We start from the raw sequence: 115,343 nt of genomic DNA, 5'->3' as shown, positions 1-115,343 counted from the left end.
CTGGCCCAAGAACTTTACGTACCCAATTGACCAACTCCTTACGCAACTCTTCAGACTCTGATACATCTGCTTGTAAGGTCACAAAGGTACAAATTCCCTGCCCCTTAATGTCATGTGGCATACCAACAACAGCAGCTTCTGCAACCGCTTCATGGGCAACCAATGCACTTTCAATTTCAGCAGTCCCTAGACGATGTCCGGAAACATTAAGTACATCATCAACACGACCTGTGATCCAATAGTATCCGTCTTCATCACGACGTGCACCATCGCCAGTGAAATAGCAGTTCTTGAAAGTTGAGAAATAAGCTTCAATAAAGCGCTGTGGATCACCCCAAATCGTGCGCATTTGACCCGGCCAAGAATCCTTGATCACGAGGTTCCCTTCATTCGCACCTTCAAGTGGGTTACCTTCCCCATCAACCAATGCAGGTTGTACACCAAACATTGGACGTGTTGCCGAACCCGGTTTTAAAGCGGTTGCACCCGGTAACGGTGAAATCAAAATACCACCTGTTTCCGTCTGCCACCATGTATCGACAATCGGGCAGCGTCCTTCACCAACCACTTCGTGATACCAGTTCCATGCTTCAGGGTTAATTGGCTCGCCGACTGAACCGAGTAAACGTAAGCTACTACGATCACTCTCACGAACATAAGCATCGCCCTCACGCATCATGGCACGGATGGCAGTTGGTGCTGTATATAAAATCGTGACATTATGCTTATCAATCACATGACCAATACGCGCCCATGTTGGGTATTGAGGAATCCCCTCAAACATGACCGTGGTGGTTGCATTACAAAGTGGACCATACAATAAATAGCTGTGTCCTGTAATCCAGCCAACATCTGCTGTACACCAATACACATCATCTTCTTTGAGATCAAAAACCTCTCTAAATGTGGTGTTGACATAGACCAGATAACCACCCGTTGTATGTAACACACCCTTCGGCTTACCTGTTGAACCTGATGTATAGAGAATAAATAGCGGATCCTCTGCCTTCATTGGTTCAGGTGGACAATGCTCGTCAACTTCCATGATTTCGAGGTGATACCATAAATCACGTGCTTCATTGAATTGGATCGGGTTGCCTGTACGGTGAACCACAATCACATGTTCTACACTTTCCGTACCCTGAATTTCTAAAGCGGCATCCACATTTTCTTTCAATGGAATTAACTTACCACCACGCATGCCAGCATCCGCAGTAATGACTAATTTTGCTTGACTGTCTTCAATACGGCTTGCCAGTGAATCAGGTGAAAATCCGCCAAAAACCACACAATGTACAGCACCAATGCGGGCACAAGCCAACATCGCAATTGCTGCTTCAGGGACCATTGGCATATATAAAACAACGCGGTCGCCTTTGCTAATACCCTGTTTCTTTAATACATTTGCAAAACGACAAACCTCATCATGCAACTCAGCAAACGAGATGATCTTATGGCGTGAAGGATGGTCACCTTCCCAAATGATCGCTGGCTTTAATGCATTATCTTTTAAATGACGGTCTAAGCAATTTGCTGATACGTTTAGTTCACCATCGGCAAACCATTCGATTTTAAAATTCGCGGGGTCAAAATTTGTATTTTTGACTTGAGTAAAAGGTTTAATCCAATCAATATTTTGTGCTTCTTCTGCCCAAAAAGCATCAGGCTGCTCAATAGAGTATTGATAACGATTGAAATAGTCTGCTTCCGAGATCCTTGCCGTTTCTTTAAATTTTTCAGGCACTGGGTAGATTTCTTTCATAACTTACTTCCTTGGTCTTTTATCTCATACCTTAGATGTACTCATCTATTTCTTTGGTATGTCTGTGCTCATTTGCAGTATGGCGATCATCTATAAGGGTAAACAATGCGGCTTTGGTCGTAGGGATTCACTACAGATCCAATCACCTAAATGTATAAAGTCCCTCAAAATAATTTAAATATTAACTGCTTGTCGATGTTTTTTATTTTCAAAAAAGATCATTGTTTTGATCATTGACCAGTAATCTACAGACCAAAGTATAAAAAATAAACCGATAAAAATGTTTATTTTTGACAACAAATCTTCCAACAATCATCATAAACGATCATGCCCGATTCGGTATAAAATAAAACCATATCATGACAAACCAATTTCTCATGCGTGCCCAATATAAATTGATTATGATGGCGCACCTGATTCCTCCCTCACCGTGAAATAGAGATCTTACCTTGGCAAACGAACAAATCACCTTAACAAGTGTCGCCAAAGATACAGGCACATTGATCCAACAAGCTGGCAGCAAAACGACCGAAACAGTCCTAGCGCATACGGAAAAATATCAAGATGCATACAGTGCTATCGATAAAATGATCTATGCGTTTTGGGATCGTATCCCCTATATCGGTCTTGCGATTATTGTTTTTGTGATTTTTTGGCTACTCACAAAACTATTCAAAGTTTTTGTGAATAAAACACTCAGTAATCGTTCTTATGCACGACAAAACTTGGTTCTGGTATTACATCGTGTCGGTAGCACTTTCATTCTATTTTTTGGCTTCTTGATTGCTTTGGTGATCGCGATTCCTGGGTTTACACCGAGCCAGCTCATTGGAGCTTTAGGGATCGGCTCAGTCGCGATTGGTTTTGCTTTTAAGGATATTTTTCAGAACTTACTTTCTGGCGTACTCATCTTATTGGGTGAACCATTTCGCATAGGGGATGCCATCATCGTCAATGGCATGGAAGGTACTGTAGAGGATATTCAAATTCGCGCCACCTTCTTACGCTCTTACGATGGTCGTCGAATTGTGATTCCAAATGCGACGGTTTATACCAGTGCCGTAACGGTAAATACGGCTTATCAACAACGCCGCTGTGAGTTTGTCGTTGGCATTGGTTATGATGATGATGAACAGAAAGCGAAACAAATTGTCTTGGACATTCTAAACAATGACCGTAATGTGTTAAGCCAACCAAAATTTTCAGTCAATGTAACAGCACTGGCAGACTTCTCAGTTAACTTAACTGTTCGTTGGTGGATTGATACCACAGAAACCGATATTTTATCATCGACAAGCTCAATCCAAGCTCAAGTAAAACAAGCATTTAATGCTCAAGATATTAATATTCCATACCCAATCCAAGAACTCAAAGTTCAGGCAAATCAAGCCGCACAATTGCCAACAGTGATGCAGCCTTCAGATAAACAGCCGTCCTAAGATATGTGCTACTGCTGTTTCTGTTCGCAAGATTCGGTTGCCTAAGCATACTGCTTGGCAACCATTTTTTTGCATCAATTCAATCTCATATGGAATGAATCCTCCCTCAGGTCCAACGATCACACTACATCGATGTTGAATCGCATGAGGCATAACCGCTTCAGCATAAGGATGTGCGACATATGCAGCGGCCTCAGTCGTGATAAAGCAAGGCAAGATATCTTCAACAAAAGGCTTGAACCGCTTATACAATTGAATCTCAGGAGCAATCGGATCGCCGGCTTGTTCTAAGCCAAGCGTCACATAATCATCCAATTGTTGCAAAAACGGCGTTTGCCAATAGCTTTTATCGACTCGATAACTATGGATTAAACTGATCCGTTCCACCCCCAAAGTCACAGCATCCATCACCATACGGCGCAACACTTTAGGACGAGGTAAAGCCAAAATCAGATGGACTGGTAATTTTTCAGGAATTGCCTCAACTCGAATCGGTTTAACAATGATTCTTTGCTCGGAAACATACAACACTTCTGTTAAATAACGCTGCTCGTTGCGAATACCTATTTTTAATGTATCGCCGGCACTTAATTGCAGATGTTGCTGTAAATGTTTTAATTGACGTGGGTTGTCGATTAACCATTGATCAGCACTAGCCGTTAGATGTGGCTCCAATAAAACCATGTTCATGACAAATTAGTTTGCTTCAAATAATGATCAAGTAATTGAATATGCTTTTGCAATGAACCCTGATTACGCTGTAACACCACTTGAGCCTGTTCGATTAACTGCTGACGTTGCGTTGAATTATTCAAACAATTGAGAAGTTGTGCCGTAACCTGCTCAGCATTCTCGCCAATCAAAATCGCCCGCTCTGCAACAAACTCATCCACGATCGTTTGGAAATTAAAATAACGGGGACCAATCACCGTTGGGACATCTAAAACCATCGGCTCTAGAATATTATGCCCACCACCTGGTTCATTCAATGATCCACCTACAAAGCAGGCTTGACTCAAGGCATACCACAACCACATTTCGCCCATACTATCAGCCAAAAAAACTTGCGTATCTGCTTGAATCGTTTGCTTAAGACTACGACGTTGCGTATTTAAATTTAAACTTTGGCAAGCCTTATACACTTCTTCGAAACGCTCTGGATGACGAGGAACAACGATACAAAGTAGATGAGGATTTGAATTTAAATATTGCTGTAATTGTTTAAGTAAATTTTCTTCCTCAGGGGCATGCGTACTGGCTAAAGTGATAATTTGCCGCCCAAGTAAATTCCAGTCTTGTTTTAATTGTTCTGCTTGCTCGATAAACTGCTGGGGAGCAGTAATATCAAATTTTATATTTCCTACGACCTGACTTTTTGTTCGATCCAGACCTAACTCAATATAGCGTTGTTGGGTAGCCTTATCTTGTGCCAACAGCCAAGTCAGCTGTTGTAACATCGGTCGAGTTAAACGACTCACTTTTCCATAGCCTTTGGCTGATTTTTCCGAAAGGCGTGCATTGAGCAAAATACAGGGAATTTGTTGTTGTCTTGCTTCAGCAATTAAGTTCGGCCAAATTTCAGTTTCAACCAAAGCCAAGAGTTTTGGTTGATATAACTCAAAAAACTGTTTGAGTAATGACTTTTGATCAACGGGTAAGTAAACCGCCTGAAATAAATCAAGATAAGGCGCTTTTAAAAAAAGTGATTTTGCTCGAGCTTGACCTGTCTTGGTGGTATTGGTAACCAGTACTGGATGACCTAATTTTAAATAATGCTCAATCAAAGGCTGTGCAGCATTGGTTTCACCGACAGAAACCACATGAAACCAAATGGTCGCTAAATTTTTTGGTGGCTGGAAGGGACCAAAACGCTCCACACATTCTTGCTGATACAGCGCATCACTTTCTGCACGTTGTTTTATTTTCCAACGATATAAGGGTTTGAGACAGGTCAATAAAAAGTTATACCAAAATGGTGTTTGCTGTACTGCGTTTTGCTGCGCCATCCTAGACCATATTTCACGATTTAATATGTGCTTATTATGCGGAATTTCAATAAAAAACTCATGCCATTTTTGTTGGTTCTGTTAAGACGATTTAACAACCATTAATGACATGAGTGTTCGAATAGAAGCTTATGCTTCTAGTTTTTCAAATACAGGATAATCCGTATATCCCTCTGCACCATCAGCATATAAAGTTTGAAAGTTTACCTGATTTAAAGGTAAATCATATTGTAAACGCTCAAATAGATCCGGATTGGCAATATACGCTAAACCAAATGCCACAGCATCCGCTTGCCCAGTCGCCAAAATGCGTTTTGCTGATGCAGGCGTTAATTTTTCGTTGGCAATCCAAGTACCTTTGAATTTAGGACGCAATTTTGGCATTAAACTGTCTTCTGCTTCATATTCACGCGTGAAAATGAATGCAACATGACGTTGATCTAACTGCTCGACCACATAACCAAAGGTTGCCAATGGATTTTCATCCCCCATATCGTGCGAATCAGCACGTGGTGCTAAATGTACACCGACACGACCTGCGCCCCACACTTCAATAAAGGCGTCCACGACCTGTAATAACAAACGTGCACGGTTTTCGATAGAACCACCATACTCGTCATCACGTGTATTGGTCTTACTTTGCAAGAATTGGTCGATCAAATAACCATTGGCTGCATGTAGCTCTACCCCATCGAAACCTGCCGCTTTGGCTTGTTCAGCAGCATGTTTATATTCCGCTACGATTTCTTGAATTTCTTCATGTGATAAAGCACGAGGTGTGACGAAAGGACGTTTTGGACGAAGTAAACTCACTTCACCAGCAGGTTGAATTGCACTTGGTGCAACAGGTGTATCGCCATCCAATAGGTCAGGATGCGAAATACGGCCCACATGCCAAAGTTGAACAACTATTTTTGAACCTTGTGCATGTACGGCATCAACAATCTTGTGCCAAGCTTGAGCTTGTTCTTGTGACCATAGACCTGGTGTCTTGGCATATCCCACGGCCTTAGGACTAATCACCGTTGCTTCAGTAATAATTAAACCCGCATTCGCACGTTGTTGGTAATATTCCACCATCAAATCATTTGGAATACGTTCTTCACCACTACGTGCACGGGTTAATGGAGCTAAAACCAAACGGTTTTTAATTGTAAAATCACCTACTTGTAAGGTAGAGCTTAATTCTGCCATGATCGCCTCAACTTCACTATGAACCGAAGCTTAAAGACCAAGTCTTGACTCACGGCTATAGTGTTTGTTTTAAATGTTCGATGTATTGCTGAATCAAAGCTTCATTACGTGTGAAGTATGACCATTGCCCATATTTTTCAACTTTAATCAAACCCGCTTGCTGTAATACAGACAAGTGATTCGACATCGTCGATTGCGCAACTTTGCCTAAACGTTCGATGTGTCCTGCACATACACCGCGTTCAAAACTGCCACCACATTCTTGTACAGGTAAAAATTGCTCAGGCTCTTTTAACCATTGCAAGATCTGTCGACGTAATGGATTGGCTAAGGCCTTGCTTATAACATCAATATCCATAGACTCACCATGTTTCTCAACAGGCAAAGCTTTGTTCAGCACCTAGAATCAGTATATCGAATTTTATAAATATTAATATCTATTTTTTTCGATATTAATATCATATTTTTCCGATTAACCTTAAGGTACTGAACGAGATTGCCGTTCTGAATTTCTTTATACCCCTCCTTTTGCTCTCTCAGAATACTGAGAAAGTTCATCTCTTCAAAAGAGAGGACACTCGATTAAACCATCGAAGACGTCTCCCTCTTTTAAGAAGTGATTGAGAGAGGTTCTTATAAACCTTGTTTCAAACTCGCTTCAATGAACTTATCTAAGTCACCGTCTAGCACAGCTTTAGTGTTGGAATTCTCCACACCAGTCCGTAAGTCTTTAATTCGTGAATCATCCAAGACATAAGAGCGAATTTGACTTCCCCAACCAATATCAGACTTCGAATCTTCCAATGCTTGTGCAGCTTCATTACGCTTGCTCATCTCTAACTCATAGAGTTTGGCACGTAATTGCTTCCATGCATGGTCACGGTTCGCGTGCTGCGAACGCTGGTTCTGACACGCCACCACAATTCCTGTCGGAGCATGCGTTAAACGCACCGCAGAATCGGTTTTGTTAATATGCTGACCACCTGCACCCGAAGCACGATAGGTATCAGTACGAACGTCAGAAGGATTAATATCAATTTCGATATTGTCATCAATCTCAGGTGAAATGAATACCGCAGAAAATGAAGTATGACGGTTATTGTTACTGTCAAATGGCGATTTACGTACTAAACGATGCACACCACTTTCAGTACGTAACCAACCATAAGCAAACTCACCATCGACACGGATTGTTGCTGATTTAATACCCGCAACATCACCATCTGAAACTTCCATCAACTCGGCCTTAAAGCCATGACGTTCGATCCAACGTAAATACATACGCAATAGCATAGACGCCCAATCCTGTGCTTCTGTTCCGCCAGAACCTGACTGAATTTCAAGGAAGCATGGATTCGGATCCATGGGATTGCTAAACATGCGACGGAATTCTAGATTACCTAAAGCTTGTTCTGCACTGTCCAACTCAGCTTGTACATCGAGCAATAGACTTTCATCATCAGCTTCAACAGCCAAATCAAGCATTGCTTTTGCATCATCAAGCTGTTCAGCAAGACGATCAAACACTCCAATGGTATTTTCTAAACTGCCCTTTTCTTTGGCGATGGCTTGAGCACGGTTTTGATCGTTCCAAATCGCAGGGTCTTCTAATTCTCTTAAAACTTCTTCTAAACGCTCAACTTTTAGATCGTAGTCAAAGATACCCCCGTAGTGTTTGGCTACGATCAGATAAATCTTTCAATTGAACTAAATACGGATTAATTTCCACGTGTGTTTTCTCACAAAAATTTTTCACTCAATTTGATATTTTAACATAACTGATATAGCCGACACAGCCTCTATCAGGTGAGAGCAATAATTGCGAAACAAGATCAACATCAACATTTTTTCTTATCGGTTTTATAACTCTCAAACGACACATTTAGCGACAATAGTGTTCAATAATTACACGAAGAATACCTAAACACACAATCCATCCTATGTTTTAATAAATCAAAACATTAATTTTTTACAATTAAAATCAATATCTTAAATAAACAAACTTACAATACATTTACATTTGTACCATCTGATTACTGACGAAGGATTGACGCATACTAGTTTTAGCCTAGACTGGAAGTTGTAACAAAACATGTAATCGAAATTTCATTTGGTTCATTATCTCAAAGGGGCATAACCATGAAAAAATTAGCAATTGCATCAGCACTTTTATCTGTATTTGCAGTAACAGGCACTGCTCATGCGTATCAAGCTGAAGTTGGGGCATCTGTAGGTTATATCGACCCTGACAAAGGTAGTTCAGGCAGTGACTTCGCGATTAATGGTAAATACTATTTCAATCCTGTACAAACTCGTAACGCGCCACTTGCTGAAGCAGCATTTTTAGATCGTGCAAGTAACGTTAGCGCTGAAGCAGTTTGGAAAGACAAAGGTGATACTGATGACAATACCTATGGTGTTGGTGTCGAGTACTTTGTTCCTAACTCAGATTTTTATGTCAGTGGTGATGTTAGCCGTAATATCTTGAAGCTAAATCATGCACGTGATATCAAAACTACTTATTACAGTGCTGAAGTTGGTTATTTACCAGCACCAGGTTTCTTAGTTGCTGTGGGCGCGAAAGGCTATGACAACAAGTTTGACGATGGTGTTGATCCAACTATTCGTGCGAAATATGTGACTCAAGTCGGCGGTAATGACATCAACTTAGAAGCTGGTGCAGCATTCGGTGACTTAGATGAGTTTAACCTAGCAGCGGATTACTACATTGATAAAACATTCAGTGTTGGTGCTGATTACTACGACAATGATCTCTCTAAACAACGTGAATTTGGTGTGAATGCACGTAAATTCTTCAACCAACAAATGAGTTTAGAAGGACGTATTGGTTTCGGTAAAGACAGAACCGTTGCTAAAAATGACTACAATACATTTGGTGTTGCAGCAAAATATCGCTTCTAAGCTTAGAAAAAAACCGCTCAATATTGAGCGGTTTTTTTATTGTTTTAAATAAATGACTTGTAATTGCAGGCTGGTACTTCCATTAAATACATTACGCTCTAAACTATAGACTAAATCGACATACCCTAGCATCGGGTTAAATTCAAAACGATCTATTGCGTTAAAAGCAATCGCGTCAATTGAGTGTGACCCTACTGCCAATTTCAGTTTTAAATGCTGATCTTTAAGCCAACGATAATCAACCACTTGGAATCGTCCTTCAAACTGCGGCAAAGGGAACTTTTGCCCCCAAGGTCCAAGCTGCTCAATCCAATCCAAAGAGCTTAAATGAAGAGCTGAATCCCCCAACTCTCCATCGGTCCACAAGGTGGCTTGAAATAAATCAGAATCCATCTCGGCGATCATTTGAGTAAAGAGGCTTTTAAACTCATCAAAATGTTCTTTCCTAAGCGTTAAACCTGCTGCTGCTGCATGACCACCAAAATGGCTCAGTAGATCTGGACGCTGCTCTGCCACGGATTCAATCATATCTCGGATATGAATGCCATCAATAGAACGCGCAGAACCTTTGATGTGTATCCCATCTTCATCAGGTGCAAATACCAAACTTGGGCGATAAAACTGTTCTTTAAGTCGCCCAGCGACAATACCAATCACCCCTTGATGCCATTGTTCATCAAACATCACTAATGCTGGCGGTATTTGCTCAGCTGTTAATTGGATATGTTGCAAGGCAGAAAGTGCTTGTTGCTTCATCTCCGTTTCAACTTGCCGGCGCTCAAGATTTAATTGATTGAGCTGCTGTGCGATTGGATAAGCGGTTTGCATATCGTTTGCAAGTAAACATTCAATGCCGATTCGCATGCTTTCCATACGCCCTGCGGCATTAATACGAGGCCCAAGGACAAAACCTAAATCTTGTGCACGTAAACTCGCAGCATCACGTCCCGCAATATCTAATAGCGCTAAAATTCCCACACGACATTGATGCTGCTGAATCCGTTTCAGCCCTGCATCAATCAATATACGGTTGTTGTAATCCAAGGTTGCGACATCAGCATAGGTTCCCAATGCCACAAGGTCTAAATATTGAGTGACTTTACAGCTACTTTTTCCTTGCTGAACACGGTGACTGGCTAACTTTGCCAATACATAAAAAGCAACACCTACCCCAGCCAAAGCTTTGCTTGGGAAATCGCAACCCAATTGGTTTGGATTGACTACCGCTTCAGCAGTCGGCGTTGGTTTTGTCGTGAGGTGGTGATCGGTAATAATCACCTGCATAGCTAAAGCTTGTGCTGTTTCTACACCAGCATGACTGGAAATGCCATTATCGACCGTGATCAGCAAATCAGGCTGATAACTCTGCTTTGCCAATTCCGCAATTTTGGGCGTGAGCCCATAACCATACTTAAAGCGATCAGGGACTAAATACTCTACTCTTGCCCCCATTTCTTGTAGAGCCAAAACCATTAATGCAGTGCTGGTTGCCCCATCCGCATCATAATCACCAATGATGACAATTTGCTTTTGTTGATCAATCGCTTGATCAATCAATTCAACTGCGGCATCGATCCCTTTTAAAGTAGGGGGCAATAAATGTTTTAGCTTGAGTTCAAGTTCTTGCTCTGATTGAACACCTCGTCTTGCTAATATCTCAGCAATAAACGAAGGCACGCCCTGAAACTGTTCAGGGCGTGTAAGCAAAGGTCTTTGTTGAATTTTTATCTGTGTCATTTATGGCATCAAACGTTGTATAACCCATTGCCCATCCTGTTTTTCATAACTCAAGCGGTCATGTAAACGATTTGGACGCCCTTGCCAAAACTCATAATAGTCAGCAATTAAACGATAACCGCCCCAAAAATCAGGTTTAGTGAGTTCACCGTGTTCACCCACTTGCTGCTGTAAGTCATAAAAACGCTGCTGTAACTCTTCTCGACTCGCAATTCTACCGCTTTGTGGGGTGCTGATATGCGCGGCGATTTGACTATCGCGGGGGCGCTTTAAATAATACTCAGTTGATTCATGTTCAGAGATCTTGATCACTTGACCACTGATACGAACTTGGCGCTCTAAACTTGGCCAGTAAAATAACAACTCAGCGAATGGATTTTCAGCAAGGTCTATCCCTTTTTGGCTGTCATAATTGGTATAAAAATCATAGCCTGCTTCTGTCGCACCACGTAATAATACAGTCCGTACATGTGGGCGACCTTGTGCATTTGCAGTGGCCAAAGACATCGTATACGGCTCATGTAAATGTGCCGCCAAAGCATGATTAAACCAATTCAAGAATTGCAGGTGAGGATGATCGCTGATCTGTGCTTCATGCAACTCACCTTGTTCATAACTTAATCGTAATTCACTCAGATCCTTAATCACATCACTCATTGGTATTCTCTCTTATGCAACTTGGGCTTGAGCTCTAACAGCTTCCGCCAAATGATTGGCAATGCTCTCTACCTCTTGTTGCTGATCACCTTCCACCATAACCCGAATCACAGGTTCAGTACCTGACTTACGAATCAAAATGCGACCACGACCTTTGAGTTGTTGTTCGGCTTTTTCAAATTCTGCAACCAGAGCAGGAATAGAATACGGATCAATCATCTGCTGTAAACGAACATTCACCAATACTTGTGGGAATAACTCAAAACCTGCAACCAACTCATGTAGCGCTTTGCCTTGTTCAACCATCACTGTAAGTACTTGCAGAGCTGCAATAATTGCATCACCCGTGGTACTTTTATCTAAGGTTAAAATATGCCCAGATGGTTCTCCACCAATACTCCAATTCTGCTCCTCAAGGGCTTGCAATACATAGCGGTCACCCACTTTTGCACGGACAAATCCAACATTGGCTTTATCTAACGCAAGCTCAAGTGCCATATTGCTCATCACTGTTCCAACCACACCTTCTGGCTTATGGTTGGCTTGTGTTGCAAGAATATAAAGAATATGGTCTCCATCAATAAGATTGCCATTTTTATCCACCATTACGACACGATCGGCATCACCATCAAAAGCAATACCAAGATCTGCTTGATGCTCAACTACCGCTTTTTGTAAATGCTCTGGATGTGTAGAGCCACAGTTTTCATTGATATTTAAACCATCAGGATCATTAAATAGTGGAATAACTTTGGCACCTAACTCGCGGAACACTGATGGCCCAACACTGTAGGCTGCACCATTGGCACAATCCACGACAATTTTTAAATTATGTAGGTTGAAATGATATGGGAAAGTTGATTTGCAGAATTCGATATAGCGACCATTGGCATCTTTTACACGAACACTTTTACCTAAGTTCGCTGTATCATCAATAAGCAAATCTTGTTCAAGCTCTTGATTAATTTGATCTTGTATATTATCAGGAAGTTTCTTACCTTCACTTGAGAAGAACTTAATCCCGTTATCAAAATAAGGATTATGTGAAGCAGAGATCACAATGCCCGCGTGTGCATGCAGAGCACGAGTAAGGTGTGCAATTGCTGGCGTCGGTAATGGACCAAGCAAATGCACATACACACCAGCCGCATTTAAACCCGCTTGTAATGCAGCTTCTAAAATATACCCTGATAAACGTGTATCTTTCCCCAAGACCACAATTGGCTTATTTTTTGGGCTATTACGTTTTAATACTTTTCCTGCAGCAAAACCCAATTTTAAAGCAAATTCTGGCGTAATCGGCAATTGTCCAAATTTGCCTCGAATTCCATCAGTACCAAAATAACTCATTTTCTACTCACTTTCTTATCGTAATATGACACTAAGCCACATCATTTATGATCTATTTCACTTTACACTAAAACAAAAAAACCGTCAGCGAACTGACGGTTTTTCCAGCGACAAAATTACCAAAAATCAACCAACACGGTAGTTTGGCGCTTCTTTAGTAATCGTCACGTCATGTACATGTGATTCAGACATACCTGCTGAAGTAATTTTTACAAATTTCGCATTTTGACGAAGATCTTCAATCGCAGCTGAACCCGTATAACCCATAGATGAACGTAAACCGCCCATCATTTGATGTACGATGTTGCCCATTGGACCTTTATAAGGAACACGACCTTCAATACCTTCTGGTACTAATTTTTCAGCACTTGCTTTTGAGTCTTGGAAATAGCGGTCAGCAGAACCAGTCGCGCCTGCCATTGCACCCAATGAACCCATGCCACGATAGGCTTTATAGTAACGACCTTGGAAAAACTCAACTTCACCTGGTGCTTCTTCTGTACCAGCAAGTAGCGAACCTACCATGATCGTGCTTGCACCTGCGCCAATCGCTTTCGCCATATCACCAGAGAAACGAATACCACCATCCGCGATCAAAGGAATTTGATCTTTCAAGGCATTTGCAACGCTATCAATGGCAGAAATTTGTGGCATACCAATACCAGCAACAATACGCGTGGTACAAATAGAACCTGGACCGATACCCACTTTTACCGCATCTGCACCTGCATCAAGCAATGCCAATGCCGCATCACCAGTTGCGATGTTTCCGCCAATCACCTGAACTTGTGGGTAATTCGCTTTTACCCAACGTACGCGCTCAATGACGCCAGCAGAATGACCATGTGCTGTATCAACAACAATCGCATCTACACCAGCATCGACCAATGCTTCTACGCGGCTTGGTGTCTCAGCACCTGTACCAACTGCTGCACCTACACGTAAACGACCGAGTTCGTCTTTACAGCTATTCGGGTAGCTTTCTGCTTTACGGAAGTCAGTCACCGTAATTAAGCCTTTAAGTTCGTTGTTTTCACCAACAACTAAAACTTTTTCAATACGATGCTTTTGTAGCAATGCTTGGATATTTTCTTTCGACTCGCCTTCACGTACAGTGACTAAGCGATCTTGACCTGTCATGATGTTACTAACAGGTTGCTCTAAATTCGTTTCAAAACGTGTATCACGTCCTGTCACAATACCGACAACTTTGCCGTCCTTAACCACAGGTACACCGCTAATATTATTTGCTTGTGTAATTGCAATCAGTTCACGAACCGTCGTTTCTGGTGTTACTGTGATTGGATCTTTCACCATTCCAGCTTCAAATTTTTTCACACGGCGTACTTCAGCGGCTTGCGCTGCGATATCCATGTTTTTATGCAAAATACCAATACCACCATTTTGCGCCATTGCAATCGCCATACGTGACTCAGTCACTGTATCCATTGCAGCCGAAACGAGAGGGATATTGAGTTGAATTCCGCGAGTTAAACGTGTCTTTAAGGAGACATCTTTTGGGAGAACAGTTGAGTAGGCAGGAAGTAATAAGACATCATCGAAGGTTAGCGCTTCTTGAACGATGGTCAGCATAACAATCTCACTGGTAAATTCCGTGAGCTATTATAAACAAATTTCACAGTGAATTTCATTTTCTAGGATGAAATAATTTCAGAAAAACCGTTACCATCACGTTTCCCTGTTTTTTGAATCCAGTTTCACAGACTTTTAATCAACCCACCTGATCATAATCTTCATTATTTGCAGCATCTTGTTCTTCAATTAAAATCAAAGGAATCATATTGTGTGCAACTCGAGCTTTATGACAATGTTCATCACCAACCTGTACTTCTCGGCAGGTTGAGCTACGCACCGCATAAATTGAACAACTCACCTGCTGTCCAACCACGCCTTCTAAAGCAATACATCTAACTTGAGTCTGATTTGTTCCCTTCATGCATGAATAAACAGCCGTGAGCGGCTCAATCATCTCACTTGGCATGACTTCAGCCTCAGCCCAATAAAACGATACACGGTAATGCGCACAACATGCGCCACAATGGACACATGTTTCAGAGGTCATAATTTGAGACAACATTTTTGTTAAAATTCTCGTTATCAAAATAAAACTCTTTAAAACGCGAATCCTAAAAAAACTTATCTACAAAAACAAGAGAGATGAACCCTATTTTTTGTATTCGACCGTCATATTTATCCTATGTTTAAGCGATTTCTGTGGGCATACTAAAGACATATTCATTCATCAGGTCAACACCACATTCCAGCGCTTCAATCCAATCTAGAAATTGCTCAATCATTTTTTTTCCAACAAAGGCTGTGCCGTGTTGCGGGACAATCATTTCTAAATCCATCTGACGTACCATATTGACCCATAATCGGATCACTTTATTTGAGCACATATAGCGCTGGTGAAAACCTTTCATTTTCTTAGTATGCGCTTCAAAATCTGCAATCGGCACACTCGCATCATCTACTATCGATGCTCCCATATCACCAGAAAATAAGATTTTTGCTGTCGGATCATAAAATTGGAAATTACCGACAGAATGTAAGAAATGTGCAGGTACTGCGACAATCGAGGACTGCCCTAAAGGAATAACCTGTCCCGTATCAGACAGCTCAATAAGCCGCTCTTCCCAATTTCCCTTCATACGATCACTCATAAATGCTGAATTGAGATGCGGTAGAAAACGTGCCCACAACTTTGATGCGACAACTTTGGCATCGGTATAGACCAACCAACGAGGCATCGAGGTAATAATGTCTGGGTCCTGATGAGAAGCCATCACATAATCAAGATTTTTCAGTTTGGTGTAGCGATTAAGCTCCATGGTTAAAGGCACATATGTGAGATCACCGCCTGGATCTAAAACCGCAGCTCGCTCATGGTCAATAATCAAAAATTGATTTGCTTGAATGCCTTCCCCTTTCACCAAACTGGTAAAACTAATGCATTTATGCGTACCATTATCAAATAATATCTGTGATGTTGTCCGTTCAAAACTCATAGAAACCCCAAAAAATCTTTTAAATATGAATTATTTTAATTCCATAATAAAATAATGGGATTTAAATCTAGATTCAATCACATATTGGATATTTATCATAATTTATCCAACAATCAGCTTTAGATTTATTGCTTGGTTTTAGAAAACGGATCCCTTAAAATAATAACCATTCTCATTCATGGCATTCACCTGCCATTTTGCTCCCTCCCTTGGACATCTCTATGCTTGTTACGCATCGTACTTTACTCGCAACACTTATCTTAAGCACTATGACCATGGCATATGCTAAAGAAGATCAAGACCTTATACTCCCAACTATTTCGGTCAAAGCCCAACAGCAAGATCAGGCCTATGCCGCCACGACAGCGACTTCAGCACTCAAATCCAATGCACCTCTATTTAAAACTACTCAATCAGTTTCTGTTGTCACCCGTGAACAACTTGACCAAAAACAAGCAAGAACGCTTACGGATGCACTTGAAGGGGTTGCAGGTGTAGAGGCTGGAAAGCTTGGTCGCCGTGGTTGGGATGATTTTATTATTCGAGGCCAAACTTCTTCTGACTCGGTGTATGTCGATGGTTTAAGAATTGGTCAAAGTTCACCTACCCCTTCTGTAGCTGCTGAAATTTCGGGAATGGATCAAGTACAAATATTAAAAGGCCCTGCTTCGATTAATTTTGGTTTGGTTGCTCCGGGAGGTATGGTCAATTTAGTCACCAAACGACCTGAAGCGGAAAACTTTGCGCGAGCTAGCATGACTTATGGTAGTTACAGCCTTAAAGAAGGGACTTTCGACTTAAACTATAGCCCAAATAAGAGTGAAAAAGGTGCCTTCCGTTTAAATGGTCGTATCTCCGATCAAGATGATCCAACTGACTACGTTTATTTTAAAAATTACTACATCTCCCCCTCTTATAACTTTGACTTAGGGGATAACACTGATCTTTCTGTCATCGCAAGCTATCAGCATCGAGAATATATTCGCCAACAAGGTTTACCTGTCATTGGTACATTAAAAGATAACCCTAACGGCGCTATAGACCGAAGTTTATATATTGGCGATCCTCATTTTGGTAAATATGAAGCAGATGTATATCGTACTGGTTATACGTTTAAGCACGCCTTTGAAAATGGATGGAACTTTAACCAAAACTTTGCCGTACAAAAAACTGAAATGGATGGTCAAGCAGTCTTTGCCCGTACAGGTAGTAACTTTTGGGCAGATAAAAACTACACCACGATCAGCCGTAAAAATAACAGTCGCCACCAAATTATTGATAACTTAAGTTATGCAATTGATAACCGTTTAAATAACCAATTTGAATTATATGGCATGCAGCACGACATCAATATAGGTGTTGATGCCTTCCAAGAAAAAAGTGATTACACCAACAACCGTTGTAATGTCGGTGATTTCAACATATACACTCCCGTATATGGACAAACTGTTACTTGTTCCAATCCTGTCAGCAACCACGATATTAACCGTTTAAAATACGCAGGTTTATATATTCGTGACCGTATTCAACTCAATGATCAATTACTGTTAAGTCTATCTGGTCGCCAAGATTGGGCACAAACTCAAACTACAAGTTTAATTACGGGAAATAGCAGTAAACAGTCTGATGAAGCATTTACTGGTAGTGCCTCTGTCATGTATACCCTCAATGACATTGTGGCGCCTTATGTCAGCTACGCGACTTCATTTACTCCAAACAGTGGTACTGATATCAATAGCAATCCATTTAAGCCAGAAAAAGGAAAACAGGTAGAAGTTGGGATGAAGTTACAAAGCCCAGATCAACGCATTCAAGGTGCTATTGCTTGGTATGACTTAAAACGTCAGAACGTAGTTGTTAATGATTCAGTAAATTCAAATGAAAAAGTACAACGTGGTGAACAGTTAACTCGTGGTATCGAAACTGAACTCAGCTCAGAAATTTTAGAAGGCCTAAAATTAATAGCTGCCTATACCTACACAGCCGATGCCAAAATTAGTAAAGACGCCGATAGTAGCAATATTGGCAAAGCACTTAATAATGTCCCAGAACACAGCTACAGTTTCTCTGCACGTTATAAATTTGATCCCACATCAAAACTTGGCTGGTATATAGGTGGTGGATTTCGCGGCGAAACTTATAAAACTATGGATAAACTAGATGTCCATATTCCAGGTTATACCGTCTTTGATACTGAAGCAGGCTATGATGCGGCACATTGGGGTGCCCAATTGGCAATCCGCAATATGTTTGACAAAGACTATTATGCGGGTGCGCTCAATGAGAATCTCATCACCTTAGGCAATCCACGACAGATTAATTTTACTGTGAAATTTAACTATTAATCATTTAAAGCCCCTTTGATCAAAGGGGCTTTAAAATTGTAATACGCTCTAATCAACAAAAACTCAACAACTTCTGCCAAAGCGTGTTTTTCAGATTACAACCCTAAAAGAAATAATGCTGAAGCAAAGTAGACACACCGATAATCAAGAAAATGGCAGCACCCACTTTATGAATCAATGAAATCGGCAATTTATCAGCAATCTTGTGCCCAATGAACACCGCTGGCGCATTGGCAATCATCATCCCTAAGGTTGTACCCATCGTCACCCAAAAGATACTGTCAAAACGTGCAGCTAAAGCAACCGTTGCAATTTGGGTTTTATCTCCAATTTCTGCCAAGAAAAACAAGGTAAAAGTCGCACCAAATACACCAAACTTTTGCCATTTATTAATGTTCTCTGATTCATCGCCCAATTCATCCGGAATCAGCATCCAAATCGCCATTCCAATAAATCCAAGCGCCAGAATCCACAACAAAATTTCAGGGCTGAGTACAGTTGTAATCCACTGACCTAGTACAGCAGACACACCATGATTGATCAAGGTCGCCAATAATATAGCAATTAAAATCGGAATCGGCTTACGGAATCGCGCAGCAAGTAACAATGCCAAAAGCTGAGTTTTATCGCCCATTTCAGCAAGGGCAACAATCGAAGTTGAGATGAGAAATTCATACATAATGGATTGCTCTGGCTAGCATATATACCGATGACCTATCCCTCCTGCTAGCCAAAATCAAATGAATTGATGCAGAGTGATAAATCAAAGGTCTTGCCAACAAAAGCACAGCGTGAGCTGCTTTGGTTCTTTGCTATGATGACCATGTTCGGTTGAACAATTATGTTGATCATCACCTCTTTACTTTGCGTAAAGAGCGGCTACTCCCCAATGAAGTTTAGTTATTTTAACAAATCCCTTCTCCATTTAAAATCTCTAAATTTAGATTTTTTGATAACACCATAATCCATAACGTAATATACCCAACACACAAGCAAAAAAAAGATTACTCCCTATAAGACCCAGACTGCCCCAACTGCTTACACCACCCACTTGTTGTGCTTGATATTCCATTGTCATCGCGACTGTAGCAACCATTACTTCTAACCCCATCACCATATAGAATACCCATTCCCACGGGAAATGCAGAACACTCACCCAGAGCCCCATAGCAACAAACATAACCAGCAATAACGGCAACATTATTTTATATACCGCGAACATTATTACTCCACATCAGATCTCCTTATTTAGTATTCATTTTAGATAAAAAATTGCACAAATAAAGCACTACATTGATTCAGGCTATTCAAAAAAAGAAAACCCCGCAATTGCGAGGTTATTCCAAATCAAACCATTGAAATTACAGTAACAAAGTACGAATATCTTTCAATAATTTAGTCAATTTATTGGTGAATCGTGCTGCATCGGCGCCGTTGATCACACGATGATCATAAGACAGTGACAATGGCAACATTAAGCGCGGATCAAAGTCTTTTCCATTCCATACTGGCTGCATGGTGGCAGGTGAGATACCCAAGATTGCAACTTGAGGCCAGTTCACTAATGGCGTAAAGGCCGTTCCACCAATTGAACCTAAGCTGGTAATCGTGAAGTTCGCACCTTGTAAATCTTTTGGTGATAACTTGCGATCACGCGCTTTTTGACTAAGTTCAGCTAACTCTGTAGCAATTTGCTTAATGGACTTTTGGTCTGGATTACGTAGTACAGGCACTGTCAAACCATCTGGTGTTGCAACAGCAATACCCATATGAATTTCATTACGGAGCAATACAGACTTTTGATCATCCGCCAAATGACCTGCAAAATAAGGCTCTTCTTTTAACAAGTGAGCAACCGCTTTCGCGATGAACGCTAAAATAGTTAAGCTAACACCTTGCTTCTTAAAGCCATCTTTTAGTTCGCCACGCCACGCTTCAAGCTCAGTGATATCAGCTAAGTCAAACTGAGTCACTTGCGGAATGAAGTTATTCAATGACAATTGCGGTACCGAAACCTGTTGCAAACGCGTCATTGCTTTTACTTCACCACCACCAAATGCGGTGAAATCAGGTAGCGATGGCAAACCTGAAGCCACAGGCGCTGCCTGTGTGCTTGGAGCAACTTGCGGTGCAGTTAAACGAGTTTTTACATAAGCAAAAACATCATCTTTCATCACACGACCATGTTCACCAGATGCTTTAACTTGGCCAAGTACCACACCCAATTCGCGCGCTAATTTACGCACGGCAGGACCAGCGTATACCTTTGCATTTTCAGCTTCTTGCTCTTTAGTTAACTTGTCAGTACTAGATGGTGCCGCAGGCGCAGACTGAGTTGAAGCAGGAGTTGCCGCTTTAAGTGCTGTTGCTGGTGAAGTAGATGCTACTGCTGCTTTTGCTGCTTTTGCTGCTGGACCTTCAACTTCAATTGTTGCAAGCAATATACCTTGCGAAACTTGTTGACCTGCTTGTAAATGAATTGCTTTGACAACACCAGTAACCGTACTTGGGACTTCTACAGTCGCTTTATCTGACTCAACCACAACAAGGCTTTGGTCGACATCAACTTTATCGCCAACTTGGACTAAGATTTCAGCAACAACTGCTTTATCGACACCTAGATCAGGAACATTGATATCCACTGGACCAGATTGAGTAGCCGTCGCTGCTACAGTTTCTTGCTGAGCTGGTGCAGGTGCTGCCGCCTCAGCTGCGGTAGAAGCAGGTGCCTCAGCTGGTGCACTAGATGCAGACGTTGTTTTCACTTGAAGAAGCACAACACCTTCTTTAACGGTATCGCCTTCTTTCACTTGAATGCTTTCCACAATACCCGCAACACTACTTGGAACTTCTACAGTCGCTTTATCTGACTCGACAACCACAATACTTTGTTCAACATCGATCTGATCACCCACTTTAACGAGGATTTCACCAACCAATGCTTTTTCAACGCCGATGTCAGGTACAGTTACGTCAACAGTTGCAGTTGATGTAGCAGCAGGTTGAGCTGAAGCTTGAGTTTGTTGTGCAGGTGCTGGAGCAGCTGGCTTTTCTTCAGCCGCAGGAACTGGAGTTGGCGCTGCTTGTGCTGCCCCTTCTGCTTCGACCTCGATCAAAGCCACACCTTCAGTCACATCATCACCTTGATTAATCAAGATACTTTTTACGACACCTGCCGAAGTACTAGGCACTTCAACAGTTGCTTTATCTGACTCAAGCACAACAATACTGTCGTCAACTTCAACACGGTCACCAACTTTTACTAAAATTTCAGCAACGTTTGCTTTATCTACACCAATATCAGGGGTCTTAATTTGCATGCTTAGTTCCCCTCACCTGTTTGCGTTTCATTATATTCAGCAACTGGCTGAACTTCTGGATGTGCTTGTGGAACCCAGGCTACTGGACGATCCGTATCTAACTCAAAGTTAGAAATTGCATCTTTCACCAAACGTGCATCCACCTCACCTTCATCCGCTAATTTTTTCAAAGTCGCAACAACGATATGCGCAGCATCAACACCAAAGAAACTACGTAGGTTCGCACGGGTATCTGAACGACCATAGCCATCTGTACCCAATGCTACAAATGGACGACCATCTGGAAGATAGGCACGAATTTGTTCACTATAAGCACGCATATGATCTGTAGCAGAAACGACGATACCTTCCGTACCTCGTAATTGTTTAGATACCCAAGATTCTTTCACTTCTTCAGCAAGTGGGTGTAGGCGATTGTATTCTTCACATGCCATACCATCACGTGCCAATTCGTTGAAGCTTGTGACACTCCACACATTTGAATGAATTTGGTATTCATCACGTAAGATTTTCGCAGCTTTAATCACTTCACGAAGAATTACACCTGAACCAAGTAATTGGACAGTTGCTTTTTCATCTTTCTCGAATAAATACATACCACGTTTAATGCCCTCTTCAACGCCTTCTGGCATTTCAGGATGTTCGTAGTTTTCATTCATTACCGTTAAGTAATAGAACACACGCTCTTGGTTCACATACATACGTTGTAAACCGTCGTGTACGATTACCGCTAACTCATAACCAAAACATGGATCATACGATACGCAGTTTGGAATCGTGTTCGCCAAGATATGTGAATGACCATCTTGGTGCTGTAAACCTTCACCGTTTAATGTTGTACGACCCGCTGTCGCGCCCAACAAGAAACCTTGAGCCTGTGCATCACCAGCAGCCCATGCAATATCACCAATACGTTGGAAACCAAACATTGAGTAGTACATGTACATTGGAATCATCGGCAAGTTATTGGTTGAATAACTGGTTGCCAAAGCAGCCCATGCGCTCATCGCACCTGCTTCATTGATCCCTTCTTGTAACATGTGACCATCTTTTGCTTCACGGTAATGCATGAGCTGTTCTTGGTCTTCTGGTGTATATTTTTGACCGTGAGCGGCATAAATACCAAGCTGACGGAACATACCCTCTAAACCAAACGTACGTGCTTCATCTGGAACAATTGGCACGACACGATCTTTAATTGCTTTTTCTTTGAGTAAAGCAGAAATTAAACGCACCATCACCATCGTGGTGGATTGCTCTTTGCCACCAGAACCTTTCAACACTGCATCAAATACAGATAAATCAGGAATCTCTAAAGACTCACTCTCACGACGACGTGCTGGCAAGTAACCACCCAATGCATCGCGGCGCGCCTTCATATATTTCATTTCTGGAGAGTTTTCACTTGGACGATAGAATGGAAGTTCTTCTAACTGCTCATCCGTGAATGGAAGATTGAAACGGTCACGCACATATCGTAACGAGTCAATTTGCATCTTTTTGATTTGGTGCGTTTTATTCACCGCTTCAATTTCTTCAGACAAACCATAACCTTTAATGGTTTTTGCCAAGATTACTGTTGGCTGACCTTTTGCTTTCATTGCTTCTGCATAGGCAGCAAACACTTTGTAAGGGTCATGTCCACCACGGTTTAAGGCATCAATATCTTCATCGCTTAAGTCTTTTACAAGTTCCGCAGCTTCTGGGTACTTGCCAAAGAATTTCTCACGCGTATAGGCACCACCTTTTACTTGGTAGCGCTGGTAGTCACCATCAACAGCTTCTTCCATACGTGCTTTTAAGGCACCGCTTGTATCTTTAGTCAGTAATGGATCCCAATGACGACCCCATACTACTTTAATGACACGCCAGCCTGCACCACGGAAGATCGATTCAAGTTCTTGAATAATTTTACCGTTACCACGTACAGGGCCATCTAGACGCTGTAAGTTACAGTTAACCACCCAAACTAAATTATCAAGCTTTTCACGGCCTGCCAATGAAATAGCACCTAAGCTTTCTGGTTCATCCATCTCACCATCGCCGAGATATGCCCAGACCTTACGATCTTCTTCTTTAATCAAACCACGGTTCATCAAATATTTTTGAATGTGTGCTTGATAAATCGACATGATTGGACCAAGACCCATTGATACCGTTGGGAATTGCCAATAGTCTGGCATCAGATAAGGGTGTGGATAGCTTGGTAAACCATTGCCACCAACTTCACGGCGGAAATTACTTAACTGCTCTTCAGTTAAACGTCCTTCAAGGAATGAACGTGCATAAATACCAGGAGCACAGTGTCCTTGGTAATAAATCATATCTCCGCCGAAATTATCATTATTGGCGCGGAAGAAATGGTTAAAACCGACATCATATAGGGTTGCAGACGATGCAAAACTTGCGAGGTGACCACCTAAATCATCACCTGTTTTATTGGCGCGAAGAACCATCGCCAATGCATTCCAACGGATTAAAGCGCGAATACGACGCTCCATATCCTGATCACCAGGCATGGCAGGTTGTTCTTCAACTGAAATAGTATTGAGATAAGGTGTATTTAAGCGTTGAATAGGAACGTGTTTGGCAATGGCACGTTGATAAAGTTTCTCAAGTAAGAAAGCAGCGCGTTCCGTGCCCATATGTTGTAATACTGAATCAAAAGCATCTTGCCATTCTTGGGTTTCCTGCGCGTCTGAGTCGCCATAAAACGCCATATAATTCACCTTTTCCCTTAAGCTATATTGTTATTGCTATATTTATCATGTTTTGGCTTCATAAAGGTATCGCCCTAAATGAATACAAAAGCGCTTAATATTTTTTTCCTAAATAGTCATTGACCCAAATCAAACAAAAAATATAAAAAATCGCCAATAAAGGCGATTTCTTCAAACATTTATATACAACTGTTAACAAATTACATTAAGGCAACAAAGCAAGATAAGTTGAAGGATTGCGACGCTGGCCATCTTTCACGACTTCAAAATGTAAATGAGGTCCAGTGCAACGACCAGTACAACCAACATTTGCAATATGCTGACCCGCACCAACACGCTCACCCGCATTGACCATTAAGCGTGATGCATGCGCATAACGAGTAACATAGCCATTACCATGATCAATTTCAACGTATTGACCATAACCCGTACCCCAACCTGATTTGGTTACAACCCCAGGACCTGTTGCATAGATAGGTGTGCCCGATGGTGCTGCAATATCAACACCTGAATGATGGCGAGTAGAACCTAATAGCGTACGGTTACCCCAAGTCGAACTAACACGACCATCTTGCAATGGATGACTGACTAACCAAGAATGACCCGTACCCGCTGAGAATGAAGGTCCACTCTCTTGGCGACCATACTTCTTTTCAATACTGGCATTGTTTAGTTCAATGGTTTTTTCGCGTAATTTAACAGAGACATTTGATACAGCTGGCAGATCAATATCATCAGGATGGGTATATGAACCTTGAGCTAAGGTTTTAGATAACTGCTCTAGACGGTCTGCAGCAGTGGCTTGATTGATATTTTGATAATCTGCAAAAGCAACCGAAGCGGCTGAAGCAGCAAGTGAAAATGCAAGTAAAATACGACGCGTATGCATAAAAAACCTCTTGAAACCGTCCTTAAATTGTTCCTTTATCATCTCTTCCTTGATCACAGCCGAACTAAACGCTTAAGATGGACAGGTAACCTCTAAGGAAGTTGACATGTCTGAACCTAACAACGTTTTTCAACAGAAAGGACAACATACAAAAACTGGAAACTTAACGTTTCTGACTACGCAAGTCACACAATGGCAAAAACTTACGAAAATTATTCAACCATTATTGCCCCAACCAGAGCAATGGCAGGTTGTTTGTTATCAACATGGCGTTTTGATCATAACAGGTGAAAATCAAGCGATGATTAGTCAACTTAGTTACTTACAAACTCACTATGTCGCGCAGTTCACTCAACTTGAAGTATTCCGTGATTTACGCAAAATTCAAGTTCGATTGAGAAACAAAAAACATGTTTCAACAGAACCTGCCCCCGCATCAAAGAAACTTAATTCAGAGACTCAAGAGCTTTTACGCAGTGCCGCTGAATATGTGAGCGACCCTAAGCTTAGCCAAGCTTTACTACTTTTGGCAAGCAATAAAAAGTAAACAGTACAACTTAAGTGATGGAATATCTTCTTATTTTCCGTGATTTCCATCTCACTTTCATTTGTTACATTATAACATAGGCAAGAAAAGACAATGACTTATGTCACACTTACGTAAGGAATTGGACAATTATTCTCGTCATCAAATGTTACAATTTCATAACTACTTGGATCATTCTGAACATTGCGTAATAACTGGTTATTCAGTGCATGACCTGATTTATAACCATCAAACTTCGCAATGATTTGATGACCTAAAAGATATAAGTCACCCACTGCATCTAATATTTTATGGCGTACAAACTCATCAGCAAAACGCAGACCTTCCTCGTTGACCACACCAGTATCATCTACACCTATCGCATTATCTAAACTCGCACCTAAAGCTAAATTATTGGCTTTTAGATAATCCAAATCTTTCATAAAACCAAAAGTTCGCGCCTCACTCACCTCATATACAAAAGTTTCAGTTGAGAAATCGATCGTTGCTGACTGATATTCTTTAGCAAAGGCGGGATGATCAAAGTCAATAGTAAAGTTCAGTTGGAAACCAGAATGCGGTGTAAAAATAGCGCGTTTATCTTCGATTAGCGCCTCGACAGGTTTTAAAATTCTTATAAATTTCTTCGGTGCATTTTGCTCAGCGAGCTCACCTTGCATCAACAAATAAATAAAAGGACCAGCGCTGCCATCCATAATCGGAACTTCTGACGCAGAGACTTCGACGATTAGATTATCGATTCCAAGCCCTGCAATCGCACTCATCACATGTTCAATGGTACCGACCTTGATATCTTCTCGAACGAGGTTCGAGCACATAAATGCCTCTTGGATCAGCATCGCATTTGCTGGTATATCAACAGGGGGATTCAAGTCGATACGACGAAACACAATTCCTCCATCTACGTGATGTGGAACAAAATTAATCAGCACCTTTTGACCACTGTGCAGACCAATACCGCTCGCTTTCACTACACGTTTAAGAGTCCGTTGTTTCAACATGCCATGCCAACTTTATTTGCAAAAACCGATATAAGTTAGCATATTTGGGTTGTTTTGGCACTTGATAAATCGAATCTGTTGTTGGCAGAAATGTCAATCAATACTTTATTACAAAAAATAAAAAAGGGAGGTGCTCGCCCTCCCTGTTTCCAAGTAATTGATTAAATTACTTTCTTTGTTGATTTTTTAGATAATCTTGAATGCTCATCGGAGATGAAAGTGGTGATGAACTTGGCGCTGCACTACTCGGTGCTTCTGTATTTGCACGCTTACTGATCGCTGGAACATCATCTTCATCAACAGTTTGCGTACCTTGGGAAACAGCCTGTGCATGAGTGGTACGTTTCTTGGTTTCTACTTCAGATGCATTACGCGTTAAGCCCGTTGCGATCACAGTCACACGTAGTTCATCACGTGCATCTGGATCAAATACAGTACCGTAGAAAATCTCACCTTCATCCAAGTCAACGATTTGATTGACGACATCAGTGATAATTTCTGTTTCACGCAAGGTAATGTCATCACCACCTGTGATATTAATTAACACGCCTTTGGCATTGATAATATTGACATTATCAAGCAATGGGCTACGAATTGCTTGTTCAGCCGCTTGGCGTGCACGATCTTCACCACGCCCTAGACCAGCACCCATCATGGCGTAACCACGCGTACTCATTGCTGTTTTCAAATCTGCGAAGTCGAGGTTAATATGACCACGATTAACCACTAAATCAAAGATACTGCGTACCGCATTCAACAACACATCATCCGCCTTTTTATAGGCATCTTTCATTGAAATATCGCCATAAACGCTGAGTAAGCGTTGGTTTGGAATAATAATCAAAGAATCAACATGCGCTTCTAAAGCATCGATACCTTTTTCAGCAGACTTTTGACGACGACGACCTTCAAAGTTAAATGGTGTTGTTACGACGCCCACAGTTAGGATGCCCATTTCTTTAGCAACCTCGGCAACCACAGGCGCAGCACCCGTACCTGTACCACCGCCCATACCAGCAGTAACAAATACCATGTCTGTACCTTCAAGGTGTTGACGAATCACCTCACGACTTTCTTCTGCCGCAACTTGACCCACCTCTGGATTTGCACCAGCACCTAAACCACGGGTACTTTGTTCGCCCAATTGAATTTTGAATGGCGCATTCATACAATCAAGTGCTTGCTTATCCGTATTCGCACAAACAAATTTCACGCCTTGAATATCTGACTGCACCATGTGCTGGACAGCATTTCCGCCCCCACCACCAACGCCAAACACTGTGAAACGGGCTTGACCGTTGCCATCGTCTAGTTCATCTTCTATAAATTCAAATGAGGCCATGACCTTTAGATTTCCTAATATATTAATGGCAGTTACTTCAGCCCGTTACTGCCCTGATTTTTAAAACTACTGATGTTTAGGATGCTGTTCAATAATCACTAGCTTGTCAAGTACAGTGACCTACTATTACAACTTCTTAACAAATTTTCCCAAAAAAAACTACAACAGAGGGTTTGTTTAGATTTCTACCCTGCCTTGCCTAATTAGCTAAAAAACCAATGTCGCAATGTGAGTTATAACGCTCAAGGCAGAATCTCAGCAAATCCTAAAATATAGCCTTTAATTTGCTATTCAATGCATTCCAGCCATTGGCAACACGTTCGACAAAACTACGCTCGGTTGCTTCTTCTGGTTCTTCGACCACATCTTGCAAATCACTTTGGCTAAACATCAACAAACCTGCAGCCGTTGCATACATTGAACGACGTAGCGCTGGTAGATGTTGATCGTCGGCATAAACTTGTAACGGTGGATTGCCCAAATGTGCCGAAACGCCCAACATACGACGTGCCAAATTCACCATGCCTTCAATCTGACATGCATCACCTGTTAATACAACACCATGATACAAACCATGAATCGCACCGCTATGCTCTAATTCTTCACGGATCATCGCAAAAATTTCTTCATAACGCGCAATGATAATCTCAGCCAATTCAATGCGGCTAATGGTTTGTGTCCCATCAATGCCTTGCACCTGAATCATATGATCAGGCTTCACCACACTGAGATCCACACAACCATGTAATATTTTAATACGTTCTGCTTCTTCTGTGGTGGTTTGTAGAACCGCAGCAATATCTCGTGTTACATTTTCACCACCACGCTGTAAAGTTCGCGCCAAAGCTAAACGACCATCTAAATACACCGCAATATTGGTTATACCAGCTCCGATATCCACCAAACATACGCCATATTCTTTTTCATCTTTGAGCAAACTCGCCTCAGCGGTCGCCAAACATGATACGACCATTTTCTCCACCCCAATATTCGCCCCTTTCATGGCGCGATCAAGGTTTTGCATGGTGCTGATTGGCATCATCATGAGCTGATAATGTCCTGTCATGCTGTGCGCTGACATATTCACTGGGTTTTGTACCCATTCACCAGAATCCCCAAGCTCAAAACCTAGCGGCACAGCACTCGCCAAATAATAATCAGGTGAAACATGGCTAGCTTTCGCCAGTTCTAAAGCGCGCACCACTTCATTGGTTGTAATAATATGATCGTGGTTTGCCACAGGCGTACGACCTGATGCATAAAAACTTTGTAATTCTGTACTTGGAATAGATACCCACGCACTATGAATACGGCACTCTGCCATATCCTCAGCTTCGGATACCGCATTTTTAATAGCCGCAATCACCTTGTCAAGACTGACAATCTTGCCTTTCACCATACCACGGTTACGAGCAGACGCCATGCCAATCACTTGAATCTTATCGGGCGCATGGATTTTACCAATTAAAACTGTGACCTTATGAGTCCCAATGTCAATCGTAACAACTGAGGGAACAGTTTCACTCATTACTTCAATACCATATCTTTTGTTGTTTAGTACGGGCAAACTGCCTGTTGTTTTCAAGCCACGTATTATGGCTTTGCCTGAATTCCACCTGCAAGGCTTGTGTCATCAATCGTTACAACAAACTGACCGTTGACGATCTTAGGCGGCGTTGCATTTCTCCACTGGATTGCCAGTCCATTTCGATAACGCAAATCAATCGCCGAGATCTTCGGCCATACAGGTTTAAGATCCGTTTGTGCCAAATGGCTTAAGCGCTGTAACTTATTCATGGTTTGATCTTGATCAACGATAATACGTAAACCCGAATCAAACTGCATAAACCATGTCATACGCTCGGTTAAATACAATTCTTTCAGACGTAAATCTGCTGGCTGAAACAATTGACTAATTTCATTATAACGACGCATCATCATTTTGGATTGGCTGACGGGCCCATGTAAAAGCGGTAGATTAGGATGTGCTTTTGGCACTGCCTCGCTAAACACCTCACCATTGTCACTGAGCAAACGCCCTGTTCCCCAACGCGCAATCGGATGTCGCGGCATGACCCGCACTCGGATTGCATTTGGCCAAGCTCGTGACACCACCACACGGTCAACCCAAGACACTTTTAACGCGTAATCTCGAATTTGCTCTAAATCCGAGGTAAAGTAATTATCTTTAATCACTGGGCTCAACTGCTGGATTAGCTGTTGATTTTCTTGTTCTGAATTTGTACCAACGACCTGCAGTTCCGCCACAGTCGCATCGGTCATCACTTTATATAAACCATAGATGCCCAATGCTAACACTGCAAATGCAACCACCAGCAATATCCAACCACCGGCATTCACCATTTTTTGTTTTGGTGTCGGTGGTTTCTCGTGGATTGAGCTAATCGCTGGTCGTTGCTTGCGACGCATAGATGCAGGAAGTTGAGCCATAAAACTAAACCGACGCTGCTAAGGTTTGCTCTAAAATCGCAACACAGAGCGCATCAAAACTATAACCTACCGCTTGAGCAGCCTTTGGTACTAAAGAGTGGCTGGTCATACCTGGGACAGTATTCACTTCTAACAACCAGAAATTGCCTTGTTCATCCTGCATTGCATCAATACGCCCCCATCCTTCGGCACCAACGGCTTGGAAAGCACGCAAGCAAAGAGCTTGTAATGTCTTTTCTTCTGCTTCACTCAATCCACATGGAATACCATACTCCACATCATTGCGTTGGTATTTTGCTTCATAGTCATAAAATGCGACATCAGCAGGTGGCTGTAGGCGAATCACTGGCAAAGGCTGACCATTTAAAAATGAAATGGTAAATTCACGACCTGTAATCCATTTTTCAGCCATCACCACTGCATCATGTGCTGTGGCTTTTGCAATTGCAGCAGCAAAGTCTTCGGTTTTCTCAACTTTACTCATCCCAACACTAGAGCCTTCATGTACAGGCTTGATAATGACTGGCAAACCAAGATCAGCAATCACTGCATCTAAATCAGTGTCTTTCGTAATGATACGATATGGCGCTGTTGGTAAATCGCTACCCTGCCAAATTTGCTTGGTTTTGACCTTATCCATCCCAATCGCAGAGCCTTGTACGCCAGTGCCAGTGTACGGAATATTCAACCATTCAAGCACACCTTGAATTTGACCATCTTCCCCACCACGACCATGCAACACAATAAAAGCACGATCATAAGCAACCAGTTCTGTCACACTGCGCTCTTGCGGGTCAAATGCCTCAGCTTGTACACCCGAACGCAATAATGCCTCTAGCACAGCCTGACCACTGTCCAATGACACAGCACGCTCAGCTGACTTCCCACCCAATAACACAGCAACTTTGCCGAATTTTGCAGCATTTGACACGTTTATATCCTTAAAACTTTTAATATTTACAAAACAAAATTATTCGGCATACAGACGATGCTGAGCCAATTCTACCGAAATTGCACCAACGTTACCCGCACCTTGTGTTAATAACAGGTCATTGCCTTGTAACACTTTTTGTAGAACACTCGGTAAATTTCCATCAACAGGGTCAACCAAAATCGGTTCAACCTCACCACGCAAACGTATACTGCGTGCCAATGCTCGACTATCTGCGCCAACAATCGGTTTTTCACCTGCCGAATAAACTTCCAATAATAACAATTGGTCCACTTGTGACAGCACTTCCACAAAGTCATCAAAACAATCGCGTGTCCGGCTATAACGATGCGGTTGGAACAACATCACCAAACGACGATCTGGATGACTGGCACGTGCTGCTTTAATCGTCGCCTCAACTTCTTTTGGATGATGACCATAGTCATCAACCAACTTCACGAGGCCATCGCCCACTTCAAACTCACCCTGAACTTGGAAACGACGCCCGACGCCACTAAACCCAGCCAATGCACGGCAGATTGCGTCATCAGAAACGCCTTCATCTGTTGCCACACCAATTGCTGCAAGCGCATTCAACACATTGTGTAAACCGGGCTGATTCACGGTCACACGTAGTGGCTCACGATCTTTGCGCAACACAGTGAAATGTGAACGCATGCCATCCTGCTCAACGTCGATTGCACGAATATCATTATCTTCATCGAAACCATAGGTTAAGACTGGGCGACCAACTCGCGGTAAAATCTCACGAATATTGGCATCATCACCACAAACAACAGCCAAACCATAGAACGGCAAATTATGAAGGAATTGAATAAACGTATCTTTTAACTTATCAAAACTACCTTCATAAGTATCCATGTGATCCGCATCAATATTGGTCACGATCGCTGCCATTGGCTGTAAATACAGGAACGATGCATCTGATTCATCCGCCTCAGCCACAATGATACGGCTATCACCCAGCGCTGCATTGACACCTGTGCTATTCAACAATCCACCAATCACATAGGTTGGGTCGAGATTGCCTTCCGCCAACATCGTGGTTAATAAACTGGTAGTCGTGGTTTTGCCATGTGTCCCTGCAACTGCGATCCCGTGACGATAACGCATGAGCTCACCCAACATTTCAGCACGACGCACAATCGGAGTACGTTGCTCAATCGCTGCTTTTACTTCAGGATTTTCAGGATCAATCGCCGTCGACACCACCAGTACATCAGCATGTTTAATATTGTCAGCAGTGTGACCGATATAAACTTTAATGTTATTCGCTTCGAGCTGTGCCGTAGTTTTCGAAGCTTTGATATCTGAACCAGACACTTTATAGCCTTGGTTACTCAACACTTCAGCAATACCGCACATCCCCGCACCACCAATACCAACAAAGTGGATATGTTTAATACGGCGCATTTCTGGCACTTTAATCAGCTTTTTGGCTTGGTTTGGACTTGTTGGAGACATAAATAAACTCGAATTACAATTTTTGAATCAGATCAACCACATGCTGCGTTGCATTTGGTTGCGCCTGTTGACGTGCTTTGATTGCCATTTCAGAAAGTAGCTGGCGGTTGAGTAGATGCCCAAACAACTCATCCAAAGCCGCTGGTGTCATCTCCGCTTGCTGGCAAATCTTGGCAGCCCCCACATTTGCTAAAAATTTTGCATTTGCTGTTTGGTGATCATCGACCGCGATTGGTAAAGGAACAAAAACTGCTGCAAGTCCCGCAGTTGCCACCTCAGTTACAGTTAAAGCACCTGCACGACAAATAATCAAATCTGCTTCACTATAGGCTTTCGCCATATCATGAATAAATGGTTCAACCGTAACATTTAGACCTTCAGGGGCATCCTGATAACGTGCACGCGTTGCATCTTGTTGGTTTTGACCACATTGATGAAACACATTCAAAGATACATTGACCTTTTTTAAGGCTTCAGGCAATCGCTCATTCAGCGCTTGTGCTCCCAACGATCCCCCAACAATCAAAATATTCAGTGCTTGCTGTTCTTGTTCACGGGTTTGGTAGCGCCATGAAGGATTTAATATTGCAGTGATCTCAGCGCGGACAGGATTTCCCGTAGTCACCACTTTATCACTGGTCGGGAAAGTATTTGGAAAAGCCTGACACACGGTTGTGGCAATACGTGCCAATTGGGTATTGGTAAAACCTGCAATCGCATTTTGTTCATGGATTAAAATAGGAATACCCAAAATACGTGCAGCTAATCCCCCTGGACCTGCGACATAACCACCAAAACCAGCAACCGCATCAATCTTGAGCTGCTTCATGTAGCGCATCGCGCTGAATGTTGCTTTTAAAATTTTAAACGGTGCGCTGAGCTTACGCAGTAAACCATTACCACGCACACCTTGTATATCAATTTGATAAATTGGAATATTTTGATCTTTGAGCAACCGATTTTCCATTCCCGCAGGCGTTGCTAACCACGAGACTTGACAGCCTTCTTGTTGAAGTTGTTTGGCAACAGCAAGTGCAGGAAAAACATGTCCGCCAGTACCTGCAGCCATCATCAAGACATGTTTAGGTTTGTTGTGTGGTGAATTGGTCACGGTCTAATTCTTCAACTCAAAAAAGAAGGTTATCGTCTATTGTTTTCGGGCGTTATTTTAATCCTAAAGCTTCATTCACGAAAAGCGAATTTCACTTGTTTACAACAGAAAGCTCGGCTTTTTTCAATTGTTTGCTAAAAACACGATGATGTCTACATTGAATTGCCTATTTAGTACCAAGTTCGGTAAAAATTCACATGGGCAATTCGGTCAAAAATATAGGGGCTGTTAACATTTCAGCCCCTCATTTTTTAGTGTGTACGACCCGCTTCGAGCACAGCAAAAAGATCATCCGCAATCGAAGTACCATATTGCGCATCAATCTCACGAATACAGGTTGGGCTGGTCACATTAATTTCAGTGACATAATTACCAATCACATCTAAACCGACAAAAACCAAACCTTTTTCACGCAAGAAAGGACCGACTTTTGCCGCAATCAATTTATCATTTTCAGTGAGTGGTCGCGCCTGCCCCAAACCACCTGCCGCTAAATTACCACGCACTTCACCATTTTGCGGAATTCGCGCCAAACAATAAGGCACTGGCTCACCATTGACCATCAAGATTCGCTTATCCCCTTCAACAATTTCTGGAATATAACGTTGTGCCATGATTGGGCGTGTACCCAAATCAGTCAACATTTCTAAAGTCGAACCGATATTCACACCATCTTGATACAAACGGAAAATTCCCATCCCCCCCATGCCATCAAGTGGCTTTACAATCACATCGCCATGCTCAGTAATAAACTCGCGAATTAGACCTTGCTGTGACGTGACTAGAGTTGGCACTTGTAACTCTGGAAATTGGGTCGCAAACAGCTTTTCATTACAATCCCGCAGCGATTGCGGTTTGTTAATAATCCACGCGCCTTCACGTTCAGCTTGTTCCAAGATATAAGTGGTATAGACAAAGTTCATATCAAATGGTGGGTCTTTACGCATCAATACCACATCATAGTCAGCCAATGACTCTTTGCGCTGCACACCCAACTCATAATAATGATCGTAATCTTCAAAGACTTTAAGCGGTGCAATCAAACCAAACGCTTTACCTTGGTCGATATATAAATCGTGTTGTAATGCATAACCCAGCTCATGTCCGCGACGACTAGCCGCCCATAACATTGCCATCGTGGAATCTTTCTTGAGATTCACCGTTTCTATTGGGTCCATCACGACAAGTACACGCATAATCTGACGCTCGTATTTTTAAATCTTGGCAAAAAGTATATCGAAGTTCGTCGCTGATCGTGCAACAAGTTGTGTAATTCTTAAACCCCCAAAAATTCCAATTGATTCAGATGACTACATCAGGTTTATTTTAAAGAAGATTTTTATCTTTCATTATAAATAAAAAAAATTACTGGCGAATGAGCACATCACCAGTAATTCGTACAGCATTCGATTTCAGGTTCAAATTAAGCCAAAAGTTTTTGAATATCTTTGCCAATTTTTTCGGGCTTGGTGGTTGGAGAATAACGCTTGATCACTTTGCCATTTTGGTTAATCAAAAACTTGGTGAAATTCCATTTGATGCTTTCACTACCTAAAATACCTTTAGCTTCTGAGGTAAGGTATTTATAAATCGGATGTGCATTTGAGCCATTTACATCAATTTTGGCAAACATTGGAAATGATACGCCATAGTTACGCTGACAGAAGCTACCAATTTCTTCATTGCTTGATGGGTCTTGGTTAGCAAACTGGTTACATGGAAAGCCTAAAATCACTAAACCTTGCTGTTGATAATCTTGATATAGCTTTTCAAGTCCTTCAAATTGTGGAGTTAAGCCACACTGACTTGCAGTGTTTACCACCAATAAAACTTTGCCTTGAAAGTCTGCAAGGTTCTTTTGCTCGCCCTCTAACAATTGTGCCTGAAAATCATAAATTGTGGTCATACAACATCTCACTCTGATTCAATCAATCTTATTTACCTAATCGCTGTTTGCATTTGTTCAGCTGCTAATATCAATATTGCACACAATTATCTTGTGTGCAAGTTAATTATGCGCAATATACTTTTATTCATTTCCAAACTATACTGTCACCTAGCAAAAACGATGTTCAGGAGCTAAGCATGACCGAAATTTCTTACTTGGATAATCAAGTGTGTTTTGCGATGTATTCCGCGACCAATGCGATGATTCGTCAATATCGTCCCTTGCTTCAGGAATACGACCTGACCTATCCGCAGTTTATTGTGCTGCTGGCTTTATACGAAAAAGACAATGTGACTTTGTCTGAAATCGGTCAAAAGACCTTTTTTGATTCGGGCACGCTGACGCCGATTATTAAAAAACTCGAAGAAAAGCAATTTTTAAAGCGCGTTGCGGTTAAAGAAGATGAGCGCATGAAGAAAGTGATCTTGCTTGAAAAAGCACTCGCTGCAAAAGATGAAATTACGTTAATTCCTTTTAAACTCGCCTGCTCTTTGGGTGTCGATCCGAATGATTTGGTGGCGATTCATAATTTATGCCATCGTTTTTTAAAGGGTTTAGAGGATTCTAAACTTGAAAATATGGGTGAATAAATGCAACAAGCCATTGTTGGTTTTCACCTCGATGAAGAGAACCATTGGATTGCTGATCTCGTTTGTGGTCATAAGCAGCATGTGCGCCATGATCCACCGTGGCAAAATCGCCCTTGGGTGTTGACTGAACAAGGTCGTAAGGAAAAGTTAGGGGTGATGTTGGAATGTAAGAAGTGCGAGGAAATAAAATCTGGATAAGCGGTTTTGTGTTAAATAGAATTATAAAATTAGATTCAACATATCTTATTAGAACAATAGCTTTAATCAAGAATGTTGAATCTATAAAAAACCTTTAATTAAATAATTTAAAAATTTCTTTTTGTTTGGCACCTTTTACTTCACAAGTTTGAGCACCAACTCGTTCATACAATACATCGTTAAGATATACAGGCTCATCACCATTTTTCACTGGAATCATTAAAACAGTATTTTCACCGTAGGTGATAGGAGTAATTTCTTTCGTTATATTTGTTTTTAATGACTCATCTAAATTTGATGAATTGATCAATTTAGTAATATGAGCAATATAAGTATCTAAAGAGACTCCTTTTAGCTTTGCTTCCCTTTCCAACCCGACAATTCCAAAACTATTTACTCTAGGAATATCACTTAAATTATCTAGTTTTTCTACTTGTAAAGTATCTTTTTCATTATCTGTAACACCAATAAATAGATACCCAGTTTTATTTTTTCCTAAGTTTGCTAAAGCAGTGAGGCTCTCTAAAATTTTATTGAAAAATTCGGTGCTAAAATCTCTCTGCTTAGGGTTAAGTGTATAAAATCCTTGTTTAAAATCATAAAGTGCAGACTCAGTTCTTGATCTCATTAAATATGCTTTAAAATCAATAACAAAAGATGTGGATTTTCTGAAATTATCTGTGGATTTCTTAAAAAATCTTTGAATTAATCCCTTACATACATCGATATTTTTTTCTCGATCTGAAGTGGTTGTATAGTTTCTTGATCTAACTAATTTAGAATGAATATTGAACAATGCATTTTTTATTCCTTTATAATCAAAAGGCATTTTATTTTCATGTATTATTAGGTCATAAAATGCCATATATAAAGTATAGAAATCTTCTTTAACTGGATTACCTCCAGCATTAGGATTTAAAATATTCTTAAGTCTTTCATTATCAAAATTATATTCAACTACATTAATTATTTCAGAGTAAACAGTTAATATATCAGTACGAATGTTTTCTACACCTAAAGCATTAATTTTTATATCTAAGTCATTTGATTTATCTGTTTCACCACTACCATAGTAATTATCAAACTCTTTCCCGCTTGCAGGGAAAGGATTTTCTAACACAACTGATAATATGATGTCAGCTATTAACTGTTCATCTGCACTTTGTTTGAGATCAGTAATGTTTAAGACACCCTGTTTACACCAAAAAGTTTCTTCAGCATTAATGCCGTATTGATGCTTAGATAGCTTAGAGTCAATACTGATTTCAGGCATATCTTGAAGTAATAAAATTTCTCTCGATACATCTCCTCTAATCTCAGAAGCTATGTCGCGAACTAATAGAGAAAATTTAGATACGTTTCCTGCTTGTCTAACTTCCTGAGGGGATAACTTTTTACCAGTTGAATTAATTCTTCGGAAAGTTTCATTAATTTCACTAGTACTAGCTGTTTTAAAGATAGTGACGGGAAATGGGTATTGAATAAAACTAGCAACTTCTTCTTGTGTAAGATTTAGAACATCTACTTTTCGTTCTACTATCCCTTTATTAACTTGAGTTTGAGCATATGTAAAATCAGGAATATTAAAATATTTTTCTTCAGAATCAATATCTATAGGAAAGTGATTTTCAATAAATCCAAAGATCGCATTTAAGCGTTGCATCCCATCAATTATTTCATATTTTTCATCTTTCGAAGCTAATAATATAAGAGGTACAGGGTACTGCTTAAGGATAGAGTCAATCAGAGATTTTTTTTCTTTTTGGCTCCAAACTAATTTTCGTTGATATCTTCTATTAATAGTAAGCTTATTATTTCTATAAAGTTCATAAGCTTCCATAATTGTCATACCTCTTGGAGATTCAATCATTATTACTCTTACCCTTAAATTTTTCTAAAATTAACATAATACGCCTTATGCGCAATGCTTAAATTTTTCCTTTTCGCATCAATATCTTAAATTAAGCCGTTCTAGAGTTCAGCACATTGGAACGGCTTTTTATTGATTTTCACGTTCCACCCTTATTTTTCAATCATTATTTCCAATATTCGATGAGTTAAACTAAACACGGAACTCTCTCTTATTTTTTCCTAATAATTAAACTTAATCCTTGACCTCAAGCCAACTCGAGCTTTTATAGTTGCATCATAATCTTGAATACTTGGAAAGATTGATGAGCGATTCGAATAAAACCTTTCTCATTTACGGGGTCAGTAAAGGACTAGGGAAAGCGATTGTTCAAGCTGTGCCAAAGTCAACAGATACCATCTATGGCGTGTCTCGAACTCAACCGCAAAAAATTCCAAATTTAAACTGGATCTGTACTAATCTATCCAAATCTGAACAAGCTGTAAGTGACGTAAAAACAGCAATTGGACAGCAAAAAGTTGATGTGCTGATTTACAACGTGGGCATTTGGGAACAACAGGCATTTAGCGAAAACTATAATTTTGAAAATGTTTCTGCCGCTGAAATCAACCAAATCATTAATACCAATATCACTACTTGTATCCAATCCATTCAATCATTGCTTGAAAATTTGAAATGCTCTGACAATGCCAAAATCATTCTGATCGGTTCAACTTGGGGTGTTGAAAATCATAACGGCAAAGAACTTGTTTTCTCCGCCACCAAATTTGCATTAAGAGGTATTGCACAATCCCTCAGAGAAATCTTACGTGAACATTTAATTGGAGTGAGTGTGCTTAATCTAGGCTACCTTGCCAGTGAATATGAGATTGAAAAACCTGTTGAAGAAATTTTAGAAGAAACGGAATATTCCTTAATTCCTTTGACAGATGTTCTTCATGCAATTAATTTTATTATTTCAACCAGTAAAGCTGCCTGTGTAAAGGAAATACTTATGCCTGCGATGTTAGATCAGAATGTTTAGTTTTTACGCATTAAGCTGTGATTATATAAATGATACTTCATGACAAATCGTCATTAGGTTTTAACTGAACAAAAATGTAATCAGAAACTAAAGGCGATGTTGGAGTGCCGACGTTGTATAAAGATTCTAGATAAACACCCATAAGTTAAAAAGCCCAATATATGATTGAGCTTTTTAGTTATAAATAAGTTATATGTCCATTTTTCTAAATAAAAAGAAAGGTAAATTTCGGATAATCATCATAATGATCGCCCATTTACCTGGCGTATAAACTGTTAATTTACCTTTATCAATTCCTTGCACAATATCACTTGCGACTTGTTCAGGCGAGGCAAGCTTGCCTTTACCAGATATCCCAGCCGTCATAGGAGTTGCTGTCGGGCCCGGTTTAATTAAAGTTGCTGTGACAGCAGAGCCCGTTAAGGCTAGGCGATGTTGTAATCCTTGCAGATATTTATCAATCAGCGCTTTCGATGCACCATACACATAATTTGATTTACGACCACGGTCACCAGCGACTGAACCAATTACTGCCAATTTTCCATGATTCTGTTCAATCATATGTTTCGCAATAATCTCAGTGAATAGAACAGGTGAGATTGCATTGACTTCGATTGCCTGTTGGCATTGAGATAAATCATTTTGACATCGCTCTTGGTCTGGTAAATTACCATGAGCAATTAGAGCAATATCAATTTTTCCCTGTTGACTAATGGCATCAATACAATCCTGAATGGCAGTCGCATTTAAAAAATCGACAGTCTGAAATTGAATGTTTGCCTGCGGCGTACGAACTTTAAGATCATTAACAACACGCTGCAATTTATCTTGATCTCGACCTAACAAAATAACTTCACACAGCTGCTTCTTAAGCCAGAGTCTGGCGCAATGTTCAGCAATAGCGGACGTCCCGCCTACAATTAAGATTTTGGATTGGTTTGACATTTAAGCCCCTAATAGACGACGAGACATTTCCGAGCTTATGCCTGGATCTCGATATTTTAAAAATTCAGTAAAACGTGGATAGCCCGCTTCAAATACTGATCTTGGCATACGCGCATCTTTGGCCAAATAAAGGCGGCCTTGTGCTTGCTGTACAATATGATCCAATTCATTTAATAACTTTAACGTTTTGTCCCCTCGATTAGGGAAATCTAACGCCAGAGTAACGCCAGATTTTGGAAAGCTGAGTAATCCCCCAGATTCACGATCACCAAAGGTTTTTAATACCGCTAAAAATGAGCCTTCACCTGATTTTTTTATAGTGTTTAACATCTCTTGAGTGACTTCTTTACCAATCTCTTTCGGGACCACACTTTGATATTGATAAAACCCTTTGGGCCCATACATTTTGTTCCATTCATGCATGGCGTCTAACGGATAAAAGAATGGCTCGTAATGTACGATTTGCGGCTGTCTTTTGAGCGAATTCCCATGAAAATAGGCAAAGTTAAAAACAGGTAAACTGAGTTTATTAACTAATGAGATTGGAGGAGTGATTGGAAATGTTTTATCGTTAATTTTAGGTTCTATTTGAGTAGACTCATTCGCCAGATTTCCTCGTGTAAAAAGTCCTTTGGCATTCCCTCCATTCATACAATCAATCCAAGAGACTGTATGTTCCCAATCTGTTTCAGATGAATCAGAGAGTGCAAAAAACTCATCTAAATTGTGATAAGGAATAGTTTCTGAGTGAATCCATGAACTTCGAACCGGACGTAACTGAATCGTTGCTTCTAAAATTATTCCTGTTAGACCAATTCCACCCAAAGTTGCATAGAACCAATCTGCTCTTTCAGTTTTTGAACACTCGATAATTTCGCCATCAGTACGCATTAATTTAATGTATAGAACGTGATCACCAAAAGAACCAAAAGCATGATGGTTTTTGCCATGTACATCATTTGCAATGGCCCCACCGACAGTGATCATTTGTGTTCCTGGTGTTACAGGTAACATCCAGCCCTGCGGAATGAGTGTTCTGTGAATATCTTGTAACGTCGCACCCGCTTCACAATGTAAAATTCCAGTATTTAAATCAAAAGAAATCAAATGATTCATGGCTGTCGTCAGCCATAAAAGACCATTACCATTTAATGCGACATCACCATAGCTACGCCCCATGCCATGCGCAATGCCTGGAAACGTACTTTGTCGTATTTGTTTGAATGCTTGTGTAGGTGTTATTAAAGGAATAACGTGATGTTCAGAATTAGAAAGCTTACCCCAGGCCTGTATTGTTTTCATTTATGCCTCAACCTTACGAAAAACAAAATGTTTATCTAGGTAATATTTACATATATAGCCAATCATCAGACCGATTATTCCACCCATATAACGCATTTCTTTAGTTTCGAAAGCGATATGAAAGCCAAACTCAAACCCCCAGAAAATAATCGTAGTAAAGAGACCCATGATGGTATAAAGCATAAAAACCTGTCCATCATGTTTAGTATTCTGTGTTTTATATTTAAAAATATATTTTTTATCCAAGATATATTTAACTACTAGGCCTACACCTGTACCAATAACGATTGAAATAAAAATATAAAAATTTCCAACGTAAATGTAACTAGAAATATCTTGTGCTACAATATTGCAAAACGTTGCAATTATAGCAAAAGCTGTATAGAGCAATGCGAGCTTAATTGAATCCATCATTTATATTTAATAGCGCTGAAAAACAAATGTATGATATAGCAGAAGAACGGTCTTTTCTAGCAGAAATACCTGGACTAATTAAACTAATAAGACCCAAACAATGGCTCAAAAACAGCTTTGTTTTTGCACCCTTAATCTTTGCAGGTGAGTTTTTACATTTAGGGTCTATTTATTCCGTATTATTTGCGGCATTTCTATTTTGCTTAGCTGCTTCAGCAGTCTATATTGTTAATGATTTAAAGGATATAGAAAAAGATCGGGCGCACCCTGAAAAATCACTAAAACGCCCATTAGCCTCAGGTCAGGTGAGCCCACAAAGTGCAATTGTTTTATTAACTTTGATTTATATTGCCTTAGGATTTTCTTGGTTCGTTGCTCCTCAAGTAATCTACGTGATCATCGTATATTTACTGCTAAATTGGGCCTATACCTTTAAACTAAAGCATGAACCTGTTATTGAAATCTTTATTGTAGCCTTTGGTTTTGTATTACGTGTATATGCAGGTGCTGTAGCTCTTGCTGTGCCTGTCTCTGATTGGATGTTTATTACTACATTAAGTATTTCACTTTATCTAGCTTCGATTAAACGCCGTCAAGAATTAGTGCAAAGCGGTTCACAAGGACGTGGTGTACTTGCACACTATTCAGTAAGTTTGATTGACCGATTTGCAGGTATGTCTGCAATTACTGCAATCATTTTTTATAGTTTATATACAATGGCAGTACAGCCACAACTCATCATTACAATCCCGTTTGTAATGTTTGGATTATTTCGTTACTGGTTTATCGTTGAAACTTTAAAAGGTGGGGAATCTCCAACTGACGTAATTGTTCAAGATTGGCAAATTTTATTAACTGTTGTTTTATGGATAACATGTTGCGTTTGGACATTATGGCCAGCTTAATTTTATTTTGGATTATCTTGTGAACTATTATATTTACCTTATTACCCCATTTTTGGCTTGGTTAGTTGCTGGCTGTCTAAAATTTCTTATTAATTCCATTAAAGCAAAAAAACTGGCTTTTGGATTAATTGGCTATGGTGGGTTACCAAGTAATCATAGTGCCATTGTAAGTAGTATGGCTGCTCTTATTGCCCTTAAAGAAGGAATTGATACGCCTGCTTTTGGAGTCGCACTCACACTCGCATTTATTGTTCTATTAGATGCAAATAGTTTAAGACGTGCGATTGGTAAACATGCAGTGGCTATTAATCATTTAGCTAAGGATATACCTGAATATAAGCAGCTTAGAGAACGTATGGGGCACACAAAGATTGAGATCTTGGCAGGTGTACTAGTTGGTTGCTTTGTTGCATATTTAGTTGCTAATACGCTGTAGGATAATCAATGTTGTTCGTTATTAGTAGATTGAAAATTAGCTTATACTTACTTATTTTATTGGCAATAATAGTATTTTTTAGGGCTGGAGAATTTAGCTTTTCATTAAAAATTGATGATTATTTATATACCTCTTGGTTGTTTAATTATGACTATGGGTTTATGAGAAGAGCTCTTCCTGGCGAGCTAATTTCTTTCTTTAATTTAGACTATAGTTATCGATCTATAAGAGCGATTGCATTTATTATTCTAATTATCTTATTTTACTTATTTACATACTTAGCCATTAAGTCATTAAACCATATCAATATAGATAAAAATAAGGCCGTATATCTTTCATCCCTAATGTTTCTACCTTTTTTAGCCACTCAGTGGATACTTGAGTTAGGTAGATTTGATCAAATCATACAAATTATGCAATTACTTAGTGTAATTTGTATTATAAAGACAAATAAATTTTACTTATCTTTTTTTCTTATAAGCCTTACAGTTATATTCTCAGCACTTATTCATGAGGCTTCTTTAATAATTTTCATTCCCACCACAATATTAATATTCTATTTAAAGTTCAAGAATAAACCTATTACTTTATTGCTAAGTTCATTTCTATTTTTTGCTTTATTAAGTATGATTTTTTTTGGAAAAATTGATGCACATCATGCAAATCTAATTATTGAAAAATACAAAGACCTAGAAAAGTTTAATTACTATGCCGTTAGAACCACTAGATTAAGTAACATCGAGAATATCATTGTCAGTTATTATTCAATGATGAATAATAAAACATATATTTACATTATTCTTTCCTTATTATATCTTTACCCTACAATTTGCTTCTTTAAGAAAGTATTTGAAAACATAAATAACTCTTACATTTTCATCATTTGTTTAACACCAATTAGCTTATCTATAATCGCATTTGATTATTTTAGATGGATAGCACTAGCATTTTTTAACTTAAGTATATTAAGCTTTTATTTAATTATTTCCGAACAAACAAACAATCTAGAAATAAAAAATTATCTTATTGAAAAAAAGAAAAATGTTCTAGCATATGGTTTGATTTCTTTATTAATTGGTGCCTTAGGTGTAGTTAATCTATTCCCTAGTTTAGACAGTAAAGGTGGCTTTTCAACAACCAGTGTATCAACAGAAATTCTAACCAAAGTTAACTTTCCAGCAGATACAAAGAGTCAGCTATTTGAGGTAAACAAAGATATTAAAGGATGGGAAATAGAGCGAGATTTTAATCAATATAAAAATATTGATTTAGCCTTAAGCTGGTATGAACATGAATCTAAAAAAGGCAATGTATTTGCTAAAAATAATTTAGCAATGATTCATATAAAGGGTGGAGAAAAAGATATAAATTATGAAAAAAGTTTTTCTTTATTAAATGAAGCCAGTAAGGCTAGTCCAGAAGCCCTTAACAATTTAGGCGTTTTTTATTCAAATGGTCTTGGTGTAGACAAAAACTATGATAAGGCTTTATCTTTATATATTAGAGCTGCAAATAAAGGATCCGCAACGGCGATGTATAATATTGGGATTAGTTATCTAAGAGGCTTAAATGGACTAGATAAAGATAAAAATAAAGCTAGGTATTGGTTTAAAAAAGCTGAAAATTATAATTTTTCACCAGCATTGCATCAACTTAAATATGTAAAATGGTAAAATAACAAGAATTCAATTATATTTCATCCATTAATTTACTGGTATTTACATCAAAACCAATGGTTCAAGAAATTGAATCATTGGTTTATTTATAAAATTAATCTACGTCCCAAAAAAATCTATCACCTTGATAGTTTTCTCATACTTTTATACAATACTCTAGCTAACAAATATATTCTAAGCTAATTTAATCAACAATTTTTAGTTTTTTAATTGCATCACCTCACCTAGTAAATAAAATTATTCTAAAAGCTATAATACCTGAGACTATAGATCTAAATTTCTTGAGTAAGCGAAATAAACCACATAGAATTTGAGATACATCTCATTCCCAATTTAGCTAAACGAAACAAATTTTAATAATGATGTTACATCATTAAAAGGTAAATTAGGGTTTGGTTTTAAATCGAAACTATATAAATACCCAAGGAAATATAGATATGCAGAAGAAAAATATTGGCATTATATTTGGAGGAAAATCTACCGAGCATGAAGTATCTCTTCAATCTGCAAGAAATATTGTTGATGCTATAGATCCAGAAAAATATGATGTGACATTAATCGGTATTGATAAAAATGGAATATGGCATCTCAATGAAAGTACTCATTTTTTATTAAATTCAGATAACCCATCTCTAATTGCATTGCATCAATCAGGGCGAAATATTGCGTTTATCCCCGGTAAAAATGAAAAACAGATTATTGAGTTTCAAAACAAAACTCTATCACAATTGGATGTAATTTTTCCTATCGTTCACGGAACACTTGGCGAAGATGGTTCTCTGCAAGGATTATTAAGAATGGTGAACCTACCATTTGTTGGTTCTCAAGTACTCAGTTCCGCCATGTGTATGGATAAAGATATAACAAAAAGGCTTTTAAGAGATGCGGGGTTAAATATCACACCGTTTATCAAATTAACGAAAAAAGATAGAAACAAAATAAATTTTGATATTGCAAGCTCTCAGCTTGGCTGTCCCTTATTTGTAAAACCTGCTAATCAAGGATCTTCAGTAGGTGTGAGTAAAGTAACTTCTCAAGATGAGTTTGAAACGGCCATAGATACGGCATTCAATTACGACAATAAAATACTGATTGAACAAGGAATTGATGGCAGGGAAATAGAGTGCGCCGTTATCGGTAACGATGAACCTTCAGCAAGTGTTTGTGGAGAAATTGAACTTGAAGATAGTTTCTATTCTTACAACACAAAATATATTAATGATAAAGGTGCAACAGTAACGATACCTGCAAATGTACCCGATGAAATCAGCCAAAAAATTAGAAATATCTCAATCAAAGCTTATGAGGTTTTGGAATGCACTGGGCTCGCAAGGGTTGATGTTTTTTTAACAAAAGATGGGGAGATTTTTATTAATGAAATAAATACTTTACCAGGCTTTACCAATATCAGTATGTTTCCAAAGCTATGGGAAGCGAGCGGGCTAAATTATTCTGACCTCATTACGCGTTTAATAGAATTAGCAATTGAACATCATGAAAATAGCGCTCAACTACAAAATACAGTCTCTTTAAATAAGATAGGGTAAGTATATTGTTCCTGTTCAAAACCAAGTAACAAAAAAGGAAGCCTTCGCTTCCTTTTCTACCATCTAAAACTTAGATGCCATATTTTTCACGATAAGCCTGCATATTTGCCAATGCTTCTTTCTCGCCTTTTGCATCCAAATAATCCATCAAATCTTTCATCGTGATTAAAGCATGCACAGGGATTTCCAGTTCTTTTTGCACTTCCTGAATCGCAGAAAGCTCACCTTGACCACGTTCTTGACGGTCTAATGCAACCAAAACTCCGGCAATCGTCGCACCCGCATTTTTCAAGATGCTCACAACTTCACGAATCGCAGTCCCCGCAGTGATCACGTCATCAATAATCCAGACTTTTTGACCAGCAACCGATGCACCAACCAATACACCACCTTCACCATGATCTTTGGCTTCTTTACGGTTAAAGCCCCAAGGTACACTCTTACCATGTACTTGAGACAACGCCACTGCTGTTGCTGCTACAAAAGGAATACCTTTGTATGCTGGACCAAAAATCACTTCAACATTGTCACATTGAACCAATTTATCCGCATAACCTTGTGCTAATAACGATAGTGCTTCACCATCATTGAGCAAACCTGCGTTAAAGAAATAAGGACTGACACGACCTGATTTTAAGGTAAACTCACCAAATTTAAGCACACCACGTGATAATGCGAGTTCGATAAAAGCTTGCGGATGAAATGACACAGGCGTTGTCATATAAGGTGCTCCAAATTCTTCAATTGAGGTTAAACAGACGTATGATACCAAAGGATAGCTATCCAAGTGATGTAAAAATTCTTCGAGTCGTTTCAATTAACGTGAATGGGCTGCGTGCATCCGTAACCAAAGGACTCTTGGAATGGTTAGAACAGTCCGATGCGGATGTGGTCTGTATGCAAGAAAGCCGTATCACTCATGAACAATGGACTGATAAATTTAAACCAGAAGGTTGGTACACACACCTATTCCCTGCTGAACGTGCTGGTTATGCAGGTACAGCCATCTATAGCCGTCTACCATTTGTTTCAGTCACCAATGGTTTAGGCTTCGAACTGGCAGACTCCCAAGGTCGTTTTATTACCGCTGAATTTGATTTAGGACTGTCACATCCTGTTCATATTGCCTCGTTATACTTACCTTCAGGATCAAGTGGTGATGAAGCCCAAGCACGTAAAGATATATTTCTCGAAGAATACGCAAAAATACTAAAACAATGGCGTGACGAGAATAAATCAATCATCGTGTGTGGTGACTACAATATCGTACACAAGCGTATTGATATTAAAAACTGGTCAGGCAACCAGAAGTCATCAGGTGTGTTACCGCATGAACGTGCATGGCTGGATCATATTTATGATGAATTGGGTTATGTTGATACCTTCCGTGAAGTACGACCTGAAGCAGAGTTGTATTCATGGTGGTCAAATCGTGGTCAAGCACGCGCAAAAAATGTCGGTTGGCGTATCGACTACCATGCATGCTCTCCAGATTGGAAAGCACGTACCGCAAATGCATGGGTCTATAAAGAACAATGGTTTAGTGACCATGCACCTGTGATTATTGACTACAAAATACACGAATAAGTGAACAGTTGTTCACTTTGACCGCTTCTTTAACTTACATATCATGTCGCTTTTTGTGTATTTTTATTTAACAACTGTGACGGCATTATAGCACCACGGCACAGGGAAGCGGTCAGGATGACCACAAAGGGATAGGACGCCGTAGGAAGATAAAATAAACTTAGTTTAAGTTTATTTGCAAGGATGAGACATTGGACGTTGAAATGAGACCCGCATGATCAGGATGATTAAATGCGGGTTTTCTCTTTTCTGAATATACAATTTTATTGATTTTCCCTTCGCATTTAGCACAAAGAACCAATCTACTTATCACCTACTCGATTGATACTTATTAATACCCTACATCGATCAACTTAATAAAAAAATTCGGCTGGCAAATCACATCGCTTTTCAGTTAGGCTGTGAGGAAGATGATTCACTGTTTTTGATGGTTTGAATATGTTTAAAATTTACGGTATTAAAAATTGTAATTCGATGAAAAAAGCGTTTGATGCACTACAAGCCAAGGGTATTGATTACCAGTTTCATGATTATAAAAAACAAGGTATTGATGCTGAAACTTTAGAGATTTGGTTAAAGGAAATCGGTGCAGATAAAGTCCTTAATAAAAAAGGTACAACATGGCGTAAATTAACAGCAGATGAACAAGCGCATGCAAGCAGTAGCGAGCAAAACCTGATTGAGACTTTAATTGCACAGCCAAGTTTGATTAAACGTCCTGTATTACAAACCCCGCAAGGTTTTATCATTGGCTTTGATGAAACAACGTATCAAAACCTATCGGCTTAGAATAGACATTAAAAAACCGAGTTCACATTAGGCGAACTCGGTTTTTTTATTCAACTAATCAACTTAGTTAGAACGCACCCAAGTTTGGTTACGACCAAGTGCTGCAACGCCGATATAACCGCGTAATTTCAGCTTTTGACCACCATCGGTAAGCTCTGCTTTAAGCTTATAAGTTTTACCATTTTTTGGATCTACGATAGAACCACCATCATAATTTACGCCACCTACATTTTTAAGGTTACGTACAATCGTTACGCCATTCAATGATTTGTTATGAAATGGACCTTCACATTTCGTACAAACACTTTCCTGACCTGGGACTAAATACTTCTGAATCGATGCAGATAATGAACCGTCCTTTTGTTCAGTAAACTTGACGATCGCTTTGGGTTGCTTGGTTTCATCGTCAATCGTTTGCCACACGCTACCGTGTAATGCGTCCGCTGCATTGGCAAATGCTGTCAAACTAAACAATCCTAGTGCTAAAGCAATTTTCTTCATTTTTGTAATATCCTTAATGGGTCTTTTAAGACTAAGAGTATTGAAAACTTCCATCAATATTGCAATTCTTGATTGTGACTATTAGGTACAACCTGATCAGGTGCAAAACACCGTACAGAACGCCATTGTATAGGTCTTAAAATCAAATACTCTCTTAGTTGTATACTGCTCTAACAATATGGAAAAATTATGAAATTTGGTACTGTTTGGAAATATTATTTTACTGAATCCCTACTCAAAGCGACCATCCGGACACCAAGTCAATTCAATTTAGCACCGAATGCTTTACGTCCGCTATTAGACCAACTGTGTCGCTTATTCCCACAAAACCCAAATGCGCGAATCCGTCCTCTACGTTTGGCTGGCGTACGTGGTGAGGAAATCAAAACCAAAGCAACAGCAACACAGTTAATTTTCCATATACATGGCGGCGCATTTTTCTTAGGCGGCCTCAATACACATCGGGCATTGATGACCGATATCGCTGACAGTACCCAAATGCAAGTCATCCATATTGATTATCCATTAGCGCCAGAACATCCTTTTCCTGAAGCGATTGATGCGATTTTTGATGTTTACCAAGCGTTACTGGTGCAAGGGATTAAACCTAAAGATATTATTATTTCAGGTGATTCTTGTGGGGCGAATCTTGCACTCGCGCTGTGCTTACGTTTAAAGCAACAACCTGAGCTGATGCCAAGTGGCTTGATTTTAATGTCTCCTTATTTGGATTTAACCCTCACCAGTGAATCGCTACGCTTTAATCAAAAACACGATGCATTACTGTCGATAGAAGCCTTACAAGCGGGAATTAATCATTATCTGACTGCAGATATTCAAGCTGATGATCCTCGTGTCTCTCCTTTATTTGATGATTTAACAGGCTTACCTCCAACATTGGTTCAAGTCGGATCTAAAGAGATTTTATTAGATGATTCCAAGCGTTTCCGCGAAAAAGCAGAGCAAGCCGATGTTAAAGTGATTTTCAAACTCTATACGGGCATGTGGCATAATTTTCAAATGTTCAACGCTTGGTTTCCAGAAGCAAAACAAGCATTGGCAGATATTGCAACTTTTGCACAACGGATTGATCGTGACTGAGTCCTTTGGGTTTTGTGTGAAAAATGGTCAGCTATGGCTGACCATTGTCATACTTAATTTATTTTTGTCATCATAAAATAAAATTGATCGATTATTTAGATCATACTCTATTTTTCTAAAAATTTTTCCCGTTCTGATTTGCACTCAAAGCTTAGAAGCAGACTTTCTTCGCATTCCAAAGATGCTATTGTTAGTTATATACGCATTTGATCAACATTTTGATGTCAAATTTACATTTATAAAGTTTCTTAGGAATCTCATTGCATAAAAGGATGCATGCCAATGACGAAGATTCATTTTAAGAGGACGGCGAATCGAGAGAAATGGAGTTTCTCACAGCTTTGGGAACATGAACCACTGATCAACTGGAACATGTTAAAGAAGTCGATTCTGCTACTGATCCTTGCTGCCTTTATGACCCTTTTCGGGATCGTTTGGGATGTACTGGTCTTACTCAATCCAGTGACATGGCAATGGGTCAATTTACCGTTGATTTGGTCTAAACTTTGGACCAATTTGATTATGTTTTTTGTTTTTTTGGGTCTGATTGTTCCCTGTTATCTTTTTAAAGATCGGGCTTGGGCGTCAGAAGTTATTCCTATCTTAACCGTCCAATTGTTTACAGCACTGCTGTGTCATACCAGCTATTTAATTGGAAGCTTTAGCCCTGCCACGATGGTGGTTTATGTCAGTGTCGTCGCTGTTGGCTTAGTCCTATTTAATCGTAAAATGATTTACTGTGCACTTATTCCTGCAACAATTGCGCTGTTATTCTGCAATATTTTAAGTTTATATGGTGTGCTCCAGTACGCACCATTGTTTAATCCAAAGATTTTGAATCAAGCCGAGATGCACCCATTTTGGGTGGGGAGCATGTTGTTTTTCCTGCTGCCTATTTTAATCGCTTGTTTATTCTTATTTGAGATCTTACTGACCCAATGGCGTACTCGCGAAACTGCCATTCAAGCACTTAGTCGCCTTGATCCTCTTACCAATGTTATGAATCGACGTAGTATTAGTAACCATTTGGAGAAACTAAATAAACAGCCAAATTCATTTTATTCGGTGGTGCTACTTGATCTAGATCATTTCAAAAATATTAATGATGAATTTGGTCATAGCATGGGCGATCAAGTTTTGGTGCATGTGGCAAAGTGCCTTTCAAACAATGTCCGTGATCAGGATCTGATTGGTCGCTTTGGTGGAGAGGAGTTCATTTTATTATTACCCAATACCACAGCAATCCAAGCCAAGAATGTTGCTGAACGTTGTCGATTAGCAATTGCTGACATGTGTTTTATTGCTGAGGATCAACAACAATTTTCTGTTAGTGCGAGTTTTGGGATCAGTAGCTCGCTCAATGCGAATGAACCACACTTAGTTGTCAGTCAGGCCGATCAAGCACTTTATGCCGTGAAAGCATCAGGAAGAAATAATATTCAGATTTTTGGAGATCTTTTGGCAGAGTAATGCAGAAGGGAAATTACCTTCTGCACGACATTCTCAGTCATTTAATCCCGCAGATATACGTCACGATTTTGACGGTACGGCTCATCAAAAGGAACAAACATTTGTTCTTGCTTCGCGTCAGCAATCCACTGTCGAACCGATGGCAAGGCCAAGATTTTTTGCATGTAAGCTTGGCTTGATGCAGAGACAGGGAGCTTGAAACACACAAAGCGCATGACTACAGGTGCATAAAATGCATCAGCGATACTAAACTCACCACATAAAAAGCTGTCTTCACTTGGACGCTCTGACCAGATCTGATCAATTCGTGCAACTTCAGCGCGCAACTGCTCATGCTCAGCCCACAATTGCTCACCAATATGGGTCAGATCAGCTTCAATATTCATCGGGCAAAGATTACGTAAGTTTTGAAAACTGCTATGCATTTCAGCGCTAATGCAACGCGCTCTAGCACGCAATTTCTGATCTTGCGGCAACAGTTTTTTCTCAGGGTGTTGCTCAGCTACATATTCACAAATTGCGAGGCTATCCCAAACTGTAATACCTGCGTCAACTAGGGTCGGCACTTTTCCTGTTGGATTGAGCTTTAAGATTTCTGTCTTAAACTGGCTGTCTGGTTCAAAGCTATCAAATTGAATTAAATGCTCATGAAAATCAATGCCTGCTTGTTTTAATAAAATCCAAGGACGCATTGACCATGTTGAGTAATTTTTATTACCAATAAAGAGCGTATACATCGTTATGATTTCCCCTCAAATAAAGCCAGTTGTTGGAGTAACTCCGTTTTTTTAAATGCACCCGTTAAACGTAATGAACGAAGCTCTTGTTGTTGCGCGTTTAAGAATAAATAAGTGGGTGGACCTAAAATATCCCATTGCTTTAACAAAGCTTGATGAGAAGCATCATACTGACTCAAGTCCAACTTAATTAAATAATACGGCGCTAAAGCTTGCTGCACTTCTGCATCTTTTAAAATACGATGTTCAATAGGTTGACATGCCACACACCAATCAGCATATACATCAATAACAATCCCACGATCTTTCGGTGCATTGGCAAGAATATGTTGAAACTCATCTGCTGTTTTGGCGACATGCCATTCAGCTAGTTTGTCTGCCTGAACTGAATTTAAATTTTGAATATGTTGATATTGATTGAATACAAACCAAGGTGTCGTGATCATCAATAAGACAATATAAAGCCATTTCAGTTTACTGTTCTGTGCCAACAAACGAGAGGCGGCATAAATAATAAATGCTAAACCAAGGATTAGACTGAGAGTTTGTAATGCCAACTCAGGTAATAATGGACGAATAAAGTAAAGACTCAAAGCCAACATTAAAAAGGCAAAAATCACCTTAATTTGATGCATCCACTCCCCTGCTTTTGGCAATACTCGTGCACCTAAAACTGTAGCCAATAACAGTGGAATCCCCATCCCAAAGCCCAAGGTGAATAGCAATAATGCGCCTTGCCATTGGTTCTGTGTTTGCGAAATAAATAATAATACACCGGCAAGAGGAGCTGTCATACAAGGACCAACCAATAACGCCGAAATCATGCCCATGACACTCGCACCGACCAGCGTCCCACCTTTTTGTGAGGCTTGCAAATGATCCAGTCGATTTACCCATTTCTGTGGCATTTTCAATTCAAACAAACCAAACAGATTTAAAGCAAACACCACAAATAACAGACTAAATGCGATCAAGGTGGCAGGTTGTTGTAACCAACGTTGGAAATTCAACCCAGCAGCGGAAGCAATAAGCCCCAGTAGAGCATAGATCATTGCCATACTGACTACAAAAGTCAGCGCTATTGCCCAAGCTTTAACCCCTTTATTTTCACGCACAATAAGTGACGTCAAAATCGGTAGCATGGGGAGTGAGCAAGGTGTAAAGGCCAGTAAAATACCTAAGCCTAAAAATAAAACAATGCTATACAACAATGAATGCTGTGCTAAACGACTCGACCATTTTTGGTCTTGTGCCATTTGCCCTGCCGCATTGGATGAACTTATTGCAGATGCTTGCTCTTGATCAGAAATATCTGCCAAATCTGGTCGTTGCGTATTGATTGCATTGGCAGAGCGAGCGACATCAAGAAAGCGCTTTTGTGCGTTTGGACTGAGGTTTTGTGTATTTACAAGACCATTGGCATCCGTATCAAATGCGATTGTTTGTGGCGGATAACAAATACGATCTTTGGCACATCCCTGCCATGTCACTTGATAGTGTTGAGATGCTTGTGTAGGAATCTCAAATGCAAGCTCATCATAGTACACTTGGCTATGACCATAATTTTCATCATATTGGTCCTTCGCCTTAGGTAAGTTTAAAGCAACAGGCTGATTGCCTTGTTTCACCTCAAACTTATGCTGATATAAATAATAATCTGGTTGAATTTCCCAATGTAATCGTGCTTGATCGGTACGAGAAGATTCTACGGAAAATACAAATGCATCCTCAGGATTTAACAGTTGCGCGGAAAGATTCTCTTGGGCGTGGGTAAAACTCCCACATAACAACAGTAAACTACCAAGAAAGTAACGCACCAGTTCGCTACTGTAGCCACCCTGAGCATAGATTTTCATTCAGATTTCTCTTTTATCAACCCAATACTCCCGATGAGAAATGCAGGGATTCACGGGAGATTGAGAAGTCACATGGATTAAAATAAAACGGAAACGCCTAAACCGCCGTTATAGCTTCGTGCATTACCTTCTAAATCGACACCCACACTGGCATCGAACTGCATACGATTGTTTACCGCATAGACCAGACCTGTCCCCAGCCCATATTCATAGTCTTGGCTTTCTGCTTTGCGATAAATAAACTCTGAGTATCCAGACAGCTTCCCAGCAATTTTATAATTAATAGTTGGAATGGCAGTCACAGCCCAATTGCTGTTTTGCGCTTCGTAACGCATAGTAATCGAGGTACCAATGAGGTCACTAAACTCATAAGCCACCGCCGAAGTGAGGCTATAGATATCATCATGGGCAGTAAACTCATCATTTCCTGTCGCAAGAATCGCTTCAGCTAACAATGCCATGCTCAGACGGTCATCTTTTAAATTAATCGCTTTTTTCAAACCGATGCTGACATCACCTAAACCATTGTTTTCTTTAGTTGCACCGGCACGCTTGTGTTGCTGCCAAACAGGACCTTGCCAACCCAACTGAAGCTCTAACCCTTTCGCCAAACCTGTACGTAACAACATATCGCCATTTAAGGTTAAAGTTTTTTCCTTTACCCCATCAATTGTTTGTTGCTGATAACTTGCGGTTGGCAGACCTTGTTCCCAAGCCAGTTGACCAACTGGTGTAATGCCTGTACCTATGCCAGCACCAGGACGATCAAAAGAAAATTCATTCGCAAAGACTGAACTTGCTAGCATTGATAGCGCGATCAAGCTTAATGTTTGACGTTGTTTCATCATTATCCCCTTTTATTCAATCGGCTAAACTCAAGTTGCTAGCTCTTTTGACATTTTTGCACCATGTTCCCGTAACAATTCAAGTGTTGCACGTTCCTCTGCCAACGCTTGTGACCAGTCGATCTCATCAAAATCACAATCAAAGAAAAGCTGACTAATCGAGGATAAAATCGTAAGGCCCTCTTCATCACGCGTATTTGGGTCAACTTTTTCATCTAGTAAACGCTTGACCACTGGTGCACATGCTGAACTTGCGGCATCCCACAATGGTCCATAAAACTCTTCCGCATCCCAAAGATGTAAATTCGCTTTGGCTTGAATCAGCGCATCTAAAATATCTAAGTAGACTTGAAGTTGTTGTTGTTTTTCAGTTTCAGTCAGTGGTTGATTAGCTTCATATGCTTCACAGATGGTTTCCCACCATGTAAATAATCCATCACATATCACCGAAACGGGTGGTCCTTGTTCAGGATCGATAAAATTTGGGTCGAGTCCCTCAGCCAGTAAAAATCGCACTTGGTCTAAATCGAGTTGTTGTATGGCTTGCACCAAGGCCTGCTGCTGATTGCTTAACATGACCAATTCTCACAATATATTTAATGGTTCTATTATGCCGAATATCCCGACAGGTTTTTATAAAACGATCTAAAAATCATGTATAAATTTGATACAGGCAAAAAAAAAAGCCCAACTTCTGGGCTTTTTCTAAGTTGTTACGAAGATGCTTCATCATCTACGTCAACAAATTCAGGTAAACCACCTCGATGATGATCTTTTTTCTCATAGAGATGTTCCAGACTACGTTTTAATTTATCAATCGCACCATGAATAGAATGATCAATATTTGAAGCTTTGTGTGTTACCGCAACAGGCTTCATCCCTGCTGGACGGGCTTCGATCATACAACGTTTGTCATGTTCGCCCGTTTTGTCCCCATTTTCATCACTAATATGAACCGAAAAGTGTGTAATACGCTCGCTATAACGTTGGAATTCTTGTGTCAGCTCTTCACGAACATAACTGATTAAACGTTCACTACCTTGAATGTTTTTATCTGTACGGATTTCAATATTCATAAATATCTTCCTCTCTTTTCTGTGAGACGGTTCTACAAAATTATCTTATTGAGCACGCTTTTGAGCATGCATTCATTCAACGCAGTTGTATATTTTGTTTATGTAAATGCTTGTCGTCTCCTTGCTTTACATGTGTTGCTTTTCAGTATGAAAGAAGATCTTCTATGATTCCAATATCCGTCCATAATGAAAAATATGCAAGCTGATTTTTGACATTTTTATTAAAACTTGAGCAAAAAATAGTTAAATGACATGCAACTCCCTTTGATTTTCAGCACTACAATTCTTTTGAGCATTTGGTCAAATTTGGCTTTATTTTTGCTTGATTCCTTGTATGCTTTACACGCCTTTCAGGGGGGATTTTTTAAATGCAATTGAAACAACTTGCGGCAACATGTTTATTGGTATCTACAGCAGCTTTTACTCAAGCAAAACCGATCTGGCAAGATTTTAGCCTCACTGGTTTATACGGCGAAAACTATGAAGTTGTTGATGAAAAGCAAACAACTTTAACGGTTGAATACGCAGCAAAAGTAAAATATGCCGATGTATTTTTCTTCATGGATCGTATGCGTGGGAGTGACGACCATAAAAGCACTTATTTCGAGCTTTCACCGCGTTTTAGTCTAGGTGAAATTTCTGGTCAAAAATTAGCTTTCGGTCCAGTCAAAGACGTATTGATTTCAACAACATGGGAAAGCAACAATGATGATTTCTCTAGTTTTGATAACTTCTTATATGGCGTAGGCTTTGATCTTGATCTTCCATATTTCCAATATGCAAATATCAATTTCTACCGTGCAAACAATGAGAAAACAGCTGATGACTACCAGCTTACTTTTGTCTATGCATTGCCATTTAAACTCTCAACTGAAGAGTTCTTAGTCGATGGCTTCCTTGACTGGTCAACAGCTGAAAAAGATCACGCCAGTGAACTCAACTGGACTACACAGTACAAATGGAATGTGGGTAAACACATTTCGCCTGAAACACGCTTATATTTAGGTGTCGAGCATTCAGTTTGGAATAATAAATTTGGTATCAAAGGCAGCGACGAAAACAACGTTAGCGCTTTGATCAAATACCATTTCTAAATTGGTCAAATCGTTAAAAACAGCAAGCCCAGTCTTGCTGTTTTTTTTGATATGTAGAATAAAATAATCAAATCTTTTTATTTAAATTTAAGATGTCATTTACTACCGTGACAGGCGATATGGATGTCGCCTTGTTGAGTTGCCGTATCAGGTTGTACCGTCAACTCAACAGAAGATTTTTGTTACTTTTGATCTTTCAAAAGTAAGAGATTCCCTATACACAAACAATCCGCCTCATCATAATCTATGCGGCAGTAACACAATGTGAAATAAAATCAATTCACTGATTCGAATTCATCTTCCACCTAATTCAACCTATAACCTATGCCTATTTCTACTCAATTTATGCCTTACATATTCAATAAGTATTACAAGATTCGCTTGGCAACAATTCATGACCTTGAGCAGATTTTAGCTATCTATAATCATGAGATCCTCACGGGCACGGCCAACTGGAATGATCAAGCCGTTTCCCTGACAGACTATCAGCAACGCTTCCAAGATTTACAACAGCAGCAATTTCCGATGATTGTAGTTGAGGATCAACAACTAGATCGTATCGCAGGATATGCCTATTATTCAGCATTTCGCTCGATTAGTGGTTATCGGCATAGCGTTGAACATTCAGTGTTTATTGACCCAAGTTATGCACGCCAAGGGCTTGGTAGAGCCTTGATGCAACAACTGATTCATCTTGCGACTCAACAGCATATGCATATGATGGTGGCTGCCATAGATAGTGAAAATCGGGGTTCAATCGTGCTCCACGAGCAACTTGGATTCATTCAAACTGGCTATATGCCTCAAATCGGACAAAAATTTGGACAATGGCGGGATTTAGTCCTGATGCAACTACAATTAAAGACGCCATAAAAATTTAACAATACAGCACTGATGTCCTGTGATTTGGCTAGTTAGAATGACAATTATCCGAGTTTATAAAGATAAATAAGATGAGAAAAATATCACTATATATTGCGATAAGTAGCGCATTTGCAGTTACCACAAGTTTTGCTGAATCATCTTATCAACAAGAATTACAACAAGGCTGTGCCAAAATCAAAAATTATGCGCAGATAGGAAAGAAGTTTTATGACCAAAAACAATACGTTAAGGCAGCAAAGCAATTTGAGAATCAAGCCGCATGGGCACACTTCTGCCAACTGAATGCAGAAGAAAGTGGGATCAAGATTACTGACCGAGATGTTGAAATCGCCAATAATAATGTGGGACTCAGTTATGCCAAATTGGGTAAACCGCAATGGGCAAGAGTCTGGTTTTTACGAGATAAAGATTCTAAAACCAGTCAATACAACTTAAAACAATTACCCAAACCCCAATTATCGACTGATCTACAAGGAAACTATGTCCGCGCCAATGGTTTTGGGCAATGGGATTACATTACGGTTAAAAAACAACAGAATCGATATCTTATTGATTTTGAAGGTTACTATTTTGGACTGCGTGGACTTATTTATGGTCCAAACCTAGGTTCATTTGAAACCACGATGCCAATTACTGCAAAACAGGCCAATTATCGTTACGAAGACTGTCAAATCAAACTGCAATTTTTGAATGACCCACAGCATGGACCCAAGATCGAGGTGAAGCAAAATAATGGTGCTTCAACCTGTGGCTTTGGACACAATGTTTATGCAGGTGGGACGTTCTATAAGGTTGAACGCAAATAAATCTAGTACTAACCATTTAGTTTTCTAAATTGTATTTACCCAACATTCACTATCGTGACAGGCGACATGGATGTCGCCATGTTCGACTGCCTTGCGCTGCTTCCAAAGCCATGCTTTGGAATTGCTCAGGACGTACCGTCAGTCGAACAAAAGATTTTTGTTACTTTTGATCTTTCAAAAGTAAGATATATCACCAAGGTAGAGACTTAAAAAAACAGATAAAGAATCCTTAATTGAAGAATATTAAATCGCAACCAACTCCCTTATCCCCTTCTCAGGCATATCCGTACCTTGTCCTTGTGCAATCACCTGGCCACGTGCCATGACGGTATAATTATCAGCAAGTTCTTCAGCGAAATCATAGAACTGCTCAACCAACACAATTGCCATCTCCCCCTGATCTGCCAATTTACGAATTACTCGACCAATATCTTTAATAATCGACGGTTGAATCCCCTCGGTTGGCTCATCCAAAATCAAGACACTCGGCTCTGACGCCAATGCTCGGGCAATGGCCAACTGTTGCTGTTGACCACCAGACAAATCACCACCACGGCGATGCTTCATTTCATCTAAAACAGGAAAAATATCATAGAGATGGCTCGGTACTTTTCGTGTTTTAGCCCCTGAAAATTTCGCCATTCCAATTAAAATATTCTCCTCGACCGTCAAAGTCGAAAAAATATCTCGTCCTTGTGGCACATAAGCCAAGCCCGCATGTACTCGTTGCTCAGGCGACATCTTGGCAATATCTTTTCCATCTAACAGAATTTGTCCCGATTTAATCGGCAGAATCCCCATTAAACACTTTAATAACGTGGTTTTACCCACGCCATTACGCCCAAGAACCACACTGCATTCCCCTACAGGCGCAGATAAAGACACATCACGCAGAATATGACTGCCACCATAAAACTGATTAATTTGTTTCACTTCTAACATGGCAGTCTCCTAGCGTCCTAAATACTTTTCAATCACATCTTCATTGGCTTGTACCTCTGCCAATGTGCCCTCTGCCAAGATTGCACCTTGCGCTAAGACAGTAACTTTCTCACTGATGGTGTCAATAAAGCTCATATCATGTTCAACTACCACTAACGTGTGATTTTTTTTCAATTCCAGACAGAGTTCAGCTGTCCGTTCAGTTTCAGCATCCGTCATCCCTGCCACAGGCTCATCCAATAAAATCAGTTTTGGTCGCTGCATCAATAACATACCGATTTCTAACCATTGCTTCTGACCATGAGACAATAACCCTGCAGGCTTTTGTACAAATTCCTTTAAACGAATTTGCTCCAAACTTTCATCTAGTGCCAACTGCGCTTCTGGATCAAGTCGGCTAAACAAGCTTTTTTTCACTCGCTTATCTCGTGGCGCAGCCAGCAATAAGTTTTCCATCACGGTGAAATTTTCAAACACAGTGGGTTTTTGAAATTTCCGTCCAATGCCCACTTCAGCAATTTGCTCGGTGCTCATTTTGGCAAGATCATAGTTTTGCCCGAAAAATGCTGTGCCTGTGGTTGGACGGGTTTTGCCTGTAATCACATCCATCAACGTGGTTTTACCTGCACCATTTGGCCCGATAATGCAACGCAACTCACCCTCTGCGATATACAGCGATAAATCATTTAGAGCACGAAATGAATCAAACCAAACACTGACTTTTTCCAGATATAAGGCAATACCATGACTAAAGTCTGCACCTTGTGTTTTGGCGCGTCCGTAACCCTCACCCAGTTGACCACCATGTTGAGCTGAGTTGTTGTGTAAATCACTCATTTAATTACGCTCCTTTTTAAAGCGGTCAAACAAACCAATGACACCTTTAGGAAGGAATAAAGTCACCACAATAAATAATGCGCCCAAGATCAGCAGCCATGCTTCAGGTGCAGCTACCGTGAAATAGGTTTTAGCAGCATTGATCAGACCTGCACCTAAAATTGGGCCAATCAAGGTACCACGCCCACCCGCAGCAACCCACACCGCCATTTCGATCGAGTTGACAGGATTCATTTCACTCGGATTGATGATGCCGACTTGCGGTACATAGAGCGCACCTGCAACCCCTGCGATCACAGCCGAAAGCACCCATGCTGACAGTTTGTACCACAGCGTGCGATAACCTAAATATTGCAAACGGTTTTCACTGTCACGGATTGCACCAAGTACACGACCATAAGGACGGTTCATCAATTGACGTAATCCAATAAAGCACAGCATCAATACCAAAGCCGTTACAAAACATAAGGTGGCACGCATCGGTGCAGAGGTAATATCAAAACCCAATAAGGTTTTAAAACCAGTGAAACCATTGTTTCCACCAAAGCCTGTTTCGTTACGGAAGAACAAGAGTGCTGCGGCAAACACCATTGCCTGAGTAATAATCGAGAAATACACCCCTTTGATTTTCGAGCGAAATGCAAAGAAACCAAAAATAAAAGCCACAATTCCAGGGACTAAAATCACCAGTGCCATTGCCCAGAGAATATGTTCTGTTCCTGTCCAATACCAAGGTAATTCAGTCCAGCTGAGAAACCGCATAAAATCAGGTAAGCCATCGCCTGCAGATTGGCGCATCAGATACATGCCAAAAGCATAACCACCCAGTGCGAAGTACAAACCATGCCCTAAACTCAAAATACCGGCATAGCCCCACACCAAATCCAATGCCAATGCCACTAAAGCAAGGCACATAATTTTGCCAATCAAGGTGACCCAATACGCGGATAAATAAAATGCTGAATCCGGAGGGAGCAGGTGCAGCCATGGTAAAAGTAGCAACACCCCGAAACACAGACCGATTGCAACCGCACTGTATGGCTGATCTGAAAACATTGTTGTCATTTTCATTGGCTTACTCCACAAAACGGCCTTTGATGGCAAACAAACCTTGTGGACGTTTTTGGATAAACAAAATCACAAGTACCAGTAGAATAATTTTTGCCAATACAGCACCCATGCCGATTTCCAACACCGTGCCACTGATCCCTAAACCAAGTGCTGCCAAAACTGCGCCCCACACTTGCCCCACACCACCGACGACCACCACGAGGAAAGCATCGATAATATAGTTCTGCCCAAGATCAGGTCCTACATTTCCCACTTGTGCCAATGCGCAACCCGCCAAGCCAGCCAAACCAGAACCGAGACCAAAAGCCATCATATCGATACGCGCTGAACGAATCCCCACCGCACGCGCCATCTGACGGTTTTGTGTGACGGCACGAACGAATAATCCGAAACGGGTTTTATTGAGTAAGAACACCAACAACAGTAAAACTGCAATGGTGAATGCAATAATCGCAATGCGGTTATAAGGCAACATTAAACTCGGCGTAAGTGCAATACCACCACTGAGCCATGACACATTCGAAACTTCGACATTTTGTGCACCAAAAACCATACGTACCAATTGCATCAAAATCAGACTGACACCAAAAGTCGCCAATAAGGTCTCAAGTTGACGACCATATAAAGGACGGATCACCGTACGTTCAATCAGCATGCCGATCAGCGCACTAACAAGGAATGCAGCAGGAATCGCAGCCAGTAAATACCAATCGACTAAACCAACAAAATGGGTTTTGAAAAAGCTTTGTACAACGTAAGTGGTATATGCACCAATCATGATCAATTCGCCATGTGCCATATTAATGACACCCAGCAACCCGTAGGTAATAGCGAGACCAAGTGCTGCAAGCAATAAAATACTGGCGGTGCTTAAACCTGAAAACACATGTCCAGACCATTCACTGGCTTGTATTCTGGTTTTAATTTTACTCTTGGCATCCAACAAAGCCGTTTGTAATTCTTGGTTGGCAATCGGCTGTTCTAAGGTTTGCTCAATCATTGCCAATACATCAGGACGATTCGATTCAGCGAGAACATTGACCGCCGCAATTTTTCCAAATATATCCGCATCATTAAACTCTAAGCGTGCTTTAAGTTGTGCTAAGCGTGCTTTGACTTTGTTGTTGCTCTCGTTGAGATAGAGTTGCTTGACCATTGCGACATCGATTTCAGCCAAGTTATTTTCCAAAATATCAACGGCTGCCAAACGCTGTGATGCATCTTCTGAATTGAGTTTCGCTTTGGCTTGCCCGAAATTAAGCGCTTTGCGTAAGGTATTGACCAAAGTAACTTGAGATAAATCGGCGGGCCAATCTTCCAATACCTGTTTGGCAGGATAACTGAGTAAGACCTCATCATTTTGTAAAATGTAAGTCTGTCCCGCACGATCGGTATACAACTCATTTTGGTCAATATACGCAACAAGCTGGTCTAGCTGTTCAATACTGGCTGGCCACTGATTCAGCATGGCACGACGTGTTGCAAAATCAGCTTTAACGAATGTTTGAATCGCATCTTGAGCTGCAACAGTCGTCTCAATTGAAGGAGTGGTTGCTAAAGGATCTTGCTCTGCCCATGCAAGACTACAAAAAAAATGTGTCATCACGCAGAGCAATGCTAAAACATAGTGTTTTGCCATACGACTCGCCCTTATGGATCGTAGATTTTTACGAAGAACCGAAAAAGAAAATGAAGAAACCTGCCATCGAAATAGCAGGTTTTAGAACAAGCTTATTTTGGGATATAAGGACTCCAAGGCTCTGCCTTGATGGTTTCTGGTGTTTTATAAACCACGTCAAATTGCCCATCTGCACGAATTTGCCCGATCATCACAGGTTTGTGTAAATGATGGTTGCTTTCATCCATTTTTAAGGTATAACCTGACGGCGCTGCGAAAGTCTGTCCTGCCATTGCTTCACGGACTTTATCGACATCTGTAGTCCCCGCTTTTTCAACTGCTTGCTTCCACATGTTGATCCCAACATAGGTTGCTTCCATCGGATCGTTAGTCACAACTTTATCGGCATTTGGAAGTTTGTATTCCACAGCAAATTGCTTGAATTTATTAACAAACTCAGTGTTTTTTGGATTTTTGACTGACATGAAATAATTCCATGCTGCCAAATGCCCCACCAATGGTTTGGTATCAATACCACGTAACTCTTCTTCACCCACCGAAAATGCCATGACAGGGATATCAGCGGCTTTAATCCCTTGGTTACCCAGTTCACGATAAAATGGTACGTTTGAATCGCCATTGATGGTCGAAATCACTGCGGTTTTTTTACCTGCAGAAAACTTTTTAATATTGGCAACGATAGTCTGATAATTACTATGACCAAATGGGGTGTACTCTTCCATAATGTCCGCATCGGCAATGCCTTTAGACTTCAAGAAAGCACGTAAAATTTTATTGGTGGTCCGTGGGTAAACATAGTCTGTTCCAAGTAAGACAAAACGTTCAGCCTTGCCCCCTTCATCACTCATTAAATATTCAACCGCAGGAATCGCTTGCTGGTTTGGCGCTGCGCCCGTATAGAAAATATTCTTAGATTGTTCCTGACCTTCATACTGCACAGGGTAGAACATTAAACCATTTAATTCTTCAACGACGGGGAGAACTGATTTCCGCGATACTGATGTCCAACTCCCGAAAATCACGGCAACTTTATCTTGAGTAATGAGCTGACGTGCACGCTCAGCAAATAGCGGCCAGTCTGATGCAGGATCTACCACCACAGGCTCTAATTTTTTTCCTAAAACCCCACCGTTGGCATTGATCTCATTAATGGTCATCAAGGCTGTGTCTTTCAGTGAGGTCTCAGAAATTGCCATCGTTCCTGAAAGTGAATGTAAAATTCCGACCTTAATGGTTTCACCGCTTGCTGGTGCAGCTTTTGCTTCGGTTGTGCTCTGTTCTGTTTTCTCGGCTGGCTTTGAACACCCCACAAGCCCCACCCCCATCATGGCAGCCATCAGTACAGACATTGACATCATTTTATTTTGCATCTTTGTTCTCCACAGTTTGATCTTGTGATTTTGACTGAATGGAGTTATTCAATTTTCATGCCAATAGTTTAATATATTGTTTTATATATGTTTTTATAAGAATTGTTCTACAAAAATCCAATCTTGTATACAACATTGCATACAAAAAATACGCAGTGAACTAAAATGATGCATTTTTGATCTTCATAAAAAAGCCAAGCATCTGCTTGGCTTTTTCCGTTGAGCTTAACCCATCATCTAAACCGCAATATCTGCCAAATTGCCTTTTTGCTCTAACCAATGCTTACGATCCGCCGCTCGCTTTTTCGCAAGTAACTTATCCAGCAAACCAGCGGTTAAATGTGCATCATCCAAGTCCAACTGCACCAAACGGCGTGTATTCGGATCCATGGTGGTTTCACGTAGTTGGCTGGCGTTCATCTCACCCAAACCTTTGAATCGCGTGATTTGTGGGTTCTTGTTGCCTTTAATATTTTTTAGAATCGCTTCTAACTCATCATCATCCAAGGCGTAGTGCACATCTTTTCCGATATCAATTCGATATAACGGCGGCATAGCAACATATAAGTGGCCTTCTTCTACCAATGTCGGGAAATGCTTCACAAACAAAGCGCACAATAAGGTTGCAATGTGCAGTCCATCCGAATCCGCATCAGCAAGGATACAAATTTTTCCGTAGCGTAGTTCTGATAAATCATCACTGCCAGGATCAACCCCGATCGCAATCGCAATGTCATGTACTTCCTGAGATGCTAATACCTCATCCGAAGATACTTCCCAAGTATTTAAGATTTTGCCACGGATCGGCATAATCGCTTGGAAATTCTTATCTCGTGCTTGTTTCGCACTACCACCAGCAGAATCCCCTTCGACGATAAAGAGTTCACTATCTTCACGGGTTAAACCCACACAGTCTGCTAATTTTCCAGGTAATGCTGGACCAGCTACAATCTTTTTACGTTCAACTTTCTTAGCTGCTTTTAAACGACGACCCGCTTTGGCGATTGCCATTTCAGCTAATTGAGTCGCGATCTCGGCATGTTGGTTTAACCATAATGCAAATGCATCTTTGGCAATATTGAGAACAATATTCGAAGCTTCACGACTGGATAGGCGTTCTTTGGTCTGCCCTGAGAATTGAGGCTCTTGGAATTTCAATGACAGGATGAAATTTACCCCATCCCACACATCTTCCGCAGATAGCTTCATATTGCGCGGCAATAAATTACGTAATTCACAAAACTCGCGCAACGCTTCTGTCACACCAGATCGTAAGCCATTAACATGGGTGCCGCCTTGTGCAGTTGGAATCAAGTTGACATAACTTTCCTGAATCTGTTCACCACCTTCAACATTCCAGCAAATTGCAAACTCACAAGCAGCACGTTCCGCTTGTCCACTACTCACAAAAGCTGGGGCTGGCAAAATTTCACGATCTTCAAGTTCATCCATCAAATAGTCGACTAGACCATTTTCAAACTGCCATTCAATCTTTTCATTATTGATTTTATCGTCATAAATAATTTTTAAGCCTGCTGCTAACACCGCTTTGGCTTTTAAATTATGTTTAAGCGCTTTTAATGCGAACTTAGGACTATCAAAATATTTCGCTTCTGGCCAGAAACGTACCGTTGTCCCCGTCGCACGTTTCGCCACTTTGCCTTCTAAAACAGATAATGGCGCAACAGGCTCACCTTGCTCAAAGGCCATCTGATACAAGTTACCATGGCGTTGTACAGCGACTTCAACCCGTGTAGATAAAGCATTGACCACAGAGATACCAACGCCATGCAAACCACCTGAGAACTGATAGTTATCCGTACTGAACTTGCCGCCTGCATGGAGCTTGGTCAGAATAATTTCGATACCACTTTGTCCATATTCTGGGTGAATATCAACTGGCATTCCTCGACCATTATCTTCCACCGATAATGAACCATCTTCATAAATCGTGACCGTCACTTGATTAGCATGACCTGCAAGCGCCTCATCGACGGCGTTGTCAATTACCTCTTGTGCCAAGTGGTTTGGACGTGAGGTGTCGGTGTACATTCCGGGACGACGACGAACAGGATCTAAACCAGAAAGAACTTCAAGAGATTGTGCCGTGTATTGTGTCACTTGGTCTGATTTCCTTTTTGCAGGGCTGCCGATAAAAATTCGAGTACTAGAGGTAATTTTTCTTCAAAATCATCCATTGCATGATTACCATTAGCGTCGGTTAAAATCAATGATGATGGATGCGCTGCACTATAATAGCCTTGTGCTTGACGATAATCCAAGACTTCATCACCTTGTTGCAATAGCACCAGAATTTTATCAGCATGCGCTAAGCTGGTCTCAGCAATCGATTGTAATTGCTGCAATTGATCGACATCAAGTGTCCATGCGTCGGTCACTTTGAGTGGAATCTGTTCAATTCCGAATAAATCTTGAAACAACTGCCATGGTCGCATAGCAGGATTGATCAAAACAGCAGGACATGCATATTTTGCGACAAGATAGGTCGCATAAAATCCCCCTAAACTGCTCCCCACCAACACCACTTGATCGAGTAGTAAACTTTCCACCAATACCGAAAGATGCTTCAAAACCTGTTGTGGTGGGTGATTTAAATCAGGCAAATGCACGTGAATGTGATCGTAATGTGCACAATATTGATACAACTGTTGCCCTTTTATTGACCTTGGGCTACTTCGAAAACCATGTAAATAAATAATTTGCATACGCACCTACAGCGTCATTTGCTTGACTTAAAGCAAAATAGATCACATTATCAATCACAATTGATAAATAAATAACAATATAATTTACAGATAAGCCCGAAATTGTCAGACACAAAAAACGATACTCTGCACCGTTCATCAGTATTCTAAAAAAAATACTGTTGAAACAAGAAAAGATGCATGCGTTTGCTGTAGTTTATCTAAACAATGTTAGGTCAATAACTTCAAACCTTCGGTATATATCAAGGATGAGGAAATCAATATGCCAAGTTTAACACCTCTACATGAAACCTACTGTAAATGGGACAGTACCCCTCCCAGTCAGGCGGATGTTTTGGAAGGTTTGGCACAACTCGTAAGCACTAGCTTAAGTGGGGTGCACGAATTAGTGCAATTGGTACAAACTGAGGTGTTACGGACAACGCTTGGTTTGAGTGCACAAAAGGCCAAAAAATTACAAAAGCACCCTCAATTACAGAGATTTTACCAATTCTCCTATGTCGCGATTCAAAAATACGGCATTAACTTCCTCGCACCAAACTTGCGCAGAGTCATTGCAAAATTTCCAGTGCTGCATGACAAACCGTTGAGTCCTTCTTTACACTTTGTAGTCGGCGCACTCAATGGAATCTTTGGTGATTTTTTCTTAAAACAGCATAACCCGATGGCACTCCCTATGGTGCTGTATGATCATTATGGTTCATTGCAACAAGGTGAACTCACAGGTCGTGTAGTCATTTTGACACATGGTCTTTGTATGAACCATTTAACTTGGTCGAATCATCGCTATGGTGGCATTGGTGAACGCTTGCTTGCGCAACGTGATAACAACACCATGCTGTATCTCAACTACAATACAGGGCGTCGTATTTCAGCCAATGGTCGTAGCTTTGCCAATGTGCTAGAAGATCTAGTTCAACGTAATCCACGCATCACCAGTATCGATTTGATTGGGCATAGTATGGGAGGATTAGTCTCTCGTAGTGCTCTGTTCTATGGTAAGCAGAACCTATGCCAATGGGTTCACATGGTTGAAAATTTGGTCTGTATTGGCTCACCGCATCATGGTGCAGTACTTGAACGTTTTGGTTTCATTCTGCAAGATAAACTCGGCGCATTTCCATTTATTAGCCTTATCGGTCAATTGGTCAATATTCGCAGTAATGGGATTTTAGATTTACGTCATGGTAGCGTACGTGATGATGACTGGGAACATAATGATGCACGGATTGGTTTTGAAGATGACAATCGTAAGCCAGCACCATTGCCATCACATATCAACACCTTCCTCATCGCCGGTACACTCGAGTTCGAAAAGCTTAGAACCAAAGCGCTCACCGTGATTGGTGACTATTTGGTAAGTGTTAAAAGTGCTTTAGGTGAACACCCAAATCCTCGCTTCCAACTTAAACTTCCTGATACACATAAAGCGGTTTTCTATGGTTTGAACCATTTTGAGATTCAATACCACTCCAGTGTTGCGGAGCAAATTACCCGTTGGTTATATCCAGATGTGAGTGATAAGGTTGAAGCAGGTGTTCAAACCCATCTCATTAATATTCCAAATAATCATAGCTTTGAAGATCTGGAAGGAATTGTTGAAACCTAAACAGTGCTCCAAATTTTATCCAATAAAAAAGCCAACATCATGTTGGCTTTTTTACCAATTAAGCAGGATATTTTCTAAAGAGTTGCCATAAACAAATCACAAGGATCAGGCTGAAATAGATCAAAGACCAAACAGGTAGTGATTGTCCCAGAAAACTCCAATCAATCATGGCACACTCTCCTGAGCCAGACAGCACTTGCTGCAGGACCGCTTTCATCGGTAAAACATCAACCAAATAGTCTAAGCCTGGTCCACAACTCGGTACTTGATCTGGTGGTAAATGTTGTAACCATACATGCCGTGCGGCAACGCCAGCCGACCATCCAATCGCTAAAGTTGCCAACAAGGCATAAAAGCGCTTAAAAAAGTTTGAAATTGGGTTGTGAATAAATGCAACTAATGCAATTAAACCCATGCCAATTAAACCAATTCGCTGGAAAATACATAAAGGACAAGGTTCAAGACCTTGCACATGTTCTAAATATAATGCAAATGCGAGCCCAATAATGCTCATCAGTACCAATACAGCACTGACTAAACGGTAATTCCAGCGCATGGAAAATCCTCTAAAAAATGTCCTCTGTCGTAATAAGAATGATCACCCTTACGATAAAATATCGACAGACCCTAGCGGTATTGTGCAAGATATTCTGCAAAACTCATGTGATTATCTTGTTCGAGTTGAGACTGTTTTTGCAACGAAGTTTGTGCCAAATGTTCGAAATATTGTTTTCTTTCTAAACTGATTTGGTGCTGCTCATAATCCTGTACATGCTGTTGAGCCATGATACTACCAAAGTTCCATGTCCCTCCATGTTGCAAGGTATCATTGATTACCTGCTCCGAAAGCGTATTTTCAACCTGATATAAGCGGTGTTGCATCACCTGTACAGCATCTTGGTATAGTGAAGTGCGGTCCATTTGATCCAATAAAATCGCGCAGGCTTGAATCTGACCAAGATGACGTTGTGCCCAATCTTGGAAAGGTACCTCAATCGGTCCATCTTTAATTTTGGCGTCTGCCGCACGCCCTCGATTGACAATTTCGGTTTGATTTAGATCTATCTGATCTTGTTCATCTGCCCACAATTCAGGGCTGTCATTCAACAAACAATACAAAGCTAAACTTTCCAAAAATCCAGCTGCAGTCTCATCAATACCAATCGCACGATAAGGATTGACGTCCACTGCACGTAACTCTACATAACCCACACCACGATTTTTTAACGCTTGGGAAGGTGTCTCACCTTGTTCTGGTACTTGTTTTGGGCGAATCAAACTATAGTATTCATTTTCAATTTGAAGAACATGATCATTGATTTGAATCGGCTCACCTTGCTCATCATCTAAGCCTAGGGCTGTAAATTGAGGGTAAGGTGTGTGCACAGCTTTTTGTAAACCCTCTAAGTAATCATGCAAATCGTTATAGTGAATACCAAGCTGCTTTTGGGCTGAATTCTGATACCCTAGACGTCCCATACGTAAGGCCGTTGCTTCTGGCAAATACAATGTCCCTTTGATCAATGCTTGTAAATGATGCTCACGACCAGTCAAAAAACAACGACATACGGATGGACTAGCACCCAATAAATACATCACTAAAGGCGTCAGTCGAATAAAGTTACGAATCAAACCAAAATAACGATGGCTACGATAATCCTGCAAACTGAGCTGCTTTAATTCAGCATTGGTTTCATGCTGTTGTAGGTCTTCAAACAGTTGATCGGGAAAAGACAAGTTATAATGTACACCTGAAATAGTCTGCATACGGCGACCATAACGCACACCTAAACCATGACGATATAAAGTTTTAAAACGACCAATATTGGATGTACCATACTGCGCCAATCTAATATTTTCTTCATGATCATCCAACATACACGGCATGGAAAGCGGCCATAACTTTTCCCCGTCTTGCAAATGCTGATGCACCACATGATGAATATCACGCAACTCATCTAACGCAGCCGCAATCGTACTATGCGGTGTCGTGATAAATTCCATTAATGCTTCAGAATAATCTGTCGTGATGTGCGGATGTGTCAGTGCTGAGCCTAAAGCAATCGGATGGTTTTTTTGTGATAAAAATCCATTGCTTTGCATACGCAAACTTTCACGCTCGATACCACGTAACATACCTGCCAATTGCGAAGCATCTACCCAAGTTGGTATCACAGAGGAAGAAAGTGCGCTGGGTTGATTCATAATATATATGCTCATTGATTCACTGGCCAAACACTGAGTAGTGGCTTGCTTTTGTCAATTATAACGACTATTGCCATCTAGTCAGCTGATTTAATTTGGCAATTTTTATCACAAACTTGTTATTTAAGACATGCCGAAATTGTGATTTTATTAAAAAATAATTCTGCTGATGGATAACTTCTTATGCAAGCACAAGACATTCTAAATTTTTGGTTTACTCCCGATCATCAACCACTTTGGTTTGCTAAAAGTGATGCCTTTGATGCCAAAATTCGTGAGCTTTTTCAATCAATCCATCATCAAGCTGCACAAGCAGAACTTTGGTCTTGGCGTCAAACTGCTGAAGGACGCTTGGCCGAAATTATTATTTTAGATCAATTTTCTCGCAACTTATATCGAGATCAAGCCCAAGCTTTTGCTTACGACAGCATGGCACTGATGTTGGCACAAGAGGCAATTAGTTTGCAACTCGACACTGAACTGAGCCCCGAACAACGCTCGTTTTTATACATGCCGTTTATGCATAGTGAGTCCAAAATGATTCACGATTATGCCCTAGCGTTATTTCAACGTTTAGGCAATCCCATCAATTTAAGCTTCGAAGAAAAGCATAAAGTGATCATTGATCGTTTTGGACGCTATCCACATCGTAATGCGGCACTTGGTCGAGTTTCAACAGCAGAAGAACTTGAATTTCTAACTCAACCGGATAGCCACTTTTGATCCGATCTTCCAGAGAGGAATAACAAATGAAATCGTTATTAATGTGTACGCCTGTACTCATCGCACTGACCTTTGCAGGATGTGCAACTGTTCATAAACAACCCAAGACGTTTGATCAACTCGGTCAATTTACCGCTTATCCATTAAATAACAAAAGCTTTCGTATCAGCTTCCAAGCAGGAAATAATCTGAGTTATGGTACAGCGGAAGAAATCACTTTATTAAAAGCAGCTCAGACCACGGTAAAAAATGGTTTCAGATTTTTCACTGTCGTTGATGATCCGAGTAATGCGCGTATTAAAGAGCAACGCCAAGCGGTGATTTATCCAAGTCGACCTTATTATCCGTATGGTTATTATCGTCGCCACCCTGCGTTTTGGCCGGATCCATTCTATGATATGCCACAAGTGGTCAATCTTGATCCAATCCAAGTGTCGTATACTATCGAATGCTTCAAGACTCAACAGCAATCGCCTGATGCCTTTGATGCGCAATTAATTCTACAATCCTTAGGTCAAAAATACGGATTGAGTCCAACAGGAGAAGTGTTGCAGCCACCTGCCTCACCTCAAAACAAAAAATGAATGAATAGGATGACTCAATGAATTCAGCCGAAGAAATCCACGTCCCAAGTCTGCAAAGAAGTAAAAACTTTGCCACCATCGCCTTGATTATTGCTGTCTCGGCATGGGTTGCTCTCATGATTGTGGCGCACTTTCTACCTGAATATAAATGGCTCATCCATATCTTCATGTTAGGTGCTGAAGCGGGTGTGGTCGGAGGGTTAGCAGACTGGTATGCCGTCACGGTATTATTCCGCAACCCATTTGGAAAAATGCCCCTACCGAAATTGTTACGTGACCATACCGAGATTATTCCACGTAATAAGGCACGTATTGCTGAATCGATGGGACGTTTTGTGCAAGAGAACTTCCTCTCTCCTGTGATTGTACAGCGCAGCCTACAAAATACCGATATCAGTCTGGCAGTGGGTGAATGGCTTGCCAATCCTAAAAATAACGGGCAAGTGGTGCAGATCATTCAGCAAACGGTGCCGAAAATTTTTGAGTTTGTCAGTCAAGATCAAATTGCAAATTTTGTCCAAAATAACAGTGTGCAATGGGTTCGCAGTACCAAAATCAATACCCTAGCCAGTGAGATGCTACGTGCCGTTTTAGATAATGATTTCCATCAAGATGTATTACAGCGTGGATTGGATGTTGCTCACGAATGGATGGTTTCTCATCCCGAAGAAGCACGCGAATTATCACGGACATTATTTAAAGAGCTAGGGGTGTGGAAATTAGCAAAAGGTGCAAGTTGGATTGGTATCGACGTACAACAACGTACTATTGACTCACTGATTGAACGAGTTGAATCCATGCTTGCCAACCCAGACCATCCGTGGCGACAGGATATTGAAGCTGTAACCCATAAACTGATGTTGGAACTTGCAGACAATGACAGTGAAGCCAGCCAACGTTTAAACAATGGTAAAGATGCGCTACTCGACAGCCCACAGGTTTTGAATTTTATTACAGGTGCAATCGCAATCTTATGTGATGCAATCAAGACGGATTTGATGCAGGAAGATTCTGGTATTGCCACCAATTTACAAGCTGCAATCCAGCAACTTGGGGTGAGCTTGATCCAAAATGATAAGGTTCGCCAAGTCCTCAATACTAAAATGGTGGGTTTAGCGACCAATTTTAGTGAACAATACAGCGATAAAATTATTCGTTATATCAGTGAACGAATCCATGAATGGGATTCACGAGAAATGATTGCCAAAATCGAGAGTGAAGTTGGCGGTGATTTACACATGATTCGTGTGAATGGCGTGATTGTTGGTACGTTTATCGGTTTGATCTTAGGGATCATACGTGCCGTTGTTGAAAATGTTCTGTAAAGGACAGGTATACCGCAAGATATCTCATTTTTGCCGTATTCGGCCCTAACGCGCATGTGATTAGGGCTAACTCTTGTAAACCGTTCATGGTGAAATAGATCAACAAGCCAATTGTTTACTTTGTTGATAGTATCGTACCAAAGTATCGGTATCTTGCTTCAAAAATGCGGTCAGGTACGTTTTCACTTGTGCCAATGAAATTTGATTAAAATGAATTCTTTCTTTGGCTTGAAAGGTAATCAATCCAAAAACTTGTTTTTTGGGTACCACCACTGCAATGTCCGTTTTTACGATAAAGCTCAGCTCTTGAGACGAAGAATAAGTATTCAAGATAATTTCAATCGTATGTTCCGTATTTCCATCTGTTATCGTAAAAGTCGGACTCGCTCCATCTAACTGTAACCAACGACTTAAGAGTTGTTTCCAAGCCATTCTATCAAAGCGAGTTAATACGCCTATCGTATTCAATGCTTCGAACTGATCGACATCTTTTAAATCGATATGATGTGGGTAGCGTATTTTTAGATCGAAATTGTCCATCTCTGAATGTCCTATTTCACAATAATTCGTATTTATTTTAATCACTCGCTATAAATTATATCGCTTAAATATTAAAATTAAAACACCATACATGATTGAAAAATAACAATTTATTTGACAAATTTAAATAAAAAAAGACCAATTCCGTCACTATTGTTTTTATTCAGGCACATTTTCTATCTTTCTATTGATATAAGACACATTTTTTAAGATAGTAAGTGAAAGGCGCAACTTTTTCCTTTGGCATCGACTATTTGGAAAATGACCGTTTATCTCGATACAATCACATCAAAATAAAACGTAAATTAGGTTAAAAACAATGTTGCAGCTTCAGTCAAAACTTCCTCGTCAAGGCGTGACCATTTTTAGCGTGATGACTGAGCTCGCTCATAGGCTCAATGCATTGAACCTATCACAAGGATTTCCTGATTTTCCTGCTCCACAGGCGCTACTTGAAGCACTCAGTCAAGCCACCCTCGATGGATACAATCAATATCCTGCTGGAGATGGTGTATTGGCTTTACGTGAGCAAATGGCACAGCAATTTTTACTACGTGATCAATTGCAACTAGATCCTATCACTGAAATCACGATTACTCCGGGTGCAACCATTGCGATTTTCTGTGCGATCCAAGCCTGTATTCATGCCGATGATGAGGTGATCATTTTTGATCCAAGCTATGACAGTTATGCACCTGCGATACAGCTTGCAGGCGGAAAATCAGTTCATATCCATTTAGATGCACCCAGCTTTCAAGTGAATTGGCAAAAGGTCAAAGACAGCATCAATACCAAAACCCGTATGATCATTGTCAACACACCACATAATCCAACAGGTGCAATTTGGTCAGAACAAGACTGGCTGCAATTGATTGAACTGATTCAAGATAAAAATATTGTGGTACTTTCCGATGAGGTGTATGAACATCTCGTTTTTGATGGACAAAAACATTACAGCGCACTGCACTTTCCAGAATTACGCGAACGTAGTTTTGTCATCGGATCATTTGGCAAAAGTTTTCATGTTACGGGCTGGAAAACTGGTTATTGTGTAGCCACACCACAGTTAATGCAGTTGTTCAGGCAGATTTACCAATTTGCCAATTTCTGTGGTACCACGCCTTGTCAAATCGCGCTCGCCAATTATATGCAACACCATCCTGAGCATATCCAAACACTGCCTGATTTTTATCAGACCAAGCGTGATTTATTTAATCAACAGATTCAAAATTCTCGTTTTAATTTTATTCCCTCACCAGGCACCTATTTCCAAAGTTTGGACTACTCTGCCATCCGTCCAGATTTAGACGATGTGGCCATGTGTCAGTTCTTGGCAGAACAACATAAAATTGTAGCTATCCCTATTTCCGTATTTTATCAACAAGCCCCTGAATCACTGAGGCTGATTCGTTTTTGTTTTGCCAAAACAGATGCAACACTTCAACGAGCAGGTGACATCCTAATGCGGTGTTAATCAACAAAAAATCAACTGAATACTCATAACTTGATGCTAGCTTATGCTATGTTGAAAACACAGCAGATCCATTTTCGGGACGAAGTATCAAGGAATTTGAATGACACCACACCAGCCTTTGGTGATGCAACCCAATCTATGGAAAACCTTTTTTGTTTTTCTCGTCCCACTGATTGCAACCAATATTTTACAAAATTTGTCGGGAACGATTAATACCATCTTTGTTGGTCAAATGATGGGGGTAGATGCTGTTGCTGCTGTCTCGGTATATTTTCCGGTCTTGTTCTTTTTGCTTGCTTTTATTATTGGACTTTCTGCAGGAACAACCGTTTTAATTGGACAAGCATGGGGCGCACAGAACCTAGAAAAAGTGCGTAGCGTTATTGGCTCTACCCTGTTTATGACCTTAATTGGGGGCAGTATTATTGCCGTCCTCGGGTTATTCTTTGCCGAACATATTTTAATCCTGCTAGGTACTGATCCTACTGTGATGCATCTGTCATTGCCTTATGTGCAGTGGATGATGGCAGGTAGTCCATTGCTTTTTGTGTATATTATTTATACCTCGATCTTACGCGGTGTTGGTGATAGCGTAACGCCACTGATTGCATTGGGTTTAACCAGTTTGATTGGTTTAGCCGTCACCCCCATACTGCTAAAAGGTTATTTCGGCTTCCCTGCGCTTGGTATTGTTGCGCCCGCAATCGCCAGTATTATCGGTTATTTGGCAGTGCTGGTTTTTTTGGGCTTTTATCTGAATTACAAAAAACATCCACTCAAAATCGACCGTCAACTTTTACAACATCTACGTCATGATGCAGAGTTAAGCAAACTCATCCTTAAATTGGGTATTCCTACAGGGATTCAAATGGTCACCACTTCATTGGCTGGTTTGGTGATTATTGGCTTAGTCAATCGTTATGGTGCAAATGCGACCGCAGCCTATGGTGCAGTCAACCAAGTTCTGAATTATATCCAATTTCCAGCACTTTCCATCTCGATTGCCGCTTCTATTTTTGCAGCACAAGCCATCGGTGCAGGAAAAGCAGAGCTACTCAGTCGCGTTACTCGTACTGCATTAAGCATGAACTTCCTGTTTACAGGTAGCTTAATTGCTTTAGGCTATCTATTTTCCAAATATTTAATGGCACTGTTTATTACCGATCCTGAAGTGGTCGTTTTGGGTCAGCAGCTATTATTTATCGTGTTATGGTCATTGCTGTTTTTTGGTGCAAGTGCGATTTTTGCTTCGATTATGCGTGCTAGCGGAACGGTTACTGTACCGATGTTGATTAATATCTTCACTATCCTTCTGATCGAGATTCCTTGTGCTTATTGGTTTACCACACTATGGGGACTAACAGGAATTTGGATGGCCTATGCTCTGGCTTTTGTCTGCCTATGTGTATTCCAAGCCACGTATTATCAGTTCGTTTGGAAGAAAGGGAAAATCAAAGTTTTGATTTAAAAAAAAGCCATTCGATTTAGAATGGCTTTCTTGAAGTAACGTAGCGATTACAGCATTTTGGTGGCAAAAGCCGCTATACGTTGATAGCCTGTTGGGAATAAGCGCTGGAATGAATCGACGATACGAGCATCTGTTCCAATTAATAAACGGCGTTTATCTTTCAATACGGCTTGAAGGATTTGACGAGCCGCCTCTTCAGGTGGTGTGCGCAAAAACTTATCAAACTGCTTAATCGATTTATTTGGATCCATACCTAAGCTCTTTAAGCTGTCATTCATTTTTGCAGCTTTTGCAATATTGGTACGGATACCACCCGGATGTACACAAAGTGAGCTTACGCCACTTTTCTCAATATCTAACTCTTGGCGAAGCGATTCAGTAAAACCACGCACCGCAAATTTAGTCGCATTATATGCAGACTGTGTCGGTTGTGAGGTTAAGCCAAAAATACTAGAGATGTTGATGATATGGCCATCTTTAGTTTGTTTAATAAATGGTAGGAATTCTTTGGTGCCGTAAACCACACCCCAAAAGTTAATTCCAACGATCCATTCTAGATCTTCGTAGCTTGCACCTTCTACAGTTGAGCCTAATGCAACACCCGCATTGTTGAAGATCATATTCACTGAGCCATGATCTTGTACGGTATCTTGTGCCCATTGTTTCACCGCATCACGGTTAGAAACATCAAGAACTTTGGTGGTGACAGTAACTGGATACTGTTTAACCAACTCAACAGTCTGTGCCAAACCTTTCTCATTGATATCACTCAATGACAAATGGCAGCCTTGTTGAGCCAACAAAAGTGCCAGTTGTTGTCCAATCCCAGAGCCAGCACCTGTGATCGCTGCGACTTTATTTTTAAAGTTTTTCATTGCCTATCCTTTGTATTGCGAATGATATGCACATATTCGCTCAGATCATGTGCCGTTTAACTTGTAACCAATATAATTTTGACAATACATGTTGTCAATATAGTACACTATGCTTTTAAGACAAATGGCAAGAACAAACATAATGCTTGTCATAAATGCTCGTTCTAAGGTCTGTTGGCATTTGAGTCATACATCGTGTTATTGGCTAAAGCGACAGAAACAAGACATATTATTTTTAAACAGTTTGCAATCTAAGCGCTGCTAGACATACGATATATAGACTTTTTTAGGGAACGGTTTTTCGATGACAACTGAGAAGCAAGCCAATACAAAGAAAAAAACGAACGAAACCAAAGAGCGTCAATTCAAAGGTCTGTCTTTAACTGAACGCAAAGAAGCTCGTCGGGAAAAACTGATTGAAGCAGGTATTGCGATGTATGGGACACAAGGATTTTTCTCTGTGACCGTCAAAGATGTTTGTAACGAAGCAAAACTCACTGAACGCTATTTTTATGAGTCATTTAAAAAGAGTGAAGAACTTTTCCAAACTGTTTTTTTACGCATGATCAGTAAAATGCAAAGCTGTTTGACCCAAGCTGTACTCATGGCTGCGCCTGAACCGAAAAATATGGTCACAGCAGGGTTATCTGCGCTACTGAATACCATTAAAGATGATCCACGCATGGCACGAATTATTTACATCGATGCAATGCTCGTCCAAGACCTACACAATCAAGCGACAATCCAAGAAACGCTGACGCAATTTGATCGGATTATTCAAGGCTTTGTGATGATCACGATGCCCAATGTGCCGCAAACCACTGAGGAGGTATCTCTGATGGCGACAGGTTTAAATGGCTATGTGACTCATATTATTATCCGTTGGGTATCAGAAGGCTTTAAACAGCCATTGGAAGACGTCCTAAATGCCTGTTGTGCGGTGTTTTTATCATTTATTGAAAACACGACACAAAAAAATTAAAATCGTTTTACAGTTTTGTGACAAATGTAACTGCTACAAGACAGTGCTGTTAAACAGATGAATTTATTTGTTTTAATTTCAAGCAAACTGTCATCAATTAGTCACTCCTCTGCCCCACAATTGTCACAATTTATTGCTAAATTCGACTTTATTTACCCTTTTGCAATGATATTGTCATAATTAATCTTTGTAATAAGCCTGTCATAACAACAAAACGGTTAACCGTTACAGATTTTGAGGGTATTGCGCTGTGAAAGATGACTATATTTTAATTGTCGATGATGAGCTACCGATCCGCGAAATGATCCATACCTCTTTGGATATGGCTGGCTTCCAATGTTTACAAGCTGAGGATGCTAAGCAAGCGCATCAGATTATCGTTGATCAGCGTCCTGCTCTTATCTTGCTGGATTGGATGCTGCCAGGTGGCGTAAGTGGTGTAGATTTGTGCCGTCGCTTGAAACGAGATGAGAACTTGGCAGAGATCCCTGTGATCATGCTCACAGCTCGTGGTGAAGAAGATCATAAGGTTCAAGGTCTGGATGCAGGTGCAGACGACTACATGACCAAACCTTTTTCGACCCGCGAACTGGTTTCTCGTATCAAAGCGGTATTGCGTCGTGCCAATGCACTGAGCGGTGAAAAAGTGATTGATGCCAATGGCTTAATGCTAGACCCAGTGAGTCAGCGTGTGAGCTTTGGTGAGAGTATTCTCGATATGGGTCCAACTGAATATCGTTTACTGGCCTTCTTTATGACACATCCAGAACGTGCTTATACACGTGCCCAATTACTTGACCAAGTATGGGGTGGAAATGTGTATATTGAAGACCGTACTATTGATGTGCATATTCGTCGTTTACGTAAAGTGTTAGAACCTTTTGGTGTTGATCGCTTTGTTCAAACGGTACGTGGCACAGGTTATCGTTTCTCTACACGAGCTGATTTGGCAGCAGGTTAAAACCCTTTATGTATGAACCATATCCCGTCCCTGAGCTGGCGCGCGAACATCAACGTTTTCAATACAGCAGCTTATGGACGTTTGCAAAACAAGATTTAAGACTATTATTGTTTTTCTTATTGATTGCGAGCTTAATCGGATTTGGAGTTGGATACTTTTGGAGCTGTATTTTCGTCGCTTTTGTGGTGTTTTTCATCCTACAGCTTCGCTCACTTTATCTCGTCAATGAATGGATCTCTAATCGTCCTTACGATATGCCACCGAATCTGAATGGGATTTGGGGTGCATTATTGTTCAACGTTTATCGCGCTCAACGCCAAGAACGTATTGTACAAGCCGAAATGGTAGGTTTGATTGACCGTGCACAATCATCATTGGTGGCGTTGGCAGAAGCTGTTGTCTTGATTGATGACCAACATCAGCTCGAATGGTGGAATCCAGCCGCAGAAAAATTATTGGGTATCAATCCAATGGATCGCGGGCGTAACTTGCTGTCGATCTTGCGCCAACCAAATTTTATTGAATATTTTAACCATAGTGATCAAGCACCCGATGGCATCCGTCTACAAGCACAAATGAATGAAGAGCGTTATGTGCAAGTCAAAATTACCCGCTTTGGGGGGGAAAGCCGCCTTTTGGTCGCACATGACATCACCCGCATGCATAATCTTGAACAAATGCGTAAGGACTTTGTTGATAATATTTCACATGAGTTACGTACCCCGCTGACCGTACTCAGTGGCTATATCGAAACCTTTACTGATCAGGATGATATCACCCCTCGCTGGAAACGTGCTTTTACTCAAATGCAGTCACAAACCAAACGTATGAATGCATTGGTTAATGACTTATTGCTCTTGTCCAATCTCGAAAATAATAAAAAAGTTGCAAAAAATCAGATTATTGAGATGGCAAATTTGATGAATCAATTATTTGATGATGCTCGTGCCTACAATCTTGATTATGGTCACACACTCAACTTAGATATTGATAGTCACTGTGATCTGATCGGCTCAGACATGGAAATTGCCAGTGCTTTCAGCAATCTCATCACCAATGCGATTAAATACACGCCCAAAGGTGGCATTATTACCATTGGATGGCATGAGGATGGGGATCAAGCCTATTTTACCGTTCAAGACAATGGCATTGGAATAAATCCGAAACATTTACCTCGTCTAACTGAGCGATTTTATCGTGTAGATAGTGCGCGTAGCCGTCAAACAGGTGGAACGGGTTTAGGTCTTGCGATTGTGAAACACGTATTGATGCAACACGGTGCACATCTCGAAATTAGCTCCAAAGAAAATGAAGGCTCAACTTTTACAGCCGTTTTTCCAAAAGAACGTCTCTATATTGGATAAATGGGCAGTTGAATAACTACAGACAGCCGATCTAGACAGATCGGCTGTTTTGTTTTTTAGATTGAATTAATTATTTACTGTTGCATTCAACTGTTTTGCTTCAAGTAAATGGCTCGGTAAGCCAAAAATGTGATCAAAGAAATAGTTATACACAAAGGTATAACATGGGATGAGGATCATCAAACTAAAATCCAATAAGAATGCTTTGAGTAAACTGATCTGCATCCACCACGCAATCAATGGAATCAAGATCGTTACCAAAACAATTTGAAACCCAATTGCATGTACGATCCTTCTTTTCACAGTACGCGTTTTAGAAATTTGTCGTTTTTCCCACATTTCAAAAACATAGTTGTAGAAAAAATTTACGGTCACCGCAATAACTGCGATTAGCACCGATAATGGTCCTGTATGACTCATACTTGTACCAGAAAGCACTGCCAAAATCATGGCACAGATCAAAAAGCTAAATACTTCATAGAAAAAAACATAAGTTACTCTTCGTTTCGTTCCTTGCATGATCACACCTTAAAATCAACAATCTCTAGATTTTACGCTCTAGATCTGATAAAAAAAGTCAATCGTTATCAGATTTACTGACAAGGAAATTGCAATGAAACTGAGCAGTGAGCAGCTTGAATTGATTCTAGAAATCATTGATCGAGGAAGTTTCTCTGCAGCTGCCCGCGCCTTAAATCGGGTTCCTTCCGCAGTGAGCATGGCGATTGCCAATTTAGAAGCTGAATTGAATTTAAAATTATTTGAACGCAGTAAAAATCATCTAGCACCAACGGAAATTGCACTTTCAATTGAACCCCACGCAAGATTGATTGTGACGAAGCTACGCCAGCTCGAAATGCATCTCTCTGAACTTTCAATAGGATTAGAAACTCGTATCTGTATTGGTGTCGCAGCCGATATCAATCAAAAAATCATCTTAAAGGGCATTGAACAATTAATTCAGCACTATCCTCTTTTAAATATTGAAATGGTTTGCGCACCACAGCAAGAATTAAAAGCACGCCTACAGAACAATGAAATTGATTTATATATTGCTTATAGCTCATCAAATATCGATATCAATCAACGTTTTCGACTATTAGGTGTTGAACAGTTTGTCGCTGCCATTTCCCCTGAGCAAGCACAACAACTCAAGGCACAACATAAAAATGAACTCACCATGTTGTCTGAGTTTAGACAAATTATTGTCGCTAGTAAAAATTATCCTCTACCTGATCCTCGTATTTTGGTTTCTGATTCGTATTGGTATACCGACAATCTATCGATGGCAATTCATATGGTAGAACAAGGGATGGGTTGGGGAAATTTTCCGCTTTCAGTCGTGTCGGAGCATTTTACAAAGCACAGTTTAGTGCGTTTAGAGTTTAGTGACACCACCAATGGACTGGATATGCCCATCCATGCCATTTGGACCAGCTATAAACCCTTGAGTAAAACCATTCAACTGCTGATCGAGCTTTGGAGTAAAGAAATTTTTGAATAGGCATAAAAAAAGCCCGACATCCTGTCGGGCTTTTTTCGTATTTCGTTTCTAGGTGCAACTCCTGTCGTACCTCACGTCCTGATGCTCAAACTTATTATTTTTGTTTTATGTTTTGGAACTTCCTGTTCCTGATGAGTTCATATTAGGCAATTTAAAGCAGTCTGAATATGGGATATTGCCCCTAATCACTGTAAGAAAAAGCGTACATTGTTCACGGCGGAAAATAATTATTAGATCAGCTAAATTCACATAAAAACTTACACAGAACTTGATCATGAATATTGCAAAATATAAGAAAAATAAATATTACATATAAAAAACTTGAATATTATTCAATTCCATGTATACTTAAGTTAACTAGAAAAAGTATAGTTTAGTAAATCTTCTTTAAGTATCGCAGTTTTAGTCATAATCCTTCGTTTTTTTAGATCTTAAGCTCAATTCTTTATCCTTTTTCAAAGTTATACATAGCCTCATTAAGCGGCTGAAAATTATTAAAATTTAGTAGGATATATTATGTCTAATACAGTTACTGGTACAGTAAAGTGGTTTAACGAAACTAAAGGTTTTGGTTTCATTCAACAACAATCAGGTCCTGATGTGTTTGCTCACTTCAGCGAAATCGCAAATTCTGGTTTTAAAACGTTATATGAAGGTCAACAAGTTTCATTCAGCGTTGCTCAAGGTCAAAAAGGCCCAAATGCTGTGAACATTGTTCCTTTATAATCGCTGAATAAGCATGAAAAAAGCCCGACATCCTGTCGGGCTTTTTCGTATTTCGCACTTTAGGTATAACTCCTGTCGTACCTCACGTCCTGATGCTCAAACTTATTATTTTTGTTTTATGTTTTGGAACCTCCTGTTCCTGATGAGTTCATATTAAGCAATTTGATGGGGGCTGAACATAGGTCATTGACTGGAATTGGTGTAGGAAATGGCTTACAAGAATAATACTCAAGAAACAAAACAAGATTGCTAACGAAAAATATCTTGTCTCATATTGTTCTTTCTAATTACTCTTGATGCTTTATAAAAACATAAGAATTTGATTTTTATTAACTAAATTGTATTTTCCACACACAACGCCGATTATATTAGATAAGTAAAAATTAAACTTATTTCCAAAAAAGAAGTTTTTTTAAAAAACTTCTTTTTACTAGATGTTGATCAGATCTATTTTCAGTCATTGTTTTATCTTTAGTTTCAAAAATATTATTTATAAAAGAAAAACGTAATCCACTTTCAGTTATTAAGTTCCTAACTAAACTATCTTTATAAATATGAAAAATTATTTCTTCTTTAAGTAGCAATATTTCAACTATTTTTTGATCGTCTATTCTGCCTATCATATGGTTATGTGATGAACTATATTGAAGGAATTTTACTCTGCAGATTTCATTTATTACTTGTTCTAATGTTGAATTTTCATCACATTCTAATTGTATCTCCAAAGGACCTAATTGGTCATCTTGGGAACAACAAGCTTCTCTTATAATATGGACTATCATGATCTAAAGACTCTTTAAGTTTTCATAAAATTAACATAATATGCCTTATACAATGTTAAATAATTAACTCTCTGACATTAGCTCATATATTTTTTTAATCCTAGATTCTGATATAGAATCAATATTTTATTGATATCAATTATATGAATATATTTAACATAAAAGATTTAATTGCCAAACATGCAATTATTTTTAGTTCTACAGATTCTGAAATATCTATCCATATTTTTATGGAGTCATTTATCTACAAAGATGAGATCGTAAGTCCAATAATTCGTTTAGATGATATTGACTTACCATCAACAAAACTTTGCGATTTGGTTAATAAGTCTTTGAGTTTTAATCAAGGTGATTTAACGGGTTCTATATATTTAGGTGGGGTTCATCATCCTGTAGATGTAATAGGTCTGAGTTTTTTTCTAAGCAGGCAAAATAAATTAACTGTTCTAGTTAAAGGTCTTTACAACTTTGAGTATGAGGGGCTAGATGGCGTAGCTAATGAAGCATTTGTATTGAATACATTACTTAGTAGTTGCGATGTTAATGAAGACTAGCGAAATGAATAGGAGCTTTAATACTTATTTAATTCTTCTAAAATTAACATAAAACAGCTTACCCGAAATACGTAAAACAAAAAGCCCCTATTTCGGGGCTTTTTAAAAATTACTGCTAAATTAAACCGAATGCCCCAAACGCTCACCCATCACCACGGTCGAATTGGCTTTAAACTGCTCTTCCCAAACCATTTTATCTTTTTCAAATAAAACCACAGCAGTTGAGCCTAGATAGAAACGACCTAACTCAGCACCTTTATCCAACTGCATTTGATGATGTTGCAATTCAACACGACCCGTCGGTTTTACCTTACCTGTCGCAACTGTTTCAATCCCTGCAACAATCATTGCACCAACCAACACCACTGCCATACGACCAAGCTCAGTGTCAAACAAACACACCATACGCTCATTACGCGCGAATAAACCCGGAACATTTTCAGCCGTGGTTTGGTTGACTGAGAACAACTCACCTGGAATATATAGAGTTTCGGTCAATGTACCTGCCAATGGCATATGCACACGATGATAATCTTTAGGTGACAAATAAACAGTTGCAAACTGCCCATCAACAAATGGTTTTGCTAACTGTGGGTCGCCAATCAATTTCTCAACAGAAAAGCTTTGACCCTTCGCTTGGAAAATATCACCCGCTTCAATCTTACCGAGCTGTGAAATCGCACCATCCGCAGGACAAACAATACTATCGGCACGTTCATCTACACCACGTACACCTTGTTTCAAAGCACGAGTGAAAAACTCATTAAATGATTTATATTGATTTGGATTGGTTTGCTCGGCAATGCTCATATCAATGCCATATTTTGCTTTAAATGCCTGAATAACAGCAGTTTTCACCAAAACATTTTCACTTGCGGCAACCTTGCCGACCACACGGCTAAGTTGATGTTGCGGTACTAAATTTTGTGCTTTGATAAAAAGTTGTTTTTTTAAATCTGCTGCGAAACTCAAGATGGTGACTCCCCTGTAGTAATAGGACTATCGAGGCGATTGCCCCATTCACTCCACGCACCATCGTAGGCTCTCACTTGCCAATCAAGCAATCTTGCTAAAATATATGCCAAACCAGAACGGTGATGTGACTGACAATACACCACTACAGGTTGTTGTAAATTAAAGCCGAGTTGCTCTAAACGTCGTTGAGTGCGTTCAAGCGGGTGTAATTTTAGATGATTTTCACGATTAAGGGCAGTACTCCACTCAAAATGCAGTGCATTTGGGATGTGACCGCCGCGTCGCGCAGCTAACCGTAACCCTGTATATTCCTCATTACTACGACAATCCCATAGTTGAACATCGCCTTGCTCGACTTGTGCCAATAACTCTTGATATTCAACTCTGTACTGCTGTACTGCGTTCAAGTCAACTTGCACTAATTCCTGAACAGGGCTAAAACGATCAACTTCAGCACTTGTTGGAAGTCCAGCACCTAACCAAGCATGAATGCCACCATTGATCAGACTGGTTCGCGTAAAACCAAGGCAATGTAAATTCCAAATTAAACGCCCAGCCCAAGCACCGCCTTCATCATCATAGACCACGACATGATGCTGAGGAGAAATATTTAGCTTTTTAATTAAAGCGCTTAAACCGTCATTATCTGGCAACACCCCATTGGCTTGTTCATTTTGAGCAACTAAATATTTAGGTTGTAAATGAATGGCATGCGGAATATGTAATTGTTCATAAACCGAGGCACGGCTTAGATCAACAACACGAATTAGCTCGTGCCCTAAATAAGGAACAAGCTGTTCAGGCTCAATCAGTAAACCGAGTTTAAAATGAATATCAGTCATTGTTATGCGCTTGTGTCATCACATCATGTTTGATTTTAGCATAGCTCACTTTTTATCTTTGCTCGATTTTTTGCATTCATTTAGCAGAAAAGGAGATATAAGCTAACTCTCTTCCTTAATCTCAAACACCTGACGCAAATACGCCAAAAACGTTTCATTATCAGTCATGGTTTTACCAGAACTATCCGAAATTTTTGCGACAGATTGACGATTGCACTCGACCAACTTCAACACAATATTCAGCGGTGTCTGTCCCATATCATTGGTCAGATTAGTTCCGATCCCAAAACTCACCTGAAAGCGATCTTTAAAATATTGATGTAATGCCCAAGCTTTCTCTAAATTCAACCCATCACTAAAGGTCAACATTTTGGTTTTACTATCGATTTTCAACTTACGGTAATGCGCATAGGCTTTATCGCCCCATTCGTAAGGATCACCACTATCATGCCGTAAACCATCGAATAATTTGGCAAAATACAAGTCAAAATCACGTAGGAATGCATCCATACCAACGACATCAGTCAAAGCAATCCCTAAATCACCTCGATACTCTTGTACCCATGCCTCTAATGCTGCTTTTTGGAAATTTCGTAATCTTACATCAAGTGCCTGAAAAGCCTGTAAAAACTCGTGTGCCATCGTCCCAATTGGGCTAATCCCTAATTCTTTGGCAAGCAATACATTACTGGTACCACGAAATACTTTCGGCGCAGCTGTATGAAAAGCCTGTACCACATGTTTTTGCCAATCAAAACTATAACGGCGACGTGTACCAAAGTCTGAAACCAAAAACGGTGGTTCATTATCTTGTTGCTCTTGGGCATATTGTTGTAGTTGAACCAGTTTCTGCTGGAGTCGACGTTCACCCTCCTCCAACACAGCATCCGTACGGATACGGCTGAAGTACAACTCATTCACGATGGCCAAGACGAAGATCTCAAACATCATCGCCTGTACCATCGGCCCCTCGATACGAATATCTAACCGCCCTGCCTCATCAATACTGGCTTTGATAAAACGACGCTTGAGTTGGAATAATTCTAAATAATCGACAAAATCGCTTTTGATAAAACGCAATGAACGTAAGTATTGCAGTTCATCTTCTTTAAACTTTAAGTCACATAATAGATCAAGCTGATGATTTAACTCAGGCAAGATCTCCGATAAAGGATAAAGGGTGTCGTCTAAATTTCGACAACGGAATAAATAAACACTATGCGTTTGCGGAAACTGATGTAATACCACTTGTAACATAGTGAATTTATATAAGTCGGTATCCAGTAATGATCGAACAATGGCAGACATAGATGATGGTTTTAACCAATTTTTATAAGATATGTTTTGTTATACAACTAAATGCTTCTTATTGAATAGTAGACTTTTGCTGCACGGCTCAATTTTAACCCATGTCTCTGTTAAACTTAGCGCTTCTCTTTCATTCATCATTCAAATTTATTTATGCGTGCACTAATTCAGCGAGTTCTCGAAGCCAAAGTTGTGGTTGACGGTCAAACAACTGGTGAAATTGAAAAAGGATTATTGGTTTTCTTAGGTTTAGGCAAAGAAGATAACTTAGAAAAAGGTCAAAAACTGATAGATAAAATTTTAAAATATCGAGTTTTTGATGATGAGCAAGGCAAAATGGGCTGGAATGTGAGCCAAGCCAATGGTGGAATTTTATTGGTTTCCCAGTTTACCTTAATGGCCCAAACGCAAAAAGGTTTACGACCAGACTTTGGTCCTGCAATGCCCCCTAACGACGCAAAAGCGCTATATGAACAATTGGTTGAGTATACTCAACAACAATTTCAAAATGTACAAACGGGTATTTTTGCGGCAGATATGAAAGTGCACTTAGTTAATGATGGCCCTGTGACCTTTCAGCTTGAAATCGAATAAAATAACGCAATAAAAAACTCCCTTTTATAAGCTGCACCCTTCAAATTAGACTAAAAGCGTCCAACTTTCGAAGTGCAGTTCATTTAGGGAGTTTTTCGAATCGGTTTATTTACCCGTTTTTTCTTTAATAAATGCTCGTGCTTGGCGAATTTTTTCTTTCACTGGTTTTGGTACTTTTGGTGGAATCAATTTAGCGGCTTGGTTGAACCAAACCAACAGGCTAAAGTCACCTTCCATTTTAATGCTGCCATCTTGCATACCCGTCATAAATGCCGTTGGATCACCTTTTAATAAGGTTTTCACGCCCTGCTCACTTGATGCAAACTGTAAAATAAAATCAGCTTGTTCTGGGCTACCAGCAACTGTTTCAATCTTGCCACGATTAACTAGAATCTGGCGAGCCATGCCTAAATCGGTGCCAATTTGAATACGGAATTCACGGTCATGAACTAACTCAATAAACTTCGGGCTAGTACGTGCCAATTGCTTCATACGTAACGCCAAACCTGCCACCAATAAATCAAGCGGATCTGTGCTTACATCAACGATAGGTAACTTAACCACTGGTAAAGAAGAAAGCTTCATGACATTTATGCCTACAGTATTATGATGAAAATTAAGACAACCGTATCCTAGCACAATTGTAGATCAGACAGCCAAAGCTTTGTCACAGAATGCAACAAAGGCATGCTGAGCATGCCTTTGTTGCGATTCGAATTATTATAAATTATCGGCTAGAACATTGTTGCTGATCATCCTTGTATACAGGTGTATGTTCAATATACTGACGATTTGCCAGCTGTTTTTGTGCTTGTTTGTCTTCACGTAAAAGAATGAATGTAACCGTTACCATCGCAAGGCTTAAAGCAGTCAGATAACTATAGGCGACTGATATATCGAAGATCGTTTGTACTCCAAAACGTACGACTTCTAACAGTCCCCAGCAGAGCATACCCGCCAACATAAAACCTAACCAACGACGATAAGGAGAAAAGAAAACAGCAATAACTGCGACAGCGATTAAGCCAAATCCAACCCACATGGTGAAATTCGCTGCTTCCATAGGAACCTCCGTCTTTAAAGGGATGGTCTGTGTCTTGCGCAGACCTCATCATAATTGTTCTGTAATCTCTAACAGTACTACGTATTGCATTTGCGTCTTTATGCATTATGGAGGGTTTTTTTTAGAAAAAAAGAGCTTGAAATTAGCCTTACGACACAAGCTGTCGCAATATGCTTTTGTCATTACATTTTTTAAAATTACAAAAGTCCTGAATCTCCATATAGCATCAATTGCGGCGTGTCATTACAAAAAACTATCGCTATTTTTTAGCTCAAAAAAACTTTTTTTCGAATTTTTTTATCGTTGTTTTTCTATACATTTAGACATAATTATGACCAAATCATGACGCATCAAAAATGAACAATGCCGCTTTAAAAAGCGGCATTGTTGAAGCATAGAATCGCGATTTAAGCGCGATTTAAGTCTTTATCGTGCATACCTAGTAGATACAGTACACCATCTAAACCTACACTTGAGATTGCTTGATTGGCATTTTGACGCACTAAAGGTTTAGCTCGGAAAGCAACACCTAATCCAGCAATCGACAACATTGGCAAATCATTGGCCCCATCACCGACGGCCATTGCTTGCTCAAGTGAAATTCCCATTCTTTCTGCCAGTTGACGTAACAATTCAGCTTTACGCGCACCATCAACGATCGCGCCTTTTACCTCACCTGTCACCACACCATCTTCGACATCCAAAATATTGGCATGTACTTCATCAATCCCGAGTTTGGCTTGTAAATATTCAGCAAAATATTGAAAACCACCCGATAAAATAGCCGTTTTATAGCCTAGTGCTTTTAGCGTTGAAATCAAACGTTCAGCGCCTTCTGTCACGGTTAAACGCTCTGCGATTTTCGGTAAAACTGAAGCATCTAGGCCTTTTAGCAACGCCACACGTGCACGGAAACTTTGTTGAAAATCAAGCTCACCTTGCATCGCACGCTCTGTGATTTCAGCAACTTGCTCGCCTACACCTGCTTCTAATGCAAGCTCATCAATCACTTCTTGTTCAATCAAGGTTGAGTCCATATCGAAACAGACTAAACGGCGATTACGACGGTAAGCATTATCTTCTTGTACGGCGACATCAATATTCAGCTCACCTGACAAACTTAAACAAGCAGCACGCATCGCTTGTGCATCGAGCATCTGCCCGCTTAGACCAAATTGTACACAAGCCCGACGTGGGAATGGGCTTTCTTCATCTAACCCTAAACGTCCCGACAAGCGTGTAACCGTTTCAATATTAAAGCCTTGACTCGACACAATTCGGGTAACGGCTTGCAAGTGTTCTGCGGTCAACTCTGGCGCAAGCGCAGTCACGATATAGCGTGTACGCCCCCCCTCACTCACCCATTGATCATATTCTGCGTTGGAGATTGGTTTAAATCGCACAGTGAGACCAATATCATGTGCTAAAATCAAAATCTCTTTCATTGCCAATGCTGTTGCAGTCTCATTATCCGAAGCCACAACGATCCCAAGGGTCAATTGATTATGGATAACAGCCTGACCAACATCGAGTATTTGCAAAGAATGTACGGAGAGTACCTGCATTAATCGAGTAAACTGATTCGGTTGATCTGGTCCTAGAAAGGATATAAGAATGATTTCTCGCATGAATTGACTCGTGTTTGAGCGACAACTATTGTGTGTAAGAATCATAACATAACCGAACCTAAATCTATTTACCTTGGAAGTTTAACTTGAATGCGCCTCGCCAAGGGCTATTTGCTAGCCTACTGATCGTAAGTTTTGCATTGCATACCTTTTTATTGGTGATTGCAACGACACATCAACTCAATGAAAATCGTGCCAGCCAAGGACAGTTGATGACCAGTCAGCTGGTGGCCGACAGTCTTGCTGAACTAGAACCAGCCAATACGGTTTCATTGGCATTGGTCGCCAATCGCTATGCAACCAATCCAAGTGTTGCATCTATTCGAATTTTAGATGCGAATAAACAAGTGCTGGCAACCAGTGGTATGGCAAAAACTCGCCAAGGTGAGGTGTTTGTCCGTGATGCGCTGCAAAATGAAAAGAAAGTTGGAACCGTTGAAATTACACTGATTCAGCCAAGTATTGGTGAAATCTTACGAACTCAGTGGTTAGCCATTTTTGCTTCATTATTCCTTCACTTCCTCATCTGGCTGGCATATCGAGTCATTGCGCGTCCAACCCGTAGTGAATATTTGACGCGAATCAATCAAGAAAATCATTTAAAACATGAGATTCAACGCTTAACTCAAGCCCTTGCTTTAGAAAAGCAAAATGCCATCACTTTGGTTGCACAAGCACAACAGCAAGCAAAAACCCAAAACAAAACTCCAGCTGAGAAGAAACCAAGAGAATCTACTCAATTGGATGATCATAGCTTGGCTTTAAACATTCAGTTTTATGATCCGAAACAGTTACTAAATAGTGTCAACCAATCTGTTTCTGTGCCTTATTTTAAACTATGCCAATTGTTTCTCGATAAAAGTATTGATCTCTCAACTAAGCATTATCAGATCGATTCAACACAAATCCATGTGGTACAAGAGTTTAGTGCGGAGGGTGCAACCTTATCAACAACTTCGGAACAACCTGAAGCGCTTGAATGTCTGATGATGATCGGTGCTGTGTTCCAATTATTATCAGATGTTTTATATAAGCGTTATCGAGAAGACAAACGTTTTGCACTGCAAACACGAGGGGCTGTTGCCAGTGCCGTCGATGCGATGCAATTAGATGCAGTTGAAGCTGCAAAACGTTTAACACAACATATTCATGCCAAAGAAGCTGCTTTGCATTTGAACCATGAACAACTCAAAACCATTCAAAATCATTATGAACTGGTCGCAATGCCAAACCCAAGTAATATCATGACCCGCCATGCCTTTATGATTAATGGCATGAATGAAGAATGTGCAACCGTGGCGCAGACACTACGCACTGAAATCTTGATGGGCAAGAAAGCAAAAGCAGCAACCGAATCCTGATTCAAGTGCTGTAGCTGATTAAGATATTTGATCCAATTGCTGAATCTTTAATAAAAATAAGGCTTTGTTTTACGACAATGCCTTATTTTTTTTCCTGTGCAAATTCATCAAAAAATCATTATCAAAAGCCTATGACTGTGTATCCAGCCCAAGCCAATATTTGCTTTTCCACATCGCATTTTTGAATTGATCAAGAAGCACAGGCGAAATTTTTTAAAATGCGTTAAACTATGCCAGATTTATCGAATACTAGTGCCTGAAAAGGCAGCATCAAGGGTGAAAGCGAATGCCGCTGAGTCGTGTTGAAGAGCTTGTCGCAGATATTCGTGCAGGCAAAATGGTCATCCTTATGGATGATGAAGATCGTGAAAATGAAGGTGATTTAGTTATCGCTGCTACGCATGTACGTCCTGAAGATATTAACTTTATGATTACTCATGCCCGTGGTTTGGTCTGCCTAACCCTCAGTCGTGAACGCTGCAAACAACTTAATCTCCCGTTGATGGTTGATCAAAATGGTGCTCAACACGCCACCAACTTTACACTCTCGATTGAAGCAGCCGAGGGTATTAGCACAGGTATTTCGGCAGCTGAACGTGCGCATACCATTCATGCAGCAGTTGCAGCACATGCTAAACCAAGTGATATCGTACAACCTGGGCATATTTTCCCATTAATGGCACAACCAGGTGGTGTATTACACCGTGCAGGACATACCGAAGCAGGCTGTGATCTTGCTCGCCTTGCAGGTCTAGAACCAGCCTCTGTCATCTGTGAAATTATCAATGATGACGGTACCATGGCACGTCGTGCTGATTTGGAAATTTTCGCTGAAAAACATGGTTTAAAGATTGGAACCATTGCGGATCTTATTCATTATCGTATGACCAACGAACAAACCGTAGAACGTTTATCTCAAGAAACCATTGAGACAGAATACGGCACTTTCGATTTATATAAATATCGCGAAATTGGTGACCCTGATATTCATTTAGCATTGGTTAAGGGCGAGCCGAAAGAAGGCGTGACCACAGTTCGTGTGCATGGTTTCAGTCCTGTCCGTGATCTGCTCAAACTCAAAAAAGCAGATGGTTCAGCAGCGTGGAATCTTGATCTTGCCATGAAAACCATTGCCGCAAGTGAACGTGGCGTGTTGGTTTGGATTGGTCAAGATCATTTGGAAGATTTGGGTCATGCACTTCATCAGCTCAATCAACCAAAACCATTGAAATCAAATGCCGCACTATCGCAGCAATATCAAACCATTGGTGTAGGCGCACAAATTTTACGCGATCTAGGTGTGGAAAAAATGAAACTGCTCAGCTCACCGCTGCGTTTCAACGCCTTATCAGGATTTAATCTAGAGGTAGTGGAATATATCACTGCCGATCAAATCACAGCAAAATAATCGAGGTTGCTATGGCAATTCGCCGAATTGAAGGTTTATTACATCTCGCAAGCGAAGGTCGTTATGCGATCTTAGTGGGTCGTTTCAACAGCTTTGTGGTTGAACATTTACTTGAAGGTGCGATCGACACCTTAAAACGTCATGGTGTTGCAGAAGATGCAATTACCGTGATTCATGCACCTGGTGCATGGGAACTGCCTATTGTTGCAAAAAAATTAGCAGCATCAAATAAATTTGATGCCATCATTGCATTAGGTGCAGTGATCCGTGGTAGCACACCACATTTTGATTTTGTTGCAGGCGAATGTGCCAAAGGTTTAGGTGTGGTTGCACTTGAAAACACAATGCCAGTGATCAATGGTGTCTTAACAACTGACAGCATTGAACAAGCAATCGAACGTTCTGGTACGAAAGCAGGAAACAAAGGTAGCGAAGCTGCATTGACTGCAATCGAAATGGTTAACTTATTAAAGGCAATTTAAAGCATGTCGCAAACACTTCAGGCCGCTTATGCAGCGAAACGCAAAGCACGTCGTTTTGCTGTACAAGGGATTTATGAATGGCAAATGAGTCAGAATCCTGTTCATGAAATTGAAGCACGCACGCGTGTAGAAAATGCCATGCACAAAGTTGACCTTAACTATTACCATGAATTGCTCACTCAAGTGGTTGCTCAACATGAAGCTTTAGATGAGTTACTCATTCCTGTACTTGACCGTGAGTTATCTGCACTGGATGGTGTAGAACTTGCAACGTTACGACTAGGCGCGTATGAATTAAGAGATCACCTCGAAGTTCCGTACCGAGTAGTACTTGATGAAGCAATTGAGCTAGCAAAACACTTTGGTGGTGCAGACAGTCATAAATATATCAATGGTGTATTAGACCGTCTTTCATCAAAGCTTCGTGAAGCTGAAAAACAACAAGCAAAATAATAGGCTTGTGTACTATGGCTGAGTTTTCCATTATTGAACAATACTTTAAACGCCCATCAAACGTTGATGTGAGTTTAGGAATTGGCGATGACTCAGCCATTGTTACCCCTCCTCCCGCACAACAACTGGTGATCTGTACAGACACATTAATTGCTGGCCGACATTTCCCCTTAAATACTTCTGCCCATGCCATTGGCTGGAAAAGTGTCGCGGTTAATTTATCCGACCTCGCAGCTATGGGTGCAAAGCCACACAGTATTTTATTGGCACTGAGTCTACCAACGATTGATCACGAGTGGTTAGCCGAATTTAGTCGCGGACTATTTGAATGCTGCGATCAATTTAGTGTCAGTTTAATTGGTGGTGATACCACCCAAAGCACACAACTCACGATGAGTGTCACTGCACTTGGTTGGATTGAACAAGGTCAAGCCGTTACACGGGCTGGTGCACAAGTGGGTGATTATATTTGTGTCAGCGGACAAGTTGGAGATGCTGCATTTGGATTACAGCATTTAGGGCATCCCTTACAGCAACGTTTGGATTATCCAACACCACGTTGTCAATTAGGACAACAGTTGAAGGGTTTGGCATCGAGTATGATTGATGTTTCAGATGGTCTCGCCCAAGATCTCGGACATATTTTAAAAGCATCAAATAAAGGTGCCACATTACAACTTGACCAGCTTCCGATAGATGAATCACTAAAATCACTTGAAATGCAAAAGGCTTGGCATTATGCGCTGGCTGGCGGTGATGATTACGAATTATGCTTTACAATATCACCGCAAAACTATGAAAAACTATTGCGACAACCTTTAGATGTTCCGCTTACAATAATCGGCGAAATTACCCAACAAACTGGATTGTTATTTGAGTATATGGGTGAAACTTACCCATTACATGTTCATGGATACCAACACTTTGCATAAGCCACCCATTCACTTTAATCAAATGACTTGGTTTGATCGATTCATCGTTTTCTGCGGTGTCGGTTTTGGTTCTGGTTTAGCACCCAAAGCACCAGGGACTTTTGGTTCTGCATTTGCCTTGCTTTTTATTCCAATTTGGCTACAGCTTGGATTCATGGGCAGCATCATTGCAATTGTTCTCATGTCATTGGTCGGTATTTATATTTGTGGACATACCGCAAAAGTGATTCATGTTCACGATGATGGTCGAATCGTTTGGGATGAATTTGCAGGACAATCCATTACTCTGCTGCCTTTAATTTATTTACAACAAGTGAACTGGTTATGGATCATTACTGGTTTCATATTATTCCGTATCTTTGATGTCTGGAAACCCTTTCCAATTAGTTGGGCCGATCAGAAAGTATCTGGTGGTTTAGGGATTATGCTCGATGATATTATCGCAGGGTTATGGGCAGCACTTTGTATTTGGATCATTCATTTTTATTTTTTACCTTAAACAATTGATACTAGAGTTAGGCATGTCAACAACAGTTATTATTCTTGCTGCAGGGAAAGGAACGCGAATGCGTTCACAACGACCAAAAGTATTACAACCTCTCGCTGGTCGTCCCCTACTCGGCCATGTGATCCAAACTGCTAAAAAACTGAATGCTCAAAATATTATTACCATTTATGGGCATGGCGGAGAGCTGGTTAAACAAAGTTTTGCTGAAGAACACATTGACTGGGTTGAACAAGCTGAACAACTCGGTACTGGTCATGCGGTTCAAATGACACTGCCTGTATTACCACAAGACGGTACTTCGCTGATTTTATCGGGTGATGTACCTTGTATTCATGCAAATACCCTACAAAAATTATTAGATGCATCTACTCAGACAGGGATTGGTTTGGTGACACTTACCGTAGAAGATGCAACAGGCTATGGTCGCATTGTTCGTCAAGACGGTAAAATTCAGGCCATTGTTGAACATAAAGATGCCAGCGAGGCACAACGCCAAATTAAAGAATTTAATACTGGTATTTATTGTGTCAGCAACGCAAAACTACATGAGTGGTTGCCTAAACTATCGAATGAAAATGCACAAGGCGAATATTACCTGACCGATATTGTTGCAATGGCGATTGCGGATGGTATGGAAGTTGCCTCTGTTGAACCAGAGCTGGCATTTGAGGTGGATGGTGTCAATAACCGCCTCCAACTGGCGACTCTGGAACGTCAATTCCAGCAACAGCAGGCCAAAGAATTGATGGAACAGGGCGTGCATTTGATTGACCCGAATCGTTTTGATTTACGTGGTAGTCTCAAGTGCGGTCAAGACGTGCAAATTGATATCAATGTCATCATTGAAGGTGACTGTGAACTGGGTGATAACGTACAGATCGGCGCAGGTTGTATCTTAAAAAATACCCGTATTGCTGCTGGCACCAAGATTCAAGCCTATAGTATTTTCGAAAATGCAGTCGTAGGTGAGAACACTCAGATTGGTCCGTTTGCTCGCTTACGTCCAGGTGCAAACCTAGCCGATGACGTACATATTGGTAACTTTGTTGAAGTCAAAAACACGAATATTGGTCAGGGTTCTAAAGCCAACCATTTTACGTATTTAGGTGATGCAGATATCGGCGCAGATTGTAATATCGGTGCAGGTACCATTACTTGTAATTATGACGGTGCAAATAAGCACAGAACAATTATTGAAGATCATGTTTTTATTGGGACAAACAACTCATTGGTTGCACCGATCAAAATTGGTCAGGGTGCAACAACCGGTGCGGGCTCGACGCTGACTCGCAATGTGACTGAGCATAGTTTGGCTGTCGAACGATCAAAACAGTTCGAAAAAGCAAATTATCAACGTCCCCAAAAGCTGAAAAAATAAGAGGGTAATTATATGTGTGGTATTGTTGGTGGCGTAGCAGAACGTTGTGTAACCGATATCCTGATTGAAGGACTCAAACGACTAGAATATCGCGGCTATGATTCCGCTGGTCTCGCGTTATTAAATAATCAAAAAATTCTACGCGAACGTCGTGTTGGTAAAGTTGCAAATCTAGATGAAGCCGTATCAGAACAACAATTGACTGGTAATATCGGGATTGCACATACCCGTTGGGCAACACATGGCAAACCAACCGAAGACAATGCACATCCTCATATCTCAGGCAATGTGGCTGTCGTTCACAATGGTATTATTGAGAACTATCAAGAACTCAAAGATGCATTACAAGCGCAAGGCTATGTATTTACGTCACAAACAGATACTGAAGTTGTTGCCCACCTCGTCAATGATGCGCTCAAGAACACGGATAGCTTACTTGAGGCAGTTCAACAAGTTGTTCCACAGCTAAAAGGTGCCTATGCACTTGGTATCATCCATACTGAACATCCAGATGAGTTAATTACCGTCCGTGAAGGTTCACCTCTAGTGATTGGTGTGGGCATTGGTGAAAACTTTATTAGCTCGGATCAATTAGCATTACTTCCTGTCACCAACCGCTTTGTGTATTTAGAAGAAGGTGATATTGCACGCTTAACTCGTACTAGCATTGAAGTGTTTGTCAATGGTGAACGTGTTGAACGTCCAGTGAAGGAACTAGATGCAACAGTGAGTAATGCCTCAAAAGGTGAATATAAACACTTTATGCTCAAAGAAATTTATGAGCAGCCTGAAGCAATTCAGCAAACCATCTCCCAAGCGCTTAATGGTAATGCGCTACGCGAAGATTTCCTTAACCATGCGAATGCGGATTTTAGTAAAATCCAGCAAGTGCAAATTATTGCTTGTGGTACCAGTTATCACGCAGGCATGATTGCCAAATATTGGTTTGAACAATTAATCGGTGTCTCTTGCCAAGTCGAGATTGCAAGTGAGTTCCGTTATCGTAACCCTGTGATTGTGGCGAATACACTATATATCTGTATTTCTCAATCAGGTGAAACTGCGGATACCTTAGCTGCGTTGCGCGAAGTTCAGAAACGCGCCAAAGCACAAGAGATTTGCATTAGCACGATGACCATCTGTAACGTTGCAACTTCATCAATGGTGCGTGAAACAGATCATCATTTGCTCACCTTGGCTGGCCCTGAAATCGGGGTTGCATCCACCAAAGCGTTTACCACGCAGTTAGCTGCATTAATGCTTTTAATTCTAAAGATCGGTCAAGTCAAACAGCAAATTACTGAAACACAATTAACCGAGATTATCAGTGGATTGTGGCATTGCCCTAAAGTCATTTTAGATACCTTACAATGCGATACTGAAATTCTACGCTTATCTACGCTATTCGTTGAGAAAAACCACTGTCTATTCTTGGGTCGTGGCACACATTTCCCAATCGCATTAGAAGGTGCTTTAAAACTTAAAGAAATTTCTTATATTCATGCTGAAGGTTATGCAGCAGGTGAGCTAAAGCATGGTCCATTGGCATTGGTGGATAACGAAATGCCAGTAGTCATTTTAGCGCCTCAAGATGACATGTTGGACAAATTAAAATCAAATATGGAAGAAGTTCAAGCACGTGGCGGTGAACTATTTGTATTTGCAGATCAGCATAGCGGCGTGCATGCGAAAGATCGCCAACATGTCGTTCATATTCCAGCAGTTTGCGAATGGTTAGCACCAATTGTTTACAGTATTCCTGTGCAATTATTGTCTTATCATGTTGCGGTCTTACGTGGGACGGATGTCGATCAACCACGCAATCTCGCCAAGAGCGTTACTGTAGAATAATCAGATAGATAAAAGGAGGTTTCAACACCTCCTTTTATCTTTTTTTATCTATGCTGCCCAGCTTTTAAGCCACATAGCGTGTGGCTTTATGATTCAATAAAATAATCGAATTTAAGATCACTACACCCAATATTGAAATTAAAATTAGATGCCATTCCACAAAAAATAAAGACGTTAATAAAATGGCAACATCTATTCCCATTTGTACCTTTCCAGCAGGCAACTGAAAGCGCTCTTGCAAATACAGCACCAACAAATTAATTCCACCTAAGCTAGAACGATGTCTAAATAGAATTAAAAAACTGACGCCCATCAACACATTCGCGAAAACGGTTGCATAGATCGGATGTACAGTCGAAAGCTGTACAAAGTGAGGAATGATTTCAGTAAAACCTGCCAATAAAGCGACTGCGATAAAGGTCTTGACCACCAAAGCCAGTCCCATTTTTTTATACGCAAAATAATAAAAAGGGATATTAATCAAGAAAAATAAAATTCCGAACTGAACATCAGTAATGTAATGAATTAACAATGATAAACCCGCAGTTCCACCTGTCATGATTCCTGCTTGTTTCAACAAGATCATGGCAAAAGAAAGAATAAATGTACCAATTAACATCGCAAGTGCATCTTCTATCTTGGAATGCTGCTCAACCACAGGCGTGACGGCACTTACCAAAGATATATTTTGCTCGGTATTCATACGGGAAAAACTCAATAGGAGAACAACACAGGGAGAGACATCTTTCAAAGAAAGATGTGGCATATTTGATCATTTTTATTTAATTTTCGCAATTTATTCTTATATTTTTATCATAAATGCAATTTATGTTCATAATAATAGATTGGGTATGTACCGCCCCATTTTAATGCAATGGTGCTTTACGGCCTATCTAGCCATCCGAGTTGCACGTATGATAATGTAGTTACTTCGTGGCAATTCCGTTCTCTTTAAGCTTTTCTAAGACAATCGAGGTGTTTAAATTACTCACCCCAAAGTCACTTGAAGATAATGTTCCGATTAACTGGACCATGTCATCCAGATTTCGGACTGCAACTTTAAGTGCGAAGTCATAACTGCCTGTTAATTTATGAATATCTTTAACTGCAGGCTCGTGTAAAAGGAAATCAACAAAGCGGTCATGGGTTGCATCATTATAATTCTGCAACTTCACTTCAATAATTCCCATGATAGGCGTCGGGTCGGCACTCAAAGCAACCTGAGCATAATAACCGGTAATAATTTTTTTCTGTTCAAGTTGAATACGGCGACGTGAGCATTGAGAGGTAGATAATCCCACCAATTCAGCTAACTCTTGATTAGCCAAACGTCCATTTAACTGTAAATGATGAATAATTTTTCGGTCAAATTCATCCAGCTCTTCAATCATAAAATTCTCAATTTTCAAATCTAGATAGGCATGGGGGTAAAGTGTATAGGCGATATTCAACACTTCTCAAAAGTTTAACCTTTTGAGCCTAGTTGTCACGAGTTTCGTTAAAAATTGGTCCCGACTGGATACGAATAACGCCTTTCGCTAACATCTGCTGCCATGCCTCGGATAAAGAGCCATTCAAATCAATCGCTTTACAGGCATCTTCAATCACATAGGTTTTAAAGCCCAAATCCGCAGCATCAATTGCTGTCCACGCTACACAAAAATCTGTGGCAATTCCTACAATATACACTGTATCGATCTGATGCTCTTTGAGATAGCCATTCAATCCCGTTGGTGTTTGACGATCTGCTTCCATAAATGCAGAGTAACTATCGATATGCTGATGAACACCTTTTCGAATGATCAACTGTGCCGTTGGGATCTGTAGTTCAGAATGAAATTCAGCATCATGTGTCCCTTGAACACAATGTTTTGGCCATAGCACTTGAGTCCCATAGCTCAATTCAATTGTCTCAAAAGGCTGCTTGTTTTCATGATTTTCCGCAAAAGAAATATGCTGATCTGGATGCCAATCTTGGGTCAGTACGACATGTTCAAACTGAGGAGCAAGTCGATTAATCAAGGGAATAATTTGATCCGCATCGGCAACTGCTAAGTTCCCGCCGGGTGTGAAACCATTTTGGACATCCACCACAATCAATGCAGCATTTTTCAATAATTTTGATGTTTGATGACTCACCCTCAACCCCTTACGTGAATTATAACCCTGCTTATAGATCAGACTACACCGATCATCGCATTGATCAAAACGAAATTCGTGGAAAGATGACTTAAAGTTTTCGACAGTTTCACCAAAGCATATTGTTCTTATGTCTCCGATCAGTCATAATTTGCATAATTGTCATTCAACTTCTACTCTATTGTTGAACGACGAATCAAAATACTGCATCCATCCCATATTCGTTTTTAATTATCTCAATCTCGGATGGAAAAATAGGATATTTTTTTAAAATGACTCAGCTAGCACAGAATATTCAAGGCTCAATTGTCGCACTCGTCACCCCTATGTTTGAAGATGGTCGCGTAGATTGGAAGAGCCTTGAGAAGCTCGTTGAGTGGCACATCCAACAAGGTACACATAGTATTGTTGCTGTTGGCACAACGGGCGAAGCGTCTACATTAAGCATGGAAGAACATACACAAGTCATCAAAGAAGTGATTCGTGTTGCCAATAAACGCATCCCGATTATTGCAGGTACAGGTGCAAACTCAACTCACGAAGCGATTGAACTGACCAAAGCAGCCAAAGAACTTGGTGCTGATGCAGCTTTGCTCGTGACACCCTATTATAACAAACCAACTCAAGAAGGCTTATATCAACACTACAAAGCGATTGCTGAAGCTGTTGATATTCCACAAATTCTTTATAATGTTCCAGGTCGTACTGGTGTTGATATGCAAAACGAAACCGTAATTCGTCTTGCTGATGTGAAAAACATTGTTGGTATTAAAGACGCAACGGGTGATGTGCCACGTGGTAAAGCACTGATCGATGGCTTAAATGGTAAAATCGCTGTTTACTCTGGCGATGATGAAACCGCTTGGGAATTAATCTTGCTCGGCGCAAAAGGTAATATTTCCGTTACTGCCAATGTTGCACCTAAACAAATGAGCGACGTTTGTGAAGCAGCACTCGCTGGCGATAAAGAAAAAGCGCAAGTTTTGAATCAACAAATTGCAAATCTACACAATATTTTGTTTTGCGAATCAAACCCAATTCCTGTGAAATGGGCATTGCATGAGATGGGATATATTGGAACGGGTGTACGCCTTCCATTAACCACTTTGGCAGAACAATATCGTGAACCTCTCCGCGCTGACTTAAAAGTTGCGGGAATTATTTAATACGAGCAATTTATGATGCAATTACGTGTTGGTATAGTCCTAGTCATTTCAGCATTGAGCTTGGCTGGTTGTGGTCGCTTTGCCTTAAATAATCACTCTTTAGATTATAAAAAAGCGGAAGCACTTGAACCACTCAAATTCCCTGAAGGAGCAACGGTCAGACCATTTACACCTTTGTATCCAGCTCCAACAGTGGATCCATTAGCGATTCAACACGCACCGACTTTTGAGAATAAGACAGGCAACCGCTACGCCTTACCACGTCCTGAGTCGATGCAAACGACAGCAAGTAATCCAGATGATAACGTGGTGACGCTAGGTCGACCACAACTGGTTATGGATGGAAACCGCAATCCATTACTGAAAGTGGAAGGTCCAACTGCTGAAGCATGGCAATATACCTTTGCTACATTGAATAGTCTTAACTACAAAGTGATTTCTCAAGCCAATAACGGCTATGAGGCAACAATCCAAGTTGACAATCAAACCTATGTGTTAAAGCTTTCTGCTGTTGGTTCAAACAATACCATCGCTCTATTTAAACCTGACGCCACCTTTGCAGACCAAGCGATTGCAACTGAGGTGTTAGCCCAGATTTACCAAAATTGGCCAGCCTAGTCGTTTACTAGGCATATTTTTCAAAAGGTTCCCCCATGTTAAAACAAACCTTGCTCTATACTGGTAAAGCAAAATCTGTATATGAGACAGATAACGCTGATCATCTGATTTTAGTCTTTCGTGATGATGCCTCGGCATTTAATGGCGAAAAAATCGAGCAGCTAGATCGTAAAGGCAAGGTCAACAACCGTTTTAACGCCTTTATCATGGAAAAGTTGGCTGAAGCAGGAATCGAAACCCACTTCGAAAAATTACTTTCTCCTACTGAAGTCTTAGTTAAAAAGCTTCAGATGATCCCTGTTGAGTGTGTGATCCGCAACTATGCTGCTGGTTCACTCTGCCGTCGTCTAGGTGTTGAAGAAGGTAAAGAGCTTACACCTCCTACATTTGAGTTGTTCTTCAAAGATGACGCTCTTGGCGATCCGATGGTCAATGAGTCTCAAGCAATCGCTTTAGGCTGGGCCACTGCTGATCAACTTGAAAAAATGAAAGAACTTACTTACCAAGTAAATGATGTGCTTAAAGCATTATTCGACGCGGGTAATATGATCCTTGTTGATTTCAAACTTGAATTTGGTGTGTTCCATGACCGCATCGTACTGGGTGATGAATTTTCTCCAGACGGTTGCCGTTTATGGGATAAAGACACCAAGAAGAAATTAGATAAAGACCGTTTCCGCCAAGGTCTAGGTGGTGTGGTTGAAGCTTATGAAGAAGTTGCAGCACGTTTAGGCATTAACTTAGATGACCTTTAAACAACGCTAAAGTAAAAAAACCAGCATTTGCTGGTTTTTTTATGTCCCTTAATTCTTTGAATTTGTATAAATTAATTGGCCTTCTTTATAAGTTGCCAAAATCTGGATATCTTTAATATTTCGGTTCGGAACCGTCAGCGGATTGTGCTCAAGAATAACTAAATCGGCTAACTTTCCTTTCGTCAGTGTACCTTTGGTCTGTTCTTCAAAATATTGATAAGCGGCCCAATCCGTTATTGATTTCAAAGCAAAATAAGGACTGACTCGCTCATTTTTGCCTAACACATAATTAGTTCTAGTTAATCGATTCACTGTAGCATCAATCATCATCATGCTGTGTGGTGGTACCACGGGTGCATCATGGTGTTCGGTAAAGATTAAATTTTTCTTTAGTGCAGTTGCTGTTGGGGAAATATGTGCTGCTCGCGTCTCGCCTAGTGTTTGTTGGCGATGCCAATCACCCCAATAATAGGTATGTAATGAGAAAAACGAAGGAATAATATCTAAAGCCTTCAATTGGTCTAGTTGATCATCTCGAATCGTTTGCGAGTGAATCAATACACTTCTGCGGTCTGCTTTACCTTGTTTTGTCGTAGCATCTTTGACAGCACTAATAAACTGATCAATCGCAGCATCACCATTTGCATGAGCAAGCACTTGCCATCCCTGTTCAAAGGCCAAATTAATATATTGATTGACCTGTTGATCATCCTTTATCGCAGGATAACCTTTGTAATTTTGATCTTTACCCTCTGGAGGAATAACATAAGCTTGAGTCAACCATGCCGTTTTGCCTTGTGGTGAACCATCAAGACTGATTTTAACGCCACCAATACGAAAGTGCTGATCGTATTGTCGGCTACTTCCTTGTTTCAGCATATAGTCTTGGCTAGTGGTGATATCAGGATAAGACACGACATCTATCGGAAGTTGATTTTGCTTGGCAAGAGCCTGCCACATTTCTGTTGTACCCTGATCAGCACGCCCCTCTTGCACTGTCGTGAAACCATTCTTGACATAAGCATCAAGACCTTTACGAGCAATTTCAAACATGACTTCAGCGGGTACATCTTTAAAGATAGAACCAATCGCGGTAAATAATGCAGACTCCTCTAATACTCCATTAGGTACATTCGAGTTGGCTTCCCGACGAATCACGCCACCTGCTGGATTTGTCGTATTTTGATCAATTTTTAATAACGCTAATGCCTTGTGATTCACAGAAGCCAAGTGTCCAGATTGATGTAAGACCATTACAGGTTGATCTTTTGAGACTCGATCTAAATCAGTTGCAGTAGGATGTCGCTGTTCGCTTAATTGTGCATCATCATAGCCATTTCCTAAAATCCATCCCCCCATGGTTTCAATGACTTTAGGATTTTGTTTTTTCCATTGCGTTAAGACCTGAACCAATGAATCAATATCAGAAACCTGACCATCTGGCGCTGGGTATAAATTGGCGACCATCTGATGAAAACCGACCATGTTTACGTGACTATGTGCATCAATAAAACTCGGTAAAAGTGTTCGATTATTTAAATCAATATATTGAGCTCGAGCCTCAATTAAGCTTTCTGCTTGTTTTTTAGGGCCTGCAAAAATAATCTTCCCATCCTTAACCAGCAATGCGTCCACATACTCAGGTGTCATACCTTCCATTGTTAAAATCGGACCACCATAAAACAATTTTTCAGCGCTTACAGTCTCATTTGGGGTCGTAACACAGCCTGATAAAGTGAGTCCAATGATCGTTGCCAAAGTCAGTTTATTTAGATTTTTAAAAGTCATTACTTAAAACCATATTTTTATTATGCCTTTTTGAATTAAACCGTATTGTTGTCAATATAAAAAGCCTTAACTCGTTATTTTTGTAATGTTTGATAAATTCTAAGATCTGCAAACAGCTTTATTTTTAAAAACATACTGGTGTCATTCATTTAAATCTATTAAAAATAAAAAAAATCTACTACGAAGCCCTAGTCGAAAACCAACATAAAATTGAACCAACACAAACCATAAATGCACCATACCAAAACGACAGCCCGAGTGGTGTACTCAATATAAGTGCCGCAAAAAATGCTGACAGTACTGGAATAAAATAAGACGCACCTGCCAATAAAGTTACATTGCCATGTAAAATCCCGACATTCCAAGCTGCATAGCCAAGGCCCATAGCTGCAGCCGCCATAACCAAGGAAACAGAAGATGACCAATCAAAATTTAATCCGCCTCCGCCCATCAAGAAATACTTAATCCAAAGTACAACTGCCACCAGAACAAAAAACAAAGTGATGCCATTCGCACCCTGTGCAATTCTGGCTGTCAATGTGCAATAAGCCGCCCATAACAGTGTTCCAACAAAGGCCAGACCATAGCTCAGTGGGTTGCTTTGAATATTGCCCCACATATTCGGTAAATCAAAACCTTGCTCGCCACCCAGCACCCAGCCAATCCCCAATAAAGAAATAGCAAAACCAGGAATAATTAAGACATTGGCTTTCTGCTGATTAAACAAAATTGCAGCAACCATGGTAAAGGTCGGCCAGAGATAGTTCACCATTCCCACTTCAATCGCTTGCCTGTTATTTTGGCTATATCCAATTGAAAGTGATAAACATATTTCATAGGCAACAAATAAAAAACTTCCCCAAATTAGATACGTCTTTGGAAAACTTTTTAGTTGAACCCAGCCCACAGAAAAGAATAAAAATACTGATGCAAGTGTATAAATCAGCGCTGCACCCCCTACTGCACCAAAGTGAGTACTGACATCTTTAATCAGCGCAACAATCAAACTCCAAAGCAAGATCGCAACTAATCCAATGAGTGTGGCTTTTTTTGAGTTCATTATTGTTGCTGTTGTTGCTCTTGATGCCAACGTCGTTGCTGCAAGCGTTCAGCCTCAACCTCTCGCTTATTTAAAGCCCGCTCATAGAGCTTGGTTCCTTGTAGTTCTGGCGGCAAATACGCTTGTAACACGAAATGTTCAGGGTAATTATGAGGATACAAATAATCTACGCCATAACCCTGCTGCTTCATGAGTTTGGTTGGCGCATTACGTAAATGTAACGGCACAGGTAAATTCGCTGTTTTTTCTGCCAGTTCTAAAGCACGATTAATTGCTAAATAAGTGCTGTTACTTTTTGGGCTGGTTGCCAAATAAACCGCACACTGTCCCAAGATAATACGCGCCTCAGGCATACCTACGGCTTGCACCGAGCGGAAACATTCACCTGCTAACAATAATGCATTTGGATTAGAGTTGCCGATATCTTCCGATGCCGCAATCAACATCCGACGCGCGATAAACACAGGATCTTCGCCGCCTTTGAGCATACGTGCCATCCAGTACAAGGTCGCGTCTGGATCACTACCGCGGATCGATTTGATAAATGCTGAAACCAAATCATAATGCTGCTCACCCGATTTATCATAACGGGCAATATTCTGTTGCGCCACTTTGACCACAATCGCATTGGTGACAACATTTTCAACATCTGCCTCAAAGGTGCTGGCAATTAAATCAATCAGATTGAGTGCCTTACGTGCATCTCCAGCAGCGAATTGAATCAGTGCATCATATTCCTCAATCTGGATAAAACGCTCTTTTAGAAACTTATCCGTTTGAATGGCTTTATTGAGTAAGGTTTGAATGGCTTCCGCATCCAAACTATTCAATGTATAGACCTGACACCGTGACAGTAATGCACTATTAACTTCAAAAGATGGATTTTCTGTGGTTGCCCCAATCAGGGTGATTTTGCCTTTTTCAACTGCATTGAGTAAGGCGTCTTGCTGCGATTTATTAAAACGGTGGATCTCATCAATGAAGACCACGGGTGTAAGTAGATCACCGCTTTCAGCAATCACCTCACGCAGCTCTTTCACCCCTGTATTGAGCGCAGATAAGCTAATGAATGGACGATCCACAGCTTGGGCCAATAACAATGCGATCGTGGTTTTCCCTACCCCTGGTGGGCCCCAAAAGATAATCGAAGGCAAATGCCCTTGATCAATCATCTGACGCAAAGGTGCATTGTCACCCAGCAAATGATCTTGTCCAATAATTTCAGACAAATCACGAGGGCGTAAACGTTCAGGTAAAGGAATATGCGTATCTGACATCATCACTGGCTTTATGCTGTTTTGTCCTAGTCTATTGTGTCTGACACAAATCTACAATTTGAATCTGCAAAACAAATGATCAGGCTATTGAGCTGCATTCTGTTTGAGAATTTGCTGCATCGCTTGATAGGTTGCGGTAATACGTGCTTCATTCGGGAAATTGGTATTGGCGAGCATCACCATACCGATTTTTTGCTGTGGAATAAAAGCAGCATACGCTCCAAAGCCATTGGTCGCCCCTGTTTTATTAAAATAGGTTGCTGGTGAAGCAATCTTCGGTTGTTTGATTGGAGTAATCGCATGACTTTCCAGTGCCATTTTGCTCGAATTGCCTTCTAACAAGGTTTCTAATTTCACAGGATAAGCATATTGCTCCCAACCCAAACCTTGTGTCATAGCACCCAGTTCAAAATAGCCCACATGGGTATGTTCAATGGCTTTACGGATAGGCTGTTGCAACTGTTGCACATTGATCTGCGCATCTAGAAACTTCAACATATCTGCACTGCTACTTTTCACACCATATGCTTCTGCATCAAACATACCTGGTGATACACGCATGGCTTGATCAGCTTTGTACCCCCATGCATATTGCGACATATATGGCTTAGGTACATTGATAAAACTTTGCGTCATGCTCAGTTGAGGAAAAAGCGTTTGCTCGATCAATTCTACATAAGGTTTTTTCATGGCTAAAGCAGTCACATAGCCCATCAAACCAATACTCGGATTAGAATATTGACGTGCAGCACCGATTTTTGTTTTTGATTGCCATTCTTGAAAATATCGAATCATATCCTGCTGTTTCACAACATGATCAGGAAATTGCAGTGGAAAGCTTCCAGCGTTGTATGTGCCTAAATTCAATAATGTCGCTTGATTTACGGCTGTATTTTTAAGTTCAGGAAAGTATTTGGCTGGATGATCAGAAAATGACAACTGCCCTTGTGCCTGTGCATAGCCGGCCAAAGTCGCATTGAAGACCTTACTCACCGAGCCAAGTTCAAATAAGGTCTTATTGCTCACAGCTTGCTGGCTTTGTTTAGAGGCTAGCCCATAATTGACAAAATAGTGTTTACCATTCAAGGTCACTGCTACCGCCATTCCCGGTACTTTATATTGCGTCAATAAAGGCTTAAATTGCTGATCAATCACAGCTTTTACCTGTTGCTCAGTCAGGTTTTCAGCCCAAAGCGCTGAACTGAAAGATATTAGTCCTGCCACCATCAGCAATTTTTTAAAAGTTCTCGAAAAGTCATTCGGCTTAGTCATTCATCATTTCACTTTAAGTTAAGATTTAATTTGCATTGAGCTTAAGTAGTTTTGCCTGTGGTCCATCTTCAATGACCCAAATCGATCCATCTTGGGCCTGATGTAGACCACGGATTCGTTGTTTCATATCTAAACGTTGCACTTCTTTAACAGGCTGTGCATTGAGATCTACCACAACAATAGATTTAGATGATAAACCTCCAATCAGAGCCTTTTGTCGCCATAGCGGAAATTGATCACCGGTATAAACGATCATGCTTGAAGGTGAGATTACTGGAGTCCAATCAATTTCAGGCGCTTTAAATTCGGGTCGGGTGCTATGGTCTGGGATCGGTAGGCCTGAATAGTGATTGCCATTTGAAACAATTGGATAACCATAATTTGCACCTTTGACAATCAGATTTAGCTCATCACCACCCTCTGGACCCATTTCAACGACCCAAAGTTGTCCTTGGGTATCAAATGCGATACCAAGCGGATTACGATGTCCTAATGACCAAATTTCAGCGCTTACTCCACCTTGTTGACTAAATGGATTTCCCTCAGCAGGTGTACCGTCTTCATTTAATCGCAATACTTTACCCAAATTGCTTTTCATATCTTGGGCAGGATCAAATTTCTGTCTCTCTCCTGAACTCACCCATAATTTTCCATCGGCACCAAATACCATGCGATGTCCATAGTGTCCCTGTCCTGATACCTTTGGAACTTGATGCCAAATTACCTTTACATCACTGAGTTTAGGTTGTGTGGCACTGGACAAATCGAGTTTGGCGCGTGAAATAACAGCTCCATAGCCACCTTGTCCTTTTACAGCATAACTCAGATAAATCCAGTGATTATTCTGAAAATCAGGGTGCAGAATGACATCTCCTAAACCACCTTGTCCCCCATAACTAACCGCAGGGATCCCCTCAACACTCAAGCTTTGTTTGGTCTTAGGATCGAATATCTTTAACTGACCTCTGCGTTCTGTAATGAGCAAGCGTTGATCAGGTAATGATGTGATTGCCCAAGGTTCATTAAATTGTGCAATGTTTTCTATATGGTAAGTCTGAAGACTCGCTTGTCTGCTATGTTGCGCTGTACTTTGATCTGTGGTTTTAGGATTGCTATTGTTTGTACCGCAGGCTTGTAAAAATATAAAACCACTACATAAAAGTGGGGTGACGATGTGCTTGATCATTCCTTTTCTCCCTCTTATTGTCTTTTCTCATAGTACGGGGATTTATCTGAAAAACTGCTATAAAAGTGTTGTTTTTATTATACGTGCCCATTCAACTACAAATGATCAACACCACTAACGAACCCAGCGCACAATATATTCTTCGATTTGCTCTTCATCGATTTCAGTTTCTGAAATACAACGACCTGCGACTGATTTTTTCGCATTGATCACACTTTTGCGTGAGCCTGTCACCAAATAATGCCATGAGGGTAGATTTTTACCCTCGCTTAAACGACGATAGGCACAACTTGATGGCAACCATGAAATATTTTGTAATTGTTCAAAGGTGAGTTGGATACAATCAGGAACTTGTTGTTGCCGATGAGCATAATCTGAGCATTGAGCTGTTTTACAATCTAATAACTTACATGCCACCTTGGTGTATGCCACCTCAGCTGTGTCTTCATCTTCCAGCTTAATTAGGCAGCACAATCCACAGCCATCGCACAAAGCTTCCCATTCCGCTTGGTTCAGCTGATCAAGCGAATATTGTTTCCAAAAGTTGGGGCGTAGCACAGTGGACATCATGATGTTTTCAATTTCAAACGAGCAATCCATTATAGCATTTTTGTGTCACATTCTTTATTTAAACAACACATTTCACCTATTGAACAGCGCGTGATCGAACATTAGCACCACAGAAAAACAATATAAGGATTAAAAAATATACAATAGGATAGATAGAGAAATAACTAAAAATAGGAGAATACAACATGTTCCGTTGGGCAATTATTTTTGCTGTGATTGCATTAATTGCGAGTTTACTTGGCTTTGGTGGTGTTGCAGGTTTATCCAAAGACTTTGCCGTTATCTTGTTGATTATCGCAGCAATCCTAGCAGTGGTGGGTTTTTTATCTCGCGGTAAGGTTTAAGTTTATTCATCCTGCAATCAAAAGAAGAATCGAAAGATTCTTCTTTTTTTATCACTAAAAATCCAGTTACCAAGAGACTCATTTTTGTTGTTTTAAGATGCCATCAATTACAATATTTTATGTTTTAATCGATACGTTTTAAAAAGACTAGGACTTTAAAATGAGCTCTCAAATTATAACTCGTGAAATTGAATATACCGCTCCAGATGGTCAACGCTTAATTGGTTATTTTGCAACACCACATACAGATCAGCCGATTGCAGGTGTCATTGTTGCACCTGAATGGTGGGGTCGTAACGAATATACTGAACAACGCGCACGTGAGCTTGCAGAACATGGTTTTGCTGCCTTAGCAATCGATATGTATGGTGATAAAAAAGTCACCACTGCTGTACCGCAAGCCTCAGAGTGGATGAATCAGACCTTTGAACAACCAGATACGATTGTCAATCGTGCGAAAGCGGGGTTAGCAACCTTAGCAGCTCAACCCGAAGTCAATGCCGAAAAACTAGCAGCTATTGGCTTTTGCTATGGTGGTAAGGTTGTACTTGATTTAGCTCGCTCTGGTGCAGATATCAAAGCAGTTGCCACCTTCCATGCCGTATTAGCAACAAGTACACCAGCACAAAAAGATCAGATCAAAGCTGAAATTTTAGTTTTACATGGTGAGCTTGATAGTATGGTCACCTTAGATAACGTCACGAGTTTCCGTCAAGAAATGCATGATGCTGAGGTCAGCCATGAAGTCATCATTTTCGAAGATGCTAAACATGGATTCAGCAATCCTCTCGCGGATGAACGTGCGAAGGCGAATAATGTTGACCTCGGTTATAATGCAGAAGCAGAACGCCAAGGCCTTGAAGCCATGTATGAGTTATTAGATAAACATTTAAAGTGATTAAAAAAACTATCTCTAAAATCCATAAATATGGAATTAAATGAATATCTCGTTTGTTTAATTCCTAACAATTTCGACTAGTGCAAGGCGACAAGGATGTCGCCTTTGCACGAGCAAATATGAATAAGGATTGAATAACAAATTTGTTTCTATGCACCAACTCCTCTCTGCTTTTCCGCTATACTAGCCCTCTGCTTTTGATTGTTCTGATTCATGTCTGATTTTTCATTTTCTGATGCACTGCTCACTTGGTACGACCAACATGGTCGCCATGATCTACCTTGGCAAATTGCAGATGATCCTTATAAAGTCTGGGTATCAGAAATCATGTTGCAGCAGACACAAGTCAAAACGGTATTGCAATATTTTGATCGTTTTATCGAACGCTTTCCTACCGTACAAGACTTAGGACAAGCCAGTTGGGATGAGGTTGCACCTTATTGGGCAGGACTTGGGTATTACGCAAGAGCAAGAAACTTACATAAAGCAGCAGGTATCGTCAGTCAGCAAGGCAAATTCCCTGAAACATTAGAACAATGGATTGAACTTCCAGGGATTGGACGTTCCACAGCTGGCGCACTGATGTCACTCGGCTTACGTCAATATGGCGTCATTATGGATGGCAATGTGAAACGTGTTTTAGCACGTTTTTTTGCGATTGAAGATGATCTATCTAAACCACAACATGAACGTGCTTTATGGCAAATTGCAGAGGATCTATGCCCTCAACAACGCAATCATGACTACACACAAGCCATCATGGATTTAGGTGCGACTGTTTGTACGCCCAAAAAACCATTATGTTTATATTGTCCAATGCAACAACACTGTCAGGCCTATCAACAAGGATTAGAACAAGAGCTTCCATTTAAGAAAGCTAAAAAGCCTGTTCCGATTAAAACAGCCCATGTTTTGCTCATACAATCAGGCGATCAATGGCTATGGCAGCAAAGAGAAGCACAAGGTTTGTGGGGAGGATTATACTGCCTACCTATTATTGAGCAAGCAACCGAATTACAACAGATTGAGCAACACTTTAAACTACAAGCTCAAGTATCATCATTGCAGATTAGCCATAGCTTTACCCACTTTACATGGTTGCTTGACGGAAAAGTGTTCCACGTGGAACATGACCAAAAAGAACAACTCTGTATTGAGTTGAATGGACACTGGCTTAGCCCAGATCAAGCCATAGCCAAAGGGATCCCTACTGCAATGAAGAAAATGATCAAGGCCGCAGATGCCTAAATATGATTAAGTCATTATGAGTGTTAGCGCTGTGTTTAGTCGTTCCAACTTTCTATAAAAATGCAAGGAGCCAGTATGCATCATTCAATCCGCTATGCCCTTCTCGGTGTATTGACGATCTTACTCTCAGCATGTGCC

Annotated in this window: 111 protein-coding genes and 1 riboswitch (2 of these 112 cut by a window edge); of the genes, 46 read left to right on the top strand and 65 right to left on the bottom strand. The window is 40.4% G+C overall.

Annotation, left to right across the window (positions count from 1 at the left end):
• On the bottom strand, positions 1–1,762 hold the 5' portion of the coding sequence (acs, locus tag DS737_RS00805; RefSeq protein ID WP_113996545.1) for an acetate--CoA ligase. It extends 197 nt beyond the left edge of the window; the window shows 1,762 of its 1,959 coding nt (coding positions 1–1,762); the start codon lies at positions 1,760–1,762; its stop codon lies off the left edge, out of view.
• A 449-nt stretch (positions 1,763–2,211) separates the two neighbouring features.
• Here acs and DS737_RS00800 point away from each other — a divergent pair, with 449 nt between their 5' ends.
• Positions 2,212–3,201, top strand: coding sequence for a mechanosensitive ion channel family protein (locus DS737_RS00800; RefSeq protein WP_004641509.1), 990 nt, complete (start codon positions 2,212–2,214; stop codon positions 3,199–3,201).
• On the opposite strand, the gene DS737_RS00795 is transcribed toward DS737_RS00800, so the two are convergent.
• The 5 genes from DS737_RS00795 to prfB form a co-directional block, all read right to left on the bottom strand.
• Entirely contained in the window at positions 3,181–3,891 is a 711-nt protein-coding gene (locus DS737_RS00795; protein WP_113996544.1) for a 16S rRNA (uracil(1498)-N(3))-methyltransferase, read from the bottom strand. The genes DS737_RS00800 and DS737_RS00795 overlap by 21 nt on opposite strands.
• Positions 3,888–5,207: a 3-deoxy-D-manno-octulosonic acid transferase gene (locus tag DS737_RS00790; protein ID WP_113996543.1), complete on the bottom strand. Its 1,320-nt coding sequence runs from the start codon at positions 5,205–5,207 to the stop codon at positions 3,888–3,890. Before DS737_RS00790 ends, DS737_RS00795 begins: the two co-directional genes overlap by 4 nt.
• A gap of 129 nt (positions 5,208–5,336) precedes the next feature.
• Positions 5,337–6,401 carry an alkene reductase gene (locus DS737_RS00785; RefSeq protein ID WP_004641515.1) on the bottom strand — a complete coding sequence of 355 codons (1,065 nt, stop codon included), beginning with the start codon at positions 6,399–6,401 and terminating at the stop codon, positions 5,337–5,339.
• A gap of 55 nt (positions 6,402–6,456) precedes the next feature.
• Positions 6,457–6,759 carry an ArsR/SmtB family transcription factor gene (locus tag DS737_RS00780; protein ID WP_005403396.1) on the bottom strand — a complete coding sequence of 101 codons (303 nt, stop codon included), beginning with the start codon at positions 6,757–6,759 and terminating at the stop codon, positions 6,457–6,459.
• A 275-nt stretch (positions 6,760–7,034) separates the two neighbouring features.
• Positions 7,035–8,130 (bottom strand): peptide chain release factor 2 gene (gene prfB / locus DS737_RS00775; protein ID WP_100222739.1). Its coding sequence is split into 2 segments (ribosomal slippage): positions 7,035–8,057 and positions 8,059–8,130, totalling 1,095 coding nucleotides; the frame shifts between segments, so codons are not numbered across the junction.
• 410 nt (positions 8,131–8,540) lie between these two features.
• Between prfB and DS737_RS00770 the strand changes: the two genes are divergently transcribed.
• Positions 8,541–9,323: a putative porin gene (locus tag DS737_RS00770; RefSeq protein WP_004641522.1), complete on the top strand. Its 783-nt coding sequence runs from the start codon at positions 8,541–8,543 to the stop codon at positions 9,321–9,323.
• Between the two features lie 36 nt (positions 9,324–9,359).
• Here the strand turns inward: DS737_RS00770 and recJ are convergent, their stop codons facing one another.
• From recJ to DS737_RS00740, 6 genes are all read right to left on the bottom strand, one after another.
• On the bottom strand, positions 9,360–11,060 hold the full coding sequence (gene recJ / locus DS737_RS00765; protein ID WP_113996542.1) for a single-stranded-DNA-specific exonuclease RecJ: 1,701 nt from the start codon (positions 11,058–11,060) through the stop codon (positions 9,360–9,362).
• A complete protein-coding gene (gene pdxH / locus DS737_RS00760; protein ID WP_004641528.1) occupies positions 11,061–11,717 on the bottom strand; it encodes a pyridoxamine 5'-phosphate oxidase in 657 nt (218 codons plus the stop codon). It abuts the gene before it with no gap.
• Between the two features lie 12 nt (positions 11,718–11,729).
• On the bottom strand, positions 11,730–13,067 hold the full coding sequence (glmM, locus tag DS737_RS00755; RefSeq protein ID WP_113996541.1) for a phosphoglucosamine mutase: 1,338 nt from the start codon (positions 13,065–13,067) through the stop codon (positions 11,730–11,732).
• A gap of 126 nt (positions 13,068–13,193) precedes the next feature.
• Positions 13,194–14,660: an IMP dehydrogenase gene (gene guaB, locus DS737_RS00750; RefSeq protein WP_004641532.1), complete on the bottom strand. Its 1,467-nt coding sequence runs from the start codon at positions 14,658–14,660 to the stop codon at positions 13,194–13,196.
• Between the two features lie 139 nt (positions 14,661–14,799).
• Entirely contained in the window at positions 14,800–15,165 is a 366-nt protein-coding gene (locus DS737_RS00745; RefSeq protein WP_004641533.1) for a YkgJ family cysteine cluster protein, read from the bottom strand.
• A gap of 124 nt (positions 15,166–15,289) precedes the next feature.
• Positions 15,290–16,096 carry an oxygen-binding di-iron domain-containing protein gene (locus tag DS737_RS00740; RefSeq protein ID WP_113996540.1) on the bottom strand — a complete coding sequence of 269 codons (807 nt, stop codon included), beginning with the start codon at positions 16,094–16,096 and terminating at the stop codon, positions 15,290–15,292.
• A 221-nt stretch (positions 16,097–16,317) separates the two neighbouring features.
• On the opposite strand from DS737_RS00740, the gene DS737_RS00735 reads away from it, so the two are divergent.
• Positions 16,318–18,441, top strand: coding sequence for a TonB-dependent receptor (locus DS737_RS00735; RefSeq protein ID WP_113996539.1), 2,124 nt, complete (start codon positions 16,318–16,320; stop codon positions 18,439–18,441).
• A 103-nt stretch (positions 18,442–18,544) separates the two neighbouring features.
• On the opposite strand, the gene DS737_RS00730 is transcribed toward DS737_RS00735, so the two are convergent.
• From DS737_RS00730 to DS737_RS00705, 5 genes are all read right to left on the bottom strand, one after another.
• A complete protein-coding gene (locus tag DS737_RS00730) occupies positions 18,545–19,120 on the bottom strand; it encodes a TMEM165/GDT1 family protein (RefSeq protein ID WP_113996538.1) in 576 nt (191 codons plus the stop codon).
• An 82-nt stretch (positions 19,121–19,202) separates the two neighbouring features.
• A riboswitch (yybP-ykoY riboswitch) is annotated at positions 19,203–19,341 on the bottom strand.
• A gap of 40 nt (positions 19,342–19,381) precedes the next feature.
• Positions 19,382–19,663, bottom strand: a complete 282-nt coding sequence (locus DS737_RS00720) for a hypothetical protein (RefSeq protein ID WP_113996537.1) — start codon at positions 19,661–19,663, stop codon at positions 19,382–19,384.
• A 139-nt stretch (positions 19,664–19,802) separates the two neighbouring features.
• Positions 19,803–21,761, bottom strand: coding sequence for a 2-oxo acid dehydrogenase subunit E2 (locus DS737_RS00715; RefSeq protein WP_113996536.1), 1,959 nt, complete (start codon positions 21,759–21,761; stop codon positions 19,803–19,805).
• Between the two features lie 2 nt (positions 21,762–21,763).
• A complete protein-coding gene (aceE, locus tag DS737_RS00710; protein WP_113996535.1) occupies positions 21,764–24,481 on the bottom strand; it encodes a pyruvate dehydrogenase (acetyl-transferring), homodimeric type in 2,718 nt (905 codons plus the stop codon).
• Positions 24,482–24,686: 205 nt separating this feature from the next.
• On the bottom strand, positions 24,687–25,370 hold the full coding sequence (locus DS737_RS00705) for a M23 family metallopeptidase (protein WP_004641547.1): 684 nt from the start codon (positions 25,368–25,370) through the stop codon (positions 24,687–24,689).
• Positions 25,371–25,476: 106 nt separating this feature from the next.
• On the opposite strand from DS737_RS00705, the gene DS737_RS00700 reads away from it, so the two are divergent.
• Positions 25,477–25,917 (top strand): hypothetical protein, encoded by a 441-nt coding sequence (locus DS737_RS00700; RefSeq protein WP_004641549.1) that lies wholly within the window; start codon positions 25,477–25,479, stop codon positions 25,915–25,917.
• A gap of 98 nt (positions 25,918–26,015) precedes the next feature.
• On the opposite strand, the gene lpxC is transcribed toward DS737_RS00700, so the two are convergent.
• The 9 genes from lpxC to DS737_RS00655 all read right to left on the bottom strand — a co-directional run bounded on the left by lpxC (position 26,016) and on the right by DS737_RS00655 (position 36,144).
• On the bottom strand, positions 26,016–26,918 hold the full coding sequence (gene lpxC, locus DS737_RS00695) for a UDP-3-O-acyl-N-acetylglucosamine deacetylase (RefSeq protein WP_004641551.1): 903 nt from the start codon (positions 26,916–26,918) through the stop codon (positions 26,016–26,018).
• Between the two features lie 166 nt (positions 26,919–27,084).
• Positions 27,085–28,260 (bottom strand): cell division protein FtsZ, encoded by a 1,176-nt coding sequence (gene ftsZ, locus DS737_RS00690; RefSeq protein ID WP_004641553.1) that lies wholly within the window; start codon positions 28,258–28,260, stop codon positions 27,085–27,087.
• Between the two features lie 265 nt (positions 28,261–28,525).
• Entirely contained in the window at positions 28,526–29,788 is a 1,263-nt protein-coding gene (gene ftsA / locus DS737_RS00685) for a cell division protein FtsA (protein WP_004641555.1), read from the bottom strand.
• A gap of 65 nt (positions 29,789–29,853) precedes the next feature.
• Positions 29,854–30,711, bottom strand: a complete 858-nt coding sequence (locus DS737_RS00680) for a cell division protein FtsQ/DivIB (protein WP_005087191.1) — start codon at positions 30,709–30,711, stop codon at positions 29,854–29,856.
• 4 nt (positions 30,712–30,715) lie between these two features.
• A complete protein-coding gene (locus tag DS737_RS00675; RefSeq protein WP_004641558.1) occupies positions 30,716–31,642 on the bottom strand; it encodes a D-alanine--D-alanine ligase in 927 nt (308 codons plus the stop codon).
• A 39-nt stretch (positions 31,643–31,681) separates the two neighbouring features.
• On the bottom strand, positions 31,682–33,127 hold the full coding sequence (gene murC / locus DS737_RS00670) for a UDP-N-acetylmuramate--L-alanine ligase (protein ID WP_005088688.1): 1,446 nt from the start codon (positions 33,125–33,127) through the stop codon (positions 31,682–31,684).
• Between the two features lie 13 nt (positions 33,128–33,140).
• Positions 33,141–34,199, bottom strand: coding sequence for an undecaprenyldiphospho-muramoylpentapeptide beta-N-acetylglucosaminyltransferase (gene murG / locus DS737_RS00665; protein ID WP_008942140.1), 1,059 nt, complete (start codon positions 34,197–34,199; stop codon positions 33,141–33,143).
• A 290-nt stretch (positions 34,200–34,489) separates the two neighbouring features.
• Positions 34,490–35,434, bottom strand: coding sequence for a glutathione synthase (gene gshB / locus DS737_RS00660; RefSeq protein ID WP_113996534.1), 945 nt, complete (start codon positions 35,432–35,434; stop codon positions 34,490–34,492).
• A 227-nt stretch (positions 35,435–35,661) separates the two neighbouring features.
• Entirely contained in the window at positions 35,662–36,144 is a 483-nt protein-coding gene (locus tag DS737_RS00655; RefSeq protein ID WP_113996533.1) for a glutathione peroxidase, read from the bottom strand.
• Between the two features lie 179 nt (positions 36,145–36,323).
• Between DS737_RS00655 and DS737_RS00650 the strand changes: the two genes are divergently transcribed.
• Together DS737_RS00650 and DS737_RS00645 are read left to right on the top strand one after the other, a co-directional pair.
• Complete coding sequence (locus DS737_RS00650) at positions 36,324–36,776, top strand: MarR family winged helix-turn-helix transcriptional regulator (protein WP_113996532.1); 453 nt, start codon at positions 36,324–36,326, stop codon at positions 36,774–36,776.
• A complete protein-coding gene (locus tag DS737_RS00645; RefSeq protein WP_113996531.1) occupies positions 36,777–36,974 on the top strand; it encodes a DUF3565 domain-containing protein in 198 nt (65 codons plus the stop codon).
• A 94-nt stretch (positions 36,975–37,068) separates the two neighbouring features.
• Here the strand turns inward: DS737_RS00645 and DS737_RS00640 are convergent, their stop codons facing one another.
• Positions 37,069–38,844 carry a GmrSD restriction endonuclease domain-containing protein gene (locus tag DS737_RS00640; protein ID WP_113996530.1) on the bottom strand — a complete coding sequence of 592 codons (1,776 nt, stop codon included), beginning with the start codon at positions 38,842–38,844 and terminating at the stop codon, positions 37,069–37,071.
• A gap of 304 nt (positions 38,845–39,148) precedes the next feature.
• Between DS737_RS00640 and DS737_RS00635 the strand changes: the two genes are divergently transcribed.
• Entirely contained in the window at positions 39,149–39,868 is a 720-nt protein-coding gene (locus DS737_RS00635; RefSeq protein ID WP_113996529.1) for an SDR family oxidoreductase, read from the top strand.
• A 189-nt stretch (positions 39,869–40,057) separates the two neighbouring features.
• Here the strand turns inward: DS737_RS00635 and DS737_RS00630 are convergent, their stop codons facing one another.
• Genes DS737_RS00630 through DS737_RS00620 form a run of 3 tightly spaced genes read right to left on the bottom strand, consistent with a single transcriptional unit; the run spans position 40,058 to position 42,529 of the window.
• Positions 40,058–40,813: an SDR family NAD(P)-dependent oxidoreductase gene (locus tag DS737_RS00630; RefSeq protein ID WP_113996528.1), complete on the bottom strand. Its 756-nt coding sequence runs from the start codon at positions 40,811–40,813 to the stop codon at positions 40,058–40,060.
• Positions 40,814–42,115: an FAD-binding oxidoreductase gene (locus tag DS737_RS00625; RefSeq protein ID WP_113996527.1), complete on the bottom strand. Its 1,302-nt coding sequence runs from the start codon at positions 42,113–42,115 to the stop codon at positions 40,814–40,816.
• Complete coding sequence (locus tag DS737_RS00620; RefSeq protein ID WP_113996526.1) at positions 42,116–42,529, bottom strand: GtrA family protein; 414 nt, start codon at positions 42,527–42,529, stop codon at positions 42,116–42,118.
• A gap of 26 nt (positions 42,530–42,555) precedes the next feature.
• Here DS737_RS00620 and DS737_RS00615 point away from each other — a divergent pair, with 26 nt between their 5' ends.
• The 4 genes from DS737_RS00615 (at position 42,556) to ddlA (ending at position 47,093) form a co-directional block, all read left to right on the top strand.
• On the top strand, positions 42,556–43,434 hold the full coding sequence (locus DS737_RS00615) for a decaprenyl-phosphate phosphoribosyltransferase (RefSeq protein WP_113996525.1): 879 nt from the start codon (positions 42,556–42,558) through the stop codon (positions 43,432–43,434).
• Between the two features lie 19 nt (positions 43,435–43,453).
• Positions 43,454–43,870 carry a divergent PAP2 family protein gene (locus tag DS737_RS00610; RefSeq protein WP_113996524.1) on the top strand — a complete coding sequence of 139 codons (417 nt, stop codon included), beginning with the start codon at positions 43,454–43,456 and terminating at the stop codon, positions 43,868–43,870.
• Between the two features lie 8 nt (positions 43,871–43,878).
• Complete coding sequence (locus DS737_RS00605; RefSeq protein WP_113996523.1) at positions 43,879–45,543, top strand: tetratricopeptide repeat protein; 1,665 nt, start codon at positions 43,879–43,881, stop codon at positions 45,541–45,543.
• A gap of 440 nt (positions 45,544–45,983) precedes the next feature.
• Positions 45,984–47,093, top strand: a complete 1,110-nt coding sequence (gene ddlA / locus DS737_RS00600) for a D-alanine--D-alanine ligase (RefSeq protein WP_113996522.1) — start codon at positions 45,984–45,986, stop codon at positions 47,091–47,093.
• A gap of 70 nt (positions 47,094–47,163) precedes the next feature.
• On the opposite strand, the gene pyrE is transcribed toward ddlA, so the two are convergent.
• Complete coding sequence (gene pyrE, locus DS737_RS00595; RefSeq protein WP_075314386.1) at positions 47,164–47,814, bottom strand: orotate phosphoribosyltransferase; 651 nt, start codon at positions 47,812–47,814, stop codon at positions 47,164–47,166.
• 41 nt (positions 47,815–47,855) lie between these two features.
• On the opposite strand from pyrE, the gene DS737_RS00590 reads away from it, so the two are divergent.
• Together DS737_RS00590 and DS737_RS00585 are read left to right on the top strand one after the other, a co-directional pair.
• On the top strand, positions 47,856–48,680 hold the full coding sequence (locus tag DS737_RS00590) for an exodeoxyribonuclease III (protein ID WP_008942133.1): 825 nt from the start codon (positions 47,856–47,858) through the stop codon (positions 48,678–48,680).
• A 438-nt stretch (positions 48,681–49,118) separates the two neighbouring features.
• Positions 49,119–49,469 carry an arsenate reductase gene (locus DS737_RS00585; RefSeq protein WP_004641582.1) on the top strand — a complete coding sequence of 117 codons (351 nt, stop codon included), beginning with the start codon at positions 49,119–49,121 and terminating at the stop codon, positions 49,467–49,469.
• A gap of 63 nt (positions 49,470–49,532) precedes the next feature.
• On the opposite strand, the gene DS737_RS00580 is transcribed toward DS737_RS00585, so the two are convergent.
• On the bottom strand, positions 49,533–49,970 hold the full coding sequence (locus DS737_RS00580; protein WP_005087215.1) for a DUF2147 domain-containing protein: 438 nt from the start codon (positions 49,968–49,970) through the stop codon (positions 49,533–49,535).
• Between the two features lie 189 nt (positions 49,971–50,159).
• Between DS737_RS00580 and DS737_RS00575 the strand changes: the two genes are divergently transcribed.
• The gene (locus DS737_RS00575) at positions 50,160–51,071 is read left to right on the top strand and encodes an alpha/beta hydrolase (RefSeq protein WP_113996521.1); all 912 of its coding nucleotides are present in this window, start codon (positions 50,160–50,162) and stop codon (positions 51,069–51,071) included.
• Between the two features lie 282 nt (positions 51,072–51,353).
• Positions 51,354–52,541, top strand: coding sequence for a GGDEF domain-containing protein (locus DS737_RS00570; RefSeq protein ID WP_017396427.1), 1,188 nt, complete (start codon positions 51,354–51,356; stop codon positions 52,539–52,541).
• Positions 52,542–52,582: 41 nt separating this feature from the next.
• On the opposite strand, the gene DS737_RS00565 is transcribed toward DS737_RS00570, so the two are convergent.
• The 5 genes from DS737_RS00565 to DS737_RS00545 form a co-directional block, all read right to left on the bottom strand.
• Positions 52,583–53,278 (bottom strand): glutathione S-transferase family protein, encoded by a 696-nt coding sequence (locus tag DS737_RS00565; RefSeq protein ID WP_113996520.1) that lies wholly within the window; start codon positions 53,276–53,278, stop codon positions 52,583–52,585.
• 2 nt (positions 53,279–53,280) lie between these two features.
• Entirely contained in the window at positions 53,281–55,134 is a 1,854-nt protein-coding gene (gene dsbD / locus DS737_RS00560) for a protein-disulfide reductase DsbD (protein WP_113996519.1), read from the bottom strand.
• A 77-nt stretch (positions 55,135–55,211) separates the two neighbouring features.
• Positions 55,212–55,979 (bottom strand): transporter, encoded by a 768-nt coding sequence (locus tag DS737_RS00555; protein WP_171287571.1) that lies wholly within the window; start codon positions 55,977–55,979, stop codon positions 55,212–55,214.
• Between the two features lie 30 nt (positions 55,980–56,009).
• Positions 56,010–56,555, bottom strand: a complete 546-nt coding sequence (locus DS737_RS00550) for an ankyrin repeat domain-containing protein (RefSeq protein WP_004641595.1) — start codon at positions 56,553–56,555, stop codon at positions 56,010–56,012.
• A 137-nt stretch (positions 56,556–56,692) separates the two neighbouring features.
• A complete protein-coding gene (locus tag DS737_RS00545; protein ID WP_075314378.1) occupies positions 56,693–57,055 on the bottom strand; it encodes an HPF/RaiA family ribosome-associated protein in 363 nt (120 codons plus the stop codon).
• A 368-nt stretch (positions 57,056–57,423) separates the two neighbouring features.
• On the opposite strand from DS737_RS00545, the gene DS737_RS00540 reads away from it, so the two are divergent.
• From DS737_RS00540 to DS737_RS00530, 3 genes are all read left to right on the top strand, one after another.
• Positions 57,424–58,149 (top strand): outer membrane protein OmpK, encoded by a 726-nt coding sequence (locus DS737_RS00540; protein WP_005087226.1) that lies wholly within the window; start codon positions 57,424–57,426, stop codon positions 58,147–58,149.
• A 324-nt stretch (positions 58,150–58,473) separates the two neighbouring features.
• Entirely contained in the window at positions 58,474–59,022 is a 549-nt protein-coding gene (locus DS737_RS00535) for a GNAT family N-acetyltransferase (RefSeq protein WP_113996517.1), read from the top strand.
• An 80-nt stretch (positions 59,023–59,102) separates the two neighbouring features.
• A complete protein-coding gene (locus DS737_RS00530; RefSeq protein WP_113996516.1) occupies positions 59,103–59,840 on the top strand; it encodes a hypothetical protein in 738 nt (245 codons plus the stop codon).
• Between the two features lie 243 nt (positions 59,841–60,083).
• Here the strand turns inward: DS737_RS00530 and urtE are convergent, their stop codons facing one another.
• The 7 genes from urtE to DS737_RS00495 form a co-directional block, all read right to left on the bottom strand.
• Positions 60,084–60,782, bottom strand: coding sequence for an urea ABC transporter ATP-binding subunit UrtE (gene urtE, locus DS737_RS00525; protein WP_113996515.1), 699 nt, complete (start codon positions 60,780–60,782; stop codon positions 60,084–60,086).
• A gap of 9 nt (positions 60,783–60,791) precedes the next feature.
• Positions 60,792–61,619, bottom strand: coding sequence for an urea ABC transporter ATP-binding protein UrtD (urtD, locus tag DS737_RS00520; protein WP_004641608.1), 828 nt, complete (start codon positions 61,617–61,619; stop codon positions 60,792–60,794).
• Positions 61,620–62,690 (bottom strand): urea ABC transporter permease subunit UrtC, encoded by a 1,071-nt coding sequence (gene urtC / locus DS737_RS00515; protein ID WP_005088704.1) that lies wholly within the window; start codon positions 62,688–62,690, stop codon positions 61,620–61,622.
• 4 nt (positions 62,691–62,694) lie between these two features.
• Positions 62,695–64,329 (bottom strand): urea ABC transporter permease subunit UrtB, encoded by a 1,635-nt coding sequence (urtB, locus tag DS737_RS00510; protein WP_113996514.1) that lies wholly within the window; start codon positions 64,327–64,329, stop codon positions 62,695–62,697.
• Positions 64,330–64,421: 92 nt separating this feature from the next.
• Positions 64,422–65,699 carry an urea ABC transporter substrate-binding protein gene (gene urtA / locus DS737_RS00505; RefSeq protein ID WP_005087235.1) on the bottom strand — a complete coding sequence of 426 codons (1,278 nt, stop codon included), beginning with the start codon at positions 65,697–65,699 and terminating at the stop codon, positions 64,422–64,424.
• A gap of 237 nt (positions 65,700–65,936) precedes the next feature.
• Positions 65,937–67,820: a DNA topoisomerase IV subunit B gene (gene parE / locus DS737_RS00500; RefSeq protein ID WP_004641617.1), complete on the bottom strand. Its 1,884-nt coding sequence runs from the start codon at positions 67,818–67,820 to the stop codon at positions 65,937–65,939.
• Positions 67,817–68,425 (bottom strand): YqiA/YcfP family alpha/beta fold hydrolase, encoded by a 609-nt coding sequence (locus tag DS737_RS00495; RefSeq protein WP_113996513.1) that lies wholly within the window; start codon positions 68,423–68,425, stop codon positions 67,817–67,819. Before DS737_RS00495 ends, parE begins: the two co-directional genes overlap by 4 nt.
• Before the next feature lie 262 nt (positions 68,426–68,687).
• Between DS737_RS00495 and DS737_RS00490 the strand changes: the two genes are divergently transcribed.
• Positions 68,688–70,034 (top strand): PGAP1-like alpha/beta domain-containing protein, encoded by a 1,347-nt coding sequence (locus DS737_RS00490; protein WP_005087244.1) that lies wholly within the window; start codon positions 68,688–68,690, stop codon positions 70,032–70,034.
• Positions 70,035–70,092: 58 nt separating this feature from the next.
• Here the strand turns inward: DS737_RS00490 and DS737_RS00485 are convergent, their stop codons facing one another.
• On the bottom strand, positions 70,093–70,590 hold the full coding sequence (locus DS737_RS00485) for a disulfide bond formation protein B (protein WP_005088717.1): 498 nt from the start codon (positions 70,588–70,590) through the stop codon (positions 70,093–70,095).
• Positions 70,591–70,661: 71 nt separating this feature from the next.
• The gene (gene gshA / locus DS737_RS00480) at positions 70,662–72,239 is read right to left on the bottom strand and encodes a glutamate--cysteine ligase (protein WP_005087247.1); all 1,578 of its coding nucleotides are present in this window, start codon (positions 72,237–72,239) and stop codon (positions 70,662–70,664) included.
• 183 nt (positions 72,240–72,422) lie between these two features.
• On the opposite strand from gshA, the gene DS737_RS00475 reads away from it, so the two are divergent.
• From DS737_RS00475 to DS737_RS00465, 3 genes are read left to right on the top strand one after another with little or no spacing between them, the layout of a single operon-like run.
• Positions 72,423–72,962, top strand: a complete 540-nt coding sequence (locus tag DS737_RS00475; protein WP_004641629.1) for a DUF924 family protein — start codon at positions 72,423–72,425, stop codon at positions 72,960–72,962.
• 26 nt (positions 72,963–72,988) lie between these two features.
• Positions 72,989–73,546: a CC0125/CC1285 family lipoprotein gene (locus DS737_RS00470; protein ID WP_113996512.1), complete on the top strand. Its 558-nt coding sequence runs from the start codon at positions 72,989–72,991 to the stop codon at positions 73,544–73,546.
• A gap of 17 nt (positions 73,547–73,563) precedes the next feature.
• Positions 73,564–74,871, top strand: a complete 1,308-nt coding sequence (locus DS737_RS00465; protein WP_004641633.1) for a DUF445 domain-containing protein — start codon at positions 73,564–73,566, stop codon at positions 74,869–74,871.
• 99 nt (positions 74,872–74,970) lie between these two features.
• Here the strand turns inward: DS737_RS00465 and DS737_RS00460 are convergent, their stop codons facing one another.
• On the bottom strand, positions 74,971–75,411 hold the full coding sequence (locus tag DS737_RS00460) for a hypothetical protein (protein WP_004641634.1): 441 nt from the start codon (positions 75,409–75,411) through the stop codon (positions 74,971–74,973).
• 319 nt (positions 75,412–75,730) lie between these two features.
• Between DS737_RS00460 and DS737_RS00455 the strand changes: the two genes are divergently transcribed.
• Together DS737_RS00455 and DS737_RS00450 are read left to right on the top strand one after the other, a co-directional pair.
• Positions 75,731–76,885, top strand: a complete 1,155-nt coding sequence (locus tag DS737_RS00455; RefSeq protein WP_113996511.1) for a methionine aminotransferase — start codon at positions 75,731–75,733, stop codon at positions 76,883–76,885.
• A gap of 100 nt (positions 76,886–76,985) precedes the next feature.
• Positions 76,986–78,353 carry an MATE family efflux transporter gene (locus tag DS737_RS00450; RefSeq protein WP_005087253.1) on the top strand — a complete coding sequence of 456 codons (1,368 nt, stop codon included), beginning with the start codon at positions 76,986–76,988 and terminating at the stop codon, positions 78,351–78,353.
• Positions 78,354–78,400: 47 nt separating this feature from the next.
• On the opposite strand, the gene DS737_RS00445 is transcribed toward DS737_RS00450, so the two are convergent.
• Entirely contained in the window at positions 78,401–79,228 is an 828-nt protein-coding gene (locus DS737_RS00445; protein WP_113996510.1) for an SDR family NAD(P)-dependent oxidoreductase, read from the bottom strand.
• A 304-nt stretch (positions 79,229–79,532) separates the two neighbouring features.
• Here DS737_RS00445 and DS737_RS00440 point away from each other — a divergent pair, with 304 nt between their 5' ends.
• From DS737_RS00440 to phoR, 3 genes are all read left to right on the top strand, one after another.
• The gene (locus DS737_RS00440) at positions 79,533–80,210 is read left to right on the top strand and encodes a TetR/AcrR family transcriptional regulator (protein ID WP_008942114.1); all 678 of its coding nucleotides are present in this window, start codon (positions 79,533–79,535) and stop codon (positions 80,208–80,210) included.
• Positions 80,211–80,460: 250 nt separating this feature from the next.
• On the top strand, positions 80,461–81,171 hold the full coding sequence (phoB, locus tag DS737_RS00435; RefSeq protein WP_004641646.1) for a phosphate regulon transcriptional regulator PhoB: 711 nt from the start codon (positions 80,461–80,463) through the stop codon (positions 81,169–81,171).
• Between the two features lie 8 nt (positions 81,172–81,179).
• Positions 81,180–82,535: a phosphate regulon sensor histidine kinase PhoR gene (gene phoR / locus DS737_RS00430; RefSeq protein WP_113996509.1), complete on the top strand. Its 1,356-nt coding sequence runs from the start codon at positions 81,180–81,182 to the stop codon at positions 82,533–82,535.
• A gap of 66 nt (positions 82,536–82,601) precedes the next feature.
• Here phoR and DS737_RS00425 read toward each other — a convergent pair whose 3' ends face one another.
• Positions 82,602–83,054 (bottom strand): PACE efflux transporter, encoded by a 453-nt coding sequence (locus DS737_RS00425; RefSeq protein WP_004641652.1) that lies wholly within the window; start codon positions 83,052–83,054, stop codon positions 82,602–82,604.
• Between the two features lie 94 nt (positions 83,055–83,148).
• Between DS737_RS00425 and DS737_RS00420 the strand changes: the two genes are divergently transcribed.
• Both DS737_RS00420 and DS737_RS00415 read left to right on the top strand, forming a co-directional pair.
• The gene (locus DS737_RS00420; RefSeq protein ID WP_113996508.1) at positions 83,149–84,039 is read left to right on the top strand and encodes a LysR family transcriptional regulator; all 891 of its coding nucleotides are present in this window, start codon (positions 83,149–83,151) and stop codon (positions 84,037–84,039) included.
• Between the two features lie 516 nt (positions 84,040–84,555).
• On the top strand, positions 84,556–84,765 hold the full coding sequence (locus DS737_RS00415; protein WP_004641656.1) for a cold-shock protein: 210 nt from the start codon (positions 84,556–84,558) through the stop codon (positions 84,763–84,765).
• Between the two features lie 389 nt (positions 84,766–85,154).
• Here the strand turns inward: DS737_RS00415 and DS737_RS00410 are convergent, their stop codons facing one another.
• Positions 85,155–85,547: a hypothetical protein gene (locus DS737_RS00410; RefSeq protein WP_005088729.1), complete on the bottom strand. Its 393-nt coding sequence runs from the start codon at positions 85,545–85,547 to the stop codon at positions 85,155–85,157.
• A gap of 143 nt (positions 85,548–85,690) precedes the next feature.
• Here DS737_RS00410 and DS737_RS00405 point away from each other — a divergent pair, with 143 nt between their 5' ends.
• Positions 85,691–86,101 (top strand): hypothetical protein, encoded by a 411-nt coding sequence (locus DS737_RS00405; protein WP_005087262.1) that lies wholly within the window; start codon positions 85,691–85,693, stop codon positions 86,099–86,101.
• Between the two features lie 120 nt (positions 86,102–86,221).
• Here the strand turns inward: DS737_RS00405 and asd are convergent, their stop codons facing one another.
• From asd to pncB, 3 genes are all read right to left on the bottom strand, one after another.
• Positions 86,222–87,073 carry an archaetidylserine decarboxylase gene (gene asd / locus DS737_RS00400; RefSeq protein WP_005087265.1) on the bottom strand — a complete coding sequence of 284 codons (852 nt, stop codon included), beginning with the start codon at positions 87,071–87,073 and terminating at the stop codon, positions 86,222–86,224.
• A complete protein-coding gene (locus DS737_RS00395) occupies positions 87,070–87,918 on the bottom strand; it encodes a sulfurtransferase (RefSeq protein ID WP_113996507.1) in 849 nt (282 codons plus the stop codon). The genes asd and DS737_RS00395 overlap by 4 nt, the downstream gene beginning before the upstream one ends.
• Positions 87,919–88,020: 102 nt before the next feature.
• Positions 88,021–89,226 carry a nicotinate phosphoribosyltransferase gene (pncB, locus tag DS737_RS00390; RefSeq protein WP_113996506.1) on the bottom strand — a complete coding sequence of 402 codons (1,206 nt, stop codon included), beginning with the start codon at positions 89,224–89,226 and terminating at the stop codon, positions 88,021–88,023.
• 153 nt (positions 89,227–89,379) lie between these two features.
• Between pncB and dtd the strand changes: the two genes are divergently transcribed.
• Complete coding sequence (gene dtd, locus DS737_RS00385) at positions 89,380–89,820, top strand: D-aminoacyl-tRNA deacylase (RefSeq protein ID WP_005087271.1); 441 nt, start codon at positions 89,380–89,382, stop codon at positions 89,818–89,820.
• A 105-nt stretch (positions 89,821–89,925) separates the two neighbouring features.
• On the opposite strand, the gene DS737_RS00380 is transcribed toward dtd, so the two are convergent.
• From DS737_RS00380 to serB, 3 genes are all read right to left on the bottom strand, one after another.
• A complete protein-coding gene (locus DS737_RS00380) occupies positions 89,926–90,405 on the bottom strand; it encodes a hypothetical protein (protein ID WP_004637199.1) in 480 nt (159 codons plus the stop codon).
• Positions 90,406–90,547: 142 nt separating this feature from the next.
• Positions 90,548–90,883 carry a ciprofloxacin tolerance protein AciT gene (gene aciT / locus DS737_RS00375; RefSeq protein WP_004637201.1) on the bottom strand — a complete coding sequence of 112 codons (336 nt, stop codon included), beginning with the start codon at positions 90,881–90,883 and terminating at the stop codon, positions 90,548–90,550.
• A 407-nt stretch (positions 90,884–91,290) separates the two neighbouring features.
• The gene (gene serB / locus DS737_RS00370; RefSeq protein WP_005087273.1) at positions 91,291–92,511 is read right to left on the bottom strand and encodes a phosphoserine phosphatase SerB; all 1,221 of its coding nucleotides are present in this window, start codon (positions 92,509–92,511) and stop codon (positions 91,291–91,293) included.
• An 86-nt stretch (positions 92,512–92,597) separates the two neighbouring features.
• On the opposite strand from serB, the gene DS737_RS00365 reads away from it, so the two are divergent.
• The 8 genes from DS737_RS00365 (at position 92,598) to glmS (ending at position 100,884) form a co-directional block, all read left to right on the top strand.
• Positions 92,598–93,872: a hypothetical protein gene (locus tag DS737_RS00365; RefSeq protein ID WP_004637204.1), complete on the top strand. Its 1,275-nt coding sequence runs from the start codon at positions 92,598–92,600 to the stop codon at positions 93,870–93,872.
• Between the two features lie 286 nt (positions 93,873–94,158).
• Positions 94,159–95,280 (top strand): bifunctional 3,4-dihydroxy-2-butanone-4-phosphate synthase/GTP cyclohydrolase II, encoded by a 1,122-nt coding sequence (gene ribBA / locus DS737_RS00360; RefSeq protein ID WP_004637205.1) that lies wholly within the window; start codon positions 94,159–94,161, stop codon positions 95,278–95,280.
• Between the two features lie 11 nt (positions 95,281–95,291).
• The gene (gene ribH / locus DS737_RS00355) at positions 95,292–95,762 is read left to right on the top strand and encodes a 6,7-dimethyl-8-ribityllumazine synthase (protein WP_113996505.1); all 471 of its coding nucleotides are present in this window, start codon (positions 95,292–95,294) and stop codon (positions 95,760–95,762) included.
• A gap of 3 nt (positions 95,763–95,765) precedes the next feature.
• Positions 95,766–96,215, top strand: a complete 450-nt coding sequence (gene nusB, locus DS737_RS00350) for a transcription antitermination factor NusB (protein WP_004679125.1) — start codon at positions 95,766–95,768, stop codon at positions 96,213–96,215.
• A gap of 14 nt (positions 96,216–96,229) precedes the next feature.
• A complete protein-coding gene (gene thiL / locus DS737_RS00345; protein ID WP_113996504.1) occupies positions 96,230–97,147 on the top strand; it encodes a thiamine-phosphate kinase in 918 nt (305 codons plus the stop codon).
• Positions 97,125–97,646, top strand: coding sequence for a phosphatidylglycerophosphatase A family protein (locus DS737_RS00340; protein WP_113996503.1), 522 nt, complete (start codon positions 97,125–97,127; stop codon positions 97,644–97,646). Before thiL ends, DS737_RS00340 begins: the two co-directional genes overlap by 23 nt.
• A gap of 22 nt (positions 97,647–97,668) precedes the next feature.
• On the top strand, positions 97,669–99,033 hold the full coding sequence (glmU, locus tag DS737_RS00335; RefSeq protein ID WP_113996502.1) for a bifunctional UDP-N-acetylglucosamine diphosphorylase/glucosamine-1-phosphate N-acetyltransferase GlmU: 1,365 nt from the start codon (positions 97,669–97,671) through the stop codon (positions 99,031–99,033).
• A 12-nt stretch (positions 99,034–99,045) separates the two neighbouring features.
• Complete coding sequence (gene glmS, locus DS737_RS00330) at positions 99,046–100,884, top strand: glutamine--fructose-6-phosphate transaminase (isomerizing) (RefSeq protein ID WP_113996501.1); 1,839 nt, start codon at positions 99,046–99,048, stop codon at positions 100,882–100,884.
• A 64-nt stretch (positions 100,885–100,948) separates the two neighbouring features.
• Here glmS and DS737_RS00325 read toward each other — a convergent pair whose 3' ends face one another.
• The 3 genes from DS737_RS00325 to pncA all read right to left on the bottom strand — a co-directional run bounded on the left by DS737_RS00325 (position 100,949) and on the right by pncA (position 103,023).
• Positions 100,949–101,587: a YitT family protein gene (locus DS737_RS00325; RefSeq protein ID WP_005088791.1), complete on the bottom strand. Its 639-nt coding sequence runs from the start codon at positions 101,585–101,587 to the stop codon at positions 100,949–100,951.
• Between the two features lie 223 nt (positions 101,588–101,810).
• A complete protein-coding gene (locus DS737_RS00320; protein WP_113996500.1) occupies positions 101,811–102,275 on the bottom strand; it encodes an Lrp/AsnC family transcriptional regulator in 465 nt (154 codons plus the stop codon).
• Positions 102,276–102,363: 88 nt separating this feature from the next.
• Positions 102,364–103,023, bottom strand: a complete 660-nt coding sequence (pncA, locus tag DS737_RS00315; protein ID WP_113996499.1) for a bifunctional nicotinamidase/pyrazinamidase — start codon at positions 103,021–103,023, stop codon at positions 102,364–102,366.
• A gap of 272 nt (positions 103,024–103,295) precedes the next feature.
• Here pncA and dapA point away from each other — a divergent pair, with 272 nt between their 5' ends.
• The 3 genes from dapA to purC are packed head-to-tail and all read left to right on the top strand — an operon-like array spanning position 103,296 to position 105,562.
• A complete protein-coding gene (dapA, locus tag DS737_RS00310) occupies positions 103,296–104,189 on the top strand; it encodes a 4-hydroxy-tetrahydrodipicolinate synthase (RefSeq protein WP_008942097.1) in 894 nt (297 codons plus the stop codon).
• A 15-nt stretch (positions 104,190–104,204) separates the two neighbouring features.
• Positions 104,205–104,807 (top strand): hypothetical protein, encoded by a 603-nt coding sequence (locus DS737_RS00305; protein WP_005087342.1) that lies wholly within the window; start codon positions 104,205–104,207, stop codon positions 104,805–104,807.
• 35 nt (positions 104,808–104,842) lie between these two features.
• Entirely contained in the window at positions 104,843–105,562 is a 720-nt protein-coding gene (gene purC, locus DS737_RS00300; protein ID WP_004637244.1) for a phosphoribosylaminoimidazolesuccinocarboxamide synthase, read from the top strand.
• 48 nt (positions 105,563–105,610) lie between these two features.
• Here the strand turns inward: purC and DS737_RS00295 are convergent, their stop codons facing one another.
• The 6 genes from DS737_RS00295 to DS737_RS00270 all read right to left on the bottom strand — a co-directional run bounded on the left by DS737_RS00295 (position 105,611) and on the right by DS737_RS00270 (position 112,712).
• Entirely contained in the window at positions 105,611–107,350 is a 1,740-nt protein-coding gene (locus DS737_RS00295; RefSeq protein WP_113996498.1) for an amidohydrolase, read from the bottom strand.
• 178 nt (positions 107,351–107,528) lie between these two features.
• Positions 107,529–108,410: an aromatic amino acid DMT transporter YddG gene (gene yddG, locus DS737_RS00290; protein ID WP_113996497.1), complete on the bottom strand. Its 882-nt coding sequence runs from the start codon at positions 108,408–108,410 to the stop codon at positions 107,529–107,531.
• Positions 108,410–109,687, bottom strand: coding sequence for a replication-associated recombination protein A (locus DS737_RS00285; RefSeq protein WP_035374997.1), 1,278 nt, complete (start codon positions 109,685–109,687; stop codon positions 108,410–108,412). Before DS737_RS00285 ends, yddG begins: the two co-directional genes overlap by 1 nt.
• Before the next feature lie 84 nt (positions 109,688–109,771).
• A complete protein-coding gene (ampC, locus tag DS737_RS00280) occupies positions 109,772–110,959 on the bottom strand; it encodes a class C beta-lactamase (protein ID WP_113996496.1) in 1,188 nt (395 codons plus the stop codon).
• Positions 110,960–110,984: 25 nt separating this feature from the next.
• Positions 110,985–112,145 carry a PQQ-dependent sugar dehydrogenase gene (locus DS737_RS00275; protein ID WP_113996495.1) on the bottom strand — a complete coding sequence of 387 codons (1,161 nt, stop codon included), beginning with the start codon at positions 112,143–112,145 and terminating at the stop codon, positions 110,985–110,987.
• A 114-nt stretch (positions 112,146–112,259) separates the two neighbouring features.
• Positions 112,260–112,712, bottom strand: coding sequence for a YcgN family cysteine cluster protein (locus DS737_RS00270; protein WP_026057260.1), 453 nt, complete (start codon positions 112,710–112,712; stop codon positions 112,260–112,262).
• Positions 112,713–112,900: 188 nt separating this feature from the next.
• On the opposite strand from DS737_RS00270, the gene DS737_RS00265 reads away from it, so the two are divergent.
• The 4 genes from DS737_RS00265 to DS737_RS00250 form a co-directional block, all read left to right on the top strand.
• Positions 112,901–113,059: a DUF1328 domain-containing protein gene (locus DS737_RS00265; protein ID WP_004637251.1), complete on the top strand. Its 159-nt coding sequence runs from the start codon at positions 112,901–112,903 to the stop codon at positions 113,057–113,059.
• A gap of 160 nt (positions 113,060–113,219) precedes the next feature.
• A complete protein-coding gene (locus DS737_RS00260; RefSeq protein WP_113996494.1) occupies positions 113,220–113,957 on the top strand; it encodes a dienelactone hydrolase family protein in 738 nt (245 codons plus the stop codon).
• 213 nt (positions 113,958–114,170) lie between these two features.
• On the top strand, positions 114,171–115,205 hold the full coding sequence (mutY, locus tag DS737_RS00255) for an A/G-specific adenine glycosylase (protein WP_113996493.1): 1,035 nt from the start codon (positions 114,171–114,173) through the stop codon (positions 115,203–115,205).
• Between the two features lie 75 nt (positions 115,206–115,280).
• On the top strand, positions 115,281–115,343 hold the start of the coding sequence (locus DS737_RS00250) for a M23 family metallopeptidase (RefSeq protein WP_113996492.1). It continues 474 nt past the right edge of the window; 63 of the gene's 537 nt are visible here — the first part of the coding sequence; the start codon lies at positions 115,281–115,283; its stop codon lies off the right edge, out of view.

Source organism: Acinetobacter haemolyticus (assembly GCF_003323815.1).
GTDB lineage: Bacteria > Pseudomonadota > Gammaproteobacteria > Pseudomonadales > Moraxellaceae > Acinetobacter > Acinetobacter haemolyticus.
This window is presented reverse-complemented; position numbering and strand designations above follow the sequence as displayed.

Excerpts from the sequence above, each read along its gene's own strand:
- DS737_RS00795 (WP_113996544.1), bottom strand. The coding sequence starts at position 3,891 with ATGAACATGGTTTTATTGGAGCCACATCTAACGGCTAGTGCTGATCAA.
- DS737_RS00790 (WP_113996543.1), bottom strand. The coding sequence starts at position 5,207 with ATGGCGCAGCAAAACGCAGTACAGCAAACACCATTTTGGTATAACTTT.
- DS737_RS00785 (WP_004641515.1), bottom strand. The coding sequence starts at position 6,401 with ATGGCAGAATTAAGCTCTACCTTACAAGTAGGTGATTTTACAATTAAA.
- DS737_RS00780 (WP_005403396.1), bottom strand. The coding sequence starts at position 6,759 with ATGGATATTGATGTTATAAGCAAGGCCTTAGCCAATCCATTACGTCGA.
- DS737_RS00770 (WP_004641522.1), top strand. The coding sequence starts at position 8,541 with ATGAAAAAATTAGCAATTGCATCAGCACTTTTATCTGTATTTGCAGTA.
- recJ (WP_113996542.1), bottom strand. The coding sequence starts at position 11,060 with ATGACACAGATAAAAATTCAACAAAGACCTTTGCTTACACGCCCTGAA.
- pdxH (WP_004641528.1), bottom strand. The coding sequence starts at position 11,717 with ATGAGTGATGTGATTAAGGATCTGAGTGAATTACGATTAAGTTATGAA.
- glmM (WP_113996541.1), bottom strand. The coding sequence starts at position 13,067 with ATGAGTTATTTTGGTACTGATGGAATTCGAGGCAAATTTGGACAATTG.
- guaB (WP_004641532.1), bottom strand. The coding sequence starts at position 14,660 with ATGCTGACCATCGTTCAAGAAGCGCTAACCTTCGATGATGTCTTATTA.
- DS737_RS00745 (WP_004641533.1), bottom strand. The coding sequence starts at position 15,165 with ATGTTGTCTCAAATTATGACCTCTGAAACATGTGTCCATTGTGGCGCA.
- DS737_RS00740 (WP_113996540.1), bottom strand. The coding sequence starts at position 16,096 with ATGAGTTTTGAACGGACAACATCACAGATATTATTTGATAATGGTACG.
- DS737_RS00735 (WP_113996539.1), top strand. The coding sequence starts at position 16,318 with ATGCTTGTTACGCATCGTACTTTACTCGCAACACTTATCTTAAGCACT.
- DS737_RS00730 (WP_113996538.1), bottom strand. The coding sequence starts at position 19,120 with ATGTATGAATTTCTCATCTCAACTTCGATTGTTGCCCTTGCTGAAATG.
- DS737_RS00720 (WP_113996537.1), bottom strand. The coding sequence starts at position 19,663 with ATGTTCGCGGTATATAAAATAATGTTGCCGTTATTGCTGGTTATGTTT.
- DS737_RS00715 (WP_113996536.1), bottom strand. The coding sequence starts at position 21,761 with ATGCAAATTAAGACCCCTGATATTGGTGTAGATAAAGCAAACGTTGCT.
- aceE (WP_113996535.1), bottom strand. The coding sequence starts at position 24,481 with ATGGCGTTTTATGGCGACTCAGACGCGCAGGAAACCCAAGAATGGCAA.
- DS737_RS00705 (WP_004641547.1), bottom strand. The coding sequence starts at position 25,370 with ATGCATACGCGTCGTATTTTACTTGCATTTTCACTTGCTGCTTCAGCC.
- DS737_RS00700 (WP_004641549.1), top strand. The coding sequence starts at position 25,477 with ATGTCTGAACCTAACAACGTTTTTCAACAGAAAGGACAACATACAAAA.
- lpxC (WP_004641551.1), bottom strand. The coding sequence starts at position 26,918 with ATGTTGAAACAACGGACTCTTAAACGTGTAGTGAAAGCGAGCGGTATT.
- ftsZ (WP_004641553.1), bottom strand. The coding sequence starts at position 28,260 with ATGGCCTCATTTGAATTTATAGAAGATGAACTAGACGATGGCAACGGT.
- ftsA (WP_004641555.1), bottom strand. The coding sequence starts at position 29,788 with ATGAGTGAAACTGTTCCCTCAGTTGTTACGATTGACATTGGGACTCAT.
- DS737_RS00680 (WP_005087191.1), bottom strand. The coding sequence starts at position 30,711 with ATGGCTCAACTTCCTGCATCTATGCGTCGCAAGCAACGACCAGCGATT.
- murC (WP_005088688.1), bottom strand. The coding sequence starts at position 33,127 with ATGTCTCCAACAAGTCCAAACCAAGCCAAAAAGCTGATTAAAGTGCCA.
- murG (WP_008942140.1), bottom strand. The coding sequence starts at position 34,199 with ATGATGGCTGCAGGTACTGGCGGACATGTTTTTCCTGCACTTGCTGTT.
- gshB (WP_113996534.1), bottom strand. The coding sequence starts at position 35,434 with ATGCGTGTACTTGTCGTGATGGACCCAATAGAAACGGTGAATCTCAAG.
- DS737_RS00655 (WP_113996533.1), bottom strand. The coding sequence starts at position 36,144 with ATGACCACAATTTATGATTTTCAGGCACAATTGTTAGAGGGCGAGCAA.
- DS737_RS00650 (WP_113996532.1), top strand. The coding sequence starts at position 36,324 with ATGACCGAAATTTCTTACTTGGATAATCAAGTGTGTTTTGCGATGTAT.
- DS737_RS00645 (WP_113996531.1), top strand. The coding sequence starts at position 36,777 with ATGCAACAAGCCATTGTTGGTTTTCACCTCGATGAAGAGAACCATTGG.
- DS737_RS00640 (WP_113996530.1), bottom strand. The coding sequence starts at position 38,844 with ATGATTGAATCTCCAAGAGGTATGACAATTATGGAAGCTTATGAACTT.
- DS737_RS00635 (WP_113996529.1), top strand. The coding sequence starts at position 39,149 with ATGAGCGATTCGAATAAAACCTTTCTCATTTACGGGGTCAGTAAAGGA.
- DS737_RS00630 (WP_113996528.1), bottom strand. The coding sequence starts at position 40,813 with ATGTCAAACCAATCCAAAATCTTAATTGTAGGCGGGACGTCCGCTATT.
- DS737_RS00625 (WP_113996527.1), bottom strand. The coding sequence starts at position 42,115 with ATGAAAACAATACAGGCCTGGGGTAAGCTTTCTAATTCTGAACATCAC.
- DS737_RS00620 (WP_113996526.1), bottom strand. The coding sequence starts at position 42,529 with ATGATGGATTCAATTAAGCTCGCATTGCTCTATACAGCTTTTGCTATA.
- DS737_RS00615 (WP_113996525.1), top strand. The coding sequence starts at position 42,556 with ATGTATGATATAGCAGAAGAACGGTCTTTTCTAGCAGAAATACCTGGA.
- DS737_RS00605 (WP_113996523.1), top strand. The coding sequence starts at position 43,879 with ATGTTGTTCGTTATTAGTAGATTGAAAATTAGCTTATACTTACTTATT.
- ddlA (WP_113996522.1), top strand. The coding sequence starts at position 45,984 with ATGCAGAAGAAAAATATTGGCATTATATTTGGAGGAAAATCTACCGAG.
- pyrE (WP_075314386.1), bottom strand. The coding sequence starts at position 47,814 with ATGACAACGCCTGTGTCATTTCATCCGCAAGCTTTTATCGAACTCGCA.
- DS737_RS00590 (WP_008942133.1), top strand. The coding sequence starts at position 47,856 with ATGATACCAAAGGATAGCTATCCAAGTGATGTAAAAATTCTTCGAGTC.
- DS737_RS00585 (WP_004641582.1), top strand. The coding sequence starts at position 49,119 with ATGTTTAAAATTTACGGTATTAAAAATTGTAATTCGATGAAAAAAGCG.
- DS737_RS00580 (WP_005087215.1), bottom strand. The coding sequence starts at position 49,970 with ATGAAGAAAATTGCTTTAGCACTAGGATTGTTTAGTTTGACAGCATTT.
- DS737_RS00575 (WP_113996521.1), top strand. The coding sequence starts at position 50,160 with ATGAAATTTGGTACTGTTTGGAAATATTATTTTACTGAATCCCTACTC.
- DS737_RS00570 (WP_017396427.1), top strand. The coding sequence starts at position 51,354 with ATGACGAAGATTCATTTTAAGAGGACGGCGAATCGAGAGAAATGGAGT.
- DS737_RS00565 (WP_113996520.1), bottom strand. The coding sequence starts at position 53,278 with ATGTATACGCTCTTTATTGGTAATAAAAATTACTCAACATGGTCAATG.
- dsbD (WP_113996519.1), bottom strand. The coding sequence starts at position 55,134 with ATGAAAATCTATGCTCAGGGTGGCTACAGTAGCGAACTGGTGCGTTAC.
- DS737_RS00555 (WP_171287571.1), bottom strand. The coding sequence starts at position 55,979 with ATGAAACAACGTCAAACATTAAGCTTGATCGCGCTATCAATGCTAGCA.
- DS737_RS00550 (WP_004641595.1), bottom strand. The coding sequence starts at position 56,555 with ATGTTAAGCAATCAGCAGCAGGCCTTGGTGCAAGCCATACAACAACTC.
- DS737_RS00545 (WP_075314378.1), bottom strand. The coding sequence starts at position 57,055 with ATGAATATTGAAATCCGTACAGATAAAAACATTCAAGGTAGTGAACGT.
- DS737_RS00540 (WP_005087226.1), top strand. The coding sequence starts at position 57,424 with ATGCAATTGAAACAACTTGCGGCAACATGTTTATTGGTATCTACAGCA.
- DS737_RS00535 (WP_113996517.1), top strand. The coding sequence starts at position 58,474 with ATGCCTATTTCTACTCAATTTATGCCTTACATATTCAATAAGTATTAC.
- DS737_RS00530 (WP_113996516.1), top strand. The coding sequence starts at position 59,103 with ATGAGAAAAATATCACTATATATTGCGATAAGTAGCGCATTTGCAGTT.
- urtE (WP_113996515.1), bottom strand. The coding sequence starts at position 60,782 with ATGTTAGAAGTGAAACAAATTAATCAGTTTTATGGTGGCAGTCATATT.
- urtD (WP_004641608.1), bottom strand. The coding sequence starts at position 61,619 with ATGAGTGATTTACACAACAACTCAGCTCAACATGGTGGTCAACTGGGT.
- urtC (WP_005088704.1), bottom strand. The coding sequence starts at position 62,690 with ATGAAAATGACAACAATGTTTTCAGATCAGCCATACAGTGCGGTTGCA.
- urtB (WP_113996514.1), bottom strand. The coding sequence starts at position 64,329 with ATGGCAAAACACTATGTTTTAGCATTGCTCTGCGTGATGACACATTTT.
- urtA (WP_005087235.1), bottom strand. The coding sequence starts at position 65,699 with ATGCAAAATAAAATGATGTCAATGTCTGTACTGATGGCTGCCATGATG.
- DS737_RS00495 (WP_113996513.1), bottom strand. The coding sequence starts at position 68,425 with ATGCAAATTATTTATTTACATGGTTTTCGAAGTAGCCCAAGGTCAATA.
- DS737_RS00490 (WP_005087244.1), top strand. The coding sequence starts at position 68,688 with ATGCCAAGTTTAACACCTCTACATGAAACCTACTGTAAATGGGACAGT.
- DS737_RS00485 (WP_005088717.1), bottom strand. The coding sequence starts at position 70,590 with ATGCGCTGGAATTACCGTTTAGTCAGTGCTGTATTGGTACTGATGAGC.
- gshA (WP_005087247.1), bottom strand. The coding sequence starts at position 72,239 with ATGAATCAACCCAGCGCACTTTCTTCCTCTGTGATACCAACTTGGGTA.
- DS737_RS00475 (WP_004641629.1), top strand. The coding sequence starts at position 72,423 with ATGCAAGCACAAGACATTCTAAATTTTTGGTTTACTCCCGATCATCAA.
- DS737_RS00470 (WP_113996512.1), top strand. The coding sequence starts at position 72,989 with ATGAAATCGTTATTAATGTGTACGCCTGTACTCATCGCACTGACCTTT.
- DS737_RS00465 (WP_004641633.1), top strand. The coding sequence starts at position 73,564 with ATGAATTCAGCCGAAGAAATCCACGTCCCAAGTCTGCAAAGAAGTAAA.
- DS737_RS00460 (WP_004641634.1), bottom strand. The coding sequence starts at position 75,411 with ATGGACAATTTCGATCTAAAAATACGCTACCCACATCATATCGATTTA.
- DS737_RS00455 (WP_113996511.1), top strand. The coding sequence starts at position 75,731 with ATGTTGCAGCTTCAGTCAAAACTTCCTCGTCAAGGCGTGACCATTTTT.
- DS737_RS00450 (WP_005087253.1), top strand. The coding sequence starts at position 76,986 with ATGACACCACACCAGCCTTTGGTGATGCAACCCAATCTATGGAAAACC.
- DS737_RS00445 (WP_113996510.1), bottom strand. The coding sequence starts at position 79,228 with ATGAAAAACTTTAAAAATAAAGTCGCAGCGATCACAGGTGCTGGCTCT.
- DS737_RS00440 (WP_008942114.1), top strand. The coding sequence starts at position 79,533 with ATGACAACTGAGAAGCAAGCCAATACAAAGAAAAAAACGAACGAAACC.
- phoR (WP_113996509.1), top strand. The coding sequence starts at position 81,180 with ATGTATGAACCATATCCCGTCCCTGAGCTGGCGCGCGAACATCAACGT.
- DS737_RS00425 (WP_004641652.1), bottom strand. The coding sequence starts at position 83,054 with ATGCAAGGAACGAAACGAAGAGTAACTTATGTTTTTTTCTATGAAGTA.
- DS737_RS00420 (WP_113996508.1), top strand. The coding sequence starts at position 83,149 with ATGAAACTGAGCAGTGAGCAGCTTGAATTGATTCTAGAAATCATTGAT.
- DS737_RS00415 (WP_004641656.1), top strand. The coding sequence starts at position 84,556 with ATGTCTAATACAGTTACTGGTACAGTAAAGTGGTTTAACGAAACTAAA.
- DS737_RS00410 (WP_005088729.1), bottom strand. The coding sequence starts at position 85,547 with ATGATAGTCCATATTATAAGAGAAGCTTGTTGTTCCCAAGATGACCAA.
- DS737_RS00405 (WP_005087262.1), top strand. The coding sequence starts at position 85,691 with ATGAATATATTTAACATAAAAGATTTAATTGCCAAACATGCAATTATT.
- DS737_RS00395 (WP_113996507.1), bottom strand. The coding sequence starts at position 87,918 with ATGACTGATATTCATTTTAAACTCGGTTTACTGATTGAGCCTGAACAG.
- pncB (WP_113996506.1), bottom strand. The coding sequence starts at position 89,226 with ATGTCTGCCATTGTTCGATCATTACTGGATACCGACTTATATAAATTC.
- dtd (WP_005087271.1), top strand. The coding sequence starts at position 89,380 with ATGCGTGCACTAATTCAGCGAGTTCTCGAAGCCAAAGTTGTGGTTGAC.
- DS737_RS00380 (WP_004637199.1), bottom strand. The coding sequence starts at position 90,405 with ATGAAGCTTTCTTCTTTACCAGTGGTTAAGTTACCTATCGTTGATGTA.
- aciT (WP_004637201.1), bottom strand. The coding sequence starts at position 90,883 with ATGGAAGCAGCGAATTTCACCATGTGGGTTGGATTTGGCTTAATCGCT.
- serB (WP_005087273.1), bottom strand. The coding sequence starts at position 92,511 with ATGCGAGAAATCATTCTTATATCCTTTCTAGGACCAGATCAACCGAAT.
- ribBA (WP_004637205.1), top strand. The coding sequence starts at position 94,159 with ATGCCGCTGAGTCGTGTTGAAGAGCTTGTCGCAGATATTCGTGCAGGC.
- ribH (WP_113996505.1), top strand. The coding sequence starts at position 95,292 with ATGGCAATTCGCCGAATTGAAGGTTTATTACATCTCGCAAGCGAAGGT.
- nusB (WP_004679125.1), top strand. The coding sequence starts at position 95,766 with ATGTCGCAAACACTTCAGGCCGCTTATGCAGCGAAACGCAAAGCACGT.
- thiL (WP_113996504.1), top strand. The coding sequence starts at position 96,230 with ATGGCTGAGTTTTCCATTATTGAACAATACTTTAAACGCCCATCAAAC.
- DS737_RS00340 (WP_113996503.1), top strand. The coding sequence starts at position 97,125 with ATGGATACCAACACTTTGCATAAGCCACCCATTCACTTTAATCAAATG.
- glmU (WP_113996502.1), top strand. The coding sequence starts at position 97,669 with ATGTCAACAACAGTTATTATTCTTGCTGCAGGGAAAGGAACGCGAATG.
- glmS (WP_113996501.1), top strand. The coding sequence starts at position 99,046 with ATGTGTGGTATTGTTGGTGGCGTAGCAGAACGTTGTGTAACCGATATC.
- DS737_RS00325 (WP_005088791.1), bottom strand. The coding sequence starts at position 101,587 with ATGAATACCGAGCAAAATATATCTTTGGTAAGTGCCGTCACGCCTGTG.
- DS737_RS00320 (WP_113996500.1), bottom strand. The coding sequence starts at position 102,275 with ATGATTGAAGAGCTGGATGAATTTGACCGAAAAATTATTCATCATTTA.
- dapA (WP_008942097.1), top strand. The coding sequence starts at position 103,296 with ATGACTCAGCTAGCACAGAATATTCAAGGCTCAATTGTCGCACTCGTC.
- DS737_RS00305 (WP_005087342.1), top strand. The coding sequence starts at position 104,205 with ATGCAATTACGTGTTGGTATAGTCCTAGTCATTTCAGCATTGAGCTTG.
- purC (WP_004637244.1), top strand. The coding sequence starts at position 104,843 with ATGTTAAAACAAACCTTGCTCTATACTGGTAAAGCAAAATCTGTATAT.
- DS737_RS00295 (WP_113996498.1), bottom strand. The coding sequence starts at position 107,350 with ATGACTTTTAAAAATCTAAATAAACTGACTTTGGCAACGATCATTGGA.
- yddG (WP_113996497.1), bottom strand. The coding sequence starts at position 108,410 with ATGAACTCAAAAAAAGCCACACTCATTGGATTAGTTGCGATCTTGCTT.
- DS737_RS00285 (WP_035374997.1), bottom strand. The coding sequence starts at position 109,687 with ATGTCAGATACGCATATTCCTTTACCTGAACGTTTACGCCCTCGTGAT.
- ampC (WP_113996496.1), bottom strand. The coding sequence starts at position 110,959 with ATGACTAAGCCGAATGACTTTTCGAGAACTTTTAAAAAATTGCTGATG.
- DS737_RS00275 (WP_113996495.1), bottom strand. The coding sequence starts at position 112,145 with ATGATCAAGCACATCGTCACCCCACTTTTATGTAGTGGTTTTATATTT.
- DS737_RS00270 (WP_026057260.1), bottom strand. The coding sequence starts at position 112,712 with ATGTCCACTGTGCTACGCCCCAACTTTTGGAAACAATATTCGCTTGAT.
- DS737_RS00265 (WP_004637251.1), top strand. The coding sequence starts at position 112,901 with ATGTTCCGTTGGGCAATTATTTTTGCTGTGATTGCATTAATTGCGAGT.
- DS737_RS00260 (WP_113996494.1), top strand. The coding sequence starts at position 113,220 with ATGAGCTCTCAAATTATAACTCGTGAAATTGAATATACCGCTCCAGAT.
- mutY (WP_113996493.1), top strand. The coding sequence starts at position 114,171 with ATGTCTGATTTTTCATTTTCTGATGCACTGCTCACTTGGTACGACCAA.